Source organism: Microvirga makkahensis, assembly GCF_009830105.1.
GTDB classification, from domain to species: Bacteria; Pseudomonadota; Alphaproteobacteria; order Rhizobiales; family Beijerinckiaceae; genus Microvirga; species Microvirga makkahensis.
Genome location: NZ_WURB01000008.1, coordinates 108,174 through 219,983 on the forward strand (window position 1 = coordinate 108,174; position 111,810 = coordinate 219,983).

The following is a 111,810-nucleotide window of genomic DNA, read 5'->3' on the forward strand; positions in this document are numbered from 1 at the left end:
ATAATGATCTCGTGCAGGAACCGCTTCCGGAGCAGTTCCTTGATCTCATCGCTCGACTGGATCAGGGCCACCCAGAGGGGGAATGAGGGGCAACCCTTCCCACCGGGAGCGGGCGCCGTGAGCGTCCGGAGCATACCTATCGCATTTCAGGAATACTTCTGTAGACGGCCGGCGCTCCCGTGCCGGACCGTCAATGCGCGGCCGCACTGAAGCACAGCAAAGCCATTCGGCCTAGTTGTTCAGCGGCAACCCGATGAGCCTGGCGTATTCAGCCTCTGGGAGGCCGTAACAGTCGCCCGCGATCTCTGCGAGCCGGGCACGGTCGAGAAGGTGGATGCGGCCACGGCTGGTTCTGACGATCTTCACGCCTTCCAGAACATGAAGGGCCTCCGTCACTCCTGAACGCCTGACCCCCAGCATCAGGGACAGGAACTCGTGCGTGAGGGGCAGGTCATCGCCGTCCAGACGGTCATGGCACATGAGGAGCCAGCGGGCGAGGCGCTCCTGAATGGCGTAGCGACCGTTCGCCAGGGCTGATTGAGCAGTCTGGATCATCAACACCTGCACCCAGCGCAGCAAGATAGCCTTGAGCGAGGGGCTGGCCTCCATGGCGGCCGAAAGGTCCTCGGCCCGCATCCGCAAGCCTGATCCAGCCACCTGAATGAAGGTCTGGTGAGGAGTGTGATCGACCGTGAGGAGGATGGGCTCGCCCGTCATTCCCTCGCGACCGATGTGCCCGACCTCCAGGCGCTCATTGTCAGGGCTGATGGCCACCACGGATGCCAGCCCCGCCTCCAGGAAGTGGACGTACTCAATGGGCTCGTTTGCCTCGACCAGCACCTGCTTCACGCCTAAGGTCACCGGCTCAAGGTGAGGCTTCAGACGAGCAAAGTCGTCCGGTGCCATGGCCCGGAGGAGCCGATTGCGAACAGTGGATGGAGAGGCGGTCATGGCTCTTCCCGTTCAGGGCAAGAGCACACGAGGTCTCCCAGTCACCGGCGCCCAGAGGAAACTGTGCTGGTGATGCGACCCGGTATGAGGCCGAACAGAGACGCCGCCAACAACATGGATCGGTTCTGTACGAATTCGACCAAGAAAGCGGACCGAAACCTCGCCTGACGCATTGGTCCAAGGCCAGCCTTCCTGTGCGGCATCGTGAGAGGCTCAACCGTGGCGAACCCCTGGACCATGAAGATGGAGCAGTTCACCCGTTTCTCGCATGAGGAGCGGCAGATGCTCGACAGGCTGATCTCGGAGCGGCAGCGGCAATACGCACCTGGCGAGGACATCCTCCGGGAAGGCGATCACTCGCCTGACTGCCACGTCGTGCTCTCAGGTCTGGCTTCGCGCTACAAGCTGCTGCCAAATGGCGAACGCCAGATCATGGCCTTTCTCGTGCCAGGCGACCTGTGCGATGCGGAAATCTTCATCCTCAAGGAAATGGACCATTCGGTTGCGGCGATGTCGCCAGCGAGGGTGGCTTTGATCTCTGGCGAGCAGATGAAGGAGTTGCTCAGCGGCCAGGGCCGCATTGCCCAAGCGCTCTGGTGGGGCACGCTCACCGACCTGGCGGTGCTGCGTGAGCGCGTCGTCGATCATGGCCGGCGGGATGCCTATGAACGCATAGCCCATCTCCTCTACGAAATGCTGGTGCGCTACCGCATGGTGGGGATGACCACGGATGAGACCCTGGAGTTTCCGATCACCCAGGCTGACCTTGCCGATGCGACGGGGCTCACTCCCATGCACGTCAGCCGCATGCTGGGTAAGCTGAGGGACGAGAATCTGATCAGCCTCAAGAACAAGACCCTGACGATTCTTGATCCCGAGCGCCTGAAGGAGATCGCAGGCTTCAACCCGAACTACCTCCATCTCGACCGGGCTCATGACCAGCGGGACAATGTCGCTGATCGTGCAGGCGATCTGGTCTGACGGCCTGCCGTGCCGATTGCGTAAGGTTACGGCTGATGCTCCCCACAGACCCCGGTCAGCCACGGAACCTGACAGCCGATGCCGAGCTCGCAGGGCTGACGAAGGGGCACGGGATCACCCAGGTGCTCACCCGCTCGCATCTTGCTGTTACCATCCGAGGCACTGATGGACTGGAAGCGATAGCCGAGGGCACTGAGGCGGACATCGTCTATGTCATCATCTCAGGCTACGGCGTCCTGCGTTGCCGGGACGGAGCCCGGATAGAGTTTACCGCAGGCGATGTGATGATGGTGCCTGCCGGCGCCTGGCACCAGTTCGAGGAGGTGAGCCCGAAGTTCAGGACGTGGAGGATCATGGTGGGAAAGCCCGCTGAAGGCGGAGCCGCAGAGAGTGAGCGGGCTTTGCCCCTGACCTGAGATGCCGTCCGAGCCTGCCAGGTGTGACACGATGACCTTTTGGTCGAAATCGTACATAACGGCCTTACTTCCGCTCTGTTCGGTATCGTACAAAGGATACTCTTTCCCCTGGGTGTCCGCAGGACCATGCTCACGCCCCAACCAAGGCGTAGCTGTGCCCAAGATGATTACGTTCCAAGCCATTCCCATTCTTATCGACGGCCATGACACGCAGGGTCAGCTTGTGCTGGCGGACGGCGAGTTGACGGCCGTGCTGGCCCGTCTGGACGGAGACGCTCATGATCCCAAGCTGAAGGGATGGTGGCACCTGGAGGCAGGCTTCGGCCGGTGCGACGCAGCCAAATCTCTGGTCGTGTTCAAGACGTTTGAAGAAGCGGGCCCATGGGTCCAAGCACGACTGGACAACGTCTACTCTTTGCGACAGGCAAACGGGTAAGAAATCGGATCGACTCAGGCTCGTCTGCGGGCAAGCTCAACATCGCCAGCCAAGGCACAGGGGTAAGCGCCATACCGAGCTTGTGTACCGGGTGGAACGGCAGCTTCTGGCACGCGCCAGTCGTTTGCCTTGCGGCTGCTTAAGCCTCAGGTCCGGACGTTGCATCCGTGATCCTCGATGAACTCTGAGGCGGCTCGTTGGGGAGCCGCCTCAGGCGTTTAGATCTCAACCTGTTCCGCAATCAGGAGGGCATCGTCGACATCGATCCCAAGATACCGAACAGTGCTCTCGATCTTGGTGTGGCCGAGCAGAAGCTGGACGGCTCGGAGGTTGCCGGTTCTCCGATAGATCATCGAGGCTTTGGTTCGCCGCAGGGAGTGAGTGCCGTAGGCCAAGGGATCGAGGCCTATGGCACCGAGCCAAGATCCCAGCAGGCGAGCGTACTTGTGCATCGGTGCGGCACTTGACCCCTCATTAGGCTCGCACGGCTGATCCCTTCCTCTGACGAGCCAAGTCACTGTGCTTTTACCGCTTTTCAGGTTTTGCCTGAGATCATGCTTGCTCGCCGATAGAGGGTCACACACCGTGCCGGTTCACATGCAGGAGTTCGATCTGCATGCCGCCAATCACAGAGCGAGACCGCACCTCCCTTACAATGGGTGATCAACGGCTTGCAGGATGAGGTGAACGGCCTTCCGGAACGAGCTTGGCGAGCGCTCCGAGCCGCACAATCACCAATCGAATTCGGTCCCGACTGCGAGCGGCGTCACAATCGTGCAGACCACACCACCAGGCTCAAACCTGATCTCCACCTTGCCGTCCAGCTCCTGTGCCAGGCTGCGCTCGATCAGCTTCGTCCCAAAGCCCCGCCGGCTCGGCTCCTGAACAGGCGGTCCCCCCATCTCCTCCCAGCACAGCTCCAAGGACGGCTTGTCCGCCTGGCCCGTCAGCCTCCACGCAATCAGTACCCGGCCCGTGTCATTCGACAGCGCGCCGTACTTCACCGCATTCGTCACCAGCTCCTGGAGCGCCATGGAAACCGCCAGCGCCACGCGTGGCGATAGCCTGATGTCAGCCCCTCGGATGTCGAAGCGACCATCGCCGTACCATCGGTAAGGCTCGATGGCCTGCTGGACGATCTCACGAAGGTGCGCGCCCTCCCAGTTCTCGCGCGTCAGCACATCGTGAGCCCGCGAGAGGGCAATCAGACGGGCTTCAATCGCCTCCCTGGCCGCCTCAGCCGATGGAGCATTGCGCAAGGTCTGGGTGGCGACGGACTGCACGGTCGCCAGCGTGTTCTTCACCCGGTGGTTCAGCTCGTTGATCAGAAGGCGCTGGTGGTCTTGCGCCAACCGACGGTCATGGATGTCGATGGAGACACCAAACCAGCGGGCGATGCTGCCAGTCTGGGGGTCACGATAGGGCTCCGCTCGGACCAGGAACCACCGATACTCCCCATCCTTCGAGCGGATGCGATGCTCGACCTCGAAGATGCCGCCCGTGCGCTTGGCTTCCTCGAATGCGGCCATCGTGGCGGCTTGGTCATCGGGATGCACGAAGTCTGCTGCGACCTGGGACGCATCCGTCGCAGTCGGAGCGGCGCCTGTGTAAAGAGACCATTGCCGGTTGAAGAACTCATGGCGTCCTTCAGCATCCGTGATCCAGATGATCTGCGGCACGGCGTTGGCCATAAGCTCCAGGCGCTCTTCGCTCTCGCGTAGATGCTGTCCGCTCTGCCGCTCTTCCGTGCGGTCCCGCAGGATCTTGAGATAGCCGAGCAACGCGCCATCCATGAAGGGCATGAGCATGCCGCTGGCCCAGAAGCGGGTCCCGTCCTGCCTCAGGTGCCAGCGCTCGTCGAGGGCGCGTCCCTCCGCAAGAGCCTTCTGCATCTCCATCTGCGGCACACCCGCTTCCCGATCCTCGGACGTGAAGATGAAGGCGCCATCCCGCCCCAGCACCTCACCCTCGTCCCAGCCGAGGATGTTCCGGGCTCCGCTGTTCCAGCTCGTGATGAGACCATCCAGGTCGAGCGTGATGATGGCGTAATCCGTCGCGCTCTCAAGAATGGCCCGGAGCCAGCCCTCACTGGCTCGCAGTGAGTTCCGGGTCTGCTTGAGTTCCCTGATGCGGGAACTGGCGCTTGCCAGCCTCTGGGCATGCTCCGAGGCGACCGAGGTGACGTCCTCTCGCACCTGCTGCGCAACGGAAGCCGCGGTGGCATCGCTTTCGGTCCGTAGCGCCTTCAGTTGAGCCCGCAGGGCCTGGTTTTCCTTCTCCAGGGTCTCAAGACGCTGAAGCAGGGCGTTCTGGTCCGACGACTCAGGACTTCTGTCGTGCATGGCCAGGCGCTCGGCGGGGGCTGCTCTGGGTATTCTCTTCCCGCACCAGCAGCCTGAGAGCCGCGCGGACCACCTCGCTTGCGCTCTGATACTGCCCCGTGGCCACCTGGGCTGCAACGAACTGTTCCAGCTCTGGGGTGATGGAAACATTCATGGTTCTGCGGACTGGCATAACCTGCCAGCTAGGGGGGAAGAGAAAGAGTGTCAAGCTGTGTCACACATGCCGCCCGGGCAGCCGGCGTGCGGCGCAGGGGACGGAATGTGACCGTCCTGGCCTGGATGAGCTGGAGAATAGGCGTCGTCGCGCGAACTCCCCAGCACGGCCGCCCCAGGCGAACGGAAACGAAGATGAGCCTAGATGATCGGCTGTCGTCTTTCCCCGTCTCCAAGGTTAGGACCGAGGAACAGGTAGTCCGGGGAAAATTCGCCCGCCTGCTGAAGGCGATCCCAGTCCAGAACCCGGATTTCATTGCCCTGCGTGACGATCAATCCCTCGGCACGAAGCTGCTGCAAGATGCGGTTCACATGGACCGTCGACAGCCCCATGGCATCCGCCACTTCGGACTGGGTCATCAGCCACTCGAAGCTTGCACCATCGGTCCTTCGACCGACCGCATTCAGCCTCACGCCCATCTCGCACAGGAGATGCGCCAAACGCTGATAGGCCGCGCGCCGCCCCAGGTTGGCGACCCACTCGCGGGTGATCGAGGCGTCGATCAGCGTCTCCTGCCAGAGCGCCTGCGCCAGGCGCGGGTGGCCCTCCATGATCCGGCGCAGGATCTGGTGTGGGATGACGCCCACCTTTGCCGGGGTCAGGGTTCCGACGCTGTGGTCCATGCGCCCCATCAGCAGGCCACAGAGGTCGACGAGATCGCCTGCGATCTGGAAGCCGGTGATCTGCCGCTTGCCCTCGCGCAGGAGCTTGTAGCGGCACAGCATGCCTTCCAGGATGACATGGCAGTCAGTGGGCTGCTCCCCCTCCCGGATCAGATCCTCATCTGGGCGCAGATCTCGGGTACGGGCAACAGCCTCGATCAGCACCTGCTTCTCCTCGCTGGAGAGTGGAGCAATGTGTTCGAGCTTGCGGATCAGGGATTGAGGCATCGGGTCTCACCTCCGGCGGGGATGCCGGCTTCTTGTTCTGGCCTTCAAAGGCGAGGATGGAGGGTTATTACGGCAGAGGGTGCGGGACGCGCTCTGAGATCGAGGGCACCACCTGGGCGACAGCCGCGAGAAGATCGGCGCGGGCGGTGGGCTTCTCCAGCCATGGGAGCCCGCGGAACTCCGCTGGGAGATCGTCTCCGTGGGGATAGCCGGAATAGATGATGACGGGCACGTTTCGGGCGAGGAGCGCCCTGGCAAGCTCAGTGCAGGGGCCATCCTTGAGCTTGTAGTCGACAATGGCGAACTCGGGCGTATGGTCCTCCACCCAAGCGAGAGCGTCCCGGCAAGAGGGGAACGGTCCCGCCACGGCAACGCCTGCATCTTCCAGGGTGGCTTCGAGCGCCATGCCAATCAGAGCCTGATCTTCGGCCACAAGGCAGCAGAACTGGGATTGGGTAAACATCGTCACGGATTACCGGTCAGGGTCGGAGTATTGATAAGAGGACTTCTTCAGGTCCGAGTTCTTAACCGATGATGCCGTTGAGCGGGTGAAGGGTCCGAAACCGGACATTGCCTGCACTGCTGAGCTTCTTCAGCGGCTTCTCCATCGGGACGTTTCGTCGCCCAAGCGGGCTGTTACCCTTCCTTTGGCCCAATCAGACCCCATGTTCTGAGGATCGCCTGCCGATTTATTCGGGCGCAGGCGGCTGAGAGACACGACCGTGCTCCCGCCCCAGTATGGGAGCAGAGCATGTCTCAGCCTCAACAATCTGCTGTTCGCAATCGCCTGCTCAAGGCGCTCTCGCCCGACGACTTCGCCCTGCTTCAGCCTCATCTTGAGCCGATGGACCTCACCCTGCGCCAGATGGTGATCGAGGCCGGTGAGCCGATCCAGCACGCCCACTTCGTCGAGGAAGGTATTCTCTCACTCCTTGCGAAGATGCCCCATGACCGGATTGAGATCGGAATGGCGGGTCGCGAGGGTATGACCAATGTTGCGGCTGCCTTCGGAGCGGAGCGCAGCCCGCACGCGATGATGTGTCAGGCCGATGGACAAGGCTTGCGGATCAGCGCGGATGCTCTGCGATCAGCCGTGCAGCAGAGCCCGTCGTTGTCTGGTCTGCTTGGGCGCTATTTGTACTACCTGACGATCCAGACCGGCCAAACCGCCTTCGCCAACGCCAGCCTGAACGTGGAGGCGCGGTTGGCCCGCTGGGTGCTGATGACCCATGATCGCACCGATGGCTTTGAACTGAGCCTGACGCACGATTTCCTCGCCACCATGCTCGGTGTGCGCCGTCCTGGGGTGACAACGGCCACCCATGTGCTGGAAGGAGCCGGGATGATCCGCACGGAGCGCGGGCGCATTATCGTGCTCAACCGAGAGAAGTTGGAAGAGTTGGCAGATGATGCCTACGGCATGGCCGAAGCCGAGTATGAGCGCCTGATCCAGCAGGCGTAACAATGCCCCGCTACTTCTTCAACGTCAGACGCAGCGGAGTGCTCATCCGCGATCCTGAGGGCGATGACCTGCCCGATGAGGCGGCAGCGCGCCGGCTTGGATTGGAGATCGTGCAGGACATGCTGCGGCTGCCCCATGTCTACGGCGAGATGCGCGAGTGGCAAAGGGATGAGTTCGTCATCACTGACGAGACCGGCGCGACGGTGCTGATCCTGCCGTTTTTAGGAAGCGACAGCGAGAGCTGAACGCAGCAGCCGCGGAGTCCTTGAGGGGTTGGCTGGAATGCCTTTCGCAATCATACCTGTGAGGTCGGGATGTCGCTACATGCCACGCCTGAGACCTAAGCTCGAAGGCAGCAATCCTCATCGCACCGGACGTTCCGGAAACGCAGGGGATCTCCGTTCCGGATCCTGAACAGATCTTCCACTTGGCACCCACTTCGGATCATCTGGTGGTTGGCTCAGTGCTGGGATCCCTCGGCATGCCGTTGGCGCCACCGTCTTACCTACGTGCAAAAAAAGCTCCCCGCTGGCTGGGAAGCCAGGAGGGAGCAGGGTCCAGAGCCAGAGGGAGGATGCACTGGAGGAACACTCCGAAGCCTATGCCTCTGCGCCCAATGCCTCATCACCTAAGTTAAACGTGACAGGAGATACTGACCACATCGGTGCTCTTGAACCTGCGGCCGACGTGAAAACTCCCCCGCCGGGGCAACCGACGAGGGAGTTCTCTCGATCCAGGACTTCACCGGTCTTGGAGGCGGATTGATGCCAATGGCCAGAAAGAACCAATCTGCAATCATAAGAATGCGCTCTTCGCAGGAGCATGGCTTTCACACAGGTGAAACGTGGCGGCAGTCTCCAACCGGATCGTCTCGTCGGAATTAAGCTTTCAACTCCGGGCTCCGGGCAGGGGCAACTTTCCGCGCGTGGCGCTCTTCCAGATCTGCCAGCGCCTCAAGGTGCTTGGCGACGCCAAGAAGCTGATGCTTGATGTCGTCCGGCGACATCCAGTTGGCCATGGCACGCGCTTCCTGTGCCTGCCGACGATAATCGGTAGCCCTGTCCTGTCGAGCGATGTACAACAACCCGCCCTCCTTTGCCTGCGAGGCGTATCAACTATCGGCAACCAGCTTTGTTCGCGGTTTCGTACAGGCCCTGGTTCGTGACTGGCTCACCTCCTGATGCGGCGACAGAGTCTTCCGGATACGTTCGAACGCACCTCCATCGGGCTCCAGAAGGCGTCGTCCGTGAGCCTCGCAGCCATCAGGCGCATCTGCTACCGGGCCGAGACCGGAGGGTACGTGCCGGGCAGCAGACGCTCAAACAGACGTCGGATCTTGCCGTAGCACTCGCACGCCGTTTCTTCGAGACCAGCGCGGTCAGTCACCGTGATGCTGCCTCTGGACTGCTGGATCAGCCCCGCCGTCTGGAGCGTCCTCGTCACAACACTCACGCTGGAGCGTTGCACCCCCAGCATCTCGGCCAGGAACTCGTGGGTCAGTGGCAGGGTATCCCCGTCGGCCCGGTCGTGCAGTTTGAGGATCCAGCAGCAGCAACGGGCTTCGACCGGATGAACAGCGTTGCAGGAGACGGTCTGGAACGTCTGGGCGAGAAAGGCCTCGCCGTAACGCATGATCAACTGCCGAACGGCGGGGCGGGCGTTCCTCACCTCGTTCAGGCGCTCGAAGGTGATGCGTGAGGCGGTGCCGGACATTTGCACGATGTAGCGGCCGAAGGCTTCCCGGGTCACCAGAGCGCTCAGAAGGCCGACAACACCCTCTCGCCCGAACACGGCGACCTCGGTGGTGCCGCCATCTTCCATGACATTGACCAGCGAGATGATCGCGTCATGGAGAAAGTAGGCGTGGCTGATGAACTCGCCGGCGTCATAGAGGATTTGACCCCGCGTCAGTTCGACGAGCTCAAGATGCGGCTCGAGAGCCGCAAAGTCCTCAGGCTCCAGCGCAGCCAGGAGCCGGTTCGTGCGATGGTCCACTTTCACAGGCTTTGCCATGGTGATCGGAACCCTTCACCCATACAACGCAGACAGGTACGAGTTGTCACAGTGTGTTGGTAAGGTATCCGACAGACAAGTGGAGCTGGCCTGCATACAAAGGCTACACCGATACCATTTTGCCCCTACGGATCGGACCTTAGCGCCCCTTGAAAGAGGAGGCGCTATCTTTTTGCCCGGGCAAGACAGACACTCAATATGAACAAAGTTTCAGGTGCATCAGTCCTGCTCCTGCGCCAGCACTGTGTTGCAGATCGTATCCGAAATTCCACTCGGAGGCCGGGAATGTCGCATATTGGCACATTCCAGAAGTAGACTGAACGTCCGTGATGTTGCGATAACCAGACCTTAGGGCAACTGCCGATTGCCTGAGACTGCCCGTCTCGACAGCCCATCCCACCCGCTTCATGCAGCGTGGGCCTGTGTCTTTCCATGTCTATTCGCCGCCATGTCCTATGTCGGGCACCGGCATTGAATGGACACTCTGATAGTAGTGGCTTTCGTCGCCGATGAGGATCTTGGCCAGTCCGTCGATCTCCTGCACCACACGGTCGACTTGCCGGTATTCCGGACTGCCGATTGGGATGTCCGCCAACGTCCGCGTGAGAAGGTGACGGGTTGGTCGCAGGGACTCTAGCAGCCTGTCGGCGATCTCCCGGGTCATGGCTCGCCGGGACCGCCTCGAATGACCGTGTCGCATGGGATTGAAGCCTCAAAGTTCTCCGCTTCGGCTCTCGCCTGTGGGGCGGGGACGAAAACGATGCCGAGCCTACGCTCGATGCATTATGATCAGCTTACTCCGGAATGACGGGAGGCGGAGCGCAGCGGCGTCACGCCGATCCGCCCGCGGACGTACCCGAACGACAAAGCCGCGGCCAATCGTTCGATTCGTTGTTCCTGAACGAGTTGCTCGACAAGAAGGGCTTTGATGGCGGTTCTCGGATTACCGCCACAAGCCTCGATCACGGCCGTGACATCGGCTTCCATCGGATCATCGTCGCATGCGGCCTGAATCTGTTGAGTCATCGTGCTCTCCTGTGCGAGCTGTGACGCTACCGATTCGAGATGCCGCCCGCCACAGAAATGTTCTCTGTTTGTTCTGGTCCTGTGGAATGTGTGGACACCGCCCTAAGGGGCACATTCAGTTGTTGCCTCGGTCGGAGATCCAACGCACTCGTTGGGTAAAGCCTCGTGGCCCGATCGCTATGTCAGGCAACGAAAGGCGAAAGGGAATACCGTTGGTTCAAAGATGCGGAAACGTTCTGGTAGATTGCAAGCCGGCGGAGGAGCACATTTGCCAATAGGCTGTTGGCAAATGTCAGCGCATCAAGATGCTCCTGAAGCATCCATCTCTGGCAGAACAGACCTACGCCAAGGAGGGTGGCTACGAGGCTATGAGCGATCCCCAAAGCCCGAATGACGCTGCCAGGAAAGCGGACCTTCAAATCCGTCAGGAGCTGCTTGAGACGCTCGGCGTGCCGAAGGGGGCTGCGACCGTCGCCCGCCGCCCGACGCCGGAGGGTGATCTCCTTGTGGTTCGTCTGACAACGTCCGGCCTACTGCCGGCCGACCAGCGGCCTGCGAGCTTCCGAGGATTTCCCGTCACCTACCAGGTTGTGAGACCGGTGAGGATCGGGCGGCTTTAACGAGACGCAGAGTTGCACCTTCCCCGGGGAGGCGGAGCCCTTTTGTTGGACAAGCTGTTATAGAGTGAGACCCGTCACGAGGAGGGTTGGTCATGGCCACCTATGTTGTCGCGATCCGGCGGGAGGCACGGTCGGACACCATGACGGCCGAGGAGTGGGTCTGCCAGGTGTCTGGCGTCGTTGTGAAAGCGGCAGGCAATCCAAGCCAACTGGTAATCGAAGCCTCGCCCCAAGCGGCGTCCGAGCTCGAGCGTCGCTTCGGCGACAAGCTCATCGTCGAGGCAGAGAGCCGTCACAAGCGACTGCTGTAACCTGATGGGTCCCGGCAGGCGGAGCGTGCATTGTATTGCCCGCATGGGTGCATTGACGACATAGAATTCCAGAATCAACCGCTCTGGCGTTACTATATTTCGTATCGATGCGTTCTGGACGATGGACGCAACGGTTCTCTGGAAAAGAGGGTTTGCCCCTCTCAACTTGGGGCCGCTGGGAACAGCGGTCTTTTTCTTGACCGAGCACCACGTCAGGGCGTGACTGGATGGCGAACATCGGACCAGATCAGGTCGAAGCGGAAGCGCGGGCGCTGCTCAAGGAAGCCATCGAGCGTTCAGGATGGTATCCCATCCTCTCCCGTGCGGAGCGAGACAAGCGCATTGAGCGGGATGTCGATCGCTACTGGCATGTGATGGCGCAGGACGCGGCCCAGCGCCTCCTCGATCACTTTGAGGCGTGCTCCCGTGTCGCTTGTCACAGAGCGGGTCGGGCTCAGGACGTCGGCTCTGGAGCCAGCCTCGGGCCTTCGGGCAGGGGATGAACTCCTGATCCTCGTTCTACGGTCGGGGCAGAGCCCCGAGGTGATCACCGGCGTCAGACTTCAAGTTTTTCGGAACATCACAGCTACATGGTGAGCCAGGACGTGATCCAAATTTGCCGGCCAGAGCCAGCCTCACACTGTCAGGGTCTTGAGGCGACGGGGGCGGTTGGGATCCAGCTTCAACGGCAGCACCGTCACGATCACCTTCGTCCGGCGATCATAAACAATCCTCACCTTTGGAGAGACAGCAGGATTCCGCCGCGTCAGCTTCGCGAGGATCATCACTCTAGAGTGCTTCTCCCAATAGGGATTCGCGAATGCGGAGCGGTACTTGCCTTCGATCCGGTCCACAAGATCGATTAAAGCCTCCGGCTCGTAATCGGCGGGGTTGTACCGGGCGCAGAACTGCTGAAGGGCGTGGACCGTCCAGTGACGCCTCAGCACGGCTATGGGGTGCTTGCGGAACTTGGTAGCAGTCATGGCGGCCCTGGAGCTGCGCTGATCACCTCACACCATAATTACCATATCTGCGGCCCTCATGGCTTTGGGCATTCGCCCTTGACGGTGGACAACCCGTTTAGCGGCGATCAGCGGGAGTGTGATCGTCCTTCAGATCTTCCTCCTATGGCTTGGGTCATCAACCCGTCAGGGGCTGACACATGAACGGCATTTCCCAGACGAGCGTAGATCCATGCTGGAGAGCACAATCAGCCTCGCCTAGGACCTCGCGTAACCGTACTTGGTCATTGCAACAATATGGCAGATGCCGCTGAAAGCGGTTTAGAGAAGCTCTGAACGACCTTTGGCTTCTGGAAGGGAAAGCTCCCAGTCATGCCGCTTCAGGGGGCGTGGCGAGCGTCTAATGAGGTCGTTTTCTCCACGGACCTCGCCGAGAAAGCAAAAAGGGCGGGAGATTAACCTCCCACCCCTATGTCGTCCTTCATCACAATTGCGGGCTGCAGCTCACAGGCTTATGTCTACTGAGGGAAACTCATTGCTCGCTTGCATATCCTCCCGCTGTTTCGGCGGGAGGAAGAACTACAGCTAGTAAAAAAGGAAGTGGCTGGCCCCTAAGGGACAAGCTTTTAGTTGTAGATTCGGCTGTCTATTCCTGCGCTTGCCCGACGATGCGAGCGCCGGTCCGTTCGCCCCGGAGCCTGGCCTTTTTCGGTTGCATCGCACAGAGATGCGTCTGTCCTCCCGTACGGCGGAGGAGCCATATGCCTCTTCTCTATGATATATCGTCAGCCATAGCGACGCTGACCCCGGCTCCCTGTGTTCCGTTACGATTCGACCGAGGCCGCCGAGAAGGGGCAGTGTGTCCCATGGTGGTTTCCGCTATGACGCGGTCCATATGCTCGCGTGCCTCACGCTCTGTTCCGAACGTGCCGCAGAGATCCAACTGCCTGCGGGAGCCACTGAAAAATTCGACGGCAGGATGACGCCCGTTGACATAGCGGACCGCCTCGATCCGACCTGTGCTCTCACATATCCACTCGTTGTCGGACACCCGCACCCAGCGCCGGGCCAACCTCAAGCGCTCCAAGGCCTCGCGGAATGCTGCGGCACTGGCGTAACGCCGTGCTGGGTCCGGATCGCAGGCCTTCCTTAGGATCGTTTTAAGCGCCCTTGGCAGGTAGGGCTTGAACCCAATCCGCCGCGCCATCGTCCCGTTGCGAAGATCGGTCTCCCAAGCCCCGGCATCATCGATCACGGTTCCCCAACCTGGCATGTTGTTGGCCACCCGCAGCAGGGTCAGGCCAGCGGCGAACACGTCGCCCAGCGGCGAGAACTCGCCCGAGTTGACCGCCTCGGGCGCAGCATGAAACTGGTAGAACAGGTCGGTTACCCTGATCCCCGTGTGGGGTTGGATGATGGTGCCGAAGTCAGAGAGCTTCGCCTTGTTCTGCGCGAGCATAATGTTCGCGGGCTTCACGTCCCGATGCACGATCCCCCGCGTGTGTGCGTGCTCCAGGGCGAAGAGCACCTCCTTCACCGCTTGGACGCCGTCGATCAGGGGGACGAACCCTTGCATCAGCCGGTCACCGAGCGAGCCACCCTCGATAAACTCCATCTCAATGAGAACGAAGCCGTTGATCACGTCCGCGCCGTGAATTTTCACGACGTGGTCGTGGGAGCAGAGGTTTTGTGCTTGCGCCTCGATTGCGGCGCGGTGCGTGGTCGGATCGGTGACCTCGATGGTCTTGAGGGCGGCGGGGCGGCCCACGGGCCGATTGATGACGTGGTGGACCTCGCCGAAATGGCCGTGGCCAAGTGGGCGGATCACCTCGAACTTGTTGAGCAGCATCTCACCGGGCTGCACGCGGTAAGTATGATCAGGCATCGAGGGCCATCCATGCGGCGAGGGCAGCCAGCTTTTCCGGATCACCCCATTTGTCCGGGCGGCCTGCGATCACCTCATCGCAGGCCTCGAACTTGTTCCCGACGAACCCCAGGGCCTTCTTGGAAAACGATTGGGACACGTACTCGCTGATCGGCAGGCTGCGGTCGTGGGCCACGAGGTTCAGGATGCCGAATGGGAACGTGAGGTAAGCCACCTGATCGGCGCTATTGGCGTCGAGGGACACTCGATAGGCGAGGCGGTCCGGGGCTGTTCGAGAGATAACCTCTCCGAACGTTTGTTTGAAGTAGTTTGCGAGTGCGGTCCTGGGCTGGTCAGGATCGAAGCGGTCGCGGTTGTGCGAAACATAGACGGGCTCACAGCGTGTGCCGCTCAGGACACAATGCCAAAGCTCGCCCTTCTTGATGTTGAAACCGAGTGCCGACACGTGCGGGGCCCCCATCGAATCCGATTGGCGCCGGGCATGCATCCGCGCGCGCTGGGCAGATGCTGGCCGGCGGTCGGGTTGAGATTGATTGTGTTTTGGATTGGTGGACGGGTCGCCCGGGGGCGGGCGGCCCGTTTCATCGCCGTGGAGGGGGAAGCTCAGTCACGGAAGAGCTTCCCCTTTGGCATCCCTGCTTGCCGACAAACTATGTGGGTCGGAGCCGACACACTTATGGTCACTGCCGACAAACTATGGGGTGCCGCACAACAGCTGCGAATTATCCGCATGGACATACGTCCACTGAGGAAACCTGTCATTTGCTTGCATATCCCCCCGCTGTTTCAGCGCGAGGAAGAACTATAGCCCGATCATGCTGAGAAACAGAGTTGCCTTAATTTCGCTGCAAGGCGATTAGAGCCCCGCTGAGCGATTTTTCGGCTCTGGAAGGGAATGCTCCTGGCCATCTCAAATAAGGGGTGCTGTTGGCGCTCTAATGAGATCGCTTTCTGAGCGCCCTCTCAGCGAGAGTGGCCTCTCCGCCACGGTGGCAAGCTATCTCTTCCAAATGACCGAAGGCCGCTGCAAGCGGCCTTCGCTAGAGTTTGTCACCACATTAGGGGTGCGCTAAATTTTGTCTTCGTTTGAGGCGCGGTCAGCGAGATTCTCGCCAACCTTTGTGAGCGTCCTCAGGCGACGGTACGAAGAGTACTCAACTGCACCCTGTTGTCGATCCGCACGTGTCGCACTTCAGACACGTCCCGTTCCGCACCAGCGTGAAGTTTGCGCATTCGGGGCAGGCTTCGCCGACATAGCCCTTCATCTTGGCCTCGGCGCGCTTGTCGGCGAGGGAAGGGGCGGGGGCTGAGAACCCCAGCTTTGCCATCTCGACTTCGCCGACCCTTTCCTCCTCCTGCGGGGCGGGCTGGGCGAGCTCGCTCTTGAGGGCGGTCGCGCCGACCGTCACACCGCCTGTGCGCTGCGTCACGCCTCCGGCGCTGCCGCCGCCGGGGATCAGCATGAGGCGGTCCACCGTGCCGCGGGTGAAACCGCGGGAGACGACTGCCGTGGCGGGGGCGGGCTCCGGCGCCTTCGACTGGGCCTCGCCCGAGCCGATGGTGGTGGGGCCTGCCTCCGACGGGTCCACATGGGCGAGATCGTTGCGGCCGAGATAGGAGACCGCGAGCTCTCGGAACACGTAGTCCAGGATCGAAGTCGCTGACTTGATGCGCTCGTTGCCCTGCACGAAGCCGGCCGGCTCGAAGCGCGTGAAGGTGAAGGCCTCCACGTATTCCTCCAGCGGCACGCCATATTGCAGGCCAAGCGAGATCGCGATGGCGAAGTTGTTCATCATCGCCCGGAAGGCCGCGCCCTCCTTATGCATGTCGATGAAGATCTCGCCCAGGCGGCCGTCGTCGTACTCGCCGGTACGCAGGTAAACCTTGTGGCCACCGACGACGGCCTTCTGGGTGTAGCCCTTGCGGCGGTCGGGCATCTTCTCGCGCTCGCGCAGAGCCACCACGCGCTCGACCACCTTCTCCACGATCTTTTCCGAGACGTGAGCGGCCTTGGCGGCGGCGGGCAGGGCGGCCACGGCTTCCACCGCATCCTCCGTGTCCTCCTCCTCATCGGCGATGAGGGCGGAATTCAAAGGCTGCGAGAGCTTGGAGCCGTCGCGGTAGAGGGCATTGGCCTTGAGCGCCAGCTTCCAGGAGAGCATGTAGGCGTTCTTGCAATCCTCGACCGTGGCATCGTTCGGCATGTTGATGGTCTTGGAGATCGCGCCCGAGATGAAGGGCTGCGCCGCCGCCATCATACGGATGTGGCTCTCCACCGAGAGATAGCGCTTGCCGATCTTGCCGCAGGGATTGGCGCAATCGAACACCGCGTAATGCTCGGCCTTGAGATGGGGCGCGCCTTCGAGAGTCATCGCGCCGCAGATGTGGATGTTCGCAGCCTCGATGTCGGCCTTCGAGAAGCCCAGGAACTGGAGCAGGTCAAAGGACGGATCGTTGAGCTTTTCCGCGGGCACCTTGAGCGTGCCGGTCAGGAAGTCCTCGCCGAGGGTCCAGCGGTTGAACACGAACTTGATGTCAAAGGCCGATTTCAGGCCCTTCTCCACCGCCTCGATCTTCTCCTGCGTGAAGCCCTTGGCGCGCAGGCTGCCGGGGTTGATTGCGGGAGCCTGGCTCATGGAGCCGTGGCCGACTGCATAGGCCTCGATCTCGGCAATCTCGGACTCGCGGTAGCCGAGGGCGCGGAGCGCATCAGGCACGGCGCGGTTGATGATCTTGAAGTAGCCGCCGCCCGCAAGCTTCTTGAACTTCACGAGGGCGAAGTCGGGCTCAATGCCGGTGGTGTCGCAATCCATCACGAGGCCGATCGTGCCGGTCGGCGCGATCACCGTGGCCTGCGCGTTGCGGTAGCCGTTCTTCTCTCCGAGTTCGAGCGCCTTGTCCCAGGCGGATTTCGCATGGGCGATCAGCTCCGCGTCGGGGCAGGAGACGTGATCGAGCGGCACCGGGTTCACGGAGAGGCCCTCGTAACCCTCGCTCAGGCCATGCGCCGCGCGGCGGTGATTGCGGATCACGCGCAGCATGTGCTTCGCGTTGGCCTTGTAGTTCGGGAACGCGCCGAGCTCGCCCGCCATTTCGGCGGAGGTGGCGTAGGACACGCCGGTCATGATCGCGGTGATCGCGCCGCAAAGCGAGCGGCCCGCATCGGAGTCATACGGCAGGCCCATGGTCATGAGCAGGCCGCCGATATTGGCGTAGCCCAGGCCGAGGGTGCGGTACTCATAGGAGAGCTGCGCGATCTCCTTCGATGGGAACTGCGCCATCAGCACCGAGATCTCGAGCACGACGGTCCACAGGCGGCAGGCATGCTCGAAGGACTCCGCGTCGAACTTCTGTGCGGCGCGGTCGAAGAACTGCAGCAGGTTCGCAGAGGCGAGGTTGCAGGCCGTGTCGTCCAGGAACATGTATTCCGAGCAGGGGTTCGACGCCCGGATGCGGCCACCGGCGGGGCTGGTGTGCCAGTCGTTCATGGTGGTGTTGAAGTGCAGACCCGGATCGGCCGAGGCCCAGGCGGCGTGGCCGATCTGCTCCCACAGGTCGCGAGCTTTGAGGGTTTTGACCACCTTGCCGTCCTTGCGGGCGGTGAGCTTCCACTCGCCGTCGGTCTCGACGGCGCGCAGGAAGTCGTCCGTGATCGAGACGGAGTTGTTGGAATTCTGGCCCGAAACCGTGAGATAGGCCTCCGAATCCCAGTCCGTGTCGTAGACGGGGAAGTCGATATCCGTGTAGCCCTGACGGGCGAACTGGATGACGCGCTTGATGTAGTTGTCCGGGATCTGCACCCGGCGCGCCATCTTGATCTCCTTCTTCAGAGCCGGGTTCTTCTCCGGATCGAAGCAGGCATCGCCCTCGGCCTCGCAATTCACGCAGGCCTTCATGATGGCCTTGAGGTGCTTGGAGGCGAGTTTGGAGCCGGCGACCAGCGCCGCCACCTTCTGCTCCTCCTTCACCTTCCAGTCGATGTAGCTCTCGATGTCCGGATGATCCACGTCGACCACCACCATCTTCGCCGCCCGGCGGGTGGTGCCGCCCGACTTGATGGCGCCGGCCGCGCGGTCACCGATCTTGAGGAAGGACATGAGGCCCGAGGAACGGCCGCCGCCGGAGAGCTTTTCGCCCTCGCCGCGCAGCTTCGAGAAGTTGGAGCCTGTGCCCGAGCCGTACTTGAACAGGCGCGCCTCGCGGACCCAGAGATCCATGATGCCGCCCTCGTTCACCAGATCGTCCTCGACGCTCTGGATGAAGCAGGCATGCGGCTGCGGGTGCTCGTAGGCCGATTTCGACTTGGTCAGTTTGCCGGTCTTGTAATCCACGTAATAGTGGCCTTGGCCGGGTCCGTCGATGCCGTAGGCCCAGTGCAGGCCGGTGTTGAACCACTGGGGAGAGTTCGGCGCCACCATCTGGTTGGCGAGCATGTAGCGCAGCTCGTCATAGAAGGCCTGTGCGTCCTCCTCGGAGGAGAAGTAGCCGCCCTTCCAGCCCCAATAGGTCCAGCAGCCCGCGAGGCGGTCGAATACCTGCTTGGAGGAGATCTCGGAGCCGTAGCGGCTCTCTTCCGGCAGCTTGGCGAGTTCCGCCTCGTCCGGCACGGAGCGCCAGAGCCAGGAGGGGATTTCGTTCTCTTCGACCTTCTTCAGCTTGGCCGGAACACCCGCCTTGCGGAAATACTTCTGGGCGAGGACGTCGGAGGCCACTTGGCTCCAGGTCTCCGGCACCTCGATGTTCTCGAGCTTGAAGACGATCGAGCCGTCCGGATTGCGGATCTCGCTCGTGGCAAGCCGGAAGGCGAGGGAGGAATAGGGCGATTGCCCAGCTTTGGTATAACGCCGCTCGATCCGCATCTTTCAAATCCTCAATTTAGGGACAAACGTCCCCGTGGCCACAAGTTGCCCCTGTGGCTCTTCAGCCCAAAATTTATTCGACGCCCCAACGACCCGTTCTTCTCGGATCGCCACACGCAACACGCCCGAGTTTCGGTCTCCTCCAGACGCCACAGGTCGCGCGGCAAAACGCGTTGCCACGGCCTCTGAACGCTTGCCTTCGGGAGATTTCGACCGCCCTTTCGGGCTGGCCGCCGGTCTCGGATCGGAACCCCGGCAAGCTAGTCGTGTTGCGAGCCTCACGTCAAGAACTTGTGCTGCGCGTTCTTGTTCCAACTATATATAGTGGGCAAATGTTAAGAATGTGGAAAACTGGCTAAGCTACAGAGACTCCATCAGGAATCCCGAGGCTCGTCACGAAGGCCGCAGATCCGGCCACCTGACTTCCATCCAAAGGATGGTCGGTGCACCCGCTCGGGCGCGCATTCGGAGAGGGATGGTTCCGTCCGCGCCTGAGCCGGAAACAGGGCCGGTTTTTCCCAGAAAAGCGGTGCCCTGCGGGATAAAACCGGGCCAAGCCGGGAGAAACGCCGGCTGCTCTGATTCTCACCCGCACTAGAAGGCGGTGTCGAATCGCTAGCGGATCGAGGGGATAAGGCGGAAATCACTGTTGGGCCGGTCCTTTGCGCTGGGCGAGACTGCCCGGGACGCGAGAGGCCATGCCATCCACCATCTGGGACGGCTCCGGTCCATGCGATGCCTGGGGAAGACGCACCCCATGCGAAGTTGGCTGATGATCTATTCGTCGTGAGAGGCGGGCGTGCCCCGAGATCGGGGCAAAAACCCGCTTCTATGGACGTCCAAGTGAGCTGAGTCCCCGCCTTTTAGATGAGAGAAGACTAACGAGGAATACCTTCTGAGAACGTGCAGAATACGAAGCGATAGACCAGTGGTTGTCTTAATTCTCGGATTATCTGGAATTTGCAATCAGTGGTTGTTTCGAAGGCAGCCCGCGACATGTGTTTTATGTTACTTGATTACGTTTCCGTTTGGTTTAGCCTCGTACTCGAGCTAGACTTCAATGGAGACCGATCATGGCGACTGCCACACAGATCCTGCTTGCGGAACTCGAGCGCTTGATGGGAGGTGCTCTGCCGAACGGCGGTTACGGGGGCGTCCTACTGACCAACGGACCTATGGCCGACTCCGGTGAGAATGTTGCCGAAGTTGTCACAAGGATCGAGTACATAAACAAGGAATGGATAGAAACCCAGGAAATCGTCTATCGCAGGGTCCCAAGCAACCCGGAGCAGAGCGGATTGACGTTCGATCATGGGGCCCTCTTGTCCGATGGTGTGGAAAACTTCTCCGAGTACTGGGGCATAATCCTGGAGCCTGGAACAGATGCGGTAAAAGGCTGGCTCAACCCGATAGAACACTGGTTTTGGGACGTAATCGTGGATGCCCCTACCGCGGCCGAATACGAGATTCCCTATTCTCCCACATCGTTCTTCGATAAGTTTTTCTTCCGATACGAAATCGATTTCTGGGGGAACTTCTTCTTCGGGGGAGCGGAGGACGGAACGCCTCCGCCTGCGGAACAGCCCTCGGAACCGGAGGATCCTCCCCAAGTCTCTGTGAGGGGATTTGTCATCGGCTCCGGATCTGAGGCCCGTGTCGTCCATATGGCACGCGGTACCGAAGGGGACGATATCATAGCAGGCGCCAACATTGCCTACGGCGCTGGTGGAAACGATTTGATCGCGGGTACGGACTACCGCGACATTCTCTCTGGCGGGGCCGGGGACGACGTTCTCTCGGGCGGGCGCGGGGGGGACGTGATCTCCGGCGGCGCCGGCGTGGACACGGTGAGCTACGCCGCCAGCGCGAGCGGCATCAGCGGCGAGGGCATTCGGGTCAACCTGTCCACCGGCGTGGGCCTGCAGGGCGACGCCCACGGCGACCGGCTGCTCGACATCGAGAATGTGATTGGCAGCGCCGGCAACGACTTCATTCAGGTCGGCAATGACAATGCCGCCGATTTCGACGCGGCCGATTATCTCGCCAAGAACCCGGACGTGGCCGCCTACAAGGAGGCCCATCAGCTCAGCGATGCGTGGGTCTACCATCACTGGCGGGATGCGGGCCGCTTCGAGGGCCGCAGCGGCGGCTGGCACGGCACGACCAGAGGAGTCGGCGCGGACTGGGGCACCGCATTCGATCTCGCCGGCTATCTGGCGGCCAACCCGGACATCCAGGCCTACAAGGACGCCCACAATCTCTCCGATGCCTGGGTCCACAGTCACTGGATGGAAGCGGGCCGCCACGAGGGTCGCAATGGCGGGCTGAAGGCTTCCGGAGCGGTGATCGATTCCGGCGACGGCCACGATGTGGTGGTGGGCGGCGTCTACAGCGATCATCTGCGCGGCGGCAATGGCGCCGACTCGCTCCATGGCGGGCTGGGCCGGGACGTGCTGCTGGGCGGGGCGGGCCGGGACAGCCTGGACGGCGGCGCGGACAACGACCAGCTCTACGGCGGGCACGGCGACGACACGCTCCTAGGCGGTTCCAACGAGGACAGCATGGAGGGCGGCGAGGGCGCCGACAGCCTGAATGGCCAGGATGGCCATGACCTGGTGCGCGGCAATGCCGGGAACGACTATCTCGATGGAGCCAACGGCAACGACACGCTGGACGGTGGTGACGGTAGCGACTTCCTGACCGGCTGGATCGGCGCGGACCTGCTCCTGGGCGGCAGCGGCGGCGACACGCTTTATGGCGGCGACGGCAACGACACGCTCGAGGGCGGCAGGGGGCTGGACCTTCTCTATGGCGGGACCGGGCGGGATACCTTTGTGTTCGATGTCGCGGCGGACGGGGACGCGCAGGCCTATTCCTACATTCCGGTCGTAGTGGACCAGGTCATGGACTTCGCCGTGGGCGACGTGCTGCGGCTCGAAGGGGCGGGCGCAGTGACCTTCGCCCGGCAGCAGACGGTGACGTGGAGCGGCGTGACGCCGGTGGTCGGCTACCAGACCACGGTTCTGGTGGACAACAAGTACCAGATCATTCTGGAGAACTATGGCCGCAATCTCTACTGGGATGCGGCCTCGCACACGCTCATCGCCTACTGAGCTGATGGCGCAAGGCACGAGGCGACCAGAAGAGGGACGCCCGAGGCGACCCTTTCTGGTGGAACGAGCCAGGCCGGCGATAAGTGCTAATCCTTCCTGGACTTCTCATGAATCCGACGTCATATTCCGGCCAGCTTTCCGACCCTATGGCAGACGCATGAAACAGTTTTTGACCCAGTTCTTTACCTGGTGGAACGGACAGACCCTCGGCACCCGGTTCTATACTTGGCGCAAAGGTCAGTTCGTGGGCCAGGACGAGTTCGGCAATCGCTACTACCGGCACATCCAGGCCGAGGCGATCGACACGAACGTAGGCGCGGAGCGCCGCTGGGTCATCTATAACGGCGAGGCCGATGCCTCGAAGGTTCCTCCCGGCTGGCGCGCCTGGCTTTGCCATAACGGGGACGTGCCTCCGAGCGAAGAGACCTACCGGCCGTATTCCTGGGAGAAGCCTTATGTGCCCAACATGACCGGCACGCCCCAGGCCTACCGGCCGCAGGGCTCCCAGCTCTCCACTGGCCAGCGTCCCGCCGCGACCGGGGATTACGTCCCCTGGACGCCGGGCGAGTAAGGCTTGTCCGGCCCTCCCCATGATCGTGTTATGCTGAAACATTTCAACCCTCGTGCCTGTGTGGAATGTGGTCTGCCTTACGGCCACGCCGACTTCGCCTATCATTCCGGCAGGAGCGAGAACGGCCCGTCCTATTGGTCCGATCGCGGTCTTCTGTGCTCCGTAGCATGCTCCACGGCTCATTTCGAACGCCGGGAAAAGGAGGGCGACGTCATGAAGGAACCCGCGCCCAACCCTCTGGAACGGTGAGTTCGGGAGGTGCGCGTCCCGCAAAGAAGCCGACCCTGCGGTCGTCTTTGCCTCGATCGCCCTTTTTCCATCATGGTTCGCGTGTTATCGCGTTGCCGGAACCCGATTTGGGCGTTCTCGGCCCACAGCCAGTTCACAAGGGGCACGGATTAAGACAATGAAGTTGGAATGGACGCGGGCTGGACTGGTGCTCGCATCGGTCGCCGGTTTGGCGGGGGCGGCCCAGGCGGACAGAATCAAGAATCCGACGGCAGTGTTCTCGGGCCTCGACAAGATCACCGGGCGCATCGTTTCGTTCGAGGTGAGGATCGACGAGACCGTGCAGTTCGGCGCTCTCCAGATGACGCCCCGCGTCTGCTTCACCAAGCCGCCGACAGAAACCCCGAACACCACCTCCTTCGTCGAGGTGGAGGAGGCCGGCGCCGACGGGAAGACCCGCAAGGTGTTCTCCGGCTGGATGTTCGCCGCGAGCCCCGGTCTGCATGGCATCGAGCATCCGGTTTACGATATCTGGCTCGTGGACTGCAAAGGCGGTACGGAGGTGATCGCCGAGCCCAAGGAGAAGCCCGAGGAGCTGCCTCCGATCGAGGCGAGTCCGCAGCGCACATCGGCGGAGCCTGCCCGACCGGGCGACATCATGGCCCCTGCCGATTCCGTGCAGCCTCTGCCGCCGGCACCTCCCGTAAGCTCTGCGCCGCCTCAGCCGCGGCAGCCGGCGAGGAGAGGTCTCCAGGACTTCAACCGCAACGCGCCGCTCATCAACACGGATCGCTAGAAGCATCTAGAGCGCGGCGAGCACTTCCTCGCCGCTCAGGATCAGTCCCTTGGGCCAGGCGTACCAGTCGCCGTCGTGCTCCATGGCCAGACGCAACATCTGTTTGTAGCTGCGGCGCGGAATCTCGATTGCCCCGAACTGCGCAAGATGCGGGGTCACGAACTGCGTGTCGAGGAGGGTGAAGCCGCCGCGCTTCAGCCGGGCGACGAGGTGGACGAGCGCCACTTTCGAGGCGTCGCGCTCCGTATGGAACATGCTCTCGCCGAAGAACGCCCCTTTCAGGCGCACTCCATAGAGGCCGCCCACCAGTCGGCTGTCCCGGTAGACCTCCACCGTGTGGCAGAAGCCGGCGTCGAACAACTGACCGTAGAGATCCCGGATCCGCCGGTTGATCCAGGTTTTCTCCCGGTCCACGGCGGGAGCTGCACAGCCGGCGATCACCGCATCGAAATTCCAGTCGATCCGAACCTCGAACTCCTCCGAGCGGATTGTCCGGGCCAGCCGCTTCGGAACGTGAAAGGCATCGAGGGGAATGATGCCCCGCTCCCGGGGCTCGACCCAGAACAGGGACGGATCGTCGGCATCCTCGGCCATGGGGAAGATGCCGGCGGCATAGGCCTTGAGCAGGATTTCAGGGGTGACGGTGATGGTATCGTCGGCAGACCGGGTCATTCACCAACCTGTCCAATCGCGCGGGCCATGCCAGCAAACATAGAACAATCAGTGCCTAGGGTTAGACCGGACTGATGTAGATTTTGGCGAGCGCCCGCAAATCGTCCTGCGCCTTTGGTGTCTTTGTCGCGACGGTCCAGAGATCGTATTTGCTGGGCCGGCGGGCCACGGCGATGCTCGCGAAGCCTGCTCGAGCGCAGACGGTTTCCATCGATTTCGCAGTATAGCCCGTATGGTGGGCCATGTAGAGGTTGCCCTCCGCCATGGCTGGCCTGAACCCGTACAGCACGTCGATCGGCGAAATCGGACCCGCCGCACTCTCGTAGAGAGGGGTGTCGATATCGCCGCAAGCCAGCTTTTCACCAAGCGACTGCAAGTCGGGACAGGTGACGATCAGGAGGCCGTCGTCCTTGAGCACACGGTAAAAGGCTTTGAAGGCCGGCAGCACATCGTGCGGGTAGAGATGCTCCACATTGTGGGACGAGAAGACCGCGTCGAAGCTGCTCGATTCGACCTTCGCGAGTTCCGGCAGCTTGTCGACGATATCCGGCATCACGCCCTCGTCTATGTCGAGGGTCACTTCCTCCCACTCGAGCGACTTGAAGGGACGCAGGGTTTGATCCTTCCGCTTCTTGCCGCAACCGACGTGGAGGAAGCGCGGCATCGATCAGGCCTCCTCCAGTCCGCCCGTCTTGAGGAAATTCTCGAGCCAGTGAATGTCGTACTGGCCGTTCTGAATGTCCGGGTTGCGCACGAGGGTGCGGAAGAGGGGCAGCGTGGTGTCCACGCCGTCCACCACGAACTCGTCGAGCGCCCGGCGCAGACGCATGAGGCACTCGTTGCGGGTGCGGCCATGGACGATGAGCTTGCCGACGAGGGAATCGTAGTGCGGCGGGATACGGTAACCCTGATAGGCGGCCGAATCGACGCGCACACCGAGGCCGCCCGGCGGATGGAAATAGCTGATCGTGCCGGGTGAGGGGCGGAAGGTTGAGGGATGCTCGGCATTCACGCGGCACTCGATGGCATGGCCTTCGATCTTGATGTCTTCCTGCTTGACCGAGAGCGGATGGCCCGCCGCCACCCGAATCTGCTCGTTCACCAGGTCGATGCCGGTGATCATCTCGGTCACCGGATGCTCCACCTGGATGCGGGTGTTCATCTCGATGAAGTAGAACTCGCCGTCCTCGTAGAGGAATTCGATAGTGCCGGCGCCCGCATATTGCAGCTCCTGCATGGCTTTTGCCACGATGCTGCCGATGCGCTCGCGCATCTCGACATTCAGGGCCGGCGAGGGGCCTTCCTCCCACACCTTCTGATGGCGGCGCTGCAGGGAGCAGTCGCGCTCACCGAGGTGAATCGCGCCGCCTTTGCCGTCTCCGAGGACCTGGACCTCGATGTGGCGCGGCTTCTCGAGAAACTTCTCGATATAGACCGCATCGTCGCCGAAGGCGGCTTTTGCCTCCGTCCTGGCGGTCTGGAACGCGTGAACGAGATCCGTCTCGCTGCGGGCGACCTTCATGCCGCGTCCGCCACCGCCGGCGGCGGCCTTGATGATGACGGGATAGCCGATCTCCTTGGCGACGCGCTTGGCCTCGTCCACATCGGAGATGCCGCCTTCGGAGCCGGGCACGCAGGGGATGCCGAGCCGCTTGGCGGTGCGTTTCGCCTCGATCTTGTCGCCCATGATGCGGATGTGCTCCGCTTTGGGGCCGATGAAGGCGATGTGGTGATGCTCCAGCACCTCGGCGAAGCGTGCGTTCTCGGAGAGGAAGCCATAGCCGGGATGGATGGCGTCGGCGCCGGTGATCTCGCAGGCGGCGATCAGGGCCGGGATGTTGAGGTAGCTGTCGCGGGCCGCGGGCGGGCCGATGCAGACGCTCTCGTCCGCAAGGCGCACATGCATGGCGTCGGCATCGGCAGTGGAATGCACCGCAACAGTGGCGATCCCGAGTTCCTTCGCGGCGCGCAGGATGCGCAGGGCGATCTCGCCTCGGTTGGCAATGAGGATCTTATCGAACATGTCGCGCCTTACTCGATGACGAGGAGGGGTTCGCCGTATTCGACAGGGGTTCCGTCTTCGACATAGATGGCCGTCACGGTACCGGCGCGGGGAGCGACGATCTCGTTGAAGGTTTTCATCGCCTCGACCAGGAGCACCTTGTCCCCTGCCTGAACCTTGGAGCCGATCTCCACGAAGGGCTTCGCGTCAGGGGAAGGCTTGCGGTACGCGGTGCCGACCATCGGGGAGAGAACAGTGCCCGGATGGGGCGCGCCGGGCTTCGCAACCGCCGACGCATCGGACGCGGCCGGAGGCGGCGCGACGACCGGAGCCGGAGCAAGCGCGGCGGGAGCCGCGACCGGCACCGTCATGGCCGCCTGGATCACGCGGGCCACGCGGATGCGAAGGTCGCCCTTCTCCACTTCGATCTCGCTGAGATCCGTATCAGCGATCAGGTTCGCCAGCTCCCGGACGAGATCGGGATCGAAAGGGTTGTCCTTGGCCATGGGGCTCACCTCTTTATCGTGAGGAATCTAGTGCTGGGAGGGCTTCGCAAGCCTAGCCCGCTCGACCATGACGTGGTGAACCGCTTCCAGGCCGAGCAGATAGCTCATGGGACCAAAACCGCAGATCACGCCGATTGACACGGGTGCGAGGAGCGAGCGATGGCGAAAGCCTTCGCGAGCATGAACATTGGAAAGATGAATCTCGACCGTCGGCACGCCGCTGCCGGAGATGGCATCACGCAGAGCGATCGAGGTGTGGGTATAGGCGCCTGCATTGATGACGATGCCCGCGCCCTGCGCTCCCGCCTCCTGGATCCAGTCAACCAGATGTCCCTCATGGTTGGACTGGCGGAACGTGACCGCGACCCCCAGGGTCTCAGCCTTCCCGCGCACGAGATTCTCGATGTCCGCCAGCGTGGTGCTGCCGTAAATCTGGGGCTCTCGGCGGCCGAGCTGGTTGAGGTTGGGTCCGTTGAGGACGTGGACGTTGATCATCGCGAAAGGAGCATTCCGTAAAGCTCCGTCAGGCGGAGCCGAGACGCCCTCTTAGCCAAAAGGCGAGCATGGGGAAAGGGGAAAACCAAGTCTTTCCAGAGCTTGGCGCGATTTCCGTAGGGAGAGGGAAGTCGATTTGCGCGGAAAGAGCCCGTCACGGAGGTCAATGTGCCATGGCTGTCCCCGGACTTGATCCGGGGATCAGTCCCGGCAGCCCGGTACGCCCCCTTCGTCATGGCCGGCCTTGTGCCGGCCATGACGAGCAGAAGGGCGCGGTGCTCGGCGGAAGCGGGATTCCCGCCTCGGGCCGGGAATGACGTTCCGCAGTGGCTTAGCCTAGCCGCAATCGGCCTTGCCGCAGGAGCGGACGTTCGCGATCAGCTGCTTCAAGGGTTCGATGCCGACTGCGCCCGGGATGACCGTTTCGCCGATGATGAAGGCGGGGGTGCCGGTGAGGCTCAGCTTGTCGCCGAGAGCCATGTTTTCCTGCAGGGCGTTGCGGATTTCGGCACCTTCCATGTCCTTCTGGAGCTTGGCCATGTCCACACCCATCTCCTTGGCAACGGCCATTGCGCGCTCGCCGTTCACGCGGCCGCGGGTTTCCATCACCTTCGCGTGGTAGTCGAACAGCTTCTGGCCCTGCAGCTGGTTCTTCACGGCCAGAGCCACGCGGCTCGCCTCCACGGAATCAGGGCCCAGGACGGGAAAGTCCTTGAGCACGACGCGCAGCTTGGGATCGCTCTTCATGAGCGTCTGCACATCGGCGAGCGCCTTTTTGCAATAGCCGCAATTATAGTCGAAGAACTCGACCAGGGTGATGTCGCCGGACGGGTTTCCGGCCACGTAGGAATGCGGCGCGTTCAGGAGCGTCTGCTTCGTCTCCTGGACGGCGCTCGCCTGGGCGGCCTGCTGAGCTTGGGCCTGGCGCTTCTCGAGCTCGCCGATGACCTCGGTCAGGACCTCCGGGTTCTTCAGGAGGTAGTCCTTCACGATCTCGCCGATCGCCTGCTTCTGCTGCTCGTTGAAGACGGCTGTCTGGGCCATGGCGGCCGGAGCGACGGCGAGGACGCCGAGGAGGGCCGCGGCCCGGCAGGTTTTGAGAAGCGAGAGGCGCATATCCGATCCTTTGCGGAGTTTACCGTACGATGTCTGGCGTGAGTTAGCTTTTTCGCGAGTGCGGCGTCAAATCACGGCTTCGTACCGTGAAGCCGGCCGTTCTCCCCGGGCCCGGCCACGGCGGCGGGAACATCGTTCTTGAGGATGGCCTTCCAAAGGGCTACGAGCCTTTCCATGACAAAATCGACCGCCGATCAGACCCCGCCCCTCGTCGCCCGCCGCATGGACCGGGTCTCGTCCTTCCTGGCCATGGATGTGTTGAGCGCCGCTGCGGCGAAAGAAAGGCGGGGGGACAGCGTGATTCATATGGAGGTGGGCCAGCCCTCCGCCTCTGCTCCCCGCGCTGCCCGCGAGGCGGCCAAAGCCGCTTTGGACCTCGGTCGAATCGGCTACACCGAGGCCCTTGGCATCGCGGCCCTGCGGGAGCGCATCGCCCGCCATTACCGCGACGCCTACGGCGTCTCCCTCGCCCCTGAGCGCGTGGTCGTGACGACGGGCTCCTCCGCGGGCTTCGTGCTGGCCTTCCTGAGCCTCTTCGATGCCGGCCAGCGCGTCGCCATCACGGCGCCAGGTTATCCGGCCTATCGCAACATTCTGGAGGCGCTAGGCATCGAGCCCGTGGTCATTCCTCTCACCAGGGCGGACGGCTGGATCATGACAGCCAAGGCCGTCGAGAGGGCCCATGCGGAGAAGCCGCTCCACGGCATCCTTGCCATGAGCCCGGCCAATCCCTCCGGAACCATGATCGGGAGCAAGGCGCTCGGTGAGCTTGGTGCGACCTGCCGCCGCCTGGGGCTCTGGTTCGTCTCGGACGAGATCTACCATGGCTTGACCTATGGTGAAGCCGCCACGTCGGCGCTCGCCTCGGACGACGACGCTGTCGTCATCAACTCGTTTTCGAAGTACTATTGCATGACCGGCTGGCGCATCGGCTGGATCGTGGTGCCCGAGCGGCTCGTACGGCCAGTCGAGCGGCTGGCGCAAAACCTCTACATCTCACCGCCCTATCTCTCGCAGGTCGCGGCGCTCGCAGCCTTCGATGCCACGGAGGAACTGGAGGCGGTGAAGGCTGCTTATGCCCGCAACCGCACCTACCTGCTCGAGGAACTGCCCCGGATCGGCATAGCCGACATGCACCCGGTGGACGGTGCCTTCTACATCTATGCCGATATCGCCCGCTATACGAATGATTCCATCGGCTTCTGCAAGCGCATGCTGGAGGAGACAGGCGTCGCCGCCACCCCCGGCCTCGACTTCGATCCCATCGAAGGCTCCCATTACCTGCGCCTGTCCTTCGCGGGCTCCGAGAATGACTGCCGCGAGACTGTGGAGCGGCTCCGGGGGTGGTTGAGGTGATATTTCTCCCCCGATCGCCGGTCCTGCGCCGGTGATCGCGACTGGGTGAGGCGCTGCGCCATTGCGATGGCCGGGACAGGCCCGGCCATGACGAAGCGATCTGCGCTAACGAGTCCCTTCAACAAAAATGCCCGGCTCTCGCCGGGCATTCTGCTTTTGAGTTCTACGACCCGCTGAGGACCGACTTGGCCTTCGACCACCAGCCGGCCCGCTTCGGGCGCGCTGGGTCGGGTGGGGTGAGCACGACCGCGACCGGCTCTGGCTCGGGAGCCGCAGGGCTGGGCGCTTCCGCCGGCTCCTCCTCGGCAGGCTGCGGCTCAGGCTTCGATTCTATGCGCTCGTCCGGCGCGGCAGGCTCCGAAGCAGGAGCGGCGGGTTCAGGAGCAGCGGCCTCAGCCGGGGCGGGCTCGGCCACGGGCTCGTCCAGGGTGCCAACGGCCTGGGCAACGGCCTCGGTGGCCGCGACGAAGCCTTCCTCGGTGGCGAAGGTCTCGAGGGCCTCGTCCCGGCCGCGGCCACGACCACCGCGACGGCCACGACGGCGGCGACGACGGCCATTGGCCTCGGTGCCATCGGACCCCTCGTTGTCCTCGTCCGACGCCTCGATTTCTGCGCCTTCCTGCTCGTCGCCTTCGGCGGCTTCGCTGTCGGAGCCTTCCTCGTCGTGGTCAGCGCCTGCGAAGGCCTCGCGGTCACGCCCACGGCGGCGGCGGCGGCGGCGGCGGCGGCGGCCATTGCCTTCGCCTTCCTCACGACCTTCCTCGGAGGCGCGGGCCTCTTCCTCGACTTGCTCCTCGTCCTCGATCTCCGGCTCAACCTCATCCGCGACGTCGATCGGGGCGATGGCGTCGATCTGGATACCGGTGGCGGCCGCCTTGTGCTCGAGGCGCAGCGCAGGCTCGCCCCGATCGATGACATAGTTCGTCGTACCGAGGAGCGTGTCGTCGGCCACGATCGAGATGGACACGCCGAAGCGGGTTTCCAGCTCGCGCAGGTGCACGCGCTTCTGATTGAGGATGTAGAAGGCCGCCTCCATCCGTGTGCGGACGATGAGGTTGTAGCCGGAATTCTTGATGAGGGTTTCCTCGATCGAGCGCAGCACATGGAGCGCAACGGACGGGGTCGAACGGACGAAACCGGTGCCGGCGCAATGAGGGCAGGGAACGGAGGAGGATTCGAGCACGCCCGTGCGGATGCGCTGTCGCGACATCTCCAGCAGGCCGAAGGGGGAGATGCGGCCCACCTGGATGCGGGCGCGGTCGTTTTTCAGGCACTCGTTCAGCTTCTTCTCGACGGCGCGGTTGTTGCGCTTTTCCTCCATGTCGATGAAATCGATGACGATAAGGCCCGCAAGGTCGCGCAGGCGCAGCTGACGGGCGATTTCCTCCGCCGCCTCGAGATTCGTTCGCAGCGCCGTGTCCTCGATGTTGTGCTCGCGGGTGGAGCGTCCCGAGTTCACGTCGATGGAGACCAGCGCTTCCGTCGGGTTGATGACGAGATAGCCGCCGGATTTCAGCGTTACGACGTTGGAGAACATTGCATCGAGCTGGGCCTCGACGCCGTGCTTGGCGAAGAGCGGCTGCGGCTCGCGGTAGGGCTGGACGATCTTGGCATGGCTCGGCATGAGCATGCGCATGAAATCCTTGGCCTCGCGGTAACCCTCCTCGCCCGAGACGAGGATGTCGTCGATCTCCTTGTTGTAGAGGTCGCGGATGGCGCGCTTGATCAGCGAGCCTTCCTCATAGACCAGTGCCGGAGCGGAGGAATTGAGGGTCAGTTCGCGCACGCTTTCCCACAGGCGCATCAGATATTCGTAATCGCGCTTGATCTCGGGCTTCGTGCGCGAGGCGCCTGCCGTGCGCAGGATGATGCCCATTCCCTCGGGCACCTCCAGCTCCTGGGCGATTTCCTTCAGGCGCTTGCGATCGGCCGCGTTCGTGATCTTGCGCGAGATTCCGCCGCCACGCCCGGTATTGGGCATGAGCACCGAATAGCGGCCGGCAAGGGACAGATAGGTGGTGAGGGCCGCACCCTTATTGCCGCGTTCCTCCTTCACGACCTGAACCAGCAGGATCTGGCGGCGCTTGATGACCTCCTGGATCTTGTACTGCTTGCGCGGGACGCGGCGCTGAGGAACGTCCTCCATCGCGTCGCCGCCGCCGAGCTGCTCAACGTGGTCCTCGTCCTCACCCTCGGCGTTCTCGTCCTCTTGGTCCTCTTCGTCCTCGTCCTCGTCCTCGTCGCTATCAGACTCGGCTTCCTCGGATTCGGTCTTCTCGGATTGGGTTTCTCCGGAGGCCTCCTCCTGCGCCCCTGGCTCCCGAGATTCGGCCTCGTGGGACACTGCTTCCTGGGAGATGGTTTCCGGAGCTCGGGCCGGGGCTTCCTGACTGTCGGCGGAAGCCTGAGCTTCATGGGAGTTCTCGTCCCCCTGGACCGCGTCGACGGAATCGCCTGAGGCGGGCTCGAAATCGCCCGCGGCGGCGATCAGGTCGAGGGTGTCGTCCGTGCCTTCTGCGGGAGCCGGTGCTTCGGCGGCGCCGTCCGTGCTCGCCTCGACCTCGGAGGAGACGACCGTGTCGTGATTGCCTGCGCGGCGCTGGGCGGAGCGACGGCGGCGGCGGCTGCGGTGCTCTTCCTCGCGCTCCTCCTCGGCCTGCGCCTCGGCTTCGGCCTCGAGCAGGGCCTGACGGTCGGCAACCGGGATCTGGTAGTAATCGGGATGGATTTCGCTGAAGGCGAGAAAACCGTGGCGGTTTCCGCCGTACTCGACAAAAGCGGCCTGGAGGGACGGCTCTACGCGGGTGACCTTCGCGAGATAGATGTTCCCGCGCAATTGCTTCCGGTTAGCGGATTCGAAGTCGAATTCTTCGACCTTTTGACCACGTACCACCACAACCCGGGTTTCTTCCGGGTGGGAGGCATCGATGAGCATCTTGTTTGCCATGTTGAACTCTCGACATGGCGATCGAGGGCAGGACCTGAGGCAGTGGCCGCAGTGAAGGCGGATGACCACGCCGCGATAGGCGGCGGCGGGCTGGAATTGCGTTCGGAGTGCTGTCGATCGCCATCGTGCGCCTCAGAGGGGCGCATTCTGGGTTGAAACGGGACGGCTCTGGGCCGGATGAGGTGAGGGAAGGGCGAGCGCGAAAAGAAACGCGCGCTTGGAACGGTGCCGGAACGAGAGTCAGAGCTGACTTCGTGTGCGCAACCATTCAAGACGGCCCTTTCTAGGAATCGATGGGCCGGACGAAATCCGGTCATCGGCAATAAGCGGCGATCTGCATCGCCCAATGAACCCTTCCGAGCGCCTGTCGAGGGTGACGGGATCCATGAGGACTGGTCAAGACAACCATCTCCTCAGGTCCTCCGCCAGATTCGGCCATGCCGGACGGGGTCATGATCATTACAGATCGAATGGGGCATTTGGCAAGATGTCGAGGCATGTGTCGTTAATGCAACAGAGTCTCGATATTGAGCTTTTGTTGTGAAACTTCGTTAACCAAAGGCCGCCTAATAAGATAGGAAGGGAGCGCGAAAGTTCCAGCTGCAGCATGAGAAACAAGCCCTTCATAAGCCTGATCCGTGCGGGCCTCCTGGTGATGCTCGTGGCCCTGTTTGGCGGTCCCGCCCGGGCGAACGCTGACGCCGGGAAGGCGAGCGCGCCGATCATCGCGGCCGACGTATCCGTCGAAGTGGATGGCCCCATAACCCGGTTCAGGATCTCGCTGTCGAAGCCGGTGACGGCCCAAGCCTCCCTCATGGAGCGACCCGACCGGCTCATCATCGACCTGCCGGAAGTGGCGTTTCACCTGCCGCCGGATTCTGGGCGTCAGAAGGCAGGCGTGATCTCCTCTTTTCGCTACGGTCTTTTCGCTCCGGGGAGCTCCCGGGTCGTGATGGAACTGGCTCAGCCGGCGACCGTCTCCGGAATGACAGTGGATGCGAACGCTGCCGGAGGAACGGCTCTCTTGACGATCGAACTCACCCCAACGGAGCGGGACGCCTTTCGCCGCGCGGCGGCCGACAGCGCCGCCAATGCGGCCCGGTCCACGGCATCAGAGCCGGCTCCGATCCCCAGGGACGCCCGCCCGGTCGTCGTGATCGATCCCGGTCATGGCGGCATCGATCCCGGCGCCAGTTCGTCGAGCGGGGTGTTCGAGAAGGATCTCGTGCTCGCCTTTGCCAGGAAGCTGCAGAAGAAACTCATGGAGAGCGGCCGCTATCAAGTCGTCATGACCCGGGACGAGGACGTGTTCATCGCCCTGAGCGACCGCGTGCGGGCTGCACGGAGGGTGCAGGCCGATCTCTTCATTTCCATCCATGCGGATTCGATCTCCGGCGGGCAGCAGGTCCGGGGACTGACCGTCTATACGGGTGCGGACCGGGCGTCCGACGCCGATTCGGCCAGCCTGGCGGACCGTGAGAACAGGGCCGATGCCGCGGCCGGCGTCGAGCTGGCCGACATGCCGGACGAGATTTCCGACATCCTGCAGGAATTGACCCTGCGGGAGACTCGCGGCTTTTCGCACAATTTCGCGAATCGCCTGGTCGGCGAGTTCGATTCGATCGCCCGCCTGAACAAGAACCCGCACCGGCAGGCCCGTTTCCAGGTGCTGCGGGCCCATGACGTGCCCTCCGTCCTGGTGGAGTTGGGCTACCTGTCCAGCAAGCAGGATCTCGACCTGCTCATGTCCGAGGAATGGCGGGGCAAGATGGTGGATGCCATGAGCGTGGCCGTGGACCGCTTTTTTGCCACCCGCCTCGCTCGGCAGGGGGCTGCCGCAGTTTTACCATAGATAGAGTGTGGATACCCGTAGCGGGGGCGCGATTCCTCGGTTAACAGAGCAAGGCAGACTAGGCCGGCTTCTGTTCCGATGGGAAACGGCGTTCGGGATATGCACAAACAGGTGCCGCGAGCACCGTCAACGGATACCTTCGGATGCGCTTTGTCCTACGATTTTTCGGCTTCCTGTTCAGCATCGGGGCGATCTTCTTCCTGATCGGCGCCGTGGGGCTGGCCTATGGATTCTGGTTCTTTTCCAAGGACCTGCCGGACCACGCGCAGCTCGCCACCTACGAGCCGCCGGTGATGACGCGCGTTCATGCCTCGGATGGAAGCCTGATCGCGGAATATGCGCGCGAGCGGCGCCTCTATGTGCCGATCGAGGCCATTCCGAAGCTCGTGAAGGTCGCCTTCCTGTCCGCAGAGGACAAGAACTTCTACAAGCATCCCGGCATCGATCCCGAGGGCATCGTCCGCGCGGTCCTCGCCAACATCAGGTCCGGCGGCAGGCGGGAGCAGGGCGCTTCGACCATCACACAGCAGGTTGCGAAGAACTTCCTCGTCGGCAACGAGCGCAGCTACGAGCGCAAGATCCGCGAGGCGCTCATCGCCCTGCGAATGGAATCGACCTTCTCGAAGGACAAGATTCTTGAGCTCTACCTCAACGAGATCTATCTCGGCCTCGGCAATTACGGCGTGGCCGCCTCGGCGCTGAATTACTTCGGCAAATCGCTCCATGAGCTGACCATCGCCGAAGCCGCCTATCTGGCGGCTCTTCCGAAGGCCCCGAACAACTATCACCCGTTCCGCCAGCGCCAAGCCGCCATCGATCGCCGCAACTGGGTCATCGGCCGCATGCTCGAGAACGGCTACATCACGAAGGAGCAGGCGGAAGCAGCCAGAAAGGAGCCCCTCGACGTCACGCCGCGTGTCGTGTCGCCCAACAGCATCGCGTCCGGCTACTTCGCCGAAGGCGTGCGCCGCGACATCGCCGAGCGCTATGGCGAAGAGAAACTCTACGAGGGCGGCCTCCTGATCCGTGCGACGCTCGACCCGAAGATGCAGGCCATGGCCCGCAAGGCGCTGGTGGACGGTCTCGTGCGCTTCGACGAGGCACGCGGCTGGCGCGGCGCACAGCAGAAGCTCAACCTGACCGGTCGCGAATGGGGCCTGGCTCTGGCCGAGGTGCCCGCCATGGGCGACGTGCAGCCCTGGCGCCTCGCCGTCGTACTCGAGGTCTCCGGCGGGCGGGCCCGCATCGGTCTGCAGCCGAAGAAGGAGGCTTCCGGGCAACTCTCCAGCGATCGCGAGACGGGCTTCGTCGCCGCCGAAGGCGTGAAGTGGACCCGCCGCTCCGTGGAGAAGGCCTTGTCCGTAGGCGACGTGGTCTATGTGGAGCCTATCGACGGCAAGCAGGGCCAGTACCGCCTGCGCCAGGTTCCCGAGATTTCCGGCGCCATCGTCGCCATGGACCCTCAGACGGGCCGCGTTCACGCCATGGTCGGCGGCTTCTCCTTCGATCAGAGTGAGTTCAACCGTGCCATCCAGGCGATGCGCCAACCGGGCTCCGCATTCAAGCCCATCGTCTACGCGACGGCTCTCGACAACGGCTATACGCCCTCGTCCCAGATCATGGACGCGCCCTTCGTGCTCGACATGGGGCCAGGCCAAGCGGCTTGGGCGCCGTCCAACTACGACGGCAAGTCCGCGGGCCTGCGCACTCTCCGCTACGGCATCGAGCATTCGAAGAACCTGATGACGGTGCGGCTGGCCAATGAGATCGGCATGCCGGTCATCACCGAATATGCGCGCCGTTTCGGGGTCTATGACGACATGCTGCCGCTGCTCTCCATGTCGCTGGGCGCAGGCGAAACCACGGTCATGCGCATGACGGCGGCCTATTCCATGTTCGTGAACGGCGGGCGTCGGATCAAGCCGACGCTGATCGACCAGATCCAGGACCGGAACGGCCGTACGATCTATCGTCACGACGACCGCAAGTGCGACACCTGCGATGCGGAGGCATGGGACGGGGGAGCGCCGCCGAAGCTCACGGAGACCCGCGAGCAGGTGCTCGATCCGCTCACGGCTTACCAGATCACCTCGATCCTCGAGGGCGTGGTGCAGCGGGGCACCGCGCAGTCGGTCAAGGTCGTCGGCAAGCCGCTCGCGGGCAAGACGGGCACGACAAACGACGCCAAGGACGTGTGGTTCGTCGGATTCTCGCCTGACCTCGCGGTCGGGGTGTTTCTCGGCTACGACCAGCCGAAATCCCTCGGCAATGCGGCCACCGCGGGCCAGTATGCCGCTCCCGTGTTCCGCGATTTCATGCAGATGGCCCTGAAGGACAAGCCCGCGACCCCGTTCCGCGTACCCCCGGGCATCAAGCTGATCCGCGTCAACGCCTCCACCGGCACCCGCGCAGGGGGCGATGGTCGCGGCACGATCCTCGAAGCCTTCAAGCCCGGCCAGGCGCCTCCGGAGTACTATGCTCCCCAGGAGGAGGTTCCGCAGGCCGAATACTCGCCGGCTCCCCCGGAGATGATGCCCCGCAGGGCCGTGGGAGCATCCCCGGGCGGATTGTACTGAGCCGTTCCGCGCCCCATATGAGACGTGCTTCCTGACAACCCATGAAGTCGTGTGACCGCCGCAGCCCCGAGGCCTGCAGCGGTCATCGGCCATGCGGGAAGAGCCGCTTTACACATCGGGGCGCTCCCCTTAAGACGCCCCAAACCCCAGGACGGACAGCAAGACAAAATGCGCGCCGAAATCGAACACCTCGTAGAAGAGACCAAGCAGTCATTCGGACTGCTGAGGAGGCATCTTTGACTGGGATAACGCCCAGCGCCGCCTCGCGGAACTGAACGCCCAGGCCGAAGACCCGAACCTCTGGAACGACGCGGAGGCCGCGCAGAAAATCATGCGCGAGCGCACCACGCTGGAGGATCAGATTTCGTCCATCAGGCGCATGGAGCAGGAACTCGACGACGCGCTCACGCTGATCGAGCTCGGCGAGATGGAAGACGACGAAAGCACGATCCGGGAGGGCGAGGAGGCGATCCGCGGCCTGTGTGAGGAAGCCGCGCGCCGCCAGGTGGAAACCCTGCTCTCGGGCGAGGCCGATGCCAACGACACGTATCTCGAAGTGCATTCGGGTGCCGGCGGCACGGAAAGCCAGGACTGGGCCTCCATGCTCCAGCGCATGTACGCCCGTTGGGCCGAGCGCCGGAAGTACAAGGTCGAGCTTCTCGAAGTCACGGACGGTGAAGAGGCCGGGATCAAGAGCGCCACGCTTCTGATCAAGGGGCACAACGCCTATGGCTGGCTCAAGACCGAGTCCGGCGTGCACCGTCTTGTGCGCATCTCGCCCTACGATTCGAATGCGCGCCGCCACACGAGCTTCGCCTCCGTATGGGTCTATCCGGTAGTGGATGACCGCATCGACATCGAGGTGAAGGAATCGGACTGCCGCATCGATACGTTCCGCTCATCGGGCGCGGGCGGTCAGCACGTGAACACCACCGACTCGGCGGTACGCATTACGCATATCCCGACCGGCATCGTCGTGGCCTGCCAGCAGGAGCGTTCGCAGCACAAGAACCGGGCGACCGCTTGGAACATGCTGCGCGCCCGCCTCTACGAGCTGGAGCTGAAGAAGCGCGAGGAAAAGGCGAGCGCGGAAGCCGCCGCCAAGACCGATATCGCCTGGGGACACCAGATCCGCTCCTACGTGCTTCAGCCCTATCAGCTGGTGAAGGACCTGCGTACGGGAACCCAGTCCCAGAGCCCACAGGACGTTCTCGACGGCGGCCTGGATCCCTTCATGGAAGCCGCGCTCGCCCAGCGCGTCTACGGCGGGGGCGAGGAGGTCGAAGACATCGATTGAGAGCACGGTTCGGATGCTCTCTCAATCGATAGCGCATAGGTTGATCGCGAAAGCGGGTCCACTTTTCGCGCTGTGATGGCCGGGACGAGAGCCCGGCCATGACAGAGGGGGAGCGTCATTGACCTCCCGCCACGACCGACCCCGGGTCGGGGATTCCGATCCGTTGAGCGCGAGGCCTCTCGGGTCGGGAGGGCCGGGACACCCCGATCAAAGCGCCTTCGCGGCCGCGAGCACCTCCTCCGCGTGGCCGGGCACCTTCACCTTGTTCCAGACCCTCGCGATCCTGCCATCGCGGTCGATGAGCACGGTGGTGCGCTCGACGCCCATGTATCTGCGGCCGTACATGCTCTTCTCGACCCACACGCCATACGCTTCCAGCATGGCCCGGCCCTCATCGGAGGCGAGGGGGAATTCGAGGGCGTGTTTGGTCCGGAACTTGTCATGGCTCTTGAGGCTGTCGGGCGAAACGCCGACGATCTCGGTATCGGCGGCCTCGAAGTCCTTCCGCAAGGCTTGGAAGTTCCGCGCCTCCAGCGTGCAGCCGCTGGTATCGTCCTTCGGGTAGAAATACAGAACGACTTTCCTGCCCTTGAGGCTGTCGAGGGAAATCTCTCTCCCGCCGGTGGCGGGCAGGGAGAAAGCGGGAGCCTTGGTTCCGGGTGTCGGTGCCATCGTTCGCCTTCCTTTTGGCGGATTGTGCTGCTTGGAAACCTCTCGTGTGCACGACGGAAAAGAGGCGGTCGCGGGAGGCTGCCGGTGCGGTTAAGGTCCTCATTGATTCCTTCGCAGCAGCAAAAGCGCAAGAACCGGGTTGCCGATAGCACGAGAATGAAAGTACCGCTCCGTACCACGCTGCCCCGGCAAGAACCGGCCAAACGAAGCCTACTGGGCCGGCTGATCCGTGGTACGCTCTACGCCAAGCTCGGGCTGATCACTTTGCTGATCGTCGCCGCAGGGGTTTTCTACCTGCGCCTGTCCGTGGCGCCCCTCAGCTTCGGACGCTTGCCCGAGCGGGTTGCGGAGGCCCTCGCCTCGCGCATCGGTGCGGGCTGGACCGTGGCGCTCCGCAATACTGCCATCGAGCTTCATGAGGGCATTCCGGCGCTGCGGGCCAACGGGCTCGACATCCGCGGGCCGAGCGGCGAACTCGTCGTCCGTGCTCCCTATGCGCTCGTCAGTGTCGATTTCCTATCGCTGTTGACGGCCAATCTCCAGCCCAAGGCCATTCACGTGCGGGACCTGCAGCTGCGGGTGCTCGTCAACCGGGATGGCTCGCTGACCTTCTCGCCCGTGCAGGGGGCGGAGGAGGATCAGGTCCGGGGCGCTCCGGTTCCGGAGCCGGACCCCTCCCGGGCGGCCGCCGCTTCGCTGGCGGCCAGCGCCGATGGGCCGTCCCTGGTCTCGGGGGCGGTCGGATCGCTGTTCGATCTGATCGTCGGGCCGCGAAGCGTCCTCAATACTCTCGGCAAGGCGCAGCTAACCAACGCGCGCCTCATCTTCATCGATGCCGATTACCGCGAGCGGGCCCGTTTCGAGCGGGTCGACGCGACATTCGACTGGGATCATCAGGGCGGCCGTCACTTCTCGGCGATGGTCGAGGGGCCGCAGGGGCCATGGTGGCTGAGGGGCGATGCGAAGGCTGAGGGTCGGGACGCCTACCGCGCGGCGTTCGTGGCCGATTCAGCGCCGATTCAGGACATCATGGTGCTGAGCGGCATGTCGAGCCTGCCCGCCGCTACCGATCTCGAATTTTCCGGCCGCTTCGACGTTGCCTATGCGAATGGCCGCGTCACCGAGCTGAAAACGCGCCTCGACAGCAATGCGGGCTTCATCAGGATCGAGGACAAGGACACCTCTCCTCTGCCGGTTGACCGGGCCACCATCGTGGCCGAGTGGAACGAGACCGACAAGACGCTCAGCCTGCCGACGCTCGAACTCAAAGGAGGCGACACCTACGTCAATCTCCAGGGAATGTTGTCGGCCCCGACGGTTCATCAGCCGTGGCGCCTGCGGCTCACCGGCAAGGATATCGTCTGGGCAGGGGCCGCACCCGGGGATGCGCCGCTTCGGGTTTCGCAAATGGATGCGGATCTGTCCGGGCCCGATGGCGTCATGCTCAACAGCATCAGGTTGAGAGGACCTCGGCTTCACGTCGATATCGGGGGCGCCCTTGCGGAAACAGCCGATCCGAAAGGCCTGAAATTCGACGTTACGGCCTCGAAGACCGAGATCCGTTCGGCGCTTCGGATCTGGCCGGAGGCCGTGGCTCCGCCGGTCCGCCGCTTCCTGGTCGAGAACCTCAAGAGCGGCACTCTGGAGGATTTCAGGCTCAAGATCGCGATGACCGGTGCCGATGTCGAGCGATCCATGTCGGGCGGCCCGATCCCCGATGAATCGGTCAAGATCGACTTCGTGATTTCGCAGGGCACCTTCCAGGCAGCCGAGGGATTGCCGCCGATTTCCGAGGTGGACGTGACGGGCCGCGTGACCGGCACAAAGGTGACCCTGCGCGCCCCGACGGGCCGCGTGGACATGGCCGGCAACCACAGTCTGAGCGCCTCCGAAGGCTCATTCGCGCTCGACAATTACTGGGACGACAATGCCGTTGCCCGCATCGACTTCCGCCTCACGGGCGCGGCGGATGGAGTCGGGGCCATGCTCCAGCAGCCGCTGGTCAAGGAGATCGCCGGTTTCGAGGTCGATCCCAGCGGGATGAAGGGGAAAGCGGACCTGCGGGTCGGCATTGGGCTTCCCGTCAACGATATCCCGGCCATTGCCGAGCTTCCGCTGACGGTGACGGGGACGCTCAACGATCTCACCCTCGACAGGTTGTTCGACAAGGAGAAGCTCGAGACCGGCAATCTGACCATCGCCTATGACCGGGGGGACCTGTCAATCAAGGGGGACGGCAAGATCGGCGGCGGCGCAGCCACCATCGATGTGCAGAAGAATCGCCAGGGCGGTCAGGCGATTGTCGCCTTCACGCTGGACGAGGCGGCGCGCAGCAGGCGCGGCTTCTCGTTCGGCTCGCAGCTGACGGGAATCGTCAATCTCAAGGTCGCTGTGCCTCTGGGCAGGTCCGATGCCGCCGGCATGACTGTCGAAGCCGATCTGACGAAAGCCGGGATCGACCACCTGATCCCGGGCTGGGTCAAGCCGGCAGGTCGGCCGGGCAAGCTCACCTTCACCATGAGCGACGGGCCCGAAGCGGAAATCCGCGACCTGCAGCTCGACAGCGGCGCCGTGCAGCTGCGCGGGACCGCCGCGCTCTCGAAAGAGGGCGAATTCGAGCGGGCTGAGCTTTCCACATTCAAGCTCTCCCCCGGGGACGACATGCGCGCTCAGGTCGAATCGTCAGGCGGCGTCTACAAGGTCATCGTGCGCGGCAACGTGGGCGACGCGCGGCCCTTCGTGAAAAGCCTCAGCTCGCAATCCTTGGGCAGGGACGGAAGCGGACAGAAGCAATCGAAGGACTTCGATCTCGATCTGAACCTCAACATCCTGACCGGCTACAACAACGAGGCGATCACCAACGCGGTCATCAAGGCTTCGATGCGCAAGGAGGTTCTCCGGCACCTCGAGATGAAGGGCCGTCTCGGAGCGACGAATGTCGCGGCCCGCACCGATACGCAGGGCAGGAACGGTTCCGTGATCATCGTTCAAGCGGAGGATGCAGGCGCGCTGCTGCGCTTCGCCGACGTGTACAAGCGGATGGTCGGCGGCGACCTCATCATCAACATGGCGACAGGGGAGGGGCAGCAGCCGGGAATATTGCTGCTGCGCTCCTTCACCCTGGTCAACGAACCGGCCCTGCGCCGGATCATTCCGACCCAGACCCAAATGGTGGCCGGGCAAGATCGGTCGGGCAATCCGCGGCTGGTGCGCGTGGATGTGAACGAGGTGACCTTCGCGCGGGCTCGGGCCGATTTCACGCGCACGTCCGGTCGCGTCGATTTCCGCGAGGCGGCGATTTACGGCAACCAGATCGGCTTCACCCTCGACGGGTACATCGATTACAGCCGGGATCGGATGGATATTTCGGGGACCTTCGTGCCAGCCTATGGCCTCAACAACGTGTTTGCCAAGGTGCCGCTGTTCGGGCCCCTGCTCGGCGGCAGTCAGTACGAGGGCCTGTTCGCGGTCAATTTCCGGGCCGTGGGGCCGGCGAGCGCGCCTAACCTGACGGTCAACCCGCTTTCGGCGGTCGCGCCCGGTTTCCTGCGCAAGCTCTTCGGCGTGGGGGCTGGGCCGCAGCAAACCGATGCGCTGCCCGCCATACCCGACCGGTAGGATCTTTCTTGCACTCTCACGAAAGCTCCACCCCCCGGGATCAGGTCCACGGGGGGATGGATGCCGACCTTTCCCGTCCCTTGCCTGGAGGGTAACGGTGGAAGAAGCGCCCGTGTCCCACCTTCCGTCATTACCAGCCCTGTGCCGGTGATCGGAACATGGAGGCTCCGTGCCTTTCCGATCGGGATGGCCGAGACAAGCTCGGCCATGACGGTGGGGGTGCGTCGCCGTCTCATACCCACCCTCGTCACCACCGGCCTTGTGATCCCCATCGTGTGACGCGCCGTGCTCATCTGATCGGGATAGTCGAGACGAACCCGGTCATGACTTAGGAACGAGCTCGCGTTCTCGGGATGAGGGGGAGCGGCTTCCGATGCGCTCCCGGCCCTTGGTCCTCAGACTACCCGCAGAAGCACGTGCTTCTTCTTGCCGAAGGACAGTTTGATCACGCCTTCTCCCGTGAGATCCGAGAGGCTCAAGCTGCTCCGTTCGTCGGAGACTGTCTGGTCGTTGACCTTCAGGCCCCCGCTCTTCACCTGACGGCGCGCTTCGCTCGATGAGGGCACGAGCTTCGCGTAGTCCGGACCGAAGGCGGTGAGCACGCCAAGGCCTTCCTTCAGGATGCTTGACGGGACCTCGACGGTGGGAAGGCTTTCCGCGAGCATACCCTGCTCGAAGGTCTTCTGCGCCGTCTCGGCTGCGAGCTGCGCCGCCTCGCGGCCATGGAGCAGGGCGGTGGCTTCCGTCGCCAGAACCTTCTTGGCCTCGTTGATCTCGGCGCCCTCCAAGGCGGCGAGCTTGGCGATTTCGTCCATCGGCAGGACGGTGAACAGCTTCAGGAAACGACCGACGTCCGCATCCTCGGTGTTGCGCCAGAACTGCCAGTAATCGTAGGGGCTCAGCATGTCGGCGTTGAGCCAGACCGCGCCGGAGGCGGTCTTCCCCATCTTGGCGCCGGAAGCTGTAGTCAGGAGCGGGCAGGTGACGGCGTAGAGCTGCGGCGTGCCGAGGCGGCGGCCGAGATCGATACCGTTGACGATGTTGCCCCACTGGTCCGAGCCGCCCATCTGCAGAATGCAGCCGTAGCGCTTGTTGAGCTCTACGAAGTCGTAGGCCTGGAGGATCATGTAGTTGAACTCCAGGAAAGAAAGCTCGTGCTCACGTTCGAGGCGCAGCTTGACGCTATCGAAGGACAGCATGCGGTTGACCGAGAAATGGCGGCCCACATCGCGCAGGAAATCGATGTAGTTGAGCCTGGTCAGCCACTCGGCATTGTCCACCATCATGGCGTCGGTCGTGCCCTCGCCGAAGCCGATGAAGCGCGAAAACACCGTCTTGATGCTCTCCTTGTTGCCTTCGATCTGCTCCACGGTCAGGAGCTTGCGGCTCTCGTCCTTGCCCGAAGGGTCACCGACGCGGGTCGTGCCGCCGCCCATGAGCGTGATCGGCTTGCCGGCCCCGGTCTTCTGAAGCCAATGCAGCATCATGATCGAGAGCAGGTGGCCCACGTGCAGGGACGGTCCCGTGCAGTCGTAGCCCACATAGGTCGTCAGCCGGTTCTCGAGGGCCGCCGCATCCACTCCCTCGAAATCGGAGGTCTGGTGAATGAAGCCTCGCTCGGTGAGCACTCTGAGGAAATCGGATTTCGGCGCAGTCATGGCGGTACTCGGTTTCGCGAGAGGAGAGCATCCCCTGTACCAGTTTTACCTGCCGTCGCAACCGCGCAGGAATTCATCGCCCGGAAGATTTCGTCTCCACGACCGGCTAACTAGAGAAGGGAGATGAATCCGCTCGGGGCGAAACAGCTCTAGATCCGACCCGCCAAACGAAAGGGCAGGTGAATCACCTGCCCTTGTCGTCGCCGGCCCGTCTCAGGCGGCTTCTTCCGTATTGCCGAGCCGCTTGTCGAGATACGCGTCCACGGCCGACATCAGTTCGTCGACCTTGCCGTCGAAGAAGTGGTTGGCGCCGTCGACGACCGCGTGCTCGAGCTTCACGCCCTTCTGGGTTTTCACCTTCTCGATGACGCTGACCACGTCCTTCACCGGGGCCACGCGATCCTCGGAGCCGTGCACGAAGAGGCCGGAGGAGGGGCAGGGGGCGAGGAATGAGAAGTCGTACCGGTTCGCCATGGCGGCGATCGAGATGAACCCCTCGATCTCCGGGCGGCGCATCAGGAGCTGCATACCGATCCAGGCGCCGAACGACACCCCGGCGATCCAGCAGGCGCGGGCATCCGGGTTCATGGCCTGAGCCCAGTCGAGCGCGGCCGCCGCATCCGACAGCTCGCCCTGACCATGATCGAAGGAGCCCTGGCTCCGCCCCACGCCGCGGAAGTTGAAGCGCAGGACCGAGAAGCCCCGCTTCACGAAGTCATAGTACAGGTTATAGACAATCTGGTTGTTCATCGTCCCGCCGAATTGCGGGTGCGGATGCAGGATGATGGCGATCGGAGCGCCCTTCTCCTTGGCAGGCTGATACCGCCCCTCGATTCGACCGGCGGGACCCGTGAAGATGACTTCAGGCATATACGCGAACCTCTTGATCGCCTCTCCGAATAGAGAGGGAAACCCCCGTGCGACCTTGACTCCAGGTCTCGGATTCCCTTAAGAAACCCTTAGAATATTTCTAAACTGTTCCATTGTTTCAATTATCCGGTGACTTAGGCCACCGGGGAAACATGGGCACATGTGGTCGGGGTGCTTTAACACGGCAACCAGGGTCACTTGCAAGATTTTCGTGAGGCGTGAGACGGCAGCCATGGCGACGAGCCAGCGCACATATCTCGATCACAATGCCACGTCGCCCCTGCGGCCCGAGGTGGCGGAGGTGGTACTACATGCGCACCAACTGCCCGGGAACGCCTCTTCCGTCCATGCGGAAGGCCGCGCGGCCCGGACGGAGATCGAGGCGGCGCGGGTCGCCGTCGCCGGGCTTGTCGGCTCCAGGGCCAAGAACGTGATCTTCACGAGCGGGGGCACGGAAGCCGCGAATCTCGTTCTGACGCCCTCCTTCCGCCAGCTCGGGCAGAGGGGCGCGACGCGCCTCCTGGTGGGAGCGACCGAGCACCCCTGCGTTCTCAACGGGCATCGCTTCCCGGCGGACAAGGTTGGAATAATCCCCGTCGACGACCAGGGTATCCTTGATCTGGCCTGGATCGAGGCCCATCTTGGAGCCGTGGGCGGCGAGCGTGTTCTGGTCTCCGTCCAATTGGCCAATAACGAGACCGGCGTCGTCCAGCCCGTTTCCGAGATCGCGAAGCTCGTTCACGGGCATGGCGGGCTCGTTCACACCGATGCGGTGCAGGCGGCGGGCCGGGTACCGGTCGATCTCCCGGGCTTGGGCGTCGATGCGCTGACACTGTCCGCCCACAAGTTTGGCGGGCCGAAAGGGGCGGGGGCTCTGGTTCTCGCCTCCGACCAGTACGAAATCGGCGAGCGCCTGATCCGCGGCGGCGGGCAGGAGAAGAATGTCCGGGCCGGCACCGAGAACGTGGCGGCCATCGCGGGCTTCGGAGCCGCGGCCGGGCTCGCCCTGAAAGGGTTGGAGCAGGAGGCGGAGCGGCTGCGGGGCTTGAGGGACGAAGCTCAGGCGCATGTGCGCCGGATCGCGCCGGACGCTCTTGTTGTGGGCGCAGGCGCGGAGAGGTTGCCTAACACCTTGGCGTTTGCCATACCCGGCCTCAAGGCCGAGACGGCATTGATCGCCTTCGATCTTGCGGGCGTAGCCCTGTCCTCCGGTTCGGCCTGCTCGTCCGGAAAGGTCAAGCGGTCGCATGTGCTCGACGCCATGGGCGTGGAGCCTGCCCTCGCGGAGGGTGTTTTGCGTGTGAGTTTGGGGTGGTCGACCACGAAAGAGGACGTCATCCGCTTTGCGGAGGCGTGCGAAAAGGTGGCGGCCACCCTATATAAGCGGAAGGCGAGCGCGGCTTAGAAGCCCCGCCAGTTTTCCATGTCATATCAACCCGCGGCCCTTGAAGCCGTGAGTGGTGGGAGAGACAGATGCCTGCAGTGCAGGAGACGATCGATCAGGTTCGGTCGATTGACGTCGATCAGTACAAGTACGGCTTCGAAACCGAAGTCGAAATGGAAAAGGCCCCGAAGGGCCTCTCCGAGGACGTGATCCGCTTCATCTCGGCCAAGAAGGGCGAGCCCGAGTGGATGCTCCAATGGCGCCTCGACGCCTACAAGCGTTGGCTTACCATGAAGGAGCCGAACTGGGCGCGCGTGTCGTACGACAAGATCGACTACAACGACATCTATTATTACGCCGCTCCCAAGAACAACCCGGCGCCGAAGTCCCTCGACGAGGTGGACCCCGAGATTCTCAAGACCTACGAGAAGCTCGGCATTCCGCTGCGCGAGCAGGAGATCCTTGCCGGCGTCGAGCCCCAGAACCGAGTGGCCGTGGACGCCGTCTTCGACTCGGTGTCGGTGGCGACGACCTTCAAGGAGGAGCTGAAGAAGGCCGGTGTGATCTTCATGCCGATCTCCGAGGCGATCCGTGAATATCCGGACCTCGTGCGCCAGTATCTCGGCACGGTCGTGCCGGTGACGGACAACTTCTTCGCGACGCTCAACTCGGCGGTCTTCACCGACGGCTCGTTCGTCTACGTGCCGCCGGGCGTGCGCTGCCCGATGGAGCTGTCCACCTATTTCCGCATCAACGAGAAGAACACGGGCCAGTTCGAGCGCACCCTCATCATCGCGGACAAGGGCTCCTACGTCTCGTATCTCGAGGGCTGCACGGCTCCGAAGCGTGACGAGAACCAGCTCCATGCCGCCGTGGTCGAGCTGATTGCGCTCGACGACGCGGAGATCAAGTACTCGACGGTCCAGAACTGGTATCCAGGCGATGCGCATGGAAAGGGCGGCATCTACAACTTCGTGACGAAGCGCGGCGATTGCCGGGGCAAGAACTCGGTCATCACCTGGACCCAGGTGGAGACGGGCTCGGCGATCACGTGGAAGTATCCGTCCTGCATCCTGCGCGGCGACAACTCGCGCGGCGAGTTCTACTCGATCGCCGTGTCGAACGGCATGCAGCAGGTCGATTCCGGCACCAAGATGATCCATCTCGGCAAGAACACCACGAGCCGGATCATCTCGAAGGGCATCGCCGCGGGCAAGTCCGAGAACACCTATCGCGGTCTCGTATCGGCTCACCGCAAGGCGACCGGCGCGCGCAATTTCACGAACTGCGACTCGCTGCTCATCGGCAACCAGTGCGGCGCGCACACAGTGCCGTACATCGAGTCGAAGAATTCGACCGCCGTGTTCGAGCACGAGGCGACGACATCCAAGATCTCCGAAGATCAGATGTTCTACTGCCAGCAGCGCGGCCTCTCCGAAGAGGAGGCGACGGCGCTCATCGTGAACGGCTTCGTCAAGGACGTCCTGCAGCAGCTCCCCATGGAGTTCGCCGTGGAAGCCCAGAAGCTCATCTCGATCTCGCTGGAAGGCTCGGTCGGTTAATTCAGGAACAGGTTGTGGATGCCCGGGCCTGTCCCGGGCATGACGCGAGATGCTCCATGCCCGTCATGGCAGGACTTGATCCGGTCATCCACGCCTCAAACAACGGAATACTCAGATGCTCGAAATCAAGAACCTCGTTGTCCAGATCGAGGACAAGCGCATTCTCAACGGCCTCGACCTCACCGTGAACAAGGGCGAGGTTGCCGCCATCATGGGCCCGAACGGCTCGGGCAAGTCGACGCTCTCCTATGTGATCGCCGGTAAGGAGGACTACGAGGTCCTCGACGGCGAGATCCTGCTCGACGGCCAGAACCTTCTGGAGATGGAGCCCGATCAGCGCGCCGCTGCCGGTGTGTTCCTGGCGTTCCAGTACCCGTTGGAGATTCCCGGCGTTGGCACCATGACCTTCCTGAAGGCCGCTCTCAACGCCCAGCGCAAGGCGCGCGGGCAGGACGAACTGTCGACGCCCGACTTCATCAAGCAGGTGAACGCAGCCGCCGCCAAGCTCGAGATGCCCAAAGATATGCTCAAGCGCGCCCTCAATGTCGGCTTCTCCGGCGGTGAGAAGAAGCGCATGGAGATCCTGCAGATGGCGTTGCTCCAGCCGTCCTTCTGCATCCTCGATGAGACCGATTCCGGCCTCGATATCGACGCGCTGCGGATCGTGTCCGAAGGCGTGAACGCGCTCCGCTCGCCTGATCGCGCGTTCCTGGTCATCACGCACTATCAGCGCCTGCTCAACCACATCGTACCCGATACCGTGCACGTGATGCATGGCGGCCGTATCGTGCGTACCGGCGGTAAGGAGCTCGCTCTCGAGCTCGAGGCCAACGGCTACGCAGATTACCGCGAAAGCGAGGCCGCGTGACCATGGCTGACGTGACCCTCATGAAGACGCCAGCGGAATCGGCCCTGGCGCAGGCATTCGAGAGCGCGAAGAACATGCTTCCGGGCAACGCGGAATCGCGCGCCCAGGCTTTCGAGCAGTTCTCCTCGCGTGGGCTCCCGCACCGCCGGGTGGAGGAGTTCAAGTACACGGACCTTCGCGCGCTTCTGCGTGAAATCGCTCCTTTCGCGAACGTCCCTTCGGCCGAAGAGGCCAAGGCTGCGCTGCGGGAGTCGAAGGCGTTCGCTGATGTGAGCGCGCTTCAGGTGCCTTTCGTGAACGGCCATTTTGTGCGCGAGGCGGTAGACTTCCACAACCTGCCGGAAGGCATCGAGATCGTGCCGCTGCGCGAGGCTCTCGCCAACGGCCACGAGTGGCTGGCGAAGCTCAGCCCCGTCACCTGGGCCAGCGACAACCCGATCTATCAGCTCAACACGTCCTTCATGGCCGATGGGGTGATGATCCGTGTCGCTGGCGCCGTCGAGACCCCGGTTCACCTGCGCTTCGTGACCGCCGCCGGTTCCGCGGTCGCCACTGCCACGCGCGTTCTGGTGGTAGTGGAGGACGACGCTTCCGTCACGCTCCTCGAGTCCCACGAGAGCACGGACGGCACCAACCATCAGCCGAACGACGTGATGGAGATGATCGCTGGCGACCGGTCGAACGTGCAGCACGTGCGCCTGAACGCCGAGGGCGACAAGACCCTGGCGCTCTCGACCCTCGCCATGAAGATCGGGGGCGAAGCGACGTTCAACAGCATCAACGTGGTGGCAGGTGCAGCCACCTCGCGCCACCAGGTCTACGCCATCCTCGACGGCGAGAACACCAACCTGCGGGTCAATGGCGCGAGCATGCTCAAAGGCTCGCAGCACAGCGATTCCACCCTCGTGGTCGAGCACAACGCGCTCCATTGCGAAAGCCGCGAGCTGTTCAAGACGGTCATCGACAACGAGGCGACCGGCGTATTCCAAGGCAAGATCATTGTTCCGCATCATGCGCAGAAGACCGATGGCCGCATGATGTCGGCGGCGCTCCTCCTCGCGGAGGGCGGCTCGATGAACAACAAGCCCGAGCTCGAGATCTTCGCCGACGACGTGCAATGCGCCCATGGTGCCACCTGCGGTCAGCTCGACGAGGATCTGCTGTTTTACCTCATGGCTCGCGGGTTGCCGAAGAAGGATGCCGAAAGCCTTCTGGTTCAGGCCTTCCTCGGCGAGGCGATCGAGTTCGTAGAGAACGAAAGCGCCCGTGAGGCCCTGGTCACCACCGTCGAGAGCTGGCTGAAGGCTCGCGCGTAACCCCTCGTCATGCCCGGCCCCGTGCCGGGCATCCACGTCCTTGCTCCGCATCGGCGTGGGAGGCGTGGATGGCCGGGACATACCCGGGTCATGACGGCAGAGAAACGGTTCAGGCCATGAACATGCAAGTGAAGCCATACGACGTCGAGGCGATCCGGGCGCAGTTTCCTATCCTGTCGCAGCAGGTCTATGGCAAGCCGCTCGTCTATCTCGACAACGCCGCCTCGGCCCAAAAGCCGAAGGCGGTGATCGATGCCATGGTGAATGCCATGGAGACGGGCTACGCCAACGTCCATCGCGGCCTGCACTACATGGCTAACATGGCGACCGAGGGCTTCGAGCGCGCGAGGGAGACCGTGCGTGCGTTCATCAATGCCGGTTCCGTCGACGAGATCGTCTTCACGAAGTCGGCCACGGAAGCCTACAATCTCGTGGCGGATTCCTTCGGCCGCATGAATATCGGGGAGGGGGACGAGATCATCCTCTCCATCATGGAGCACCATTCCAACATCGTGCCCTGGCACTTCCTGCGCGAGCGGAAAGGGGCGGTCATCAAATGGGCGCCGGTGGACGACGACGGCAACTTCCTCATCGAGGAGTTCGAGAAGCTCTTCTCGGCCCGCACGAAGATGGTCGCCATCACGCACATGTCCAACGTGCTCGGCACCGTGACGCCGATCAAGGAGATCATCCGCATCGCCCACGCCCATGGAGTGCCCGTGCTCGTGGACGGCGCTCAGGGCGCGGTGCATCTCGATGTGGACGTGCGCGCGCTCGATGCCGATTTCTACGTGTTCACGGGCCACAAGGTTTATGGGCCGACGGGCATCGGGGTTCTCTACGGCAAGCGTGAGCTTCTCGAGAAATTGCCGCCATATCAGGGCGGCGGCGAAATGATCCGCGAAGTGCGCGAGGATGCGATCACTTACAACGATCCGCCGCATCGCTTCGAGGCCGGCACGCCCGCGATCCTGGAGGCCATCGGCCTCGATGCGGCCCTGCGTTTCATGATGGAACTCGGCCGCGAGAACATCCGTGCTCACGAGGAGGCCGTATCGGCCTATGCCCACGAGCGCCTGCGGGCGATGAACTCCATCCGCATCATCGGCCAGGCCAAGGGCAAGGGCCCGATCATCGCCTTCGAGATGAGGAACGCGCACGCCCACGACGTCGCCACGATCATCGACCGTCAGGGCGTGGCGGTGCGGGCCGGCACCCATTGCGCCATGCCGCTCTTGAACCGCTTCGGCGCGACCTCTACCTGCCGTGCATCGTTCGGCCTCTACAACACCGTGGAAGAGGTCGATAAAATGGTGGACGCCTTGCAGAAGGCGGAAACTCTGTTTGCCTGAAGGATAAACCTGTGAACGACCAGACTCCCATTCAAGACGGGCCCAACGCGCCGCAGGTGTCACCCGGCTCCGGGATTCCGCCAGAAGAACTCGACCGCATGACGGACGACATCATCGCGGCGCTGAAAACCGTCTACGACCCGGAAATTCCTGCCGACATCTACGAACTCGGCTTGATCTACCGCGTCGATATCGACGACGACCGCAACGTGTCCATCGACATGACTCTCACGGCTCCAGGCTGCCCCGTCGCCGGCGAGATGCCCGGCTGGGTCGAGAACGCGGTGGCCACGGTGCCGGGCGTGCAGAGCGTGAAGGCCACCATCGTCTTCGACCCGCCGTGGGACCAGAGCCGCATGTCCGACGAGGCGCGTGTCGCTCTCGACATGTGGTAGCCGATAAGGGCGTTCCTGCGTTACTCTTCGAATTCTTATCCGTCCCTTCCCGTCACAGGCGGCAGAAGGCCGGGGATGACGAAGGCGTGTCGGGCAAGCCTGGCACGCCGGTCCCGCTCGATTGCGCTCGGAAGCGGATAATCGGTTCCGTCCCCACGCCACGGAACCACTCTCAGCGCCCCGGCTCGTCCGCATGTTGATCCGATGGCCGTGGTTCAGGAGCGTTCCCGCTCATCACATCGGCCTCCGGCCGGAACGTGTGCGGCAAGGATTCTTCTCGATCCGGCTCCGGAGTGCTTTCGTCCGCTCGATCGTCCACGATCTCATCCGCCTCCTCGACGGATGAGAGAATCGGCTGGCGCGGGGCGTCAGGAACCGCGGAGACCATGGCCCGGGCGATTTCCTGCTCGCCCATGACCACGCGTGTCGCCCCGTATTTCATGACATGATCCTCCTGCGCGGAAGAATGAACGCGCACGACGATCGGCAGGCCCGGGTTGATCCTGCGGGCCTGCTCGACGACCTGACCGCTCTCGAAGGCATCCGGAATGGCGACCAGGAGGCAGCGGGCCGCACCGACATTGGCCGCCGCGGCGATCTCCGGGTCCGCAGCATTGCCGATGATGCTCTCGACGCCGTCCTGCGGCAGATCGGCGAGCTGCGACTTGTCCGTCTCGATGATCAGGAAGGGGGTTCCGGTAGCGGTGAGCTTCCGGGTGATGAACTTGCCGACCCGGCCATGGCCCACGAGGACCACATGATCCGTCAAAGAGGTTTGAGGCAGCGGCTCCCGGGCGACTGGAGGATGCTCGTCCGGTGCCGCCGCCGCGGCACCAGTCTCGCCCCTCTCCGCCTTCTCGGCCTTCGTTTCCCGTCTGACGAACCAACGGTCCAGAAGTGTGAACAGGAAAGGGTTCATCATGATCGAGAGGATCGCGCCCGCCAGGATCAGGTCTCGCCCCTCCTGGGGCAACAGCTGGAGCTCCACCCCGAGACCCGCGAGGATGAACGAGAACTCGCCGATCTGAGCAAGGCTCGCCGCGATGGTAAGAGCGGTGGTGTCCGGGTGACGGAACAGGCGAACGATTCCATAAGCCGCCAGCGACTTGCCGACGACGATGATCAGGAATGTGGCCAGCACCGGCGCGAAATCGTTGATCAGGATCATCGGGTCGAACAGCATGCCGACCGACACGAAGAACAGCACCGCGAAGGCGTCCCGAAGCGGGAGCGTCTCCGACGCGGCGCGATGGCTGAGTTCCGACTCGCTCAGGACCATGCCGGCGAAGAAGGCGCCGAGCGCGAAGGACACGCCGAACATTTCCGCTGCGCCGAAGGCCGTGCCGAGGGCGATGGCGAGGACCGATAGGCGAAACAGCTCACGGGAGCCTGTATGGGCCATGTAGTGCAGGATCCAGGGGATCACCCGTCGGCCCACGATCAGCATGATCGCCAGGAAGGCCAGCACCTTGCCGAAGGTGAGGCCGAGCGAGACCAGGATGGCTTGCGGATCGGCGCCTGCACCTGCGGTCGCATTCGCGAAGGCCGGAAGGAGAACCAGGGTCAGGACCATGGCCAGATCCTCGACGATCAGCCAGCCGACGGCGATGTGGCCGCGCTCCGTTTCCACGAGGCGGCGCTCCTGCAAGGCACGCAAAAGCACGACGGTACTGGCCACGGACAGGGCGAGGCCGAAGACGATTCCTGCCTTCATGTCCCAGCCCATGAGCCAGGCGAGCCCCATGCCCAAAAGCGTGGCGCTAACGATCTGGACGACGGCACCGGGGACGGCGATGGCCCGGACGGACAGGAGATCCTTCAAGGAGAAGTGAAGGCCGACGCCGAACATCAGCAGGACCACGCCGATCTCGGCAAGCTGGTTGGAGAGCGCCTGATCGGCCACGTATCCAGGCGTGAAGGGGCCGACGAGAACGCCTGCCAGAAGGTAGCCGACGAGGGGGGAGATGCGGAGCCGCTGGGCGATGGCACCGAGAACGAAGGCCAGGACGAGGCCGATGACGATCGTCGATATCAGCGGCATATCATGCGGCATCTGTTCTCCTTCATGAGTTCTATTCTAAGGGGAGCATACCCGGTATGAGGCAACGGGGCCGTCTTCACAACCCCGTTGATCTCGACGTTTGCCCATGGATCTCTTATCTATGAATTCTATCGTACTCGTTCTGCCCGGGCCTTGAACCCGGCTGTCAGGAGAGAAGGCTCATGGCTCTACCCCGACTCAAGGTCGTAACCTTGACCGACGCGGCGGCAAACCGTGTCAAGGACATCATCGCCAAGGCGGACAGGCCCATCGTCGGCGTTCGCGTCGGCGTGAAGAACGGCGGCTGCGCCGGCATGTCCTACACCATGGAATACGCGGAAAGCATCACCCCCCTCGATGAGGTGGTCGAGGACAAGGGCGTGACCGTGCTCATCGACCCCAAGGCGGTGCTGTTCCTGCTGGGCACGCAGATGGATTTCCAGACGACGAAGATGTCGTCGCAGTTCGTCTTCAACAACCCGAACCAGACCTCGGCCTGCGGCTGCGGCGAATCCGTTGCGATCACGCCGGCCACGCCTCCCACGCTCCATGCCGCAGGCTAGCCATGGATGCCGAGGCCATCCGCGACGTCTTTCAGGCATTTGGCTCAGTCGGCATCCGCCGCATGTTCGGCGGGCAGGGGATCTATCGCGACGGAGTCATGTTCGCCCTCGAAAGCGACGGCGCGCTCTACCTGAAAGCCGATGACGAGACCGTTGACCGTTTCCGCGATCGCGGCTCGCAGCCTTTCAGCTACCGGACGAAGGATGGCCGGACCACGATCATGAGCTACTGGCTCATACCGGAATCGGCTCTGGACGACCCGGAGGACGCTGCGGATCTGGCCTGCGCAGCTCTCGGGGCGGCTCTGCGGTCGAAAGCCTCAGGCATGAAGAAGGCGAAGAAGCCCTTGTCCACCCGAAGGCCCCGAAAGTCAGTCTCGGAACCTGCGCTCTAGGACTTCTTGATCGTGACCGGCCGCAACAGGAAAGCCGGAACGTGATCGCCCATACCCTTCACAGGAACGTCATCATCCTCGCGGCGGGTTCGGCCCGCCGGATTGCCCTTGGAAGCAGGGCGTTCCCGCTCGGGGCGTGATTTGCGGGCGGATTGCTCCGGTTGCGGGGCTGGCGCCTCTCGGGCGGGTGGCGCCTCCTCGTGGATCTGGTCGCTCCCGGAACGCTGACGGCCGCCGGTTCGGACCTTGACCTTGCGGCCGCGGGAGGAGCGCTCTTCGCTTCGGCCACCGCGACGGCGGGAAGAGGGCCCCTCCGATGGTGGGAGCTCGGCGAGGGTGGGGCCTTCCCATTCGATGGAGGTGTTGATCAGCTTCTCGATGGCGGCCAGCGATTTCTCATCGCCAGGGCTGACGAGGGTGAATGACTGACCGGCGCGCCCGGCACGGCCCGTGCGGCCGATACGGTGGACGTAGTCCTCCGCGTGATGGGGCACGTCGTAGTTGAACACATGGCTCACCGTGGGGATGTCGAGCCCGCGGGCCGCCACGTCGCTCGCCACGAGAATGGGCATCTCTCCGCTGCGGAAGCTGTCGAGGGCTGCCATTCGGGCATGCTGGTCCATGTCGCCGTGAAGGGCCACGGCGGCGAAACCGTGCTTCTGCAGGGAGCGATGGAGCACGGCCACGTCACGCTTGCGATTGCAGAAGACGACGGCGTTCTGCAGGTCGGTCGCATTGCGGATCAACCCGCGCAGCGTCTCCCGCTTTTCCCAGTCCTGACGTCCAGTCGCCACGAGGCGCTGGGTGATCGTCGCCGCCGTGGAGGCGGCGCGGGCCACTTCGACCTTGACCGGATTGTGCAGGAAGGCATCCGCGAGACGCTGGATCTCGGGCGGCATCGTCGCGGAGAAGAAAAGGGTCTGGCGCGTGAAGGGCACGAGTTTCACGATGCGCTCGATATCGGGAATGAAGCCCATGTCGAGCATGCGGTCGGCCTCGTCGATGACGAGGAGTTCGACCCCTGTCAGCAGGAGCTTGCCGCGTTCGAAGTGGTCGAGCAGGCGGCCGGGTGTTGCGATCAGCACGTCCACTCCCCGGGTGATCTTGGCGTCCTGGTCGCCGAAGGAGACGCCTCCGATCAGCAGGGCCACGGAGAGCTTGTGGTTGGCCCCGTACCTGTCGAAATTTTCCTGGACCTGAGCCGCCAGCTCGCGGGTGGGCTCCAGGATGAGCGTGCGCGGCATGCGGGCCCGGGCCCGGCCATGCTCGAGCAATGTGAGCATCGGCAGCGTGAAGGCCGCCGTCTTGCCTGTGCCGGTTTGGGCGATCCCCAGCACGTCCTTACGGGCAAGCACGTGGGGGATGGCCTGGGCCTGGATGGGCGTCGGCTCCGTATAACCGGCAGAGGCAACAGCCTGTTGAACTTTATCGCTAAGTCCGAGTTCGGCGAACGACATGAATCTCTATACCGTTAGGGCAGGGTGCGCTGACGCTGCCGGCCGCGCTCTACGGCAACAAACAGGCGCGAGACTGGTTTCACCTGAGGCTCTTGCTCAAGGTGAGGTGTGGCGGGACCATAGGACAAGCTATGCGCTTGTCAATACAAGCAAACTTGCAAAGGAACGACGATATGGCCGAAACATTGATCCTGATTCCCGGTTTGGCCTGCACGGCGCACCTGTTCGACGCTCAGATCGCCGCCCTGTCCGGAATCAGGAACGTTATCGTCGCCGATCATACGCGGGATGATTCGATTCCTGCAATCGCTTCCCGCCTTTTGATGGATGCTCCGGAGAACTTCGCCCTGGCGGGCCTCTCCATGGGCGGGTACGTGGCTCTCGAGGTCCTGCGTCAGGCTCCCGAGCGTGTCCGGCGGCTTGCCCTGCTCGATACGAGCGCCAGACCCGATACGCCCGAGGCCAGCAGGGATCGCGAGCGGCTCATCGCTCTGGCGCAGGCAGGGCGACTTGAGGACATCCACTCGAAGCTCTGGCCGCGCCTGGTACACCCCAAACGTCAGGCCGACCGGATTCTCCAGGACGCGGTGTTCGGAATGCTGCAGGAGACTGGCGCGGATGCCTATGTCAGACAGCAGCGTGCCATCATGGGCCGCGCGGATTCCCGGCCTTTGCTGCCGGGAATCGAAATCCCGACATTGATTCTCGTCGGGGAGGGCGATCTCATCACGCCTCCCGAGATCGCTCACGAGATGGCCGACATGATCGAGTGGGCATCGCTCGCAGTGATTCCCGAATCCGGACATCTCTCCACGTTGGAGCAGCCAGAGCGGGTGGCTCAGGCCATGCGGCTTTGGCTCGAAGAGGGCTGAGCCAACAGCGGCCGGGGCGTCCTCTTTCGGCATGGTCAATGATTTCTTACCGGTCCGGAGCGCGAAATCTCGAGCGCTTCGGTTTGGGCGCGATCCCAAAACTTCTATAAATTATAACGGGTTAGGCTTCATTACTTGCGGGCTCGCTTCGATGGCGCTCCGACACGCAGCGGCCTGCCTGAAGGTCCTACCCTGCGGAATTGGAGAGGTCGCATCCTGTCCTCTCCCGCTGTTGCACAAAGGTGACAGACGTTACGTCAACCTTGCGATACAACCACGGCCATAGCGTTCTTCGCGAATGGATAAGCCAATGAAAAAGATTCTCCTCTCTTCGGTTGCCCTGCTCGGCCTGACCGCTGGCGCAATGGCTGCTGACCTTCCCTCCCGCTACGCTCCGGCTCCGGTCGTGGCCGCTGTTCCGGTCTTCACCTGGACCGGCTTCTACGTCGGTGCTCAGGCTGGCTACGCATGGGGCGAGGACGAGGCCCGCGTGCTCGTGGACGGCGTTGACGTGACCCCGACCTTCGTCGTCGGTGGTACGGACTTCGACACGGACGGCTTCGTCGGCGGCGTGCACGCCGGCTACAATGTTCAGTTCGGCTCGTTCGTGGTCGGCCTCGAGGGCGACATCGAAGCCGCTGGGATCGATGGTGACCGGACCTTCAACGATGTGCTCGTCGCTGGCGACGCCTTCACGACCTCTACTGACATTAACTTCCAGGGCTCGCTGCGCGCTCGCGCTGGTGTCGCCTTCGACCGTGCGCTCGTCTACGCCACCGGCGGTCTGGCCTTCGCCAACTTCGAGAACACCTACAGCTACAACAACGGCGCTGGCACGATTGTGACCGAAGACTTCGATGACACGCAGTGGGGTTGGACGATTGGCGCTGGCGTCGAGTACGCCTTCACCAACAACCTGACGGCTCGCGTCGAGTACCGCTATACCCAGTTCGACAACTTCGACAACGAGTCGACCCTGGTCGCTGGTGGCGCGATCGAGCAGGAGCCCGAGTTCCACACGGTTCGCGTGGGCCTGAGCTACAAGTTCGGCACCTACTAAGATCCGTCGCAGCCGCGACAGAGAAGGCCCGGGGTTTCCCGGGCCTTTTTTCGTTCTATGCCCACAGAAAGGAAATGCCGTCCCGATGATGGGACGGCATTTCCGGGGCAGGTTTGACTTACTCGACGATGGTCACGACCTTGCGGGTCTTGGGGTCCACCAGGACAACGTCGTCGTTGTAGACGAAATAGCTGTAGCCCTTCACGGTCGGGATGTCGGACACGATGGTGTCCGGAACCGTCTCCAGCTCGACCGTGTCCGGCACCGTCCAGCCCACCGTGACCTTTTCCTTCACGGTCACCGGCTCTGCCGTGCTCAAGCGCTCACGGATGATGGTACGCTTTTCCGGAGCAATCGTGATGGAGCCGGTGGTTTCCGTCGTCGTGGTGGTCACGCTGGTCTGGGCGCCGGCCGGAGCGACGGCGAGCAGGCCGATGGCGGCGGCTGCGGCGATCATGGTGCTCTTCATAGTCTCTACTCCTCTCTGCTTTCTTGCTCGAGCCGGGCTCGAGCTCGCGGTCAACTCTGATTGCCCGTCTCGGGCTGGGTAACTCGCAGGGAGAATAAACCGTTCCTGATTCGGCGTAGCTTTTTCCTAGAACCCGGTATCCAATTCCTAGAACACGGCCTCCGGCGATCTCGGCGCCGGAACAAAAAAAGCCGGAGCCCCGAGGGCTCCGGCAGGAAGGCCGCCATGAAATATGCAGCCGGGAGGAAAGGTGTCGGCTCAGACCGAGTAGTACATCTGGAACTCGACCGGATGCGGGGTCATTTCGAAGCGAGCGACCTCGGTCATCTTCAGCTCGATATAGCTGTCGATGAAGTCGTCGTTGAAGACGCCACCGGCCTTGAGGAACGCACGGTCCTTGTCGAGGCTGGCGAGGGCTTCACGCAGCGAGCCGCAGACCGTCGGGATCTTCTTGAGCTCCTTCGGGGGCAGGTCGTAGAGATCCTTGTCCATGGCCTGGCCGGGATCGATCTTGTTCAGAATGCCGTCGAGACCAGCCATCATCAACGCCGCGAAAGCGAGATACGGGTTGGCGGTCGGATCGGGGAAGCGAACCTCGACGCGCTTGGCCTTCGGCGAGGTCGTCCACGGAATACGGCACGATGCCGAGCGGTTGCGGGCCGAGTAGGCCAGCAGGACCGGAGCCTCGTAGCCCGGGACGAGACGCTTGTAGGAGTTCGTCGACGGGTTCGTAAAGGCGTTGAGAGCCTTGGCGTGCTTGATGATGCCGCCGATGTACCACAGGCATTCCTGGCTGAGGTCGGCGTACTTGTTGCCCGCGAAGAGGGGTTTGCCGTCCTTCCAGAGGGACTGGTGCACGTGCATGCCCGAGCCGTTGTCGCCGTAAACCGGCTTCGGCATGAAGGTGGCCGTCTTGCCGTAGGACTGGGCGACGTTGTGGATGCAGTACTTGTAGATCTGCATCTCGTCGGCGGTACGGACGAGGGTGTTGAACTTCGTGCCGAGCTCGTGCTGGGCGGAGGCCACCTCGTGATGGTGCTTCTCGACCGTCACGCCCATGGACTTCATGGCGGCGAGCATTTCGCTGCGCATGTCCTGGGCCGAATCCAGCGGGGGAACCGGGAAGTAGCCGCCCTTGACCGGGATGCGATGGCCGAGGTTGCCGCCTTCGTAGGCCGTGTCGCCGTTGATCGGCAGTTCGGCAGCGTCGAGCTTGAAGCCGGTGTTGTAGGGATCGGCAGTGAACTTCACGTCGTCGAACACGAAGAACTCGGCCTCGGGGCCGACATAGACCGTGTCGGCGATGCCCGTGGACTTCAGGTAAGCCTCGGCTTTCTTGGCGATGCTGCGCGGATCGCGGCCATACGGCTCGCCGGTCGCCGGCTCCAGGATGTCGCAGTTGATCGAAATGGTCGACGCCGAGAAGAAGGGGTCCATCTGGGCCGTCGTCGGGTCGGGCATGAGGGTCATGTCGGACTCGTTGATCGCCTTCCAGCCGGCGATGGAGGAGCCATCGAACATGATGCCGTCGGCGAACAGGTCCTCATCGACCATCGACACGTCGAAGGTCACGTGCTGCCACTTGCCGCGCGGATCGGTGAAACGGAAGTCGACGTATTTCACGTCGTTATCTTTGATCGCCTTGAGCACATCCTTGGCGGTCTGCATGGTGATAGGTCCTCTTCTGCCCTTGAAATTGTCCTCGGCTGACGCCTCGGCTTGAGACGGGGAGTTTTTTAGATCGCGTCGGATCCGATCTCGCCCGTACGAATGCGGACGGCCTCTTCGACCGTCGACACGAAGATCTTTCCGTCTCCGATGCGGCCTGTCTGGGCTGCCTTGCGGATTGCCTCGATAGCGCTTTCGACCATGTCGTCGTTGAGAACGATCTCGAGCTTCACCTTGGGGAGGAAATCGACGACGTATTCCGCGCCGCGATACAGCTCGGTATGGCCCTTCTGACGGCCGAAACCCTTCGCCTCGATGACGGTGATGCCCTGGAGACCGACCTCCTGAAGGGCTTCTTTGACTTCATCGAGCTTGAAAGGTTTGATGATGGCTTCGATTTTCTTCATCGGATAACCGTTTCGGTTCGGGACTTGCCGCTTTTAGCACCAGCACGGGGTGCCTTCCATGGACTCAACGATTCAAATCGGGCGCAATTGCACTCCTGGGCGGCAGTTTCTGCGCAAAGTTTGTGCATGTGCAGATTTCGTCGGCAAAGCTAGGATTTGGGGCCATTGCGGGGGGGCAAATGCCTCCTGAGCTCGTTCTTACGCCCCGGGAAATGCGGCAGGCGGACGCCTGGACCATCGAGTCGGGCCTTCCCGGTATCGAGCTGATGCGGCGCGCGGGGCATGCCGTGGCTCGTGCCGCAGCAGAAATGCTCACGAAAGAGGCGCGCGTGATCGTCGCTGCCGGACCTGGGCAGAACGGCGGCGACGGGTTCGTCGTGGCGACACGTCTCGCCGGAATGGGGCATCGGGTCTCCCTCGGGCTCCTTGGAGAGGTCGGGCGACTTGCGGGGGATGCCGCGCTGGCCGCGAAGGATTGGAAGGGAGCCGTCGAGCCGGTCGAGAGCCTACCCTTTGCCGAGGCCGACCTTATCGTCGATGCTCTCTTCGGCACCGGCCTCGCGCGGGATCTCGGCGGAGCGGCCCGGGTCGCGGTCGAGCGTATGAATGCCTCCGGGATCCCCGTTCTCGCGGTCGATCTGCCGTCCGGTCTGGATGGCGAGACGGGGCGGGTGAGAGGGCTTGCCGTGAAAGCCCGGCGGACGGTGACCTTCGCCGCCCGCAAGCCATGCCATGTGCTGATGCCGGGCCGTGCCTTCTGCGGAGAGGTGGAGGTCGCCGATATCGGCATCCCCCGGGTGACCCTGGAGGCGACGGGCGGCAGGCTCTTCGCCAATGCTCCGCCCCTTTGGCTCGACAGGCTGCCCAAACCGGGGCTCGATTTCCACAAATACGACCGCGGTCATACCCTCGTGGTCTCGGGCGGCGCGACCCGGACGGGAGCTGCGCGGCTGGCCGCGCGGGCGGCGCTGCGGATCGGGTCGGGCCTCGTCACCGTGGCTTCTCCGCCCGAGGCGCTCGGCGTGAACGCAGCCCATCTCACAGCCATCATGCTGAGAGGCTGCGACGGGCCGGAGGGACTTCATCAGATTCTACAGGATGCGCGGCTGAACGCGCTGGTGCTCGGGCCTGCCCTCGGCGCTCATTCCGGCACCCGCGCGATGGTGGCCGTGGCCGCTCATGCCCGCCGCAGCCTCGTGCTCGATGCGGATGCGCTGACTTCCTTCGAGGGACTGGCCACGGAGCTCCATCAGGTCTTCCGTCACGCTCCGGCGGTGCTGACACCCCATGACGGCGAGTTCAGGCGCTTGTTCAAAGGGCACCCGGATATCCTTGATCCGGAATCCAAAATCGAGCGAGCGCATCGCGCCGCCGCTTATACCGGTGCGGTGGTGGTGCTGAAGGGGCCCGACACGGTGATCGCGGCGCCGGACGGGCGCGCCGCAATCAACGAGAACGGCACGCCCTATCTGGGGACGGCCGGTTCGGGCGATACGCTCTGCGGCATCGTGGCGGGCCTCATGGCCCAGGGGCTGCCCGCCTTCGAGGCTGCCTGCGCCGGCGTATGGATCCATGCGGAGGCGGGTGCGAGCTTCGGGCCGGGGTTGATCGCCGAGGATTTGGCCGAGCTGATACCGGGGGTTCTACGCACGCTCCTCAGGTAACCTCTATCCAGGTCCATAGGCCCGCATCGAACCGCTCCATGACGGTCGAGGCGAGAAGCCACTTGCCGGGATTGTCGGCCACGAAGGCGATGCGGACCGTCTTGTTCTCCGGCACCTGTACCGTATCGAGCCAATAGGGCTCCCAGCCGTCATCGAGGCCATGGAGCAGGCGGGAGGAATGTCCGTGCAGGTGCATGGGCTGCATGAACGCGGTCTCGTTCCTGAGAGCCAGGACGACGGGTGTGCCGCGCTTGATCCTGACGAGCGGCGGGTTCGACGGCTGGCCTGTGGCTCCGTTGATGGCCCATGGAACATCCGGCCTTGTTGGATCGCCCCTGATCGCCACGTCCTTGCGCATGGCGTCCTGGAGCCTGATCTGCGCGGGCAGTTTGGGATTGGGACGCAGCGGCGCCATCGGGGGCAATGGCCCGCTTCTGTCGCCGGTGGCGACGATTTCCATGAGAGGGAAGCCGCTGCCGATCAGGGCAATCACGGAGCCGGCGGGGCCGACCTCCGCCGGCAGGTCGACGAGCAGGTCGTAGCGGTTGCCGGGAGCGAAGGGCAGGGAGGCCTCCAGGGGCTCGAAGGTACTGGAGGGCTGCCCATCGACGGCTATCACAAAGGCTTTCAGCCCGTCGAAGCGCAGGCGCATGCCGCGAGCGTTGCAGGCATTGGCAAAGCGCAGGCGGATCCGCCCGCGAGGCGGTGCCTCGATCCGCAGCGGGGTGGCCTTGCCGTTGACCGTCAGGAAGCTGCCGAGGCGGCCCGCAGGGGCGGGGTCGCCGAGGGCGAGGCTGCCGTCCTCCGCGAGTGCCCAGTCGTCCACGATCAGAGCGATATCCCGGTCCACCTGGGGAGGTTGGGCTTCCTCAACGATCAGAAGGCTCGTGAGGCCGCGTTCCGCAGGCTCAGCACTGCCACCCAGCAGACAGGGGCGGATCAGGAACGTACCGGGATCGGGCGGGGTGAAAGCGTAATCGAAGCTCTCGCCGGGGGCGATGGGGGGCTGAGTGAGCCCCCCGACCCCAGCCATCTCGTTTGGCCCTCGGATGCCATGGAAATGCAGGGACAGGGGCAGGGCAGTTTCATTCTTGAGGGACAGCCGCATGCCTGCCCCATGCTTCAGCCTGAAGACCGGCGCCAATTCACCGTTAAAGGTCCAGACATCGGCCTCCCTGGCCGCATCGGGGCGCAGCCGCATGGAGCGAGGCTTGGCGGCGAGGCTCCATCGAGCCTCACCGGCCTGGAGCACCCGGGACACGGACGAGGTGGGGGACAGACCCTGCGCCCCTGTCCGCCCGGTCAGGCCGATCAGGGAGGTGGCAAGGCCTGCGGCGGCGGCGCGGCGGGTGATCATCGGAGAGGGCTCGCGAGCGGATACGATCTGGCTACCTTCTTGAACGGAAAAGGCCAAGTTCGGTTGCCTTGCGCTTGCACACGAACTTTTTTAATGCACGGCGCGCCAAGCATGCTATAGAGCCGCGTCCCGGAAGAGGGGCGCGTGTATCGTGCTACTCCCGTGCGGGCGTGGCGGAACTGGTAGACGCACTGGATTTAGGTTCCAGCGACGCAAGTCGTGGGGGTTCGACTCCCTCCGCCCGCACCAATCGTCAGGATTGGGTCCGGAGGCTCCTGGCGCCTGGTTGACGGCCGTTATGCCGCATCGGCCGGAGCCTAACATCAATTTTTCGAGTGAACGAAGGCGAACAGAACAATGCAGGTGACGGAAACACTGTCCCAAGGCTTGAAGCGAGAGTTCAAGGTCGTGCTCCCGGCCACCGAGTTGGAGCAACGCCTGTACAGCGAGCTGGACAACATCAAGGATCGGGTGCGGATCAACGGCTTCCGCCCGGGCAAGGTGCCGGTCGCCCACCTGCGCAAGGTCTATGGCCGCTCCGTGATGTCCGACGTTCTTCAGAACGCCGTCAACGAAGCCAACCGCAAGATCGTCGAGGACAACGGTCTGAAGCTCGCCCACGAGCCCCAGATCCAGTTCCCTGAGGACAAGGACACCATCGAGCAGGCCATGGACGCCAAGGGGGACCTGGCCTTCACGGTCGCTCTCGAGGTCCTCCCGGAATTCGAGCTGGCCGACCTGTCCGACGTGAGCGTGACGAAGCCGGTGGTCGAGGTTTCCGATGCGGAAATCAACGAGTCGCTCGAGCGCATGGCCAAGCAGAACCGCTCCTTCGAGAAGAAGGACGGCGCAGCGGCCGACGGCGACCGCGTGGTCGTGGACTTCGTGGGGCGCATCGACGGCGCCGAGTTCGAGGGCGGCAATGGCCAGGACATCCGCGTGGAACTCGGCTCCAACACGTTCATTCCGGGCTTCGAGGAGCAGCTGATCGGCCTGAAGGCCGGTGACACCAAGCTCGTGAAGGTCAAGTTCCCGGAGAACTACCTGGCGGCTCATCTGGCCGGCAAGGAGGCTGAATTCGACGTGTCCGTTAAAGAGGTCGAGGCTCCCGGCGAGCTGAAGATCGACGACGAGATGGCCAAGGGCTTCGGCATGGAGACCCTGGACAAGCTCAAGGACGCGATCCGCGACGCCATCAAGCGCGATTTCGACACCCAGTCCCGGCGCAAGGTGAAGAAGGAGCTCCTGGACGCTCTCGACGCCAAGTACAGCTTCGAGCTGCCCCCGACCTTGGTCGAGCAGGAATTCGCCGCCGTATGGTCGCAGGTCGAGGCCGACATGAAGTCCAACGGCCGCACCTTCGCCGACGAGGACACCACGGAAGAGCAGGCGAAGGCGGAGTACCGCAAGATCGCGGAGCGCCGCGTGCGTCTCGGGTTGGTCCTTGCGCAGATCGGCGAGAAGTCCGATATCAAGATCTCCGACGACGAGGTGACCCAGGCCCTCATCGAGCGGGTCCGCCAGTATCCCGGCCAGGAGCGGCAGGTTTGGGAGTTCTACCAGAAGAACCCACAGGCCCTAGCTGAAATCCGGGCTCCTCTGTTCGAGGAGAAGGTTGTCGACCAGATCCTCTCCCAGGTGAAGGTGACTGAAGAGAATGTTTCCAAGGAAGCTCTCTTCAGCGACGATGACGCCGAAGGGACTGATTCCGAGCCGAAGGGTAAGGGCGGTCAAACAGCCAGCAAGGGCGAGTAACGCTTCATCTCGAGCGTCTCGCAGCTTGCATCAATCAGACGGCCGCGCATTCCGCGCGGCCGCTTTGGAGCAGTGAGACAATGAGAGATCCGGTAGCGCTCTACAACAACACGCTCGTTCCCATGGTGGTCGAGCAGTCGAACCGCGGCGAGCGCGCCTTCGACATCTATTCGCGCCTCCTGCGCGAGCGGATTATTTTCCTTACGGGTCCGGTCGAAGACTATTCGGCGTCGCTCATCGTGGCGCAGCTGCTGTTCCTCGAGGCCGAGAACCCGAAGAAGGAAATTTCCTTCTACATCAACTCGCCCGGCGGCGTCGTGACGTCCGGCCTGTCCATCTATGATACCATGCAGTTCATCCGCTGCCCGGTTTCGACCCTGTGCGTCGGCCAGGCCGCCTCGATGGGCTCGCTCCTGCTGACCGCAGGCGAGAAGGGCATGCGCTTTGCGCTTCCCAACGCCCGAATCATGGTTCACCAGCCCTCCGGCGGCTACCAGGGCCAGGTCACGGACATCATGATCCACGCCCGCGAGAGCGAGGCTCTCAAGCGTCGGCTCAACGAGATCTACGTGGGCCACACGGGCCGGAACTATGAGGAAATCGAGCGGGCGCTCGAGCGCGACAACTTCATGACGGCTGAGGCCGCCCGGGAGTTCGGCTTGATTGATCAGGTGATCGAGAAGCGCCCCGAGCCGGCGGCAACACCGACTTAATCCTTAAAACCTGGGGAAAAATTCTCCCCAGGTGCGTCTTTTTAACTTGTAATCCCGTTTCTGTTGATCACGCGCCCTGCCCGTGATTGCATGTGGATTCGGGAGGCGAGGCAATTTGACGTGAAAATTCTCGGCGTCGGAACCTTTCATTAGCTCCGGCGCTCATAACTTAAAGGGTGCGGGGCCGGCACAGGGCCGTCCCTGCACGGATTGGAGATGTGATAATGACCAAGGCTGGCGGCAACGACTCCAAGAGCACGCTGTACTGCTCCTTCTGCGGCAAGAGCCAGCACGAGGTTCGCAAGCTGATCGCTGGCCCGACGGTTTTCATCTGCGATGAATGCGTCGAGCTCTGCATGGACATCATCCGCGAGGAGTCGAAATCGTCCCTCGTGAAGTCCCGGGATGGCGTGCCCACCCCGAAGGAAATCAGCCGCGTTCTGGATGACTACGTGATCGGCCAGGAGCACGCCAAGAAGGTGCTCTCGGTGGCGGTCCACAACCATTACAAGCGCCTGGCCCACGCGACGAAGCACAACGACGTGGAGCTGGCGAAGTCCAACATCCTGCTGATCGGTCCGACCGGTTCGGGCAAGACGCTGCTTGCGCAGACGCTCGCTCGCATCCTGGATGTGCCCTTCACCATGGCCGACGCCACGACCCTGACGGAAGCCGGCTATGTGGGTGAGGACGTCGAGAACATCATCCTCAAGCTGCTCCAGGCCTCCGATTACAATGTCGAGCGGGCGCAGCGCGGCATCGTCTATATCGACGAGATCGACAAGATCTCCCGCAAGTCCGACAATCCGTCGATCACCCGCGACGTGTCGGGCGAGGGCGTGCAGCAGGCCCTGCTGAAGATCATGGAGGGCACCGTCGCCTCGGTGCCTCCGCAGGGCGGACGCAAGCATCCGCAGCAGGAGTTCCTGCAGGTAGACACGACAAACATCCTGTTCATCTGCGGCGGCGCCTTTGCGGGTCTCGAGCGGATCATCGCCGGTCGCGGCAAGGGCACGTCCATCGGCTTCGGCGCCTCGGTGAGCGCGCCGGACGATCGCCGGACGGGCGAGATCTTCCGGGAGGTGGAGCCGGAGGACCTGCTGAAATTCGGCCTCATCCCCGAGTTCGTCGGCCGTCTGCCGGTGCTGGCGACCCTCGAGGACCTCGATGAAGAGGCCCTGAAGAAGATCCTCCAGGAGCCGAAGAACGCGCTGGTGAAGCAGTATCAGCGGCTTTTCGAGATGGAGAACGTGCAGCTGACCTTCCAGGACGAGGCTCTGAGCCTCATCGCCCGCAAGGCGATCGAGCGGAAGACCGGCGCCCGCGGTCTGCGCTCCATCATGGAAGGCATTCTGCTCGAGACCATGTACGATCTGCCCGGCCTCGACTCGGTCGAGCAGGTGGTCATCGGCCCCGAAGTGGTGGAAGGCAAGGCCAAGCCGCTCTTCATCCACGGCGACCGCAGTGAGCAGACGGCCAGCGCCAGCGCCTGAGGCCGCTCGAGGGGGATTATGATCGGAGGCGTTGCGGGCACGGTTCTTGAAACAATGCACCCGCAACGCCACATACTTTCTTGCGAGGTGGCCGTCCGCTCATCCCCCGAGGGACGGCGCCGCGTACCGAATGCAGCCCATAAGAAAAGCCTGAGCATTCCGGTATCCCGTCCGAGAACCAGCTTATACAAGGGGCTCTCCGGACGCAGACATAAGGATGTTGTCTCATGACACAGTCGAAGCCTCGTCAGCCTGTCATTCCGGGCTCGACCGGAACCTATGCGGTTCTGCCTCTGCGTGACATCGTCGTCTTCCCGCATATGATCGTGCCGCTCTTTGTCGGCCGCGAAAAGTCGATCCGTGCGCTCGAGGAGGTGGTCAAGAACGACCGTCACATCCTGCTGGCCACGCAGATTGATGCAACGGACGATGATCCTGCTGCGGACGCGATCTACAAGGTCGGCACCCTGGCCAATGTGCTTCAGCTCCTCAAGCTGCCCGACGGCACCGTGAAGGTGCTGGTTGAAGGCGCGAGTCGCGCCCAGGTGAAGGCCTATACCCGTACGGAAGAATTCTACGAGGCCGAAGCGGAAGTGCTTCCGGACTCCCTTGGCGACCAGATCGAGGCAGAGGCCCTGGCCCGTTCGGTGGTGGCCGAGTTCGAGAATTATGTGAAGCTCAACAAGAAGGTTTCGCCGGAGGTCGTCTCCGCCGTGACCCAGATCGACGAGCCCGCAAAGCTCGCCGACACAATCGCTTCGCACCTCGCGATCAAGATTGCCGACAAGCAGGCGATCCTGGAGACGCCGACCGTCGCTCAGCGCCTCGAGAAGGTGCTCGGCATGATGGAGAGCGAAATCTCCGTCCTGCAGGTCGAGAAGCGGATCCGTACCCGCGTGAAGCGTCAGATGGAGAAGACGCAGCGCGAGTACTATCTCAACGAGCAGATGAAGGCGATCCAGAAGGAGCTCGGAGACGACGAAGGTCGCGACGAGCTGGCCGAGCTCGAAGAGAAGATCGAAAAGACCAAGTTCACGAAGGAGGCCCGCGAAAAGGCGCTCGGCGAGCTGAAGAAGCTCCGCCAGATGTCGCCCATGTCCGCGGAAGCCACGGTCGTACGCAACTATCTCGACTGGCTGCTCGGCATTCCGTGGGGCCGCCGCTCGAAGATGAAGAAGGACCTGAAGGCCGCCCAGGACATCCTGGATTCGGATCACTACGGTCTGGACAAGGTCAAGGAGCGTATCGTCGAGTATCTGGCCGTGCAGCAGCGCGCCAACAAGCTCACGGGTCCGATCCTCTGCCTCGTCGGCCCTCCCGGCGTGGGTAAGACATCGCTCGGCAAGTCGATCGCCAAGGCCACGGGACGCGAGTTCGTGCGCATGTCGCTCGGCGGCGTCCGTGACGAGTCGGAGATCCGCGGTCACCGCCGGACCTATATCGGCTCGATGCCCGGCAAGATCATCCAGTCGATGCGCAAGGCCAAGACCTCCAACCCCCTCATCCTGCTCGACGAGATCGACAAGATGGGCATGGACTTCCGTGGCGACCCGTCGGCGGCTCTGCTGGAGGTTCTCGACCCCGAGCAGAATAACTCTTTCAACGACCATTACCTGGAGGTCGATTACGATCTCTCCAATGTGATGTTCGTGACGACCGCCAACACGCTCAACATTCCCGGTCCGCTTCTCGACCGCATGGAGGTGATCCGCATCGCGGGTTACACCGAGGAAGAGAAGGCCGAGATCGCCCGCACGCACCTGATCCCCTCGTCCATGCAGAAGCATGGGCTGCAGGAGAAGGAGTGGAAGATCGGCGACGACGCTCTGCTCATGCTGATCCGCCGCTACACCCGCGAAGCGGGCGTGCGTAACCTCGAGCGCGAGATCAACAATCTCGTTCGCAAGGCGGTGAAGGAGATCCTCATCTCCAAGGTGCCGTCGGTCGAGGTCACCACGGAGAACCTACCGGACTTCCTCGGGCCGCCGCGCTATCGCTACGGCGAGGCCGAGACGGAGGACTCGGTCGGCACGGTCACGGGTCTCGCCTGGACCGAGGTGGGCGGCGAGCTGCTCACCATCGAAGGCATCATGATGCCGGGCAAGGGCAAGATGACCGTGACGGGCAACCTGCGCGACGTGATGAAGGAATCGATTTCGGCGGCGGCGTCCTATGTCCGCTCCCGTGCGGTCGCCTTCGGCGTCGAGCCGCCGCTCTTCGATCGCCGCGACATTCACGTGCACGTGCCGGAAGGTGCAACGCCGAAGGATGGTCCATCTGCCGGCATTGCCATGGCGACCGCCATCGTCTCCGTGGTCACCGGCATTCCGGTTCGCCGCGACATCGCCATGACGGGCGAGGTCACGCTGCGAGGCAGAGTGCTTCCCATCGGCGGGTTGAAGGAAAAGCTCCTCGCGGCCCTTCGCGGCGGCATCAAGAAGGTCTTGATCCCCGAGGAGAACGCCAAGGATCTGGTCGACATCCCGGCGAGCGTGAAGAACGGCCTCGAAATCGTGCCGGTCTCCACCATGGATCAAGTGCTCCAGCACGCGCTCGTGCGCATGCCCGAGCCGATCGAATGGGACGAGGCATCAGTGCTCAAGGGTCCCAAACCCGCTGTCGAGGACGACGGGGCCGGAGTGGTTGCACACTAAGCGGCTGACGCAACGTTAGGTAAGAATGAGCCCCCGGACGAGAAATCCGGGGGCTTTTTTGGTGCGAAACAGCAGAAAATGGCCAATTTGCGGCGCTTTGGGGGTTGCTTACGGACTAGCTTTGCGCCACACGGATGCTCCTTGAAGCGGTGATACTACATAACCTGCGATCGCTGCGATCACTGGAGGATATCATATGAACAAAGGCGAGCTCGTTGCTGCCGTCGCCGACAAGGTCGGTCTTTCCCGTGGCCAGGCTGGTGAGGCGATCGACGCCGCCATCGAGGCGATCACCGGCGCTCTGAAGAAGGGGGACGAGGTGAAGATCGTCGGCTTCGGCACGTTCGTGGTCACCAACCGCGCCGCCGGCGAGGCCCGCAACCCGCGCACCGGCGAGAAGGTGACGGTCCCGGCTTCCAAGACCCCGAAGTTCCGCGCCGGCGCGGGCCTGAAGGAAGCCGTCAACGGCAAATAAGCGCTTTTCAGCAGCTTTCAGCTGCCAAAGAGGGCCGATACGCTTGCGTTGTCGGCCTTCTCTTTTTATGTGAGGCGCATCGGGGCTGGAAACATCCGCAGCTTCTGATATGACGCATGCTCCTTCGGCGACTGTTCCCCGAAGGGGCGCGAAAACGGGCGGTTAGCTCAGCTGGTAGAGCATCGGTTTTACACACCGCAGGTCGGGGGTTCGATCCCCTCACCGCCCACCATCCCCCCGAGTGTCGGTTTCGTTCTCGTCCTGCGCTAACTTTTCGAGCACCTTCTCGGGTGCGACGTGCTGTTCGAGTTCGTCGAGGCTGGGGTCGTGCGCTTCGTCCACGCCGAGCCGTTGTGCGATGGCTCTGGTGAGAGACAGCAGCCGGGTGATCTCGTGCTCCGACAGGAGGTTGGTCTGGAGATCGAGCTCCGCTCTGCGATCGGCTGCCGCGGCGGCGCGGTTCTGGCTGATGAGCACGAAGGTCGACAGGAAGATCGCTTCGACCGAGGCGATCGTCGCAAGGATCACGAAGGTCGGGTCGAAGGGAGCGATGCCCGGAAGCAATCCGGCATTGAGGAGCGTCCAGGCTCCGACAAGGGCAAGATGCAGGTAGACGAACACCATGCTGCCGCTGAAGCGGGTGATGGCCTCGGCCAAGCGGTCCTGCAGTCCGGCTTGGCTTTCATCCCGCTGGCGCCTCTCCCGCAGGATATTGATGTTGCGTTCCAGCACGGACGTGAAGTCGCCAGGCCCGAGGGTTTCGGTGCTCGGACTGTCCGGCTTCATGCTTCTGCTGGACTCACGCTTCCACTCCGCCACGACCGGATCCTTCCTCTCACAAGAGTCGGACAAGAACGGCTGGCGAGCTGAAGAGTTCAGGGATTCTGATGGAGGGCGGGCTCGCCGAGAAGGGCTGAGGTGGAACGCCGCACCCCTGCAACAAGCCGTTGAGGTGTTTGTTTAGACACCGTTCCTCCCGAGACCGCTCCTGTGCCTAGCCCGCTCCACACCGGTGGAGCGGGCCTTTTCATGCAAAACGGGCGGATGCATTACCGCATGGTCCCCTGAATGTGCTCCAGCAGCGCGATATGCTCGCGGATCTGGGTGCGCGCCATCTTAGCCACGTTCATATGCTCGCGGTTCTGGGGATTGGATTGCAGATATTGCTCCTGCACCTGCAGCAGGTTGCGGTGTCCCTGCAGCTGTCCGTCCAGATAGGCCTTGTCGAAGGCGGCCCCGGCCTGCTGACTCTGCAGCGTCTGAAGCATGTCCCGGCCGCTGGCATCCATCTGCATGTCGCCCTGCCTGTCCGCACCGGACTGCCCTGTCGCGGCTGTCGCTGCAGGATCCATCATCGAGCGCAGGACCTCGGCGAGAGTTGTCTGCTCCTGCACCTCGAAGTTCGCAAAGCGCTTGAGATCCTCGTTGCGGGCCTTATTCAAGGCGATGCGGCTCGTTTCCAGAGCCACCATGCCGATCTGCATCGTCTGCTGCACGTGGTGCATCTCGGCCTGATCCATCTGGCCGCCCATGCGGTTCATGCCGGAGGACCCGCCCGCGCCACCAGGTTGAGCAGTCGAGGACGATCCGCCGGTCTGCGCCAGGGCAGGGGCGGTCGCGAGGGTGACGGCAAGGCCACCAAGGAGGAGGGCACGTCGGTTCATCAGGTTTCTCCATTGAGGTCGCAGCCCGGCCGCCTGAGCCTGAAAGGGGCTGGAATCGGAGGCCGCTGCTGCTGTCGCGAACGCTGGGGGCATGGCTTTGTTTCAGCTTGGCGGAAAGGACTTGTGAGCCCGAATACGGCAAACCGATTTTCAGGATGTGCATTTCGGCCCCGTTTTGCAGCCAAAGTGCATTTCAGGGGTTGCGAAGCGCTGCTTCCGAAGCTAATTGACACAGGCCGTTCAAGGCGTCGGAGCGTAGCGCAGCCCGGTTAGCGCACTAGTCTGGGGGACTAGGGGTCGTGGGTTCAAATCCCGCCGCTCCGACCATTGAATTTCTTGGGATTTTGGCTCCCTTAGCCGATTTCTCCAAGCTTCGGTTTGCAGAATGGGTCGCAAACTATGCGCCGTGTCTGTTCCTGCGGTGCTCGTCCAACTTCGCGATGGCTGATTTCGCCAGAGTGCGAGTTGAGGCCAAACAGCAATCCAAAATCTTCTTTGCGTGAGCCTGCGTGTAGCCGGTGATGGTCGCGATCCGGCGGCGGCGTCGCACTGGCTTCGGCCGGCATCGTGACCGCCCGTTCCGCGCAGGTCGTGGAAGTGCAGGTCCGCCGTCAGCCCGCTCCCGCTGTAGGCGTTTCGGGCCCAGGCCGCCCCATCCGCCTGGGCGAGCATTTGAATGCTCTGCCGGGTAAGGTATCGAGCGTTTCCTTCAGAGCGCGGGTGCGCGGGATGAACGTAGTTGCGCGTCTTGCCCTGGCGCAGGCTGATGCCTTTCCGTCGTATGCCGAACCGAGGGAGGGCCAACAGGTCGCCTTGGCGCAGGCCTGCGTGAACGGCTAGGGCGAGCGCAACTTTCAGCTCGTCAGCCCGACACGATGGCCGATTCCCTGACTGGCATCCTGCGCGCTCGTGCCCGCAAGCTCCTGGCCCGAGCCATCGCGGTCGAAGCCGAGGGTGCCGGAGGACCGCGGGCGCCTGGGCCGGCACGGGCGATCCGGATCGGCATCGGAGCGGTCCCCGTCACTGCTGCTGTCGATCCCCTGCCTGTGCAGGCTCTCACCGGCGACTTCCGGGAGGCGCTCCCAACCTCTCGCCTCCGGTGATCTCCCGGCTGACCGGCGAATGGCTGGGCGAGGGCGAGCGTTGGCCGGCCCGGATGGAAGATCAAGCCGAATGCGTCCTGGTGCCGGCCGTCTTCGACCGGCCCGCTGAACACTGGATCCAGCCGCGAGCCAGGAACCCGATCTCCAATGTGTTCGCAAACCTGCGGCATCGGACCGTGCGCACCAAAAGGCGGTTGGAAGCCGCAATCACCTCTGCGTCATGGGCCAGAAAGAAGGGCTCGTGGCTCCGGTCACGGTGGTCGACCAGTGCATCCCTCATAAGGGCGACACGGACCTGTTGTGGGACACGGACACTTGGCAGCCCTTACGCAATCCCCATCATGACAGGGACAAGCAGAGAGAGAGAGAGAGAGAGAGAGAGAGAGAGAGAGAGAGAGAGAGAGAGAGAGAGAGAGAGGACGCTTTCAGGTCGTTGGGAAGGATGGTGGCCCATTCATGTGCCGGCCAACAAGATCCCGTCCCAGGACTTTGATCCGCGCTTGCGGAAAAGAAGTCAAAATTAGCACTTATCTTATCTATAAATCCGATCTTGCATTTCGACAAAGCTACGTTTGCTCCTCAAAGGGAATGACCGGGAGGTGCAAACGAATTTTGTCCGTCGAAGCAAGAAAACATTTGAATCAAATGCTTAGATAAATTCCATAGTCATCAATTGCTCTGCCTTCGACAACAAGCGAATTCATCGCCCGTCTTGGCGCCATACTAGCGCAAGCTCCGAGAGATAGCGCGAGTTCGCCTGAGATTGTGCGCCATAGGGGCGTACGCCTTCCACGGCCAAGTGGACAGGTCGCAGGGGAAAAGATGGGCTTTGGTAGCATTTCAATTCGCGCCAGATTGATCAGCGCATTCTCGATGTTTCTTTTGGTACTGGCTGGCATCTGCACCTTCAGCGTCAATCGGATCGCGGCTGTGAATGAGGTCTCCACCGAGATGGCCCACAATTGGATGCCGAGCATCCACACTATCGGAGCTCTCAATAAAGAGTTTTCCGACTTGGGAACGATCGCTATGGCGCATGTGCTCTCCACGTCGGATGCCGGTATGGCTCGCAATGAGAAAAGGCTTTCGGATACTCTTGCAAAGATTGAGAAAGAGCGTTCAACGTACGAGAAGCTGATATCCTCGTCGGAGGAGAGAGCTCTTTATCAAACATTCAGCGAACAATTCTCAGAGTTTGTCAAAGCGAAAGATGCTGCACTAGAGCTTTCTCGTAGCAATGAGAACGAGAAGGCGCGGGACTATGTAAACGTCAGAGTCGTAGCTCTTCTTAACGCAGTCGATGAGACGTTGAGCAAGCTGGTCGTCATGAATCTGCAGGGAGGCAACAATGCTAGCCTCAAAGGCGATGAGATATATAGCCAGACGATGAGTCTCATCCTCGCGTCAGCAGCAATCATTATGCTGGCTGGAATTTCAGGTGCCGTTCTTATAGTTCGCAGCATCGGTCGGGGCATCTCCTCGGTGGTTGTTCCCATGCAGCAGCTTGCAGCTGGAAATCTCGATGTCGCAATCCCCTCGCGAGGAGAGAAGACCGAAATCGGAACGATTGCGGATGCCGTGCAGGTGTTTAAGCTCGCACTGATCGAGCGCCGTCAGCTTGAGGAAGAGGCCAACACAAAAGAAGCGGAAGCTTCAGCTGAACGGAGGCGAATGCGCAATGAGCTTGCTGATAGCTTCCAATCCGCAGTCGGTGGACTTGTTCAGAGCCTATCGGCTGCCGCGACTGAGATGGAAGCGTCAGCCCAGTCCATGAGTTCGATTGCTGACCAGACTAACAGGCAATCTGTTGCTGTTGCCTCCGCTACGGAGCAGACTTCGTCAAACGTACAGACAGTGGCAGCCGCAACTGAAGAACTCTCCATTTCAATCCGTGAGATCGCGAGTCAGGTGGCTCACTCTTCGCGGATTTCCGGTCAAGCTGTTCAGGATGCTCAGCGAGCGAATGACACTGTTCAAACACTCGCCTCGGCAGCCGAGCAAATCGGCAACGTAGTCTCATTGATCCATTCCATAGCCGGACAAACGAACCTGCTGGCCTTGAACGCGACAATCGAGGCGGCCCGAGCGGGTGATGCGGGAAAAGGATTTGCTGTTGTTGCAACTGAGGTGAAGGAACTGGCGAGCCAGACCGCAAAAGCAACAGAGGACATTTCTCACCAAGTCGGATCGGTCCAGCAGGCAACTGAGCGCGCTGTGCAAGCGATCCATAGCGTTGTTCAAACGATAGGCGAGATGTCACAGATATCTGTGGCAATTGCGGCTGCGATGGATGAACAAGGAGCAGCAACCTCTGAGATCGCCCGGAACGTCCAAGAGGCTGCGCGCGGTACCGAGCAGGTCACCGGAAGCATCGGTACGGTGCAGCAGGGCGCAGCAGAGACAGGTGCTGCCGCCACCCAGGTGGCGGGATCTGCCCAGGAGCTTGCGCGTAGCTCTAGCATCCTGAGTCACGAGGTCGCCAATTTCCTCTCGGGAATACGCGCTGCGTAAGCGGATGTCGTAGGACTATGGACCTCTGAAAGGCAGGGCTGTGCAGCCCTGCCTTTCCTGCGTTCGTGATCCACTCCACGGATTGGGCGCGCATCGAGCTCACCAAAGCCACGCGCGGCGGCTCCATCCCCTCCAGACCGGCGCTCAGATCTTTGACCGTGAAGACGCCAACGTGGTCATTTCCACCGAGAACGTCGACGGCTTCGAGAAGAGCATGGGTTCGATCCGCTGCGAGGAGCGCCTGGCCCTCGCCATGAGACGTCCTGGAGCTTTCGTTGCTGGGGACTTCGGCGCCGCTGTTCCGACCACTCCGTGATCAACATGAGTGAAGCGGACCGCCTCATCGCGACGCGGTCTCGCTCAAAGGAGAAAACCATTCAGATCAAAGGCATTGAGGACGTTCCGCCTCGGGAATGTGAACATCGCGCGCGGCTCCACGGCTGAGATCGTGGACACACCAAGAAGCTCCTGAAGGCAGGCTGTGCCGTTGAATTGAAAGGCAAGGCGTCTGCGGATGCCGGGAAGAAAACCCCTGAGCCGAAGGGCTGGAGCAAGCGGACTGATGCTGGTTGAGAGACAAGGGCGGCATTGCCCCCCGGGTACCGCCCTTGTCTCTCCAGCCAAGCGGCCGCGCATGTTCACTAGGTGAGTCGAACGACAAGTTGATGACAATGGCAGATCGATGCTGATCCCGGGAATGGCGGCCGAGCTCATCGTGCCGCTCAATGAGGCGAAGGAACACCTCCGTCCAGACCACCCGGACGATGACGCCTACCTCACCACCCTCATCGGCGCAGCAACAGCGGCTACACACCGACACCCGCTTTGCTGACGGCAAGGACGTTCATGCCCTGAATGCCGAACAGCCGGGCAGGCGGAAACAGGGAGTTCGGGTACCTCGTTGCCGTAGCCGTCGTCAATCTTATCGCGAGCCTGGAAAGTGATGCGGTCGCAAAGCTGCCATATACTGGGCAAGGTTTACTCCATAGAAAAAGGCGGCTCCGAAGAACCGCCTCAATTCAAGCTGCATTGGAAGCTGCTCTTAACCGCCATATGGCGAGACGCATGCCTGCCGTGGACCATTGTATGGCTGATAGGTGTTGTCAGATATCCGGTAGGACTTCCAGCGGTTCGTGCACCAGTTGACGTGTGCTGCACTCAGGCGAACTGGTGCGTATACCGGCGGCGCCGCAACCGCCGGCTGATTGGCTATTGCGCCTCCGATGATTGCTCCAGCAACAAAGGCTGCCGGGGGAAACCACCACCCGTTGGACTGGCGATAACCACGGCGGTACTCGCGATATCCGCGATGCCCGTTGTAGTAGCCGTATCTGCCGCGATGTTCGAAACGCGGACGAACAGCACGACGTTCGACACGTGAGCGTTCATCACGGCGCCGGTCGAAACGATCTCTGTCATGGTCGCGACGGACCTGCACCTGCCGAACCTGATTGCTGGCAGTGTCATGCTTGATGACAGGTATCGGCGCGGCCTGAGCAGCTGATACGGATGCACCAACAATACTCATGACCATAGAAGCTGCGCAAACACCCGAAATAACCTTATTCATTTCATACTCCACAGGACGTGTTTTATCTCTTCGCCTGTGCAGAGAGTGGGATCAAGCCGGTGAATGCCATCTGAATGCTGGCATTAAGCTTTCGTAATGAGCCGGCAATGCGCTTGCTCCCTCAAGTGCTTCTGCTGATGTTGCGGGCCACCCCGACCAAGGACGCGCCGGCAGCATTGGCGAAGCACCGGACGGCCATGACGGCCTCCTCCCCGATGTAGTGGAGCCCTGCCGCCGGGGGGGCGCAGCCATGTCCCGCAGCGTCGGGGAGCATTCCGGCTCAAGCCAGTAGCAGAGCAGCGCATGGGTTGGGTCGCGATCATTGTTCATGGCTTCAGCATCCAGGTTTTCGGGCCTCGAACGGATCAGTTCACGGTTGCCGCGCGGGTCGCGGCGAAACCGTCACGGCCTCGCGGCTCCAGGGCATCAATCCCGTGAGTGTCTGGGTGAGTGGTCGGCCTTGACCAAGACCATTCGAATCGAATGAAGAGATTCGACCATTGCTTCCGCGCCTCCGTCGTCGCGGCCCGCAAGGCTGGCGACGAGGTGAAGATCACCGGGGCCGAGTACGAGGCCGCGAACGCAGCCGGATCCATGGAGATCATCAATGGCGAAAGTGCAGAACAGGGAGAAACTGCCGCCGAAGCTGGCGGCACTGCCCCAAAAGGCAAGGCAGGCGATCGCTCCCGCGCTTGAGCAGGAGTCTGGAGAAATCGCCGCCATGCAGCGGCGTCCCGCACCGAAGGACAGCGGGGCGCCTGAGCGTTCAATCCGCGTCCTGAAGGGCTCCCAAACGCCTGACAATGCCAATGCGCGGCGTCGGCGAGGCCGGGGAAAACGATCCGGATCTCACGATGCGCATCGTGGCCGGCGTTGCGACGGCCTAGTACGCCCGCTTGGTTGAGTTCGGTTGGCAGGATCGATCGAGAAGCTCGGCGACCGGCTGGACAGCCTGCCTCGAGAGGTCATCAGTCACCGGTCGGGGAGCTCGGCGGCTTCGTGAAGGAGCCGACCGGCCACAGGGCCAGCGAAGGCTGGCCTGATCTCTGCCTCTACGGGGGAGACAACCTTGGCAGTTGCTGTTAGGTAAGGGCGCTTGTACTTCGCCAGCGGGGAATAGATGCTCAATCGGTCGTTCGTTCTAGTTGCCGCATTTGCCATGTCACTTTCGGCATGTGCATCGCCTTCCTCAGTAGGCACATTGTCCGACTATTGGGGGGTGGGCTACGCGAACGTGAGCACCCAGTGCGGTGGGGGATATCAGGTCTATCGAATCCCTGGAGAGCCGCGAATTCTCGTGAGAGCGTACGAAATATCAGAGGCCCGGCAAGCTTTCTGTGAGGAGTACAATGGGCTTGAGCGAAGCGTGGGCATGACTGGTGTGCGGCACGAGGAAGCCGTTCTGGAGTACATGGCTGAACGACCGGATCTGAAATCCTGCACGCTCGTGAGCGGGGCCGAGATCACGTCATTGCATTCCGAGTTCGTAATTTCATGCCCTGTCGCTCCTGAGGTCGCAATTCGCGCTAAGGGCTAGATCTGCGCCTTGCCGGCAAGCTGCCCGACTCGAATCGCCCCTTCCCAGGTGATGCGGCATGTCGCTTGCACAATGCGCCCCGCTGGCTCAGGTGGGCAGGGCGTGTTCGTTCATAGGCAATGCCGGCGACAGATCCCTGCCGGCTATGACGTATGGTCTAGACCATACGTTCTAGGGAATAAATCGGCCCGATAGGCGTTTATGCTCAAAGAGGTCGAAGTAGGGGAACCAAGATGGACCGGGACAGGGCAATCGACAACGTCGCTCGAGCGTTTTACGTCGTCGACAACGACGAGCAGACCTGGGAGCAGGCACCCGAAGACGTGAAGGAGACCTTCCGCCAGCTTGCAAAGGCTGCCGTCGCTATGATCTCCCCTGGCCAGGACAATAGCTTAGGACATCAGGCATCGCCGAGAACGCGCCTTGCATCTCGTGAGATGAGGTCTGAATGACGCCGATCCGTGTGCCCGATTTGCGTCCTGCTGGCTCAGGCCAGCGGCCTACACGTTTGCTGTCCTGACCACCCGGGTTTCCCCGCTATCCACACGTAGTTCCGGGTCTATTTGACTCACCTTAGGTAAAGATGTTCCCTTTATGTTCTTGAAGACATGGAGGGCGGACGTGCTGACACAGATCAGCGGCAGCGGGACGGTGCGTGTCCCGCTGTACGGTCATGTTTTGTGTGCTGGCTTCCCATCTCCGGCACAGGACTACATCGAGGAACAGGTCGAGCTCCCCCGGTGGATGGCGCCCAATCCTGCTTTCACCTTCCTCTTCAAGGTCGGCGGCTACTCGATGATCAAGGCCAGGATCTTCCCTGGCGACCTTCTCATCGTCGACCGCAGCATCACCCCGGCCAACCGCCATGTCGTCGTCGTGGACATCGATGGCGAGCGCAGCGTCAAGCGCCTGATGATCAAGGGTGGTCGGGTTCGCTTCGCCTTCGAGAACGACGAGTTCCCTCCGTTCCAGATGTCGGAGCACAGCGAATATCTGATCTTCGGGGTTGTTCTGAGCACCTATCGCCGGATGTACGAGGCCTGGACATGACCTTCGCCCTCATCGAGGGCAATTCGTTCTACTGTTCGTGGGAGCGGGTGTTCGATCCCTACCTTAAGGGACGGCCGGTCATCGTCCTGTCGCACAATGACGGCTGCGCCGTGGCCAGAGCGGCGGAGGCCAAGGCGCTCAGCATCCGCATGGGCGAGCCCTTCTTCAGGATCCGGGAGCTCTGCAAGCGGGAAAGGGTGGCGGTCTTCTATCACACCTTAGGCCATGACACGGACCAGCCGCAGCGGAGCGTCTCAACGACGGTGCATCTGATCGAGGCGATCAACGACACCATTATTCTTGTGATGGCGGCCGAGGCCGGTGCGCGGCAGATCTGACGGGACGGCTATCGCTACTGCAAGGCCGGGGTCATGACGGACGATCTCATGTCGATGGACGAGGCCCAGCGGGCACTCTTCGGCGGCTTCGATCCGGGCCGGGGAGGGCGGCACATGGCGGCCAGGGATGCCGCCAATGCCCGGTTCGGTCGAGGCGCCGTGACCCGGGCGGCTGCCGGCACCGCGAAGCCTTGGGAGACCAAAAGTTCAAGAACCGGTCCCCGCACTTCACCACGAGAATGGCCGACTTGCCCCAGATTGCCCGAAAAATAAAGCGCCCCCTCTCTCGGGGCGCTTCAAGGTTCGGCCCGTAGGGGCAAATAATGGACCGTGAGGTCACCTTACGTTGGGTAATCCGTGCCGTCTGTCAGCTACCCGACCGAGACCGCAGATTATGATTGCTAGCCCCGTGCGACCTGCATGCGTTCCACCGTTGTCCTGATCTGTTCGGCGGACTTGAGCCCTCGAATACTGATGACACCGCGGTCAATGGTCTTTCCATCTGCATCCTTCTTGCCGTTGAAGAACCTGTCACGCTCTTCCTTGGACATTTTCAGGACGGCTCGGGCTTCACATTCGTGCTGCCATTCCTCCGACCAGGTGTTTACGGCCTGGCCGGTGATCTCGGAGATGGCGGTGGTGTCTCGGGAATAGGTCATATCGAAGATGTGGCAGGGAAGGATGAAAAGAGAGTTCATCCAGATGTTCCTGATTGGGAATGCCCGTGTGACGCAGTGCAAGGGAGGTATTCCTAGGTTGCTTTCCGCTGACGGCATGTCAGAAAGCGCGAATGTGCGCTGACCGCCAAGATAGAGGTCCTGTGCCGCGCAACGAAATATTCTACACCGCAGGGGCTGCATCAATGATGTACAAGGATCGTGCTTTTAGCCTCCCCAAGTCGCGCCTGATGCGGTGGTTCGCCGATCCGAACCAGGACGCACCCTTCGAAATCAGGGCTGCCCTGATCTCAAGCCTGTACGGAACCTTACCGATCTTTATCGGTGGTGTGGCCAATACCGTGCTGGTTTCCGCCGTGATTGCAGCACGGCGCCCAGAGCCTGCTTTCCTGGCGTGGTTCGTGTTCGAGGTTTTGCTTTGTCTGGCCCGAACCTGCCTGATCCTGATTGCCTATAAAGCGGCAGACGAGGCACGTGAGACCCCAACGGACCTCTACCTTGTCCTGGCGCTCGTCTGGGCGGCCAGCGTAGGAGCCGGAGGCTTCATAAGCCTCTTGAGTGGCGATTGGGTCATTGCGGCCTTAGCCTGCCTCTCCTCAGCCGCCATGATGGGCGGGATCTGTTTTCGCAACTTCGCGGCGCCACGCCTGGCGACCGCAATGATGGTGCTGAGTTTCGGTCCGATCTGTCTCGGGGCCGTCCTGTCTGGCGAACTTATCATGCTGCTGACGGCGCTTCAGATCCCATTCTATCTCTATGCAATGAGCAAGGCCGTCTATCGGCTGAGCGCCATGCTGGTTTCAACGATGAGAGCGGAGCGCGACAGCGACCAACAGGCGCGCCATGACGAGCTGACCGGATTGCCGAACCGACGCTTTCTCATGAAAGCCGCTCAGGATTCCGCTGCTCTGCCCATGGTTATGGCCCTCGTGGACATTGACCACTTCAAGAGCGTCAATGACACCTATGGCCATCAGGTCGGCGATATCGTCCTGCAAAAGATCGGAAGAATGATCACGGCACATCTGGCGACTTTCGGCATGGTGGCTCGCTTTGGTGGAGAGGAGTTTGCCTTGATCGCGCCGGAGGCTTCAGTCCACGAGGTTGTTCAGGCCGTGCGAGGGCTTCTCGAGGAGGTCGAGAAAACTCCCATTCAGGCGGCTGGCCAGCGGGTTCAGGTGACCCTGTCCGCGGGGATCGCTTACTGCGGCCCGGGCGAAGGGCTAGAGCAGGTGTATTCTGCCGCCGATACGTCACTTTACCTCGCGAAACGATCCGGGCGAAACCGCATTGAGGTTGCCGAGTGGAGTCGAAAGGCAGGTTCTGATGCCGGCGAAAGCAGGCGTGGCCTGCGTCGTGAGGTTTCGTGAATAGGCCCCTCGGGTTCGCTCACGACAGTCGTGACTGGTCGTGTTGAGGATCGCACGGGCACTGGTTGCCTCGAACGGAGACCAGACCTGGGCGCTATCGGTATGGCAGGGAAGAGTGCAGAGAGGGTTATGCCTTATCACTGTTCTTTGAAAGCCGTTGCCTCCTTGAAGCCTTCCCTCCAGTCGGCATGGGCTTGTGTCTCAGCCGGATAGGGGCACTCATCTTCCGTCAGGCCTGTCTCGGGGGCGTGAAAGTCTTGCCAATATGGAGCCTTTTCACTCGTTCTCACGTCCTCTTTCTGGGCGGGCCAAACGGTTCGGGCCTCTTTTGAGATGGTTTGGAGTGAATGTTCGGAGCTTGCCATTGCTTACCTGTTCCTCCGCTACTGAGAGAGGGATTGGGGCGTCCGGCTGGTCCGCCGCGCTAGCGTCTTTTGGATCGGGCCGCTCCGCGTCCCGCCGCTGCTGGCCTCCACCGCGGACGCTGAGGGCGGCATCTATGGCCGCAATATCACCGGCAGAGTTCCACTTCTCCTGAAAGTATTTGTCGGCGTAAGCACCCCTGATCTGGACGGTCCTCTTGGCATCCACGAGCGCACCCCGCAGCCGCTCGTTCTCAGCCTTGGCATCAGGCATTCCTGACGGAACCCTAATGTGGCGGGCTGCTGCATCTGGTGGACCCGCTCGGCGGTCTCGCACTCCTGTACCATTCAGTCGAGGCGAGCCTGCCTCCGGACACGTGCCTCACCCTCCAGACGGGCCTCGTTCTCGGCTGCATGGCGCCGACATCGTGCTGGCCGACGACAACTTCGCGACCGTCGTAGCTGCCGTCGAGGAAGGGCGCTCGGTACTCTCGAACGTCGGAAAACTCCTCCGGTACCTGCTCACCTCAAGTATCGGTGAGGTGATGACGAAGTTCTTCGACGTCCTGATGGCGGACGTCATCGGAATGGGGCCTGATGGAAGCGGAAGTGTCGTGCTGCCGCTTCTGGCGACGCACATCCCCTGGATCGATCGCGTGACCGATGGCGCGCCTGCGGTCGCTCTCCGGGGCAATCCTGTCGATGATGCAATCATGCGCGTGCCGCCCAGGCCGCGCGGCCGGTGGAGCGGACGACATGAGCGGACAGGTGTCGGGCAGGCTCGGAACAAGGCTCAGGGACGAGGCCCCGCCCGCGGCGGAATCTCCCGCGACAGCGGCCCAGGTGCAGATCTTCCCTCGAGACGCGGGGCCGTGCCCGCGACGGCGAGCCGCAAAGAGGCGTGTCCCGCCGGTGTGGTGTGACGTGACCTTCATCCTCCAGTGATTGGGCCGGAACGCTAGATCGCGACGATCAGGGTCAGCAGGAGAAGGGCCACCCGGACTTCGGGATCCGCGATGGCTTCGACGACGATGTCATGGCCGACCCAACCCGTTCTGACCTTTCCGACGACCCCCGCCGAGGCCGGGGCGCTGACGGCGCATGCCGTCATAAGGGCTATTGCAGAAAGTATCCTCTCATCCTCTCTGACATGCTCGTTGGATACCGATGGGTTTCGGAGGAAGCCCATGTTCCCCGCATTGCGGGAATGTCGGAATCTGTTCAGACGTCCATCGGCTTCGATCGGTGTCAACGCCCGTTGAGCCGTCGCGATTTAAGGCCAGCGCCGCTTTTAACCTGATCATGTCTCCCATGTTGCAGGCTGGACCGGCTGCTCCCCGAGCAATGTCCATGGGGCGGATCTTCCGATCGGCTCATGCCTGCGGGAAGTTGAACTCGGCTCATGATGAAGAAGGCGAGCGGATGTCTGTTCAGACTTGCGGCCGTGGCGGGGGCGTCGCGCTTCCCCGTGGCGTGTGGCGGCTCCTCCAGCTGGAGGGCTTGCCTGAGGGTTTGGCCAGCGGCAACGGCCGGATCGGGGCCGTCGGAATCGACATCGCCGCGAAGTCCGGCGGCCGGGCAACCGATATTCTGGTCAAAAAGGGCGAGTTCGTCAGGGCGGGGCGGATTCCCTCGCCCACATGAATGTCGAGCCGCTTCAGGCTCAGCTCAGGCAGGTTCAGGCGCAGCGCCAGCAGGCTGCCGGGTCCTGAACATGGTCGATCTCAGCGATGTCTACATGACCTGATTTTGTCCGCGGAGATGGCTGGCCGCGTGAGCATCGGAAGCGAGGTGCGGCCTCGAACCTCGCATCACTCTGACCGCCGCCGATCACGAGAAGCTGCCGGTACTTGCCGATGCGGCCCCGCCCAACATGCCCGAGCTCGCGGAGGAGCTCGACCGCGCGCATGTTCGCAAGCCCGCCGTGGCGGAGCATCCGCCGGCCCGAGGCGGCGACGCCCCGTTGCAGGCTCTCGTGATTGGACGCCAGGCTGCGGTTCCGTCTCGGAAGCCTACAAGGACACTCCGTTCACAGGATCCGATGTTTCCAGCTTCTTGATCCAGGACCGGTGCTGGGAGGCGGTTCCGCCCGGCATGAGGCGCCGTGAGGTCTCATCCTCCATGATCACGTCCAGCGAATCGACCAGGGTCCCTCCCGGCGTATCCAGCTTGCGGATCCAGTTCCGGTGCTGGACGCGCGTGTTGTCGGCGCTGAAGGCGCCGCCTGTGGACGCGATACTGAAGGCAAGAAATGCAAGGCCAGGGATGATGCGCTGCATCGGTGCTCCCTTGTTTGAAGCGAAGAACGATTCCGTTGCGGGGCCGAGAACCTAGGATGGACGGTGCCGCCGGTCAAAGCTGCCGATGCACACGTATCCGTGAGTTGTGGAACGGCTTCTGGCGCGAAGGCGGGACCGGCCTCAGGTGCCCTCCGATCGGATAGCTCGTGCTGTCTGCTGAAGCAGTTCGAAAGCCTTGAAACGCTTCTCGTGCCAATCCGCCAATGCCGGATTCGGCTGATAGGTCTCGCCCATGGCGGACATCTCGCCCATGGCTTCGTTGACATCGGCGTAGTGGCCTGCCGCGACGGCCCCGAGGATGGCGGACCCAAGCAGCACCGGCTCCTGCGAAACGGGAGCGGCGACGACTTTCCCCGTCGTGTCGGCGAGAAGTTGCCGCACGAGCGGGCTCTGGCCGGCGCCACCGCTCACCACGATGGTGTCGATGAGGACGTTCTCGTCATCGAGCGCGCGTAGGATCTGACGGGCGCCATAGCCCAGACCGCAGACCCCCGCGAGGTAGAGGGCGACGAGGCTGTCGATATCGCTGTCGATGCCGAGTCCGGCAATCACGGCCCGCGCCTCCGGATCGGCGAACGGGGCGCGATTGCCGAGGAACTCGGGAACGACGTGCACGCCGCCGATCAGACCGGGCACTGCCGCCGCGCCGCCGCGCCGCTCGGCCTCGAACGACAGCCATTGGCTCAGGCTCGTGCCGCTCTCGCGCGCCGTCCTGGCTGCCTGCTCAGAAGCCGGGTGCATCCGGACCAGATGATCGATGGCCGCTCCGGCTGCCGATTGGCCGCCTTCGTTGAGCCATAGGCCGGGGATCATGGCGGAGTGGTACGGACCCCATACGCCCTGGACGAAAGCGGGCTCCCGGGTCGAGGACATGGTGCAGGCGGAGGTGCCGAACACATAGGCCATGCGCGTAAGGACATTGCCCACATTGCCGCGTGCGCCGACGGTTCCTACGCCGCCCGCATGAGCGTCGATGAGGCCCGCGCCGACAGGGGTGCCGGGCCGCAGGCCGAGATCGGCGGCCGCCTGAGCGGTCAGGCCGCTGCCGAGAGCGGTGCCGCCCGGCACGACCTCGGTGCCGATTCGGCGGAAGGCTTCATCGGCGAGGGTGTCGAGCCCGACCTTTCTGAAATAGCCGTCGTCCCAGCGGTTCTCGTGCGCCAGATAGGTCCACTTGCAGGTGACTGTGCAGGTGGAACGCGCAAGGCTCCCCGTGGCTTTCCAGGTGAGGAAATCGGCAAGGTCCATGAACTGCCAGGCCCCTGCGAAGGTCTCGGGCATGTTCTCGGAGAGCCACAGGAGCTTCGGCGTTTCCATTTCCGGCGAAATGGAGCCACCCACATAGTTCAGCACCGCCTCGCCGGAGGCGTTGATCCGGCGCGCCTGCTCAGTGGCGCGGTGATCCATCCAGACGATGATGTTGCGCTCGGGGTCCCCGGATGGTCCCACAGGGAGGGGCTCTCCGTCCGAGCCGAGGACGACGAGGGAGCAGGTGGCGTCGAAGCCGATTCCCGAAACGCTCTCGGGCGCGACGCCCGCCGTCCTCACCGTATCGCGCACACAGGCACAAACGGCGCGCCAGATGTCGCTGCTCGATTGCTCTACGATGCCGCCGGGCTCATGCCAGATCGCGATATCGGCCTTGGCGGAGGCGAGCAGAGTACCCTGTTCGTCGAAGAGCCCGGCGCGGGCGCTGCCGGTGCCGACATCGATGCCGAGAAAATGGTTTGCCATGGCTGTTCAACCGTTCAGGGAATGTCGAGAGCGGTGACGGCTTGCGCCGACGGTGATCTTACAGGTCGTTGCTCTGCGGCAGGATGACGAGATCGCGGATGGTCACGTTCCTGGGACGCGTCAGCATGAAGAGGACGGCTTCGGCGACTTCGACCGGCTGCATCAGGCCGCCCGCCGCGAGCTCCGCGTCGAGCTTTTCTTGGGGCCAGTCCTTGATCAGGGCCGTGACGACCGGGCCGGGCGCGACCGCGCCGACGCGCAGGCCGTGGGGGGCCACCTGCCGCCGGACCGTGTGCACGAAGGCCTGCACCGCATGCTTCGATGCGGTATAGATCGGCTCCCATACGACGGGAACGAGACCGGCGATCGAACTCGTCACGATGATGTCGCCTGTCTTGCGTTCCACCATGTGCGGCAGCACTGCATGGACCGACCGGAATGCGGCATTGATGTTGAGATTCAGCATGCGGTCCCAGGCATCGGGATCGCCTTTCAGAATCTCGCCGCCGATATAGGATCCCGCATTGGCGTGGAAGATGTCGAGCTGACCCGCCTGCTCGAGGATCTGCGGCATCATACGGGAGACGCTTGCCGGATCGGTGAGGTCGATGCGCAGGGGAATGGCCCCGGGCCCGAGATCCGCGCAGACCGCCTTCAGCGCGTCCTCGTCGCGGTCGACCAGCACCACGCGCGCACCCTCGGAAAGCATGATCCTCGAGCATTCGAGGCCGATGCCGGAGGCTGCTCCGGTGATTGCCGCGACCTTCCCGGATAGTTTCTCGCCCATGGCAGTTCCTTTTCGTTCGATTGCTTCAGGCCCGGCCATGAGACGCGCGCGAGCGGCGTGCCAGCGAGTCCACGATGACCGCAATGGCAAGCACGGCGCCGGTGATCATGTACCGAAGCGATGAGGAGAGATCGAGCAGCGTCAGGCCGCTGGCGATCGACTGGATGACGATGATGCCGAGCAGGGCGGAATAGGCGCTGCCGCGTCCGCCGAAGAGGCTCGTCCCACCGATGACGGCGGCGGCGATGGCGTTCAGGTTGACGTCGCCGGTGCCCGCCTGCTGGCTTGCGGAGGCCAGGCGCGCGGCGGAGAGAATGCCGCCGGCTGCGGCGAGCCCCGAGCAGAGCATGAAAGCCGTCGTATAGATGAACCGGACATTGATGCCCGCCCGGCGCGCGGCCTCGCGATTGCCGCCGACGGCGAGCATCTGACGACCCCACTTGGTGCGGGTCAGCGCGTAGTTCATCGCCACCACGAGCCCGACGAACAGACCGAACATCCATGGAATGCCGCGGTCGAGATTCAGGTAATAGACGATGAACTCCAGAATGACGGTGATCACCAGAGAGCGGAGCAGCAGACTGCTCATCGGCTGAGCCGACAGCCCGGCGGCGCGGCGGCGAGCAGCCGTCCGATAGCCCAGAACGAACATCACGATGCCGGGGAGGGCGGCAAGGGCGTACGAGACCGGATCGGGCATCACAAGCAGTTGGCCGAATTCGACCAGCGGCGAGCCGTAAGGGAGGTTGATCGAACCGGTCGAACCGAGAAGGTAGAGCTGCAGGCCCAGGACCGACAGAAGTCCCGCCAGCGTCGCCACGAAGCTCGGCATGCCGAAGCGGTTGAACAGGACCGCGTAGAGCGCGCCGATCAGGGCTCCGAACACGAGAGCCGCGAGGATGGCGGCCGCCACCGGCCAGCCCTGGTTGACCCACATGACGCCGAGAAGCGCCGATGCGAAGCCGCTGACGGAGCCGACCGACAGATCGATTTCGCCGACGATCAGGATGCAGACGATGCCGAGGGCGATGACCCCGACGGTCGAGCAGTCGAACAGGAGATTGACGAGATTGTTGGGCGCCAGGAAGACCGGGTTGAGACTCTGGAAAACCGTCCAGATGATCACCAGTCCGACCACGACGGGAAGCGCGCCGAGATCCCCCGAACGGACCCTGTCCAGGAAGGCGCGGATCGAGCCGCCGACTCCCTCGGCATGCTTCACGCGCTCGTCTCTGCGATCGAGCATCGGGGTCGTGTGCGCGTTCTGCTCCGCGCTCTTGGTCATTGGCGTCCCTCCGGTGCCGGGGTTTGTCCACTCTGCGCCTGCCGCCGGTGCGCGCGGCGCGAAACCGAATTGTTAGCAGCGCCCGTGATGGCGCTGACCAGTTCCTCATTGGAGGCGTCAGGGGCGAAGACGCCGTTGTTGCGGCCGAGCCTGAGCACGACGATGCGGTCTGCGACCGCGCGCACGTCTTCCATGTTATGACTGATCATGATGACGCCGAGCCCCCGGTCCCGCACCCGTTCGATCAGGTCGAGCACCTCGGCTGTCTGGGCGACGCCAAGAGCTGCCGTCGGCTCGTCCAGGAGAATGAGCTTCGGCTCGAGCAGCAGGGAGCGCGCAATGGCGACGGTCTGGCGCTGTCCGCCCGACAGGGAAGCCACCGGCTCGCGCACGCTGGGAATGCGGGCGGACAACTCATTGAGCAGGGTCCAGGCCTTCAGCTCCATGGACACTTCGTCGAGTCGGTAGGGGCTGAGTTCCCGCCCGAGAAAGATGTTGGCGACCACATCGAGATTTTCGCACAACGCCAGATCCTGGAATACGGTGGCGATGCCGAGGCCGAGCGCGGTGCTCGGGTCGGTGAGGGTCACGGGCTTGCCGCGGAAGGTGATCGTTCCCGATGTCGGCTGGTGAACGCCGGCCAGAGTCTTGACCAGCGTCGACTTGCCGGCTCCGTTGTCGCCGACCAGCGCCACGACCTCGCCCGCGTGAACGTCCAGATCGATATCCGTCAGAGCCGATACGGCGCCGAAATTCTTCGAGATGCCGCGAAGGCTGAGCACGAGTTCGCGCTGCTCTTGGTTATTGTCCATGTTTTCTGTGACCCTGGAGGCGTTTGTCAGAAGCCTCACGTGATGTCCGGCCGCCGCGACGGCGGCCGGACGGTTCTTGGCGGTTATTGAATGATGCCGAGCTTCTTGCAACCCTCGACATAGCGGCCGGTGCAGAGCTGTTCGGCGGTGTTGATCTTCTTGTCGATGATCTCGGCCTTCAGGTTCTCCGCCGTGATCACAGCCGGAACGAACAGCTGCGAAGGGGTGTCATAGAGAGTTGTCTCGCCCTTCGGCGTCCCGCCCTCCAGGAACTGGACGGCGACCTTGGCAGCGGCGGCAGCCACGATCTCGCTCGGCTTGGAAATCGTGTTGTACTGATCGCCCGCGATGATGAGCTGGAGCGCCGCGATGGTCGCGTCGTTGCCGGTGACCGGCGGGACCGGATTCACGCCCGCAGCCTTGAAGGCCGCGATCGCGCCGCCCGCGGTGCCGTCATTGGCCGCCACGACGCCGAGGATGTTCTTTCCGAAGCGTGTGATCTGACCGCTGGCCCATTGCTGCGCCTTCGGCGGGGCCCAATCCGGCGTGTCGTACTCGGCCAGGATCGGATAGCCGCTGTTGTCGAGGCCCTCGTGAATGCCCTTCTTTATGAGGCCAGCCGCGGCGTCCGTGGGCGAGCCGTTGATCTGCAGCACGCCCGTGCCCTCGGAGGCGGTCACGTTGGACTTCTTCAGGTGCTGCACCAGCGAGTCGGCGATCGACTTGCCGATGGCCTGATTGTCGAACGACACGTAGAAATCGGCCTTGGCATCGGGGATGGGCCGGTCATAGGCGATCACCTTGATGCCCTGGCTCTGAGCCTGCTTGACCAGCGAGGCGGCCGCCGCGGAATCGACCGGATCGAGCACGATCACCTTTGCGCCCTGCGAGATCGCCGAATTGAACTGCTGCTGCTGGCGCGACACGTTTGCGTCGGCGTTCTGGTAGATGACCTTGCAGGTCGGGCACAGCTTTTCCATTTCGGCCTTGAAGCCGGGGTAGTCGTGCTCCTCATAACGGGTGGAGGCCTGGTCCGGCATGAGGAAGGCGACGGTGGCGTTGGCCGCCTTGGCGTTCTGGGCCATGGCGGCGCCCGTGCCGGCAAGCAGTGTCAGGCTGAGGGCCGCAAGGCCGCTGAGTTTCCATGAAGATGTGATCATCCGTTTCTCTCCCGTTGATCCTTTTATGATACTGTCGAATTGCGCCGGCTCATGGGCGGCCGTTGGCAGGAGCGTCGATTCCCTGCGCCGCGGGATGTCAGAGCAGAGCGCCTCTTCCAGCGGGCTCTCCTGTGGAGCCCACTCTTTCCCTCGATGACTGAGATGCTGTTTCCTGACTCCTCCGTTGGGCGGCCTTCGCCGTGTTGATGTTGTCGAGCAACAGGCGCCGGAACCGGGAGGGAGTCATGCCCTTCTCGGCCAGGAACTGCCTGTTGAAGTTGGATAGATTGTTGTAGCCGACTTCGTAGCAGATGCTGGTGATCGAGGCCTGCTCGTCACTCATCAGGATCTGGCATGCGAGATTGATGCGCAACCGTTTGACATACTGTACCAGTGACATGCCGGTGTGCTGCCGGAATGCCCGGGAAAACGCGCTCGTCGATTGCCCGGCGATCGCGGCCAGATCCGCCTCGTTGAAGGGGCGGGTCAGGTTCTCGCGAATGTAGGCCAAAGCCTTGTTGATCCCGACGGACATGTAGCCGGATGGATCGGGCAGATAGCTGGCGCTGGCCAGCATCCGCGAGCCCCGCGCGCGGCTCAGCAGTCCCGCGATCATCATGAACAGCTCGATGCGGCGCACCCCTTGCGCATCCATTACCTCTTCCATGAGCGGCGACACCTCGCGGCTGGTCTCCTTGTCGAAGAGAACGCCTCGCCGGGAGGCTTCCAGCACCGGGGTCAAAGCAGCGAACTCCGGCAGGGCCTTCATGGCTCCGCTGACGAAGTCCTCACTGAATTGAATGATGCGGCAGCGCAGGGGGACGATTGCATCCTTCGGAACGTCGCTGACCCAGTTGTGCGGAAGGTTCGGTCCGGTCAGAACCAGGTTGCCGGGCTCGAACTCGCCGATGAAGTCACCGACGAAGTAGCGGCCATTGGTAGCGACGACATGGTGCAATTCGTACTCGGGATGAAAATGCCAGCGTACGGTCCGATACGGATAGCCGTGCGACCAGGCGGCAAACGACTCGCCGGGCCTAATCTGAACGACTTCGAGATCCGGCTCCATGTCCGTTTCCTCCAGACCGATGCAGGCATCCGCATCGACCCTCGCTCCAGCCGGCCGATCGTATATTCGGCTCTCACTGATTGTGACGGTAATCCTCGCCGAGAAAGCATGCCAGCACGTTTCCCTGCAGAGACTGATACTTTTTTGACGCGGCGATGTCCCGATCTGCCGCAATATGTATGTCACGTCTTGCCGGCGGAAAGGCAAGAACAGACCTTCTCGGCTATCGCGAGGAGGAAGTCGTCGGCACGCGCTTCGAGACGTGGATTCATCCGGAGGATCGCGCAGCCGGCCAGCACATGCTTCAAGCCCTGCACCGGAGCAAATCGATCAGAGATTTCGATGTCCGCATTCATGCGAGGAATGGCGATTAGCACTGGATCAGCTGGACCTTCGTCCCTGCGGAGGACGTGTTCTACGGCGGGGGCCGCGATGCGGCCCAGCGCAAATTGCTGGAGGAGCAGCTTCGCCAATACCAGAAGACGAAGGCCGTCGGCCAGGTCACCGGCGGGATCGCCCATGGCTTCAACAATCGCCTGACGGGTATCGGCGGGTCCCTCGATCTTCTGCAGACCCGCACGGCGCAGGGGCGCCCCAACGAAGCGTAACGCTATATTGAGTACGGAACCTCATCGACCGACCGCGCCGCAGCGTTGACGCGCCGCCTTCCCGCTTTTGCGCGGCGGGACGTTCCTGCGATCCGTTCATTCCATAACGGGCAGCACCCGGCCGGGACGGGCTCCCGTTGGCGCACCGTCGGTCACGATGGCCTCGCCATTCACCCAGACATGAGTGATGCCGGACGGGAGCTGGGTGGATTCATCGAACGTCGCCCGGTCGGTCACGCCCTCTTCGAAGAGCACCAGATCGGCCACCATGTCGGGCCGCAGCAGGCCGCGATCCAGGAGGGAAAAGCGCTGGGCCGCGATCGAGGTCATACGCCGGACCGCATCCTCGACGGAGAACCAGCCTTTATCCCGGCGCAAGGGGCCGATCATCCGGGGGAAGGTGCCGAAAGCCCGTGGATGAGGCTTCGTGCCAGGGCGGGGCAGGCCATCGGATCCCACCATGTGCAGCCGGTGGCAGCAGGCTGCATGCAGATCGCTCTCATCGAGCTGGAAAAGAATGACGCCGGTCTGGCCTTCGTCCTCCTCCACCAGGCGGATGAGGAGATCGTAGGGCTCGATGTTCTCTCGTTCGGCGGCCTGAAGCATATCGAGGCCTTCCAGGTGCTTGAGCGCAGGATTGTTGATGCCTGAAATGCGCACGTTGTCCCAGCCGATCAGATGCAGCTTGCTCTGTCCATGGAAGGCAGGACCTCCGTTCTCCACCCAGCGGCGTAGAACGGGGCCGATTTCCGGGTCTCGCAGCCTCTGCTTGAGCCGGTCGAGCCCCCCTTCGAGGGCCGCGGGCGGCAGAAGCTGCAGGAGGTAGGTGCTGCCCGCGGGATAGGGATACATGTCGAAGCTGATGTCGATTCCTTCCCGCCGCGCCGCTTCCAGCGTCTCCAGCGCGCGCGGGATCTGACCCCAGTTGGGACGTCCCGCCGACTGGAGATGGGACAGGAGGCCGGCAGCCCCGGATTGCCGAAGGATCTCGATGAACTCCTCGATGGACTGGACAAGTTGGTCCTCGTAACTGCGCACATGGGCGGTCATCAGGCGGCCATGCGCCTTCACTACCTTGGCGAGCGCCACCATTTCGTCGAGATCCGCGAAGGCACTGGGAGGGTAGACCAGCCCCAGGGACAGGCCGATCGCTCCTTGAGCGAGCTGCCGGTCGAGAAGAGCCTCCATGGCGGCGATCTCATCCGGCGTCGCCGCGCGCCGCTCATTCCCCATGACTGCGAGGCGCATGGCCGCATGGCCGACGAGAGAGACCACGTTGATGGCGACGCCCCGATGAAGCCTGTCGCGGTAATCCGAGAAGTCGTCGAAGATCTCTTCGGGAGCCGTCTGGCCAAGCAGGCCCGAGAAGTGCTTGCGCAGGTCCTCGCGGGATCGCCCGCGCGCCGGATAGAGCGAGAAGCTGCAATTGCCGACGACAACTGTCGTCACGCCTTGCATCGCCTTTTCGGGCCGGTCCGGCTCGCGCAGGCAGATGAGGTCGTCGTGGCAATGGGCGTCGATGAATCCCGGTGCGAGATAGCGGTCCTGCGCATCGACGACGATGGCACCCGGCTCTGCCTTCAAGGCGGAGCCGAGGGCGGCGATCCGCCCGCCGGCGATATGCACGTCGCCGCGGAACCAGGGAGCTCCGGTGCCATCGATGATCCGGGCGTTTCGGATCAGCCAATCCTGCGTCATCGTCTTCTCTGCTGCTGCTTGAGAGAATTTCGGTTCCGGTTCAAGCGCGGGGTTTGCCCATCGGGAACGGCATATAGCCGACGAAGCCAGTGATCTTCCAGCGTCCGTCGAGGCGGGCGCAGAAATACAGTGTCTGCCAGTTCAGCACCTCCACGCCGCCACCTTCGAGAGCGATGGTTCCGTCGAACTTCTTATGGCAGACGGCGGTATCGCCCCGAAGGTCGATGTCGCGCATGTTCGTGGCGCGATACAGTGCGTCGCGCACGGGCTCCGCGTATTCAACGGCCTGCGCGGCTTTCGCCTGTCTCAACCATTCATCACGGTAGGTTTCCAGGTTCGGGAAATCGAGGCGCCAGCTGTCGGGCATCTCCGACTTGTGCGCGTGCAGGCCCAGGAAACCTTCCCGGCGAAAATCGGAATCGACCATGGACCAGTCGGCGGCAAGAAATGCTTCGATGTCGCGCTCGACCAGCATGGTCCAGATCTCGCGGCGGTCGGGATCCGTCTCGGAGAAGGGATTCTGCGTGTGGGATATCACGGCGGAAACTCCAGATGATGGGGCAGGGGAGGAGGGGAGCCGTCTCACCGCACTTTACCGCGGGCGGAAACGGGAACCGTGTCGACCACGGCGTCTCCGCGTACGAACGTCACTTCGTCGAAGAGGTTCGTCACGGGGCAGACATGGTTGGGAATGATGCGGACCATCTCGCCGACCTTCGGTTTTGCGGCCGAATGGGTCAGGTCGACGATGCCGTGCTCCTCGCTCAATGACACGATGGCGGACTCCGGATATTCGACGATGCGGCCAAACCCCGAAAGCCCGAGCGTATCGCTGGTGAGTGACTTCGAACCGGTATCGAGGATCGCCCGCGTCTCTGTGGGGCGGGAGACGACGGTGGCGAGCACGGTGAGTGCGCAATCGTCGAAGCCGCCCACGCCTTCCTGAACCTGGAACCGGTCCAGATAGATGTAGGTGCCCGGCCGATACTCCGTAGCCGCTTGGTTCTCGTTGCTGTGCCAGAGATCCGGCGTTCCTCCGGTCGAAACGATCTCGGGCGCGAGCCCTGCCTCCGCGAGAAGAGCCTTGGCGCGCTCGAGCCACGCGTTCGCCTGGGCGACCATGCCCTTGGCGGGATAGGTCATCAGGCCGGCAAAGCGCAATCCCTCGGAATCGGCGATGCGGCGAGCGAGGCCGAGCGCTTCCTCTGGGGACTGGACGCCTGCGCGCCCACCGCCCGTGTCGCATTCGACGAGAACCGGAAGAGTGAGACCGGATCCGGAAAAGGTCTCGGAGTAGCCCTGGATGGTGGTCGTGCTGTCGGCGGTGACCTTGATGGATGCTCGCCGTGCGAGCGTGAGAAGACGTTTGAGCTTGGGTTGGCCGAGGATGTTGTAGGGCAGGAGAATGTCCGTGATCCCGGCCTCGACCATCACCTCCGCCTCGCCGATCTTCTGGCAGGTGATGCCGATGGCGCCGAGTTCCATCTGGCGCTTGGCGAATAGCGGCAGCTTGTGGGTCTTGATGTGGGGGCGCAGCTTCACGCCATTTGCATCCGCGTAGTCCTGGGCGCGCCTGAGGTTGGCCTCGACACGGTCCAGGTCGATCAGGACGGCAGGGGTATCCAGTTCATGAATCTTCGTCATTGCAGGTCTGGTGTCTCTCAATCGCCAAGGGGAAGTTTCGGGTCGTTGACGTTCACTACGGCCAAGCTGTGCTTGATGCGGCGAAGGCCTTCGAGAACGGAGGGGCCGATGGCCTCGGCTGTCGTCATCGCGATCAGGTCGACGACTGCCAGCATCGCATAGCGCGCGGAGGTTGGTTTGTAGAGATTGCTATCCTCGGGTACGGCGAAGGGCAGAAGGGTCTCGGCCTCCTGGGCGAGGGCCGATCCGGGCGCGGTCACGGCAATGGTTCTGGCCCCGTAATGGCGGGCAGTCCTGACGGAATCGACGACAGAGGGCGAGTAGCCGGAGATCGAGAATGCGATCACGACGGTTTCCGGCGTCACTACCGAGGCCGTCATTCTCTGCATCTGACCATCGCTATGGGCGATCACGGAAAGGCCGAGGCGGAACAGCCGGTTGTGCAACTCCATCGCCATGTTCGAGGAATTTCCGCCCGAACCATAGGACAGAATCGAGCGCGCGGCGGAGATCTGTTCGGCGATCGAGCCGACGGTATCCATGTCGATGCCGGAGCGCACGCGCTCGATCGCGGCGACGGCATTGCCGCACACGGTGGCAAGGACACGCTCCTCGCGCTCTTCGCGCTGAAGAGGCGCGGGGTTGAGATAGCTGCCGCCCACGGCCAGGGCCTGGGCGAGATGATACTTGAAGTCGCGGATCCCCTCGCAGCCGAGCGATCTTGCAAAGCGCGTCACCGTCGGCTCGCTCACGCCGGCGCGACTTGCGATATCGGCAATGGGCGCCTTCGACACATATGCAAGATCACGAAGGACCAGAGAGGCAAGTTTGCGCTCTGCTTTCGATCCATCCGTGGCCCATCTGCGAACCCTTGCGATGATGTCCTGCGTCGCCTTCACATTCAAACTCCCGAGAGGCGCAGGCCCGTGGAGGCGTCGAAGAGATGAAGCTTGTTCGGATCGGCCGACAGCCGCAGGGTTTCGCCCGGGCGAACCGAAATCCTTTCCCGGAACACGGCGCGCACCTCCGCCTCGCCGACGTGCCCGTAGATGTGGCTTTCCGATCCGGTCGGCTCGATGACGTCCACCTTGAGCCTGATCTGCCCAGCGGGATCGAGCCGGTACTGCTCCGGCCGTATGCCCAGGGTCACGCTCGTGCCATCGGGCGCGGCCGGGCCCGCCAACGGCACCATCGAACCATCCGGAAGTTGAACGGACATCTCCTGACCCGACAGCAGCGCCGTTCCCTCGAGGAAACTCATGGCCGGAGAACCGAGGAAGCCCGCGACGAAGAGATTGGCAGGATGATCGTAGAGCTCGAGGGGCGTCCCGACCTGCTCGATGCGACCGCCATTCATGACGACGATGCGGTCGGCCATGGTCATGGCCTCGATCTGGTCGTGCGTCACGTAGATGATGGTGCTCCTGAACTTGTGATGCAGGGCCTTGATCTCCGTCCGCATCTGGACCCGGAGCTGCGCATCCAGGTTGGAGAGAGGCTCGTCGAACAGGAAAAGGTCCGGATTGCGCACGATGGAACGTCCCATGGCGACGCGCTGGCGCTGGCCGCCGGAGAGCTGACCGGGGCGCCGGTCCAGATATCCGCCCAGATTCAGGATCGAAGCCGCGCGCTTCAGCTTCTCAGCCGTCGCATCCGGGCTCTCCCGACGGATCCGGGGGCCGAATGTGATGTTCTCCCTGACGGTCATGTGAGGAAACAGCGCGTAGGACTGAAACACCATCGAGATGTTCCGCTTCTGCGGCGGCACTTCGTTGGCGCGTCGCCCGTCGATGCGGATCTCGCCGTCGGAAACCGTCTCCAGCCCGGCGATCATGCGGAGCAAGGTGGACTTGCCGCATCCCGAGGGTCCGACGAGCACGACGAACTCGCCGTCTTCGACCGCGAGATCGATGCCGTGGAGGATCTCCACGGCGCCGTAGCGCTTCTTGACGTTGTCGAGGTGGAGCTCCGCCATCGGCAGTTCCTCTCACGTGATCGCATCGATAAAGGGCAGGTTGCCGGCCATCAGGCCGCCATCGACAGGCAGGGCGACGCCCGTGATGCCAGCCGACAGGGGGGAGGCGAGAAACACAGCCGCATTCGCGACATCGACAGGGGTGACCATGTGGCCGAGGGGATAAAGGCGCGAAACCTTTTCGAGAATCTGGGGATCCTTCTCGATCCGGTGATCCCATGCATGGGTGCGCACCGAGCCCGGGCAGATCGTGTTCGATCGGATGCCGTGGCGTCCGCATTCCGTCGCGATGGCTCGCGCATAGGCGACGAGTCCTGCCTTTGCCGCCGCATAGGCCGGATTCCCGAAATGAGCGAGGGCGTTCACGGATGAAATAAATACGAAGACGCCCGATCCCCGCGTCTTCATGGGATCGAGAAAGGGCGCCGTGAAGTTGCGGGCGCCGTTGAGGTTCACCTCGAGCTCGAAATTCCAGGCGCGGTCATCGACCTGATCGAGCGTTTCCGCGCGGGTGTAGCCTGCGTTGCTGACGACGATATCGGGCAGTCCGGCGCTCGCCTGGATGCGCGCGCAGGCTTCTTTGCAAGCCTCAGGCTCGCGGAGATCGAACACTTCCCTGTGGGCGACGTCCAAGGCTCCGAGAGCTTCCGCCGACACATCGCAGGCGACGACCCGCGCCCCGGCGTCGCGGAACCGCTGGACCATGGTGATCCCGATCCCGCCGCCCGCGCCCGTAATGACGGCCAAGCGGCCCTCCAAGCTGTTATTCAACGGCTTGCTCCGAACTGTTTCTCGCCTTCCATACGATCAAGGCTGAAGCGGTTCATGAAAATTAGCAACATGAAACCGGGAGTTTTGCGCACAAATGCCCTTGCATAAGTAATTTTCTTTCATAACAATGTCCGCTGCCGGGCTGCTTTTCTAAGGTGTGCGGCCCTAGCAGAGGGAACATGCACATGAAAAAACTCCACAAGAACACCTTCTTCAGCCTCAAGGGACTTATGCTCGCAGGCGTCGGCGCGATCGCCCTCTCCGCGAGCGCCGATGCCGGCACCGTTCGGGTGACCGTCGCGGAATACTCGGCCAAGACGGGTCCCTATTTCGAGCAGGTGGCCAAAGACTTCGAGGCGGCCAATCCCGGCATCAAGATCCAGTTCGAAGTCGTGCCGTGGGACAACCTGCTCCAGAAGCTGACCACGGACATATCCGCCAATGCCAACGCGGATCTGTCGATCATCGGCACCCGCTGGCTCGTGGACTTCGTCGAGCAGGGCATCGCAGAGCCGCTCGACAATTACCTCACTCCGGAGATCAAGGGGCGCTTCATCGAGACCTTTCTGACGCCCTCGGTGATGAACGGCAAGACCTACGGGTTGCCCATCGCCGCGTCGGCGCGGGCGATGTACTACAACAAGGAGCTGTTCGAGAAAGCCGGGCTCTCCGAACCGCCCAAGACCTGGGCGGAACTGGAGGAAAGCGCGAAGAAGATCACCGCACTGGGGAACGGTCTCTACGGCTTCGGCCTCCAGGGCAAGGAAGTCGAGACCGACGTCTATTTCTATTACGGCATGTGGTCCTTCGGCGGCGACATCGTGAACGACGGCAAATCCGGCCTCGACTCGAAGGCCGCCATCGAGGCCGCGTCCCTCTACAAGCGCCTCATCGACGAGGGTGCGACGCAGCCGGGCGTGACCTCCTATGCCCGTGAGGATGTGCAGAACCTGTTCAAGCAGGGCAAGATCGGCATGATGATGACGGCACCGTTCCTCGCCAATCAGATCCGCGACGAGGCTCCGAACCTCAAATACGGCGTCGCCCCGATCCCGAAGGGGCCGAACGGGGACCAGGGCACCTATGGGGTGACCGACTCGGTCATCATGTTCCAGAACTCCAAGAACAAGGACGAGGCGTTCAAGTTCCTCGACTTCCTGTTCCAGCCGAAGCAGCGCATCAAGTTCACGATCGACGAGGGCTTCCTGCCGGTGACCAAGGCGGAGGCGCAAGACAAATACTTCGCCGAGAATCCCGATCTGAAGGTGTTCACGAGCCTTCTGCCGACCGCTCGCTTTGCCCCGGTGATCGCCGGTTGGGAGGAGATCGCCGACATCACGACATCGGCGCTCCAGCGGATCTATCTCGGCAACGGCCAGATCGAGCCGACGCTGAAGGAGGCGGCCTCCAAGGCGAATGCGATCCTGAAGAAGTAGTCCCGGCAGAGGGAGCCGGGCGCGCTCGCCCGGCCCCTTCACTCTGTCGGCTCAGCCAACGGAACGTCAATGACCTCGAAACGGATGGTTGCGCCCTACGTCCTCATCCTTCCTAGCTTCGTGCTGGCCGCCCTGATCGTCATCTGGCCCGTCGCAGAGCTGGCGCAGATCGCAAGCCACAACGTGAACCGCTTCGGACAGCTCCGGGACTTTGCCGGCATGGCGAACTTCCGCGCGCTGCTCGACGACCCCAACTTCATTGCCTCGCTCTGGCGAACGGGGATCTGGACCGTCTGCGTTGTCGGCGGCGCCATCGCCTGCGCCGTACCGGTCGCCCTGGTGTTGAACGAGGATTTCTATGGGCGCGACATCGCACGGGTGATCGTCATGCTTCCATGGGCGGTATCGCTCACCATGACCGCCATCGTCTGGCGCTGGGCGCTCTCGGGCGAAAGCGGCATGTTGAACTCCGCCCTCATGGGGCTCGGCCTCATCGATGAGAATATCCAATGGCTCGCTGAGGCGACCACCGCGTTCCCGATGCAGATTCTCATCGGTATCCTCGTGACCATTCCCTTCACGGTCACAATCATTCTCGGCGGCCTCTCGTCCATTCCCGACGATCTCTACGAGGCGGCGGCCCTCGAAGGGGCAGGACGCTGGGAACAGTTCCGTCATATCACGCTGCCGCTCATCGCTCCCTTCCTGAACATCGCGCTCGTGCTGAACACCATCTACGTGTTCAACTCCTTCCCGATCATCTGGGCGATGACGCAGGGCGGACCGGCGAACTCCACCGACATTCTCGTCACCTATCTCTACAAGGTGGGCTTCAGGCTCGGGAAACTGGGCGAGGCCTCCGCCGTCTCCCTGGTGATGTTCGGCATCCTCCTGATCTTCACCCTGATCTATGTGCGGATCACCACCACCGCGCGGGGAGTGAGGGCATGAACTCCTCCAAGCTCCGCCGCTCGCTGGTCTGTTGGCTCGTTCTCTCGCCCATTGTCGTCGCGGCGATCTTCCCATTCGCCGTGATGCTGATTACGGCTCTCAAACCCAGCACGGAAGTGCTGAGGCCGACCTGGTGGCCGTCCCGGGTCGCCTGGGAGAACTTCCGGACCATGTGGGTTGCGACGAATTTCGGGAATGCCCTGAAGAACTCCCTCTATGTCTCCGTGCTGGCGACCCTGGGCTCTCTGATCGTGTCCATTCCGGCGGCCTATGCGCTGACGCGGTTCGATTTCAAGGGGCGCGAGTTCTATCGGCAGTTCCTGCTTGTGACCCAGATGCTGTCGCCCATCGTACTGGTGGTCGGGCTGTTCCGACTGATGGTCGCGCTTGGCATCATCGACAGCATCAATGCCGTGACCGTGGTCTATGCCGCTTTCAATATTGCGTTCTCCGTTTGGATGCTGCAGAGCTACTTCGCCACGATCCCTCTCGACCTGGAGGAGGCTGCCTGGATGGAGGGAGCAGGGCGGGCGAGGACCCTTGTGAAGGTGTTCCTTCCCCTTGCCGTGCCGGCGATGGTGGTGACGGCGATCTTCACGTTCATCAACGCGTGGAACGAGTTCGTCATCGCGCTCACATTGCTGCGCTCACAGGACGGCTATACGCTGCCCATTCAGATTTTCTCGCTGGTGTCAGGGCGCTACACGGTGGAGTGGCACCACGTGATGGCCGCCACTTTCGCCGCGACGATCCCCATAGCCATCGCGTTCGCGTGGCTCCAGCGCTATCTGGTCCGCGGCCTTGCGCTGGGCGCGGTGAAATAGGCTGCCAACAATCATGAAGGAAGAGACGATGACCAAGCAGACTTTCGGAGCCTCCCACGTTCCCTTGTCGCCGGCAGTCCGGGCGGGGGATTTCATCTTCATCTCGGGGCAGACGCCGGTCGGCCCGAACGGAGAGAATGTCGGCGGCACGATCGAGGTCCAAACCCGTCAGGTTCTCGAGAACATCAAGGCCGCCTTGTCCTTGGCCGGTGCGGAGATGTCCGATGTGGTCAAGACGACAGTCTGGCTCGAGGATGCACGCGATTTCGGCGGATTCAACAAGGTCTATGCCAGCTACTTCCCCGCCAACCCGCCGGCCCGCACAACCGCCGAGGGTCGCCTGATGGTGGATATCAAGGTCGAGATCGAGGCCATCGCCTACAAGCCCCTGGACGGACGTTCATAGCCGGCGGGTTCCCCGCCCGATCTGCCGCCGTTTACCTTGTGTCTTAAGCCTTTGTCGACCGCGAGCCCTTATCGAGACGGCGGGTCGAAGAATTCCCAGCAAAGGAACGGCACAATGGCTCTGACGGGGCGTTTCAACCTCCGGAAATCTTTTTCCGGACGGATCATCTTGCAGGTCGAAGAGGAGGTGAAGAGTGTCTGGAGCCTCTTCTCGCGACAACCGAAGTTCCGCAAGCGCTGGCGCGATGCGAAAGCAATGGATCTTCCGGCGGCCGAATTGCGTGCTCTCATGGATCTGCGCAACCGTCCCCGGTTCGTCACGCAGGCGTTCGAACCGACCCAGGTCGTTCGCCCGGCGCCGCGTATGGAGGAGCCGGCGCTTTCCGTGCGGACTGTTCCAGAAGAGGTGCGTTCGGTCGCCACGCATTGAGAGGAGGGGCTGCCCGTGAGGGCAGCCCCGATCTGTTTCAGGATTCCTGTCCGGTGGCCGAGGGCGGGTCCATCAGCTCCCAGTTCGCGAAAAGATCGATGGTGGCGTGTCCCGGCATATCGTTGCCGAGATAGAGCAGGATCTCGACCCAGGGGCGGCCATAGGCGCGGGGCGTAACCTTCGTCACCTGACCGAAGAACCCGGTGAGCGGACAGCGGACGAACTCGCCGACCTCGGGCCAGCGGGTCTGCTCGTACTGCAGTTCCTTTTCCGCGTCTCGAAGCTCCATCCGCAGCCGCTCCACCTTGGCCAGAAGTTCGGCGATGCGCTTCGTGCAGTGGCTTTCCTGAAGCTCGTGCAGCTTGGGGCCGAGCGCCAGCCCTTCACCAAATTCGGCAGGCGGTAGCGAAATCAGGCTCATCACACGTCCCTTCTCGACGACAGGATGGACGACAAGGACCGCTGCGAGAGGAATGTCTCCAGGGCTCGTCAAAAATGTGGGGCGGGGGAGAGCCGACAGCAAGACACCCAAAAGGATAAAAAGGACATATGGAACGCAGGCTTGCCACGGCCGATTGACAAGCATGGCAAAGCTACTTTCTGGACAATTCCGTGGCTGGAGATGGCGTCGCGCTGCGCGCCGGGCGGTTTGGGATCTGAGTCCTTTGATCCTCGTGCTGTGGCTCGGATACCCAGAGACAGGATTGGCCCAGCCAGCCGCGCCGCCTTTGCCGCCGCCCAGACCTGACCTTCCTGCGCCGCCTGCCGACGGGCCGGGCGCTCCGAAGGCCGCGAGTGCCGGGCCGCAAACCGGACCTGCCACCGAGGCTGACACGGGCTGCCTCGAGCGTTTGGACAAGCTCGGGGTCCGGTTCGAGAAGCTGTCTCCCGTACAGGAGAAAGGCTGCAAGATTGGCAACCCCGTTTCGGTCTCTGCGCTCTCGAACACCATCGAGATAGCGCCTGCATCGGTGATGGAATGTAGCTATGCGGAAAACCTGGCGCGTTGGATCGCGAACGTCGTCGTGCCACGCGCAAGCGAGCATCTCCAGAGCGCACCGACGAAGCTCTTGATCGGCACGGCCTATCAGTGCCGGGACCAGCGTTCGGGAGCCAAGTTGAGCGAGCACGCCTTCGGCAACGGCGTCGACGTGATGGGATTCGAATTCGACAGGCGTCCGCCGTTGCGGGTCAAATTCCAGTCCGAGGGATCACCTGAGGCCGCATTCCAATCCGCCATCCAGAAGGAGGCCTGCTCGATCTTTACCACTGTGCTGGGCCCAGGTTCCGATGACGACCATGGCGATCATCTCCACCTCGATATGCGGATGCGAAAGGGTGACTACCGCATTTGCCAGTAATGCAAAGGAACGGTCGCAGGGCTTTTGTCTTTGACATGAGCGCTGCCTCATTCCGAGGCGGGAGGAGTGGAGTCGAGGATGAGAGTTCTGGCGCGTTTCGCGTTCGGTCTTTTGTGCATGGCGGGAAGCGTTGCTGCCGCTTCCCAGGACTTGAGCATTGATGCGATCAACAGCGCCGGCGATCTCTCCATGAAACCGGAGAAGGGGCCCAGTCCGCTCCTGATCAAGGCACAGGTTCTCCTCGACCGCGCGCGTTTCTCTCCGGGTGTGATAGACGGTCGCGACGGAGAGAACCTGCAAAACGCCATCAAGGCGTTTGAAAAGGCACGAGGGCTTCAGGTCGACGGCGCGCTCGACGAGGAACTCTTGGCGAAGCTGAACGAGACCTCGACCGACCCTGTTCTCATTTCCTACACGATCGCCGATGAAGACGTAAAAGGGCCTTTCATCGAAATTCCCGACAAACTGGAGGCTCAGGCGGAACTCGAGAAACTGTTCTATTCCAGCGCTGAGGAACTTCTGGCCGAGAAATTCCATATGGATATCGATCTCCTGAAGGAGCTGAATCCGGGTAAACGCTTCGACGTGGCCGGCACCTCCATCGTTGTCGCCAATGTTGCTCCAGCCGGTGCCGCGGAGGACAAGCCGGAGGTCGAAAAGATCGAGGTCGTAAAGAGCGAGAAGGCTCTACGGGTGCTCGGAAAGGACGGAGCTGTGCTCGCCGTCTATCCGGCCTCGATCGGCAGCGAAGAGAAGCCTGCCCCCTCGGGCACCCATACCGTGCGGGCCGTCGCACCCGATCCCGTTTACACGTACAATCCGGACTACGCGTTCAAGGGCGTGAAGGCGAAGGAGAAATTCGAGATAAAGCCTGGCCCCAACAATCCTGTCGGCTCCACCTGGATCGACCTCTCCGTGGAGTCATTCGGCATTCATGGCACGCCGGAGCCCGAGAAGATCGGCAAGGCCCATTCAAACGGCTGCGTGCGGCTGACGAACTGGGACGTGGAAGAACTGGCGGGAATGGTCGAGAAGGAGACCCCGGTCGATTTCCTCGATTGAATGCCTGACAAATGATTCTCAATCGTCGTTGGCGGAGTTCAGCTGATCGGGCTTCATGCCCTCGTCGACCTCGGTGTCATGCATGCGGACAAGCCATTCCAGCTGCTCCTGCACAAAGCTGGGGTCGCTGTGAAAGCGCATGGCGCAGGCCACCAGGAAAATCGCGATCTCCGGCAGGTCCTCGTCACCCATCTCTGGCAGGACAAGCTCCAGCTCCGTCATGTTTCCGGATGTCACGATGGCTGCCTCGTTGGGAGGGATGACGGTGCCGCTGCTGTCGGGAGGAAGAGTCATGAGTGAACCTGCGGATCGTTTTCGAGCTTCAGTCAGTTCTAAGGCGCCGGCCCCGAAGGTAAAGCCTCCGGCTCCGGATCAGAAGGTCCGCGCAACCGGAGACCGGGCGGCTCTTGCGCCTACTGCTTTCCGGGCCTGCCGTCGAGAAGATTGAAACAGCCCGGCGCCTGGTGCGGCGGGCCGCTGTCGCATCGTCCCCGCCTTTTACGGATAGGTGCAGACGTAGCGCATGCCGTTGGTCGACAGGAACGTGCCCGTCACAGGATCATACGAGCGGTACTTGCGGGCGCAGTAGGCGGCAAGTTGCGGGTCGACCGTGCCTGGCGGGGGTGGAGGGGCGGCCTGAGCCTGGCTGCTGGCGATGGCGCTCCCAATCAATGCGCCTGCGGCCAAGCCGACAGCGCCTGCGGCCAGTGCGGAGCCTCCACCATGGCGATGGTGATGGTGGTGACGGCGGTAGTAACGGGGCGGGGGAGGACGATAGCCGCGCCGGGGACGATATTGAGTGTAACTTTCGTTGGGATAGGCACGGTCGATCTGGGAAAGGATCTGACTGGGAAGCACCTCCGCATGCACAGGAAGACTGGAGCTGAGAAGGACACCAATCATGCCTGCGCTTCCGAGGATTGCAGTAAACTTGCGCATTGATGACTCCTGAATTTGCATCATTGCACTACCGGCGGGATAGGGCTGGGGCAAAGTTACACTGTCCTCTGCCAAGCTTGCAAATTCTATCCTGCCCTTCATGAAGGACCGGCCACTGATTGGTTAAGCCACGGTAAGGTCACCGGACAAATCTGGCCGGAGGAGACAGCCCTCATCGTATGAAACAGGGTCTCTTTTGCCTTCGGGCCATCATCCGATTTCCTGCGTGCTCGCCCGCACAGCACTTGCCCTGTGCCCCTTTTCGAGCAAAATTCCTTCAATACCCTGGATTTTCGGCCCGAAATCATTCAGAACTTGTATGTTCTAACGTGAGCTCTTCGGCGGGAACCATGCGACACAATATAACGTTAAAAGTGTTGCCCGCTTTGCTGGTTGGAGCCTGGGGTGCCCAGGCCGCCAGCCCTTTGCCGACACCCAAGGGGCTCGTGCTGCTGATCATTTCCGGCAGCACCGGACAAACCGCTATGGGGTACGAAGCTCGACTTGATCGAAACATGCTCGAATCCCTGCGGCCGGCTTCTGTTGAGACGTTCTCATTCGTCTGGGCAAAGAAGCCACTCTGCGAGGACATCCCCCGGCGGATTGTTCCCGGGAGAGAGGGCCGCAAGGGAACTTCGATTGTGGTCACGGTTCCCAACCGATGCAAAATAACGACTCCGCTCGGCGATCTGAAATATGAGCCCGTTAGCGCAATGCGCGTGGACGGGCAGGTGTTGACGCTGCGTGACAAGGGGCCGCCATGGGTCGTCTATCCCGGCGAGGCCGCCCCTGCTCTCCAGGCACCGATATACGAGGCCCGCTGGATTTGGCAGTTGATCAGGCTGCAGGTCGAGCAACCATGAAGCTCAGCATCAACAATCACAAGGCGGGATTGGTGACGCTTGCGGCGGTGGCGGTTCTCGCCCTTTCCCTGAGCTTTGCCGTTGTGAGATTGTTCGACATCGATCGGGATCTGCGCACGGAAGATACCCATGCCAACCTGTGGATGATCTCCCAGGCCCAGTTCGAAGCCGCACTCATGGCGGAAAGTCTCGCCCGCTATGCGGCGAAGGATGACTTCCCTGTTCCGGAACAGGCTCCGACGTCTCGTCTGCCGATTCTGATCAGCCGGGTGGCCGTGCTGCTTGACGGGCCCCAAGCCGAAATCATCGGCAAGGTCGGCTTGCTGGGCGACCTGAAGGCCGCTTACCTCCTCCTCACCCTTGCCAAGCCCCTTGTCGAGCAAGGCATGACTTCGGAACAGGCCTCGCAATTGCGAGTGCAGGTCCACGAGCTCGGCGGTGACTTACGGGACGCGGCCGACGAGGTCATGATGCTCAACCGCACGGACGTAGCGTCCAAACGTGCCATGTATCTTCGGGTCGTGCTGGAGAGCCTCGCTTTCCTCTCAGGCATTGTCCTGAGCGCCGCGTTTCTCCTGCTCAGATTGTTTCGGGGCGTGCAGGAGGCGAGTCAAGCCAAGCAATTGTTGCGCCAGGAGCAGGAGCTTTCGGATCTCGTCATCAACAATGTCAGCAATCAGGGCATCATCATGTTTGACGAGAAACTGGAGTGCCTGCTCTGGAATCCGGGTATGGAGGGGCTCCTTCACATCAAGGCTGATGAAGCCATCGGCCGCCTGGTGCAGGATCTCGACCCCCTGTTCTCCAAACCCGATATGATCCGCTCGCTCGATCTCGCAATCGAGGGAACGAGTACGGTTTTCGAGGACGAGACGGAAGGCGAGGCTGGTCAGGAGCGCTGCCTGGAGGTCAACTGCTTTCCTGTTTCCATGGCGCAGCGCAAACTGGGCATCGCCTTCGTGCGCGACGTGACGGAGCAATGGCTTGCCCGTAGGGAAGCCGAGCGCCTGAACTTCGATCTGGAGATCAAGGTGCTTCAGCGCACCGCCGCCCTTCGGCAGGCTGAACGACGCCTGATCGCGGCCATCGAATCCGCCGCGGAAGGATTCGCAGCCTTCGATTGGACCGGCAAGCTCCTGTTCGCGAACGAGCAGATCTGGGCTGCCGCTCCCGTGGCGCTCTGGTGCCGGGAGCAGATGAGCCTTCCCGTTTTCCTCCGCTGCTTCGCCATGTGCGAAGGGGCAGATCATCGGCTCCTGACTGCGCAGCCTCCCTTCGAGGAAATCGAGATCGACGTTCTGATCAAGAAAGATGTATGGACCCGCCTGTCGGTCACAAAAGCGGACGGCGCAACGATCTTCGTGCGCCTCACCGATATCTCGGCGTACAAACAGGTGGCGGCGGCGCTCCAGTCCGCGCTGGAGCGCGAGCGCGAGACGACGGATGCCTACCGCAACTTCGTCTCTATGGTATCGCATCAATTCCGGACGCCGCTGGCGATCCTCGATTCCAGCGCGCAGCGCATCCTGAGGCGAGGCCCGAACCTGACTCCGGAGGAACTCGCCACGCGCATTCAGAAGATCAGGAATGCCGGCAGCCGCCTGACCCGCCTCGTAGAGAGCGTCCTGAATGCTGCCAAACTCGACGCCGGGCGCATCGAGCTGAACCCCGAGCCCTGCGACCTTGTCCAACTCGTGGTCGATATCGGCGAGCGTCAGAGTGAGCTGAATTCCCACTCCACGATCCGGTTTCAGGTGCCTGAGTATTCCGTCAGGGTCCATTGCGATACGATGCTGATCGAGCAGGTCTTCATCAATCTCCTGTCGAATGCGCTGAAGTATTCAGGCGATAATCCGGTTGTGGAGATCAAGGTCTGGACGGAGGGCGCACGGGCGTTCTGCTCTGTCCAGGACTGGGGGATCGGTATTCCGGAGGACGAATTGCCCAAGATCTTCGACAGGTTCTATCGCGCGAGAACGGCTTCCGGGATCGCAGGGACGGGTATCGGGCTGAATTTTGCGCAAAGAATCATGCATCTGCACGGGGGGGAAATTCAGGTGGAGAGCTTCGAAGCAGAGGGATCCCTGTTTACATTCGACCTACCTCTATCGAATGTCGACCAGGCGCAGCAGGCTGCATAGGTGAGCAAGGCCATGAATGATCAGAAAACGATCCTTTGCGTCGAGGACGAGGATGATTTGAGGTCCGATCTGGCCGAAGAGCTGGAGGCCGCGAATTACCGGGTGCTCCAGGCTGCCAACGGCAGCGAGGCGCTCAGGCTGCTCGACACCGAGCGTCCCGATCTCGTGCTCTGCGACATCACCATGCCAGGCGTCGGCGGCTATGACGTCCTCAAGGCAATTCGCGAGCAGGGGGACAAGGCCGACGTGCCGTTCATCTTCCTGACTGCCTTGGCGGAGCGGAACGATGTCCTTGTGGGCAAGCAGGCCGGGGCGGACGATTATCTGGTGAAGCCGATCGACTACGAGATTCTGCTCGCTACCATCGCGGCGCGCCTCAATCAGGTGGCGCGCGTGCAGTCGAGCGCAGTCAGCCGCGCCGAGGAGGCCTGGCAGGAAATCCTCAAATCGTCGCGCGGGCGCACCGTCGAGGCGCTCCACAAGGCCACTTTCGCATTCGACCGGTTTCTCGTTGGTGTCCTCATCGTCGACGAGATGGGCGCCGTGAGGCTTATGAACAAGGAGGCTGAGCGGATCATCGGAGAGAGCGATGGCATCAGTCTCTCCGGCGGCGTGCTGAGAGGGGCGGCGGCAAAGCAGAACGCCAAGCTCCATCAAGCGATCGAGCGGGCCTTCGAGGAGGAGGCGCTCGACGAGATCGTTTCCTTCCCACGCACGTCCGGGGGACGGCCTTACCTCGTGCTCGTGCCCGGGCAGCGCTTCTCGATCGACGAGCGTCCCGACGCGGTGGTTCTGCTCGTGATCGACACGGAGCAGCGCACCAAGGTATCCGGCGATACCTTGGTACAGCTCTACAATCTGACGCCGTCCGAAACACGCGTTGCACTGATGCTTATCGACGGCAAGCGCCTCGATCAAATCGCCGAAGAACTCGACATCGCGCAGACGACCGTCGTCTTCCATCTGAAGAACCTTTTCAGGAAAACGGAAACCAACCGGCAGGCGGATCTGGTGCGCGTGCTGCTCTCGGTGCCGCTGCGGACGACGGGGGATTGAGGGCGCACGACGTTAAGGATTCATTTGCCATTCGCGCCGAAACAAAGTTCGGTCCCGCCTCTGCCACAATCTGTTCAGCTTCCAGTGAGGTTTGAGGCCCTACAGTCACTGTCGAGAAAGGGAGAGCGGATATCTCCCTGGTTACAGGTGACGATTCATGAAGATCTTGAATTTCTTCTCCGGAACGGCCGCTGCTCTGGCGCTGGTGACCGGTCTGGCCGCCGCCCAGCCTGCCATTGCCCGTGATCGTATGTCCCCCGGCGCTGCCGCCGCCGTCGGTGTCCTGGGCGGCCTTGCTGTCGGCACCATATTCGGCGCGACGATTGCCCAGCCGGCCTATGCGGCCCCGGCTCCGGTCTATGTTGCGCCTCCGCCGCCACCCCCGCCGGCTCGCGTTTACGTGGAGGAACCGGCTCCTGTCGTGTACCGCCACCGGCCCCGCAGGGTTTACGTTGAGCACTGCACGACTGAGCGCTTCCGCGAATGGATTCCAGGGTGGGGTTGGGAATACCGTACCCGTCGGGTATGCAGCTGACGGGCTCTGACCGGTCGTGAGACAGGCCCGCATGAATGCGGGCCTTTTCTTTGGGAGTGGGGAGAAACCGCGATTCTCCTGCCGCGTTGTCCGGTGAGGCCACAACGCGAGTCCCGTCATGAGCAATACACCGCACGATCAGGCAGACT

Annotated in this window: 108 protein-coding genes, 3 tRNA genes and 4 pseudogenes (2 of these 115 running past the window's edge); 63 read left to right on the top strand and 52 right to left on the bottom strand. The window is 62.6% G+C overall.

Annotated elements, in window-relative coordinates:
* On the top strand, positions 1–86 hold the 3' portion of the coding sequence (locus GR328_RS28565) for a NepR family anti-sigma factor (protein ID WP_160885125.1). 40 nt of this gene lie to the left of the window's left edge; 86 of the gene's 126 nt are visible here — the last part of the coding sequence; its start codon lies beyond the left edge, outside the window; it ends in the stop codon at positions 84–86.
* A 145-nt stretch (positions 87–231) separates the two neighbouring features.
* Here the strand turns inward: GR328_RS28565 and GR328_RS13155 are convergent, their stop codons facing one another.
* A complete protein-coding gene (locus GR328_RS13155) occupies positions 232–951 on the bottom strand; it encodes a Crp/Fnr family transcriptional regulator (protein ID WP_160884979.1) in 720 nt (239 codons plus the stop codon).
* Positions 952–1,170: 219 nt separating this feature from the next.
* On the opposite strand from GR328_RS13155, the gene GR328_RS13160 reads away from it, so the two are divergent.
* The 3 genes from GR328_RS13160 (at position 1,171) to GR328_RS13170 (ending at position 2,784) form a co-directional block, all read left to right on the top strand.
* Positions 1,171–1,932 carry a helix-turn-helix domain-containing protein gene (locus GR328_RS13160; RefSeq protein WP_160884980.1) on the top strand — a complete coding sequence of 254 codons (762 nt, stop codon included), beginning with the start codon at positions 1,171–1,173 and terminating at the stop codon, positions 1,930–1,932.
* Between the two features lie 35 nt (positions 1,933–1,967).
* Positions 1,968–2,348, top strand: a complete 381-nt coding sequence (locus GR328_RS13165; protein ID WP_160884981.1) for a cupin domain-containing protein — start codon at positions 1,968–1,970, stop codon at positions 2,346–2,348.
* 154 nt (positions 2,349–2,502) lie between these two features.
* Positions 2,503–2,784, top strand: coding sequence for a hypothetical protein (locus GR328_RS13170; RefSeq protein WP_205789964.1), 282 nt, complete (start codon positions 2,503–2,505; stop codon positions 2,782–2,784).
* Between the two features lie 218 nt (positions 2,785–3,002).
* On the opposite strand, the pseudogene GR328_RS13175 reads toward GR328_RS13170, so the two are convergent.
* From GR328_RS13175 to GR328_RS13195, 5 genes and pseudogenes are all read right to left on the bottom strand, one after another.
* Positions 3,003–3,230 (bottom strand): annotated as a pseudogene (locus GR328_RS13175) (tyrosine-type recombinase/integrase); the annotation flags it as partial.
* A gap of 285 nt (positions 3,231–3,515) precedes the next feature.
* Positions 3,516–5,126, bottom strand: a complete 1,611-nt coding sequence (locus GR328_RS13180; RefSeq protein WP_160884983.1) for a sensor histidine kinase — start codon at positions 5,124–5,126, stop codon at positions 3,516–3,518.
* Positions 5,107–5,298 carry a type II toxin-antitoxin system ParD family antitoxin gene (locus GR328_RS13185; protein WP_205789966.1) on the bottom strand — a complete coding sequence of 64 codons (192 nt, stop codon included), beginning with the start codon at positions 5,296–5,298 and terminating at the stop codon, positions 5,107–5,109. The genes GR328_RS13180 and GR328_RS13185 overlap by 20 nt, the downstream gene beginning before the upstream one ends.
* Positions 5,299–5,480: 182 nt before the next feature.
* Positions 5,481–6,230 carry a Crp/Fnr family transcriptional regulator gene (locus tag GR328_RS13190; protein WP_160884985.1) on the bottom strand — a complete coding sequence of 250 codons (750 nt, stop codon included), beginning with the start codon at positions 6,228–6,230 and terminating at the stop codon, positions 5,481–5,483.
* A gap of 67 nt (positions 6,231–6,297) precedes the next feature.
* The gene (locus GR328_RS13195; RefSeq protein WP_160884986.1) at positions 6,298–6,693 is read right to left on the bottom strand and encodes a response regulator; all 396 of its coding nucleotides are present in this window, start codon (positions 6,691–6,693) and stop codon (positions 6,298–6,300) included.
* A 288-nt stretch (positions 6,694–6,981) separates the two neighbouring features.
* On the opposite strand from GR328_RS13195, the gene GR328_RS13200 reads away from it, so the two are divergent.
* Positions 6,982–7,692 carry a Crp/Fnr family transcriptional regulator gene (locus GR328_RS13200; RefSeq protein ID WP_160884987.1) on the top strand — a complete coding sequence of 237 codons (711 nt, stop codon included), beginning with the start codon at positions 6,982–6,984 and terminating at the stop codon, positions 7,690–7,692.
* 2 nt (positions 7,693–7,694) lie between these two features.
* Complete coding sequence (locus GR328_RS13205; protein ID WP_160884988.1) at positions 7,695–7,937, top strand: DUF6894 family protein; 243 nt, start codon at positions 7,695–7,697, stop codon at positions 7,935–7,937.
* Between the two features lie 635 nt (positions 7,938–8,572).
* On the opposite strand, the gene GR328_RS13210 is transcribed toward GR328_RS13205, so the two are convergent.
* From GR328_RS13210 to GR328_RS13225, 4 genes are all read right to left on the bottom strand, one after another.
* The gene (locus GR328_RS13210) at positions 8,573–8,776 is read right to left on the bottom strand and encodes a hypothetical protein (protein WP_160884989.1); all 204 of its coding nucleotides are present in this window, start codon (positions 8,774–8,776) and stop codon (positions 8,573–8,575) included.
* A 191-nt stretch (positions 8,777–8,967) separates the two neighbouring features.
* Positions 8,968–9,705, bottom strand: coding sequence for a Crp/Fnr family transcriptional regulator (locus GR328_RS13215; protein WP_160884990.1), 738 nt, complete (start codon positions 9,703–9,705; stop codon positions 8,968–8,970).
* A 436-nt stretch (positions 9,706–10,141) separates the two neighbouring features.
* Complete coding sequence (locus GR328_RS13220; protein WP_160884991.1) at positions 10,142–10,369, bottom strand: hypothetical protein; 228 nt, start codon at positions 10,367–10,369, stop codon at positions 10,142–10,144.
* Positions 10,370–10,494: 125 nt separating this feature from the next.
* A complete protein-coding gene (locus GR328_RS13225; RefSeq protein ID WP_246215852.1) occupies positions 10,495–10,731 on the bottom strand; it encodes a hypothetical protein in 237 nt (78 codons plus the stop codon).
* Positions 10,732–11,036: 305 nt separating this feature from the next.
* On the opposite strand from GR328_RS13225, the gene GR328_RS13230 reads away from it, so the two are divergent.
* The 3 genes from GR328_RS13230 to GR328_RS13240 all read left to right on the top strand — a co-directional run bounded on the left by GR328_RS13230 (position 11,037) and on the right by GR328_RS13240 (position 12,165).
* The gene (locus GR328_RS13230; protein ID WP_160884992.1) at positions 11,037–11,351 is read left to right on the top strand and encodes a hypothetical protein; all 315 of its coding nucleotides are present in this window, start codon (positions 11,037–11,039) and stop codon (positions 11,349–11,351) included.
* 92 nt (positions 11,352–11,443) lie between these two features.
* Entirely contained in the window at positions 11,444–11,662 is a 219-nt protein-coding gene (locus GR328_RS13235) for a hypothetical protein (RefSeq protein WP_160884993.1), read from the top strand.
* Between the two features lie 227 nt (positions 11,663–11,889).
* Positions 11,890–12,165: a hypothetical protein gene (locus GR328_RS13240; RefSeq protein WP_160884994.1), complete on the top strand. Its 276-nt coding sequence runs from the start codon at positions 11,890–11,892 to the stop codon at positions 12,163–12,165.
* 132 nt (positions 12,166–12,297) lie between these two features.
* Here GR328_RS13240 and GR328_RS13245 read toward each other — a convergent pair whose 3' ends face one another.
* The 4 genes from GR328_RS13245 to GR328_RS13260 all read right to left on the bottom strand — a co-directional run bounded on the left by GR328_RS13245 (position 12,298) and on the right by GR328_RS13260 (position 19,368).
* Positions 12,298–12,645, bottom strand: coding sequence for a hypothetical protein (locus GR328_RS13245; RefSeq protein ID WP_160884995.1), 348 nt, complete (start codon positions 12,643–12,645; stop codon positions 12,298–12,300).
* 751 nt (positions 12,646–13,396) lie between these two features.
* Positions 13,397–14,509: a serine/threonine-protein kinase gene (locus tag GR328_RS13250; protein ID WP_160884996.1), complete on the bottom strand. Its 1,113-nt coding sequence runs from the start codon at positions 14,507–14,509 to the stop codon at positions 13,397–13,399.
* A complete protein-coding gene (locus GR328_RS13255; RefSeq protein ID WP_160884997.1) occupies positions 14,502–14,954 on the bottom strand; it encodes a hypothetical protein in 453 nt (150 codons plus the stop codon). Before GR328_RS13255 ends, GR328_RS13250 begins: the two co-directional genes overlap by 8 nt.
* A gap of 709 nt (positions 14,955–15,663) precedes the next feature.
* Complete coding sequence (locus GR328_RS13260; protein WP_160884998.1) at positions 15,664–19,368, bottom strand: vitamin B12-dependent ribonucleotide reductase; 3,705 nt, start codon at positions 19,366–19,368, stop codon at positions 15,664–15,666.
* A 1,073-nt stretch (positions 19,369–20,441) separates the two neighbouring features.
* Here GR328_RS13260 and GR328_RS13265 point away from each other — a divergent pair.
* The 3 genes from GR328_RS13265 (at position 20,442) to GR328_RS13275 (ending at position 24,076) form a co-directional block, all read left to right on the top strand.
* On the top strand, positions 20,442–22,481 hold the full coding sequence (locus GR328_RS13265; protein WP_160884999.1) for a calcium-binding protein: 2,040 nt from the start codon (positions 20,442–20,444) through the stop codon (positions 22,479–22,481).
* A 157-nt stretch (positions 22,482–22,638) separates the two neighbouring features.
* Positions 22,639–23,052, top strand: a complete 414-nt coding sequence (locus GR328_RS13270) for an NADH:ubiquinone oxidoreductase subunit NDUFA12 (protein WP_160885000.1) — start codon at positions 22,639–22,641, stop codon at positions 23,050–23,052.
* Between the two features lie 406 nt (positions 23,053–23,458).
* Positions 23,459–24,076: a DUF2155 domain-containing protein gene (locus GR328_RS13275; RefSeq protein ID WP_160885001.1), complete on the top strand. Its 618-nt coding sequence runs from the start codon at positions 23,459–23,461 to the stop codon at positions 24,074–24,076.
* A 6-nt stretch (positions 24,077–24,082) separates the two neighbouring features.
* Here the strand turns inward: GR328_RS13275 and aat are convergent, their stop codons facing one another.
* From aat to GR328_RS13305, 6 genes are all read right to left on the bottom strand, one after another.
* Entirely contained in the window at positions 24,083–24,748 is a 666-nt protein-coding gene (gene aat, locus GR328_RS13280; RefSeq protein ID WP_160885002.1) for a leucyl/phenylalanyl-tRNA--protein transferase, read from the bottom strand.
* Positions 24,749–24,809: 61 nt separating this feature from the next.
* Positions 24,810–25,412, bottom strand: coding sequence for a class I SAM-dependent methyltransferase (locus GR328_RS13285; protein ID WP_160885003.1), 603 nt, complete (start codon positions 25,410–25,412; stop codon positions 24,810–24,812).
* A gap of 3 nt (positions 25,413–25,415) precedes the next feature.
* Positions 25,416–26,771 carry an acetyl-CoA carboxylase biotin carboxylase subunit gene (gene accC / locus GR328_RS13290; protein ID WP_160885004.1) on the bottom strand — a complete coding sequence of 452 codons (1,356 nt, stop codon included), beginning with the start codon at positions 26,769–26,771 and terminating at the stop codon, positions 25,416–25,418.
* Positions 26,772–26,779: 8 nt separating this feature from the next.
* On the bottom strand, positions 26,780–27,256 hold the full coding sequence (gene accB, locus GR328_RS13295) for an acetyl-CoA carboxylase biotin carboxyl carrier protein (RefSeq protein ID WP_160885005.1): 477 nt from the start codon (positions 27,254–27,256) through the stop codon (positions 26,780–26,782).
* Between the two features lie 27 nt (positions 27,257–27,283).
* Positions 27,284–27,751 carry a type II 3-dehydroquinate dehydratase gene (aroQ, locus tag GR328_RS13300; RefSeq protein WP_160885006.1) on the bottom strand — a complete coding sequence of 156 codons (468 nt, stop codon included), beginning with the start codon at positions 27,749–27,751 and terminating at the stop codon, positions 27,284–27,286.
* A gap of 336 nt (positions 27,752–28,087) precedes the next feature.
* Complete coding sequence (locus tag GR328_RS13305) at positions 28,088–28,867, bottom strand: DsbA family protein (RefSeq protein ID WP_160885007.1); 780 nt, start codon at positions 28,865–28,867, stop codon at positions 28,088–28,090.
* Between the two features lie 174 nt (positions 28,868–29,041).
* Here GR328_RS13305 and GR328_RS13310 point away from each other — a divergent pair, with 174 nt between their 5' ends.
* On the top strand, positions 29,042–30,223 hold the full coding sequence (locus GR328_RS13310; protein ID WP_160885008.1) for a pyridoxal phosphate-dependent aminotransferase: 1,182 nt from the start codon (positions 29,042–29,044) through the stop codon (positions 30,221–30,223).
* Between the two features lie 163 nt (positions 30,224–30,386).
* On the opposite strand, the gene GR328_RS13315 is transcribed toward GR328_RS13310, so the two are convergent.
* Positions 30,387–33,170 carry an Rne/Rng family ribonuclease gene (locus GR328_RS13315; protein ID WP_160885009.1) on the bottom strand — a complete coding sequence of 928 codons (2,784 nt, stop codon included), beginning with the start codon at positions 33,168–33,170 and terminating at the stop codon, positions 30,387–30,389.
* 607 nt (positions 33,171–33,777) lie between these two features.
* On the opposite strand from GR328_RS13315, the gene GR328_RS13320 reads away from it, so the two are divergent.
* The 3 genes from GR328_RS13320 (at position 33,778) to prfB (ending at position 38,895) form a co-directional block, all read left to right on the top strand.
* Positions 33,778–35,022, top strand: a complete 1,245-nt coding sequence (locus GR328_RS13320; protein WP_160885010.1) for an N-acetylmuramoyl-L-alanine amidase — start codon at positions 33,778–33,780, stop codon at positions 35,020–35,022.
* Positions 35,023–35,165: 143 nt separating this feature from the next.
* Positions 35,166–37,598, top strand: a complete 2,433-nt coding sequence (locus GR328_RS13325; protein ID WP_160885011.1) for a penicillin-binding protein 1A — start codon at positions 35,166–35,168, stop codon at positions 37,596–37,598.
* A gap of 168 nt (positions 37,599–37,766) precedes the next feature.
* A protein-coding gene (prfB, locus tag GR328_RS13330) for a peptide chain release factor 2 (protein ID WP_160885012.1) occupies positions 37,767–38,895 on the top strand; the annotation gives its coding sequence in 2 pieces (ribosomal slippage) (positions 37,767–37,835 and positions 37,837–38,895; 1,128 coding nt in all).
* A 207-nt stretch (positions 38,896–39,102) separates the two neighbouring features.
* Here prfB and GR328_RS13335 read toward each other — a convergent pair.
* Positions 39,103–39,567 carry a peroxiredoxin gene (locus tag GR328_RS13335; protein WP_160885013.1) on the bottom strand — a complete coding sequence of 155 codons (465 nt, stop codon included), beginning with the start codon at positions 39,565–39,567 and terminating at the stop codon, positions 39,103–39,105.
* A 156-nt stretch (positions 39,568–39,723) separates the two neighbouring features.
* Here GR328_RS13335 and GR328_RS13340 point away from each other — a divergent pair, with 156 nt between their 5' ends.
* Positions 39,724–43,185 (top strand): YhdP family protein, encoded by a 3,462-nt coding sequence (locus GR328_RS13340; protein ID WP_160885014.1) that lies wholly within the window; start codon positions 39,724–39,726, stop codon positions 43,183–43,185.
* Positions 43,186–43,580: 395 nt separating this feature from the next.
* On the opposite strand, the gene tyrS is transcribed toward GR328_RS13340, so the two are convergent.
* Together tyrS and GR328_RS13350 are read right to left on the bottom strand one after the other, a co-directional pair.
* Positions 43,581–44,843 (bottom strand): tyrosine--tRNA ligase, encoded by a 1,263-nt coding sequence (gene tyrS, locus GR328_RS13345; RefSeq protein ID WP_160885015.1) that lies wholly within the window; start codon positions 44,841–44,843, stop codon positions 43,581–43,583.
* Positions 44,844–45,056: 213 nt separating this feature from the next.
* Positions 45,057–45,713: an alpha/beta hydrolase gene (locus GR328_RS13350; RefSeq protein WP_160885016.1), complete on the bottom strand. Its 657-nt coding sequence runs from the start codon at positions 45,711–45,713 to the stop codon at positions 45,057–45,059.
* 232 nt (positions 45,714–45,945) lie between these two features.
* On the opposite strand from GR328_RS13350, the gene GR328_RS13355 reads away from it, so the two are divergent.
* From GR328_RS13355 to GR328_RS13380, 6 genes are all read left to right on the top strand, one after another.
* The gene (locus GR328_RS13355; protein ID WP_160885017.1) at positions 45,946–47,118 is read left to right on the top strand and encodes a cysteine desulfurase family protein; all 1,173 of its coding nucleotides are present in this window, start codon (positions 45,946–45,948) and stop codon (positions 47,116–47,118) included.
* Positions 47,119–47,186: 68 nt separating this feature from the next.
* Positions 47,187–48,659 (top strand): Fe-S cluster assembly protein SufB, encoded by a 1,473-nt coding sequence (sufB, locus tag GR328_RS13360; protein ID WP_160885018.1) that lies wholly within the window; start codon positions 47,187–47,189, stop codon positions 48,657–48,659.
* Positions 48,660–48,774: 115 nt separating this feature from the next.
* Entirely contained in the window at positions 48,775–49,527 is a 753-nt protein-coding gene (gene sufC, locus GR328_RS13365) for a Fe-S cluster assembly ATPase SufC (protein ID WP_160885019.1), read from the top strand.
* A 2-nt stretch (positions 49,528–49,529) separates the two neighbouring features.
* Complete coding sequence (sufD, locus tag GR328_RS13370; protein WP_160885020.1) at positions 49,530–50,843, top strand: Fe-S cluster assembly protein SufD; 1,314 nt, start codon at positions 49,530–49,532, stop codon at positions 50,841–50,843.
* Positions 50,844–50,959: 116 nt separating this feature from the next.
* Complete coding sequence (locus tag GR328_RS13375; protein ID WP_160885127.1) at positions 50,960–52,195, top strand: cysteine desulfurase; 1,236 nt, start codon at positions 50,960–50,962, stop codon at positions 52,193–52,195.
* Positions 52,196–52,206: 11 nt separating this feature from the next.
* Entirely contained in the window at positions 52,207–52,590 is a 384-nt protein-coding gene (locus tag GR328_RS13380; protein WP_160885021.1) for an SUF system Fe-S cluster assembly protein, read from the top strand.
* Positions 52,591–52,762: 172 nt separating this feature from the next.
* Here GR328_RS13380 and ybaL read toward each other — a convergent pair whose 3' ends face one another.
* Positions 52,763–54,643, bottom strand: a complete 1,881-nt coding sequence (gene ybaL, locus GR328_RS13385; protein ID WP_160885022.1) for a YbaL family putative K(+) efflux transporter — start codon at positions 54,641–54,643, stop codon at positions 52,763–52,765.
* Between the two features lie 170 nt (positions 54,644–54,813).
* Here ybaL and GR328_RS13390 point away from each other — a divergent pair, with 170 nt between their 5' ends.
* Entirely contained in the window at positions 54,814–55,194 is a 381-nt protein-coding gene (locus tag GR328_RS13390; protein ID WP_160885023.1) for a HesB/IscA family protein, read from the top strand.
* A gap of 2 nt (positions 55,195–55,196) precedes the next feature.
* On the top strand, positions 55,197–55,589 hold the full coding sequence (locus tag GR328_RS13395) for a TfoX/Sxy family protein (protein ID WP_160885024.1): 393 nt from the start codon (positions 55,197–55,199) through the stop codon (positions 55,587–55,589).
* Here the strand turns inward: GR328_RS13395 and GR328_RS13400 are convergent.
* The gene (locus tag GR328_RS13400; protein WP_160885025.1) at positions 55,586–57,046 is read right to left on the bottom strand and encodes a DEAD/DEAH box helicase; all 1,461 of its coding nucleotides are present in this window, start codon (positions 57,044–57,046) and stop codon (positions 55,586–55,588) included. The two genes, GR328_RS13395 and GR328_RS13400, sit on opposite strands and share 4 nt — an antisense overlap.
* 173 nt (positions 57,047–57,219) lie before the next feature.
* On the opposite strand from GR328_RS13400, the gene GR328_RS13405 reads away from it, so the two are divergent.
* On the top strand, positions 57,220–57,918 hold the full coding sequence (locus GR328_RS13405; RefSeq protein ID WP_160885026.1) for an alpha/beta fold hydrolase: 699 nt from the start codon (positions 57,220–57,222) through the stop codon (positions 57,916–57,918).
* Positions 57,919–58,228: 310 nt separating this feature from the next.
* Positions 58,229–58,978 (top strand): outer membrane protein, encoded by a 750-nt coding sequence (locus GR328_RS13410; RefSeq protein WP_160885027.1) that lies wholly within the window; start codon positions 58,229–58,231, stop codon positions 58,976–58,978.
* Positions 58,979–59,096: 118 nt separating this feature from the next.
* Here GR328_RS13410 and GR328_RS13415 read toward each other — a convergent pair whose 3' ends face one another.
* The 3 genes from GR328_RS13415 to GR328_RS13425 all read right to left on the bottom strand — a co-directional run bounded on the left by GR328_RS13415 (position 59,097) and on the right by GR328_RS13425 (position 61,522).
* Positions 59,097–59,447, bottom strand: a complete 351-nt coding sequence (locus GR328_RS13415; RefSeq protein ID WP_160885028.1) for a DUF1236 domain-containing protein — start codon at positions 59,445–59,447, stop codon at positions 59,097–59,099.
* Positions 59,448–59,705: 258 nt separating this feature from the next.
* On the bottom strand, positions 59,706–61,115 hold the full coding sequence (gene glnA / locus GR328_RS13420; protein ID WP_160885029.1) for a type I glutamate--ammonia ligase: 1,410 nt from the start codon (positions 61,113–61,115) through the stop codon (positions 59,706–59,708).
* A gap of 68 nt (positions 61,116–61,183) precedes the next feature.
* The gene (locus GR328_RS13425; protein WP_160885030.1) at positions 61,184–61,522 is read right to left on the bottom strand and encodes a P-II family nitrogen regulator; all 339 of its coding nucleotides are present in this window, start codon (positions 61,520–61,522) and stop codon (positions 61,184–61,186) included.
* A gap of 179 nt (positions 61,523–61,701) precedes the next feature.
* Here GR328_RS13425 and GR328_RS13430 point away from each other — a divergent pair, with 179 nt between their 5' ends.
* A complete protein-coding gene (locus GR328_RS13430) occupies positions 61,702–63,186 on the top strand; it encodes an NAD(P)H-hydrate dehydratase (protein WP_160885031.1) in 1,485 nt (494 codons plus the stop codon).
* Here GR328_RS13430 and GR328_RS13435 read toward each other — a convergent pair.
* Positions 63,179–64,600: a multicopper oxidase family protein gene (locus GR328_RS13435; protein ID WP_246215854.1), complete on the bottom strand. Its 1,422-nt coding sequence runs from the start codon at positions 64,598–64,600 to the stop codon at positions 63,179–63,181. The two genes, GR328_RS13430 and GR328_RS13435, sit on opposite strands and share 8 nt — an antisense overlap.
* Positions 64,601–64,707: 107 nt before the next feature.
* Between GR328_RS13435 and GR328_RS13440 the strand changes: the two genes are divergently transcribed.
* The 7 genes from GR328_RS13440 (at position 64,708) to GR328_RS13470 (ending at position 71,865) form a co-directional block, all read left to right on the top strand.
* Positions 64,708–64,792: transfer RNA gene (locus GR328_RS13440), tRNA-Leu, on the top strand.
* A gap of 108 nt (positions 64,793–64,900) precedes the next feature.
* Positions 64,901–66,298, top strand: coding sequence for a trigger factor (gene tig, locus GR328_RS13445; RefSeq protein WP_160885033.1), 1,398 nt, complete (start codon positions 64,901–64,903; stop codon positions 66,296–66,298).
* 80 nt (positions 66,299–66,378) lie between these two features.
* The gene (locus tag GR328_RS13450; protein WP_160885034.1) at positions 66,379–67,011 is read left to right on the top strand and encodes an ATP-dependent Clp protease proteolytic subunit; all 633 of its coding nucleotides are present in this window, start codon (positions 66,379–66,381) and stop codon (positions 67,009–67,011) included.
* Between the two features lie 224 nt (positions 67,012–67,235).
* A complete protein-coding gene (clpX, locus tag GR328_RS13455) occupies positions 67,236–68,504 on the top strand; it encodes an ATP-dependent Clp protease ATP-binding subunit ClpX (protein ID WP_160885035.1) in 1,269 nt (422 codons plus the stop codon).
* Positions 68,505–68,731: 227 nt separating this feature from the next.
* Positions 68,732–71,158: an endopeptidase La gene (lon, locus tag GR328_RS13460; RefSeq protein ID WP_160885036.1), complete on the top strand. Its 2,427-nt coding sequence runs from the start codon at positions 68,732–68,734 to the stop codon at positions 71,156–71,158.
* Positions 71,159–71,354: 196 nt separating this feature from the next.
* Positions 71,355–71,633: an HU family DNA-binding protein gene (locus tag GR328_RS13465; protein ID WP_160885037.1), complete on the top strand. Its 279-nt coding sequence runs from the start codon at positions 71,355–71,357 to the stop codon at positions 71,631–71,633.
* Between the two features lie 156 nt (positions 71,634–71,789).
* A tRNA-Val gene (locus GR328_RS13470) sits at positions 71,790–71,865 on the top strand.
* Here GR328_RS13470 and GR328_RS13475 read toward each other — a convergent pair.
* Both GR328_RS13475 and GR328_RS13480 read right to left on the bottom strand, forming a co-directional pair.
* Positions 71,853–72,419, bottom strand: a complete 567-nt coding sequence (locus tag GR328_RS13475; RefSeq protein ID WP_160885038.1) for a DUF1003 domain-containing protein — start codon at positions 72,417–72,419, stop codon at positions 71,853–71,855. The genes GR328_RS13470 and GR328_RS13475 overlap by 13 nt on opposite strands.
* Positions 72,420–72,682: 263 nt before the next feature.
* Complete coding sequence (locus GR328_RS13480; RefSeq protein WP_160885039.1) at positions 72,683–73,297, bottom strand: DUF4142 domain-containing protein; 615 nt, start codon at positions 73,295–73,297, stop codon at positions 72,683–72,685.
* Positions 73,298–73,546: 249 nt separating this feature from the next.
* Between GR328_RS13480 and GR328_RS13485 the strand changes: the two genes are divergently transcribed.
* The 6 genes and pseudogenes from GR328_RS13485 (at position 73,547) to GR328_RS28570 (ending at position 77,743) form a co-directional block, all read left to right on the top strand.
* Positions 73,547–73,624 (top strand) — tRNA-Pro (locus GR328_RS13485).
* A gap of 240 nt (positions 73,625–73,864) precedes the next feature.
* Positions 73,865–74,137 (top strand): hypothetical protein, encoded by a 273-nt coding sequence (locus tag GR328_RS13490; protein WP_160885040.1) that lies wholly within the window; start codon positions 73,865–73,867, stop codon positions 74,135–74,137.
* Between the two features lie 35 nt (positions 74,138–74,172).
* Positions 74,173–74,483, top strand: a pseudogene (locus tag GR328_RS13495) (hypothetical protein); the annotation flags it as partial.
* A 739-nt stretch (positions 74,484–75,222) separates the two neighbouring features.
* Positions 75,223–76,911: a methyl-accepting chemotaxis protein gene (locus tag GR328_RS13500; protein WP_160885042.1), complete on the top strand. Its 1,689-nt coding sequence runs from the start codon at positions 75,223–75,225 to the stop codon at positions 76,909–76,911.
* Positions 76,912–77,083: 172 nt separating this feature from the next.
* Entirely contained in the window at positions 77,084–77,227 is a 144-nt protein-coding gene (locus tag GR328_RS26875) for a hypothetical protein (protein WP_205789968.1), read from the top strand.
* A gap of 381 nt (positions 77,228–77,608) precedes the next feature.
* Positions 77,609–77,743, top strand: a complete 135-nt coding sequence (locus GR328_RS28570) for a head-tail connector protein (protein ID WP_160885043.1) — start codon at positions 77,609–77,611, stop codon at positions 77,741–77,743.
* A 210-nt stretch (positions 77,744–77,953) separates the two neighbouring features.
* Here the strand turns inward: GR328_RS28570 and GR328_RS13515 are convergent, their stop codons facing one another.
* On the bottom strand, positions 77,954–78,481 hold the full coding sequence (locus GR328_RS13515) for a BA14K family protein (RefSeq protein ID WP_205789970.1): 528 nt from the start codon (positions 78,479–78,481) through the stop codon (positions 77,954–77,956).
* 483 nt (positions 78,482–78,964) lie between these two features.
* Between GR328_RS13515 and GR328_RS13520 the strand changes: the two genes are divergently transcribed.
* From GR328_RS13520 to GR328_RS28255, 4 genes and pseudogenes are all read left to right on the top strand, one after another.
* Complete coding sequence (locus tag GR328_RS13520) at positions 78,965–79,177, top strand: hypothetical protein (RefSeq protein WP_160885045.1); 213 nt, start codon at positions 78,965–78,967, stop codon at positions 79,175–79,177.
* A gap of 1,462 nt (positions 79,178–80,639) precedes the next feature.
* A complete protein-coding gene (locus GR328_RS13530; protein WP_343039381.1) occupies positions 80,640–81,068 on the top strand; it encodes a LexA family protein in 429 nt (142 codons plus the stop codon).
* A pseudogene (locus tag GR328_RS28575) lies at positions 81,065–81,277 on the top strand (Y-family DNA polymerase); the annotation flags it as partial. The gene GR328_RS13530 and the pseudogene GR328_RS28575, both read left to right, overlap by 4 nt.
* A 243-nt stretch (positions 81,278–81,520) precedes the next feature.
* On the top strand, positions 81,521–81,679 hold the full coding sequence (locus GR328_RS28255) for a DUF4113 domain-containing protein (protein WP_343039385.1): 159 nt from the start codon (positions 81,521–81,523) through the stop codon (positions 81,677–81,679).
* A gap of 128 nt (positions 81,680–81,807) precedes the next feature.
* Here the strand turns inward: GR328_RS28255 and GR328_RS13545 are convergent, their stop codons facing one another.
* Entirely contained in the window at positions 81,808–82,104 is a 297-nt protein-coding gene (locus tag GR328_RS13545) for a DUF7696 family protein (RefSeq protein WP_246215855.1), read from the bottom strand.
* A gap of 164 nt (positions 82,105–82,268) precedes the next feature.
* Between GR328_RS13545 and GR328_RS13550 the strand changes: the two genes are divergently transcribed.
* Entirely contained in the window at positions 82,269–83,453 is a 1,185-nt protein-coding gene (locus GR328_RS13550; protein WP_160885050.1) for a GGDEF domain-containing protein, read from the top strand.
* Positions 83,454–83,729: 276 nt separating this feature from the next.
* Here the strand turns inward: GR328_RS13550 and GR328_RS26885 are convergent, their stop codons facing one another.
* Positions 83,730–84,089: a hypothetical protein gene (locus tag GR328_RS26885; RefSeq protein WP_205789971.1), complete on the bottom strand. Its 360-nt coding sequence runs from the start codon at positions 84,087–84,089 to the stop codon at positions 83,730–83,732.
* A gap of 154 nt (positions 84,090–84,243) precedes the next feature.
* On the opposite strand from GR328_RS26885, the gene GR328_RS13555 reads away from it, so the two are divergent.
* The gene (locus tag GR328_RS13555) at positions 84,244–84,738 is read left to right on the top strand and encodes a cation transporting ATPase C-terminal domain-containing protein (protein WP_160885051.1); all 495 of its coding nucleotides are present in this window, start codon (positions 84,244–84,246) and stop codon (positions 84,736–84,738) included.
* Between the two features lie 35 nt (positions 84,739–84,773).
* Here the strand turns inward: GR328_RS13555 and GR328_RS13560 are convergent, their stop codons facing one another.
* Positions 84,774–84,926 carry a hypothetical protein gene (locus GR328_RS13560; protein ID WP_205789972.1) on the bottom strand — a complete coding sequence of 51 codons (153 nt, stop codon included), beginning with the start codon at positions 84,924–84,926 and terminating at the stop codon, positions 84,774–84,776.
* A 311-nt stretch (positions 84,927–85,237) separates the two neighbouring features.
* Here GR328_RS13560 and GR328_RS13565 point away from each other — a divergent pair, with 311 nt between their 5' ends.
* Both GR328_RS13565 and GR328_RS13570 read left to right on the top strand, forming a co-directional pair.
* Positions 85,238–85,459, top strand: coding sequence for a hypothetical protein (locus GR328_RS13565; RefSeq protein WP_160885052.1), 222 nt, complete (start codon positions 85,238–85,240; stop codon positions 85,457–85,459).
* Between the two features lie 172 nt (positions 85,460–85,631).
* Positions 85,632–85,874 (top strand): hypothetical protein, encoded by a 243-nt coding sequence (locus GR328_RS13570; protein ID WP_205789989.1) that lies wholly within the window; start codon positions 85,632–85,634, stop codon positions 85,872–85,874.
* Here GR328_RS13570 and GR328_RS13575 read toward each other — a convergent pair.
* The 7 genes and pseudogenes from GR328_RS13575 to GR328_RS13605 all read right to left on the bottom strand — a co-directional run.
* Positions 85,828–86,094 (bottom strand): hypothetical protein, encoded by a 267-nt coding sequence (locus tag GR328_RS13575; protein WP_160885053.1) that lies wholly within the window; start codon positions 86,092–86,094, stop codon positions 85,828–85,830. The two genes, GR328_RS13570 and GR328_RS13575, sit on opposite strands and share 47 nt — an antisense overlap.
* Before the next feature lie 141 nt (positions 86,095–86,235).
* Positions 86,236–87,849: an FGGY-family carbohydrate kinase gene (locus GR328_RS13580; RefSeq protein WP_160885054.1), complete on the bottom strand. Its 1,614-nt coding sequence runs from the start codon at positions 87,847–87,849 to the stop codon at positions 86,236–86,238.
* Positions 87,850–87,907: 58 nt separating this feature from the next.
* Positions 87,908–88,636 carry an SDR family oxidoreductase gene (locus GR328_RS13585; RefSeq protein ID WP_160885055.1) on the bottom strand — a complete coding sequence of 243 codons (729 nt, stop codon included), beginning with the start codon at positions 88,634–88,636 and terminating at the stop codon, positions 87,908–87,910.
* A 25-nt stretch (positions 88,637–88,661) separates the two neighbouring features.
* Positions 88,662–89,921, bottom strand: a complete 1,260-nt coding sequence (locus GR328_RS13590; RefSeq protein WP_160885056.1) for a sugar ABC transporter permease — start codon at positions 89,919–89,921, stop codon at positions 88,662–88,664.
* Positions 89,918–90,733 (bottom strand): ATP-binding cassette domain-containing protein, encoded by an 816-nt coding sequence (locus GR328_RS13595; RefSeq protein ID WP_160885057.1) that lies wholly within the window; start codon positions 90,731–90,733, stop codon positions 89,918–89,920. Before GR328_RS13595 ends, GR328_RS13590 begins: the two co-directional genes overlap by 4 nt.
* 83 nt (positions 90,734–90,816) lie before the next feature.
* A complete protein-coding gene (locus GR328_RS13600) occupies positions 90,817–91,893 on the bottom strand; it encodes an ABC transporter substrate-binding protein (RefSeq protein WP_160885058.1) in 1,077 nt (358 codons plus the stop codon).
* 187 nt (positions 91,894–92,080) lie between these two features.
* A pseudogene (locus GR328_RS13605) lies at positions 92,081–92,962 on the bottom strand (AraC family transcriptional regulator); the annotation flags it as partial.
* 179 nt (positions 92,963–93,141) lie between these two features.
* On the opposite strand from GR328_RS13605, the gene GR328_RS13610 reads away from it, so the two are divergent.
* A complete protein-coding gene (locus GR328_RS13610) occupies positions 93,142–93,336 on the top strand; it encodes a PAS domain-containing protein (protein WP_160885060.1) in 195 nt (64 codons plus the stop codon).
* A 36-nt stretch (positions 93,337–93,372) separates the two neighbouring features.
* On the top strand, positions 93,373–93,570 hold the full coding sequence (locus tag GR328_RS13615) for a hypothetical protein (RefSeq protein WP_160885061.1): 198 nt from the start codon (positions 93,373–93,375) through the stop codon (positions 93,568–93,570).
* Positions 93,571–93,666: 96 nt separating this feature from the next.
* On the opposite strand, the gene GR328_RS13620 is transcribed toward GR328_RS13615, so the two are convergent.
* From GR328_RS13620 to GR328_RS13645, 6 genes are read right to left on the bottom strand one after another with little or no spacing between them, the layout of a single operon-like run.
* Entirely contained in the window at positions 93,667–95,268 is a 1,602-nt protein-coding gene (locus tag GR328_RS13620; protein ID WP_160885062.1) for an N-acyl-D-amino-acid deacylase family protein, read from the bottom strand.
* 40 nt (positions 95,269–95,308) lie between these two features.
* Positions 95,309–95,803, bottom strand: a complete 495-nt coding sequence (locus GR328_RS13625) for a hypothetical protein (RefSeq protein WP_160885130.1) — start codon at positions 95,801–95,803, stop codon at positions 95,309–95,311.
* A gap of 47 nt (positions 95,804–95,850) precedes the next feature.
* Positions 95,851–96,912 (bottom strand): D-TA family PLP-dependent enzyme, encoded by a 1,062-nt coding sequence (locus GR328_RS13630; RefSeq protein WP_160885063.1) that lies wholly within the window; start codon positions 96,910–96,912, stop codon positions 95,851–95,853.
* Positions 96,913–96,929: 17 nt separating this feature from the next.
* Positions 96,930–97,811: an SIS domain-containing protein gene (locus GR328_RS13635; RefSeq protein ID WP_160885064.1), complete on the bottom strand. Its 882-nt coding sequence runs from the start codon at positions 97,809–97,811 to the stop codon at positions 96,930–96,932.
* A gap of 2 nt (positions 97,812–97,813) precedes the next feature.
* The gene (locus GR328_RS13640) at positions 97,814–98,887 is read right to left on the bottom strand and encodes an ABC transporter ATP-binding protein (protein ID WP_160885065.1); all 1,074 of its coding nucleotides are present in this window, start codon (positions 98,885–98,887) and stop codon (positions 97,814–97,816) included.
* Between the two features lie 12 nt (positions 98,888–98,899).
* The gene (locus GR328_RS13645) at positions 98,900–99,658 is read right to left on the bottom strand and encodes an SDR family oxidoreductase (RefSeq protein ID WP_160885066.1); all 759 of its coding nucleotides are present in this window, start codon (positions 99,656–99,658) and stop codon (positions 98,900–98,902) included.
* Between the two features lie 185 nt (positions 99,659–99,843).
* Here GR328_RS13645 and GR328_RS13650 point away from each other — a divergent pair, with 185 nt between their 5' ends.
* From GR328_RS13650 to GR328_RS13670, 5 genes are all read left to right on the top strand, one after another.
* Positions 99,844–101,094, top strand: a complete 1,251-nt coding sequence (locus GR328_RS13650) for an ABC transporter substrate-binding protein (RefSeq protein ID WP_160885067.1) — start codon at positions 99,844–99,846, stop codon at positions 101,092–101,094.
* Positions 101,095–101,163: 69 nt separating this feature from the next.
* Positions 101,164–102,045 carry a carbohydrate ABC transporter permease gene (locus GR328_RS13655; RefSeq protein ID WP_160885068.1) on the top strand — a complete coding sequence of 294 codons (882 nt, stop codon included), beginning with the start codon at positions 101,164–101,166 and terminating at the stop codon, positions 102,043–102,045.
* Positions 102,042–102,869 carry a carbohydrate ABC transporter permease gene (locus GR328_RS13660; RefSeq protein WP_160885069.1) on the top strand — a complete coding sequence of 276 codons (828 nt, stop codon included), beginning with the start codon at positions 102,042–102,044 and terminating at the stop codon, positions 102,867–102,869. Before GR328_RS13655 ends, GR328_RS13660 begins: the two co-directional genes overlap by 4 nt.
* A gap of 28 nt (positions 102,870–102,897) precedes the next feature.
* Positions 102,898–103,275, top strand: a complete 378-nt coding sequence (locus GR328_RS13665; protein ID WP_160885070.1) for a RidA family protein — start codon at positions 102,898–102,900, stop codon at positions 103,273–103,275.
* A 168-nt stretch (positions 103,276–103,443) separates the two neighbouring features.
* Positions 103,444–103,704 carry a hypothetical protein gene (locus GR328_RS13670; protein WP_160885071.1) on the top strand — a complete coding sequence of 87 codons (261 nt, stop codon included), beginning with the start codon at positions 103,444–103,446 and terminating at the stop codon, positions 103,702–103,704.
* 37 nt (positions 103,705–103,741) lie between these two features.
* Here the strand turns inward: GR328_RS13670 and GR328_RS13675 are convergent, their stop codons facing one another.
* Entirely contained in the window at positions 103,742–104,125 is a 384-nt protein-coding gene (locus GR328_RS13675; RefSeq protein WP_160885072.1) for a hypothetical protein, read from the bottom strand.
* A gap of 283 nt (positions 104,126–104,408) precedes the next feature.
* Here GR328_RS13675 and GR328_RS13680 point away from each other — a divergent pair, with 283 nt between their 5' ends.
* A complete protein-coding gene (locus GR328_RS13680) occupies positions 104,409–105,065 on the top strand; it encodes an extensin-like domain-containing protein (protein ID WP_160885073.1) in 657 nt (218 codons plus the stop codon).
* Positions 105,066–105,143: 78 nt separating this feature from the next.
* Complete coding sequence (locus GR328_RS13685) at positions 105,144–106,127, top strand: L,D-transpeptidase family protein (protein WP_160885074.1); 984 nt, start codon at positions 105,144–105,146, stop codon at positions 106,125–106,127.
* Positions 106,128–106,145: 18 nt separating this feature from the next.
* Here the strand turns inward: GR328_RS13685 and GR328_RS13690 are convergent, their stop codons facing one another.
* Both GR328_RS13690 and GR328_RS13695 read right to left on the bottom strand, forming a co-directional pair.
* Positions 106,146–106,421: a hypothetical protein gene (locus GR328_RS13690; RefSeq protein WP_160885075.1), complete on the bottom strand. Its 276-nt coding sequence runs from the start codon at positions 106,419–106,421 to the stop codon at positions 106,146–106,148.
* A gap of 204 nt (positions 106,422–106,625) precedes the next feature.
* Positions 106,626–107,066, bottom strand: coding sequence for a BA14K family protein (locus GR328_RS13695; protein ID WP_160885076.1), 441 nt, complete (start codon positions 107,064–107,066; stop codon positions 106,626–106,628).
* Between the two features lie 446 nt (positions 107,067–107,512).
* Here GR328_RS13695 and GR328_RS13700 point away from each other — a divergent pair, with 446 nt between their 5' ends.
* The 5 genes from GR328_RS13700 to GR328_RS13715 all read left to right on the top strand — a co-directional run.
* Complete coding sequence (locus GR328_RS13700; RefSeq protein WP_205789976.1) at positions 107,513–107,929, top strand: hypothetical protein; 417 nt, start codon at positions 107,513–107,515, stop codon at positions 107,927–107,929.
* Positions 107,926–110,070 (top strand): sensor histidine kinase, encoded by a 2,145-nt coding sequence (locus GR328_RS13705; protein WP_160885078.1) that lies wholly within the window; start codon positions 107,926–107,928, stop codon positions 110,068–110,070. The genes GR328_RS13700 and GR328_RS13705 overlap by 4 nt, the downstream gene beginning before the upstream one ends.
* A 12-nt stretch (positions 110,071–110,082) precedes the next feature.
* On the top strand, positions 110,083–111,126 hold the full coding sequence (locus GR328_RS13710) for a response regulator (RefSeq protein WP_160885079.1): 1,044 nt from the start codon (positions 110,083–110,085) through the stop codon (positions 111,124–111,126).
* A 157-nt stretch (positions 111,127–111,283) separates the two neighbouring features.
* On the top strand, positions 111,284–111,661 hold the full coding sequence (locus GR328_RS26680; protein ID WP_170304124.1) for a hypothetical protein: 378 nt from the start codon (positions 111,284–111,286) through the stop codon (positions 111,659–111,661).
* A gap of 118 nt (positions 111,662–111,779) precedes the next feature.
* A protein-coding gene (locus GR328_RS13715) for a hypothetical protein (RefSeq protein WP_160885080.1) crosses the window boundary here: on the top strand, positions 111,780–111,810 show its beginning. Its footprint extends 164 nt past the window's final position; the window shows 31 of its 195 coding nt (coding positions 1–31); it begins with the start codon at positions 111,780–111,782; its stop codon lies beyond the right edge, outside the window.

Excerpts from the sequence above, each read along its gene's own strand:
- GR328_RS13195 (WP_160884986.1), bottom strand. The coding sequence starts at position 6,693 with ATGTTTACCCAATCCCAGTTCTGCTGCCTTGTGGCCGAAGATCAGGCT.
- GR328_RS26885 (WP_205789971.1), bottom strand. The coding sequence starts at position 84,089 with ATGCCTGATGCCAAGGCTGAGAACGAGCGGCTGCGGGGTGCGCTCGTG.
- GR328_RS13220 (WP_160884991.1), bottom strand. The coding sequence starts at position 10,369 with ATGACCCGGGAGATCGCCGACAGGCTGCTAGAGTCCCTGCGACCAACC.
- GR328_RS13340 (WP_160885014.1), top strand. The coding sequence starts at position 39,724 with ATGAAAGTACCGCTCCGTACCACGCTGCCCCGGCAAGAACCGGCCAAA.
- GR328_RS13275 (WP_160885001.1), top strand. The coding sequence starts at position 23,459 with ATGAAGTTGGAATGGACGCGGGCTGGACTGGTGCTCGCATCGGTCGCC.
- GR328_RS13515 (WP_205789970.1), bottom strand. The coding sequence starts at position 78,481 with ATGAATAAGGTTATTTCGGGTGTTTGCGCAGCTTCTATGGTCATGAGT.
- GR328_RS13185 (WP_205789966.1), bottom strand. The coding sequence starts at position 5,298 with ATGCCAGTCCGCAGAACCATGAATGTTTCCATCACCCCAGAGCTGGAA.
- tyrS (WP_160885015.1), bottom strand. The coding sequence starts at position 44,843 with ATGACTGCGCCGAAATCCGATTTCCTCAGAGTGCTCACCGAGCGAGGC.
- ybaL (WP_160885022.1), bottom strand. The coding sequence starts at position 54,643 with ATGCCGCATGATATGCCGCTGATATCGACGATCGTCATCGGCCTCGTC.
- GR328_RS13155 (WP_160884979.1), bottom strand. The coding sequence starts at position 951 with ATGACCGCCTCTCCATCCACTGTTCGCAATCGGCTCCTCCGGGCCATG.
- GR328_RS13410 (WP_160885027.1), top strand. The coding sequence starts at position 58,229 with ATGAAAAAGATTCTCCTCTCTTCGGTTGCCCTGCTCGGCCTGACCGCT.
- GR328_RS13430 (WP_160885031.1), top strand. The coding sequence starts at position 61,702 with ATGCCTCCTGAGCTCGTTCTTACGCCCCGGGAAATGCGGCAGGCGGAC.
- GR328_RS13190 (WP_160884985.1), bottom strand. The coding sequence starts at position 6,230 with ATGCCTCAATCCCTGATCCGCAAGCTCGAACACATTGCTCCACTCTCC.
- GR328_RS13620 (WP_160885062.1), bottom strand. The coding sequence starts at position 95,268 with ATGACGCAGGATTGGCTGATCCGAAACGCCCGGATCATCGATGGCACC.
- GR328_RS13375 (WP_160885127.1), top strand. The coding sequence starts at position 50,960 with ATGAACATGCAAGTGAAGCCATACGACGTCGAGGCGATCCGGGCGCAG.
- GR328_RS13315 (WP_160885009.1), bottom strand. The coding sequence starts at position 33,170 with ATGGCAAACAAGATGCTCATCGATGCCTCCCACCCGGAAGAAACCCGG.
- GR328_RS13225 (WP_246215852.1), bottom strand. The coding sequence starts at position 10,731 with ATGACTCAACAGATTCAGGCCGCATGCGACGATGATCCGATGGAAGCC.
- GR328_RS13560 (WP_205789972.1), bottom strand. The coding sequence starts at position 84,926 with ATGACGGCATGCGCCGTCAGCGCCCCGGCCTCGGCGGGGGTCGTCGGA.
- glnA (WP_160885029.1), bottom strand. The coding sequence starts at position 61,115 with ATGCAGACCGCCAAGGATGTGCTCAAGGCGATCAAAGATAACGACGTG.
- GR328_RS26680 (WP_170304124.1), top strand. The coding sequence starts at position 111,284 with ATGAAGATCTTGAATTTCTTCTCCGGAACGGCCGCTGCTCTGGCGCTG.
- GR328_RS13665 (WP_160885070.1), top strand. The coding sequence starts at position 102,898 with ATGACCAAGCAGACTTTCGGAGCCTCCCACGTTCCCTTGTCGCCGGCA.
- GR328_RS13325 (WP_160885011.1), top strand. The coding sequence starts at position 35,166 with ATGCGCTTTGTCCTACGATTTTTCGGCTTCCTGTTCAGCATCGGGGCG.
- GR328_RS13630 (WP_160885063.1), bottom strand. The coding sequence starts at position 96,912 with ATGACGAAGATTCATGAACTGGATACCCCTGCCGTCCTGATCGACCTG.
- GR328_RS13240 (WP_160884994.1), top strand. The coding sequence starts at position 11,890 with ATGGCGAACATCGGACCAGATCAGGTCGAAGCGGAAGCGCGGGCGCTG.
- sufD (WP_160885020.1), top strand. The coding sequence starts at position 49,530 with ATGGCTGACGTGACCCTCATGAAGACGCCAGCGGAATCGGCCCTGGCG.
- GR328_RS28570 (WP_160885043.1), top strand. The coding sequence starts at position 77,609 with ATGGCGGCCGAGCTCATCGTGCCGCTCAATGAGGCGAAGGAACACCTC.
- GR328_RS13405 (WP_160885026.1), top strand. The coding sequence starts at position 57,220 with ATGGCCGAAACATTGATCCTGATTCCCGGTTTGGCCTGCACGGCGCAC.
- sufC (WP_160885019.1), top strand. The coding sequence starts at position 48,775 with ATGCTCGAAATCAAGAACCTCGTTGTCCAGATCGAGGACAAGCGCATT.
- GR328_RS13400 (WP_160885025.1), bottom strand. The coding sequence starts at position 57,046 with ATGTCGTTCGCCGAACTCGGACTTAGCGATAAAGTTCAACAGGCTGTT.
- GR328_RS13180 (WP_160884983.1), bottom strand. The coding sequence starts at position 5,126 with ATGCACGACAGAAGTCCTGAGTCGTCGGACCAGAACGCCCTGCTTCAG.
- GR328_RS13500 (WP_160885042.1), top strand. The coding sequence starts at position 75,223 with ATGGGCTTTGGTAGCATTTCAATTCGCGCCAGATTGATCAGCGCATTC.
- GR328_RS13675 (WP_160885072.1), bottom strand. The coding sequence starts at position 104,125 with ATGAGCCTGATTTCGCTACCGCCTGCCGAATTTGGTGAAGGGCTGGCG.
- GR328_RS13450 (WP_160885034.1), top strand. The coding sequence starts at position 66,379 with ATGAGAGATCCGGTAGCGCTCTACAACAACACGCTCGTTCCCATGGTG.
- GR328_RS13215 (WP_160884990.1), bottom strand. The coding sequence starts at position 9,705 with ATGGCAAAGCCTGTGAAAGTGGACCATCGCACGAACCGGCTCCTGGCT.
- GR328_RS13590 (WP_160885056.1), bottom strand. The coding sequence starts at position 89,921 with ATGACCAAGAGCGCGGAGCAGAACGCGCACACGACCCCGATGCTCGAT.
- GR328_RS13425 (WP_160885030.1), bottom strand. The coding sequence starts at position 61,522 with ATGAAGAAAATCGAAGCCATCATCAAACCTTTCAAGCTCGATGAAGTC.
- GR328_RS13395 (WP_160885024.1), top strand. The coding sequence starts at position 55,197 with ATGGATGCCGAGGCCATCCGCGACGTCTTTCAGGCATTTGGCTCAGTC.
- GR328_RS13650 (WP_160885067.1), top strand. The coding sequence starts at position 99,844 with ATGAAAAAACTCCACAAGAACACCTTCTTCAGCCTCAAGGGACTTATG.
- GR328_RS13690 (WP_160885075.1), bottom strand. The coding sequence starts at position 106,421 with ATGACTCTTCCTCCCGACAGCAGCGGCACCGTCATCCCTCCCAACGAG.
- GR328_RS13285 (WP_160885003.1), bottom strand. The coding sequence starts at position 25,412 with ATGCCGCGCTTCCTCCACGTCGGTTGCGGCAAGAAGCGGAAGGATCAA.
- GR328_RS13390 (WP_160885023.1), top strand. The coding sequence starts at position 54,814 with ATGGCTCTACCCCGACTCAAGGTCGTAACCTTGACCGACGCGGCGGCA.
- GR328_RS13685 (WP_160885074.1), top strand. The coding sequence starts at position 105,144 with ATGAGAGTTCTGGCGCGTTTCGCGTTCGGTCTTTTGTGCATGGCGGGA.
- GR328_RS13695 (WP_160885076.1), bottom strand. The coding sequence starts at position 107,066 with ATGCGCAAGTTTACTGCAATCCTCGGAAGCGCAGGCATGATTGGTGTC.
- aat (WP_160885002.1), bottom strand. The coding sequence starts at position 24,748 with ATGACCCGGTCTGCCGACGATACCATCACCGTCACCCCTGAAATCCTG.
- accB (WP_160885005.1), bottom strand. The coding sequence starts at position 27,256 with ATGGCCAAGGACAACCCTTTCGATCCCGATCTCGTCCGGGAGCTGGCG.
- GR328_RS13245 (WP_160884995.1), bottom strand. The coding sequence starts at position 12,645 with ATGACTGCTACCAAGTTCCGCAAGCACCCCATAGCCGTGCTGAGGCGT.
- GR328_RS13580 (WP_160885054.1), bottom strand. The coding sequence starts at position 87,849 with ATGGCAAACCATTTTCTCGGCATCGATGTCGGCACCGGCAGCGCCCGC.
- GR328_RS13465 (WP_160885037.1), top strand. The coding sequence starts at position 71,355 with ATGAACAAAGGCGAGCTCGTTGCTGCCGTCGCCGACAAGGTCGGTCTT.
- GR328_RS13355 (WP_160885017.1), top strand. The coding sequence starts at position 45,946 with ATGGCGACGAGCCAGCGCACATATCTCGATCACAATGCCACGTCGCCC.
- GR328_RS13705 (WP_160885078.1), top strand. The coding sequence starts at position 107,926 with ATGAAGCTCAGCATCAACAATCACAAGGCGGGATTGGTGACGCTTGCG.
- GR328_RS13710 (WP_160885079.1), top strand. The coding sequence starts at position 110,083 with ATGAATGATCAGAAAACGATCCTTTGCGTCGAGGACGAGGATGATTTG.
- GR328_RS13415 (WP_160885028.1), bottom strand. The coding sequence starts at position 59,447 with ATGAAGAGCACCATGATCGCCGCAGCCGCCGCCATCGGCCTGCTCGCC.
- GR328_RS13320 (WP_160885010.1), top strand. The coding sequence starts at position 33,778 with ATGAGAAACAAGCCCTTCATAAGCCTGATCCGTGCGGGCCTCCTGGTG.
- sufB (WP_160885018.1), top strand. The coding sequence starts at position 47,187 with ATGCCTGCAGTGCAGGAGACGATCGATCAGGTTCGGTCGATTGACGTC.
- GR328_RS13655 (WP_160885068.1), top strand. The coding sequence starts at position 101,164 with ATGACCTCGAAACGGATGGTTGCGCCCTACGTCCTCATCCTTCCTAGC.
- GR328_RS13550 (WP_160885050.1), top strand. The coding sequence starts at position 82,269 with ATGATGTACAAGGATCGTGCTTTTAGCCTCCCCAAGTCGCGCCTGATG.
- GR328_RS13640 (WP_160885065.1), bottom strand. The coding sequence starts at position 98,887 with ATGGCGGAGCTCCACCTCGACAACGTCAAGAAGCGCTACGGCGCCGTG.
- GR328_RS13260 (WP_160884998.1), bottom strand. The coding sequence starts at position 19,368 with ATGCGGATCGAGCGGCGTTATACCAAAGCTGGGCAATCGCCCTATTCC.
- GR328_RS13480 (WP_160885039.1), bottom strand. The coding sequence starts at position 73,297 with ATGAACCGACGTGCCCTCCTCCTTGGTGGCCTTGCCGTCACCCTCGCG.
- lon (WP_160885036.1), top strand. The coding sequence starts at position 68,732 with ATGACACAGTCGAAGCCTCGTCAGCCTGTCATTCCGGGCTCGACCGGA.
- GR328_RS13165 (WP_160884981.1), top strand. The coding sequence starts at position 1,968 with ATGCTCCCCACAGACCCCGGTCAGCCACGGAACCTGACAGCCGATGCC.
- GR328_RS13660 (WP_160885069.1), top strand. The coding sequence starts at position 102,042 with ATGAACTCCTCCAAGCTCCGCCGCTCGCTGGTCTGTTGGCTCGTTCTC.
- GR328_RS13545 (WP_246215855.1), bottom strand. The coding sequence starts at position 82,104 with ATGAACTCTCTTTTCATCCTTCCCTGCCACATCTTCGATATGACCTAT.
- accC (WP_160885004.1), bottom strand. The coding sequence starts at position 26,771 with ATGTTCGATAAGATCCTCATTGCCAACCGAGGCGAGATCGCCCTGCGC.
- GR328_RS13585 (WP_160885055.1), bottom strand. The coding sequence starts at position 88,636 with ATGGGCGAGAAACTATCCGGGAAGGTCGCGGCAATCACCGGAGCAGCC.
- aroQ (WP_160885006.1), bottom strand. The coding sequence starts at position 27,751 with ATGATCAACGTCCACGTCCTCAACGGACCCAACCTCAACCAGCTCGGC.
- GR328_RS13475 (WP_160885038.1), bottom strand. The coding sequence starts at position 72,419 with ATGAAGCCGGACAGTCCGAGCACCGAAACCCTCGGGCCTGGCGACTTC.
- tig (WP_160885033.1), top strand. The coding sequence starts at position 64,901 with ATGCAGGTGACGGAAACACTGTCCCAAGGCTTGAAGCGAGAGTTCAAG.
- GR328_RS13200 (WP_160884987.1), top strand. The coding sequence starts at position 6,982 with ATGTCTCAGCCTCAACAATCTGCTGTTCGCAATCGCCTGCTCAAGGCG.
- GR328_RS13235 (WP_160884993.1), top strand. The coding sequence starts at position 11,444 with ATGGCCACCTATGTTGTCGCGATCCGGCGGGAGGCACGGTCGGACACC.
- GR328_RS13610 (WP_160885060.1), top strand. The coding sequence starts at position 93,142 with ATGTCACGTCTTGCCGGCGGAAAGGCAAGAACAGACCTTCTCGGCTAT.
- GR328_RS13335 (WP_160885013.1), bottom strand. The coding sequence starts at position 39,567 with ATGGCACCGACACCCGGAACCAAGGCTCCCGCTTTCTCCCTGCCCGCC.
- GR328_RS13250 (WP_160884996.1), bottom strand. The coding sequence starts at position 14,509 with ATGCCTGATCATACTTACCGCGTGCAGCCCGGTGAGATGCTGCTCAAC.
- GR328_RS13575 (WP_160885053.1), bottom strand. The coding sequence starts at position 86,094 with ATGCAGCGCATCATCCCTGGCCTTGCATTTCTTGCCTTCAGTATCGCG.
- GR328_RS13230 (WP_160884992.1), top strand. The coding sequence starts at position 11,037 with ATGCTCCTGAAGCATCCATCTCTGGCAGAACAGACCTACGCCAAGGAG.
- GR328_RS13600 (WP_160885058.1), bottom strand. The coding sequence starts at position 91,893 with ATGATCACATCTTCATGGAAACTCAGCGGCCTTGCGGCCCTCAGCCTG.
- GR328_RS13565 (WP_160885052.1), top strand. The coding sequence starts at position 85,238 with ATGTCTGTTCAGACTTGCGGCCGTGGCGGGGGCGTCGCGCTTCCCCGT.
- clpX (WP_160885035.1), top strand. The coding sequence starts at position 67,236 with ATGACCAAGGCTGGCGGCAACGACTCCAAGAGCACGCTGTACTGCTCC.
- GR328_RS13205 (WP_160884988.1), top strand. The coding sequence starts at position 7,695 with ATGCCCCGCTACTTCTTCAACGTCAGACGCAGCGGAGTGCTCATCCGC.
- GR328_RS13265 (WP_160884999.1), top strand. The coding sequence starts at position 20,442 with ATGGCGACTGCCACACAGATCCTGCTTGCGGAACTCGAGCGCTTGATG.
- GR328_RS13305 (WP_160885007.1), bottom strand. The coding sequence starts at position 28,867 with ATGCGCCTCTCGCTTCTCAAAACCTGCCGGGCCGCGGCCCTCCTCGGC.
- GR328_RS13310 (WP_160885008.1), top strand. The coding sequence starts at position 29,042 with ATGACAAAATCGACCGCCGATCAGACCCCGCCCCTCGTCGCCCGCCGC.
- GR328_RS13595 (WP_160885057.1), bottom strand. The coding sequence starts at position 90,733 with ATGGACAATAACCAAGAGCAGCGCGAACTCGTGCTCAGCCTTCGCGGC.
- GR328_RS13350 (WP_160885016.1), bottom strand. The coding sequence starts at position 45,713 with ATGCCTGAAGTCATCTTCACGGGTCCCGCCGGTCGAATCGAGGGGCGG.
- GR328_RS13270 (WP_160885000.1), top strand. The coding sequence starts at position 22,639 with ATGAAACAGTTTTTGACCCAGTTCTTTACCTGGTGGAACGGACAGACC.
- GR328_RS13520 (WP_160885045.1), top strand. The coding sequence starts at position 78,965 with ATGAAGAGATTCGACCATTGCTTCCGCGCCTCCGTCGTCGCGGCCCGC.
- GR328_RS28255 (WP_343039385.1), top strand. The coding sequence starts at position 81,521 with ATGGCGGCCAGGGATGCCGCCAATGCCCGGTTCGGTCGAGGCGCCGTG.